The organism is Romboutsia sedimentorum (assembly GCF_030131845.1).
Taxonomy (GTDB): domain Bacteria; phylum Bacillota; class Clostridia; order Peptostreptococcales; family Peptostreptococcaceae; genus Romboutsia_D; species Romboutsia_D sedimentorum.
Window position 1 is genome coordinate 57,672 of record NZ_JASKYM010000002.1, and the last position, 115,343, is coordinate 173,014.

General features: G+C 28.4%; 106 protein-coding genes and 1 other annotated feature (1 of these 107 only partly in view). Of the genes, 98 read left to right on the top strand and 8 right to left on the bottom strand.

The window, feature by feature from the left end; all coding sequences use genetic code 11:
• The 9 genes from QOZ84_RS05430 to QOZ84_RS05470 form a co-directional block, all read left to right on the top strand.
• Positions 1-683, top strand: the 3' portion of a protein-coding gene (locus QOZ84_RS05430) for a polysaccharide polymerase (RefSeq protein ID WP_416390345.1). It extends 433 nt beyond the left edge of the window; 683 of the gene's 1,116 nt are visible here — the last part of the coding sequence; its start codon lies off the left edge, out of view; it ends in the stop codon at positions 681-683.
• A gap of 17 nt (positions 684-700) precedes the next feature.
• Positions 701-1,540 (top strand): glycosyltransferase family 2 protein, encoded by an 840-nt coding sequence (locus QOZ84_RS05435; RefSeq protein ID WP_284131949.1) that lies wholly within the window; start codon positions 701-703, stop codon positions 1,538-1,540.
• Positions 1,541-1,562: 22 nt separating this feature from the next.
• On the top strand, positions 1,563-2,744 hold the full coding sequence (locus QOZ84_RS05440) for a CDP-glycerol glycerophosphotransferase family protein (RefSeq protein ID WP_284131950.1): 1,182 nt from the start codon (positions 1,563-1,565) through the stop codon (positions 2,742-2,744).
• Between the two features lie 17 nt (positions 2,745-2,761).
• Positions 2,762-3,511: a glycosyltransferase family 2 protein gene (locus tag QOZ84_RS05445; protein ID WP_284131951.1), complete on the top strand. Its 750-nt coding sequence runs from the start codon at positions 2,762-2,764 to the stop codon at positions 3,509-3,511.
• 20 nt (positions 3,512-3,531) lie between these two features.
• On the top strand, positions 3,532-4,425 hold the full coding sequence (locus QOZ84_RS05450; protein WP_284131952.1) for a glycosyltransferase family A protein: 894 nt from the start codon (positions 3,532-3,534) through the stop codon (positions 4,423-4,425).
• 55 nt (positions 4,426-4,480) lie between these two features.
• Entirely contained in the window at positions 4,481-5,233 is a 753-nt protein-coding gene (locus tag QOZ84_RS05455) for a glycosyltransferase family 2 protein (RefSeq protein WP_284131953.1), read from the top strand.
• A 35-nt stretch (positions 5,234-5,268) separates the two neighbouring features.
• Positions 5,269-6,564 (top strand): UDP-glucose dehydrogenase family protein, encoded by a 1,296-nt coding sequence (locus QOZ84_RS05460; RefSeq protein WP_284131954.1) that lies wholly within the window; start codon positions 5,269-5,271, stop codon positions 6,562-6,564.
• A gap of 180 nt (positions 6,565-6,744) precedes the next feature.
• Positions 6,745-7,485 carry a C40 family peptidase gene (locus QOZ84_RS05465; RefSeq protein ID WP_284131955.1) on the top strand — a complete coding sequence of 247 codons (741 nt, stop codon included), beginning with the start codon at positions 6,745-6,747 and terminating at the stop codon, positions 7,483-7,485.
• A gap of 175 nt (positions 7,486-7,660) precedes the next feature.
• Positions 7,661-9,745, top strand: coding sequence for a family 10 glycosylhydrolase (locus QOZ84_RS05470; protein WP_284131956.1), 2,085 nt, complete (start codon positions 7,661-7,663; stop codon positions 9,743-9,745).
• A 48-nt stretch (positions 9,746-9,793) separates the two neighbouring features.
• Here QOZ84_RS05470 and QOZ84_RS05475 read toward each other — a convergent pair whose 3' ends face one another.
• The gene (locus QOZ84_RS05475) at positions 9,794-10,813 is read right to left on the bottom strand and encodes an LCP family protein (protein WP_284131957.1); all 1,020 of its coding nucleotides are present in this window, start codon (positions 10,811-10,813) and stop codon (positions 9,794-9,796) included.
• 182 nt (positions 10,814-10,995) lie between these two features.
• Here QOZ84_RS05475 and QOZ84_RS05480 point away from each other — a divergent pair, with 182 nt between their 5' ends.
• The 14 genes from QOZ84_RS05480 to QOZ84_RS05545 all read left to right on the top strand — a co-directional run bounded on the left by QOZ84_RS05480 (position 10,996) and on the right by QOZ84_RS05545 (position 25,681).
• Complete coding sequence (locus tag QOZ84_RS05480; RefSeq protein WP_284131958.1) at positions 10,996-11,658, top strand: DUF3298 and DUF4163 domain-containing protein; 663 nt, start codon at positions 10,996-10,998, stop codon at positions 11,656-11,658.
• Between the two features lie 11 nt (positions 11,659-11,669).
• Complete coding sequence (locus QOZ84_RS05485) at positions 11,670-12,191, top strand: amidase domain-containing protein (RefSeq protein ID WP_284131959.1); 522 nt, start codon at positions 11,670-11,672, stop codon at positions 12,189-12,191.
• Between the two features lie 206 nt (positions 12,192-12,397).
• A complete protein-coding gene (gene uppS, locus QOZ84_RS05490) occupies positions 12,398-13,042 on the top strand; it encodes a polyprenyl diphosphate synthase (protein WP_284131960.1) in 645 nt (214 codons plus the stop codon).
• 101 nt (positions 13,043-13,143) lie between these two features.
• Positions 13,144-14,001 carry an N-acetylmuramoyl-L-alanine amidase family protein gene (locus tag QOZ84_RS05495; protein WP_284131961.1) on the top strand — a complete coding sequence of 286 codons (858 nt, stop codon included), beginning with the start codon at positions 13,144-13,146 and terminating at the stop codon, positions 13,999-14,001.
• An 86-nt stretch (positions 14,002-14,087) separates the two neighbouring features.
• Positions 14,088-14,993, top strand: a complete 906-nt coding sequence (locus tag QOZ84_RS05500) for a patatin-like phospholipase family protein (RefSeq protein WP_284131962.1) — start codon at positions 14,088-14,090, stop codon at positions 14,991-14,993.
• A gap of 63 nt (positions 14,994-15,056) precedes the next feature.
• Entirely contained in the window at positions 15,057-16,793 is a 1,737-nt protein-coding gene (locus tag QOZ84_RS05505; RefSeq protein ID WP_284131963.1) for an Eco57I restriction-modification methylase domain-containing protein, read from the top strand.
• Positions 16,794-16,840: 47 nt separating this feature from the next.
• Positions 16,841-17,185: a hypothetical protein gene (locus QOZ84_RS05510; RefSeq protein ID WP_284131964.1), complete on the top strand. Its 345-nt coding sequence runs from the start codon at positions 16,841-16,843 to the stop codon at positions 17,183-17,185.
• A 272-nt stretch (positions 17,186-17,457) separates the two neighbouring features.
• Positions 17,458-18,678, top strand: coding sequence for a patatin-like phospholipase family protein (locus QOZ84_RS05515; protein ID WP_284131965.1), 1,221 nt, complete (start codon positions 17,458-17,460; stop codon positions 18,676-18,678).
• A gap of 142 nt (positions 18,679-18,820) precedes the next feature.
• Positions 18,821-19,081 carry an HPr family phosphocarrier protein gene (locus QOZ84_RS05520; protein WP_026900278.1) on the top strand — a complete coding sequence of 87 codons (261 nt, stop codon included), beginning with the start codon at positions 18,821-18,823 and terminating at the stop codon, positions 19,079-19,081.
• A 116-nt stretch (positions 19,082-19,197) separates the two neighbouring features.
• The gene (gene ptsP, locus QOZ84_RS05525) at positions 19,198-20,910 is read left to right on the top strand and encodes a phosphoenolpyruvate--protein phosphotransferase (protein WP_284131966.1); all 1,713 of its coding nucleotides are present in this window, start codon (positions 19,198-19,200) and stop codon (positions 20,908-20,910) included.
• A 146-nt stretch (positions 20,911-21,056) separates the two neighbouring features.
• Positions 21,057-22,118: a PTS sugar transporter subunit IIC gene (locus QOZ84_RS05530; RefSeq protein WP_331496526.1), complete on the top strand. Its 1,062-nt coding sequence runs from the start codon at positions 21,057-21,059 to the stop codon at positions 22,116-22,118.
• Positions 22,119-22,319: 201 nt separating this feature from the next.
• Positions 22,320-22,574 (top strand) — a binding site (T-box leader).
• Between the two features lie 153 nt (positions 22,575-22,727).
• Positions 22,728-23,732, top strand: coding sequence for an aspartate--ammonia ligase (gene asnA / locus QOZ84_RS05535; RefSeq protein ID WP_284131967.1), 1,005 nt, complete (start codon positions 22,728-22,730; stop codon positions 23,730-23,732).
• Between the two features lie 80 nt (positions 23,733-23,812).
• Positions 23,813-24,208 carry a YkvA family protein gene (locus QOZ84_RS05540; RefSeq protein WP_284131968.1) on the top strand — a complete coding sequence of 132 codons (396 nt, stop codon included), beginning with the start codon at positions 23,813-23,815 and terminating at the stop codon, positions 24,206-24,208.
• A gap of 273 nt (positions 24,209-24,481) precedes the next feature.
• On the top strand, positions 24,482-25,681 hold the full coding sequence (locus QOZ84_RS05545) for a dicarboxylate/amino acid:cation symporter (RefSeq protein WP_284131969.1): 1,200 nt from the start codon (positions 24,482-24,484) through the stop codon (positions 25,679-25,681).
• An 80-nt stretch (positions 25,682-25,761) separates the two neighbouring features.
• Here the strand turns inward: QOZ84_RS05545 and QOZ84_RS05550 are convergent, their stop codons facing one another.
• On the bottom strand, positions 25,762-26,676 hold the full coding sequence (locus tag QOZ84_RS05550; protein WP_284131970.1) for a LysR family transcriptional regulator: 915 nt from the start codon (positions 26,674-26,676) through the stop codon (positions 25,762-25,764).
• A 179-nt stretch (positions 26,677-26,855) separates the two neighbouring features.
• On the opposite strand from QOZ84_RS05550, the gene QOZ84_RS05555 reads away from it, so the two are divergent.
• Positions 26,856-28,037 (top strand): M20 metallopeptidase family protein, encoded by a 1,182-nt coding sequence (locus QOZ84_RS05555; RefSeq protein WP_284131971.1) that lies wholly within the window; start codon positions 26,856-26,858, stop codon positions 28,035-28,037.
• A gap of 199 nt (positions 28,038-28,236) precedes the next feature.
• Here QOZ84_RS05555 and QOZ84_RS05560 read toward each other — a convergent pair whose 3' ends face one another.
• The gene (locus QOZ84_RS05560) at positions 28,237-29,313 is read right to left on the bottom strand and encodes a pyridoxal phosphate-dependent aminotransferase (protein WP_284131972.1); all 1,077 of its coding nucleotides are present in this window, start codon (positions 29,311-29,313) and stop codon (positions 28,237-28,239) included.
• Positions 29,314-29,674: 361 nt separating this feature from the next.
• On the opposite strand from QOZ84_RS05560, the gene hpt reads away from it, so the two are divergent.
• From hpt to QOZ84_RS05585, 5 genes are all read left to right on the top strand, one after another.
• Complete coding sequence (gene hpt, locus QOZ84_RS05565) at positions 29,675-30,199, top strand: hypoxanthine phosphoribosyltransferase (protein WP_284131973.1); 525 nt, start codon at positions 29,675-29,677, stop codon at positions 30,197-30,199.
• Positions 30,200-30,337: 138 nt separating this feature from the next.
• On the top strand, positions 30,338-31,234 hold the full coding sequence (locus tag QOZ84_RS05570; protein ID WP_284131974.1) for a phosphatase PAP2 family protein: 897 nt from the start codon (positions 30,338-30,340) through the stop codon (positions 31,232-31,234).
• A 13-nt stretch (positions 31,235-31,247) separates the two neighbouring features.
• Positions 31,248-32,474 carry a BaiN/RdsA family NAD(P)/FAD-dependent oxidoreductase gene (locus tag QOZ84_RS05575; RefSeq protein WP_284131975.1) on the top strand — a complete coding sequence of 409 codons (1,227 nt, stop codon included), beginning with the start codon at positions 31,248-31,250 and terminating at the stop codon, positions 32,472-32,474.
• Between the two features lie 104 nt (positions 32,475-32,578).
• Positions 32,579-32,791, top strand: coding sequence for an alpha/beta-type small acid-soluble spore protein (locus QOZ84_RS05580; protein ID WP_284131976.1), 213 nt, complete (start codon positions 32,579-32,581; stop codon positions 32,789-32,791).
• A 161-nt stretch (positions 32,792-32,952) separates the two neighbouring features.
• Positions 32,953-33,123, top strand: coding sequence for a hypothetical protein (locus QOZ84_RS05585; protein ID WP_284131977.1), 171 nt, complete (start codon positions 32,953-32,955; stop codon positions 33,121-33,123).
• A 60-nt stretch (positions 33,124-33,183) separates the two neighbouring features.
• Here the strand turns inward: QOZ84_RS05585 and QOZ84_RS05590 are convergent, their stop codons facing one another.
• On the bottom strand, positions 33,184-33,657 hold the full coding sequence (locus QOZ84_RS05590; RefSeq protein WP_284131978.1) for a hypothetical protein: 474 nt from the start codon (positions 33,655-33,657) through the stop codon (positions 33,184-33,186).
• A 117-nt stretch (positions 33,658-33,774) separates the two neighbouring features.
• Here QOZ84_RS05590 and QOZ84_RS05595 point away from each other — a divergent pair, with 117 nt between their 5' ends.
• The 7 genes from QOZ84_RS05595 to pduL all read left to right on the top strand — a co-directional run bounded on the left by QOZ84_RS05595 (position 33,775) and on the right by pduL (position 40,976).
• The gene (locus QOZ84_RS05595; RefSeq protein ID WP_284131979.1) at positions 33,775-34,248 is read left to right on the top strand and encodes a hypothetical protein; all 474 of its coding nucleotides are present in this window, start codon (positions 33,775-33,777) and stop codon (positions 34,246-34,248) included.
• 28 nt (positions 34,249-34,276) lie between these two features.
• Positions 34,277-36,049 carry a GAF domain-containing SpoIIE family protein phosphatase gene (locus QOZ84_RS05600; protein WP_284131980.1) on the top strand — a complete coding sequence of 591 codons (1,773 nt, stop codon included), beginning with the start codon at positions 34,277-34,279 and terminating at the stop codon, positions 36,047-36,049.
• Between the two features lie 10 nt (positions 36,050-36,059).
• Positions 36,060-36,653, top strand: a complete 594-nt coding sequence (locus tag QOZ84_RS05605) for a flavodoxin family protein (RefSeq protein ID WP_284131981.1) — start codon at positions 36,060-36,062, stop codon at positions 36,651-36,653.
• Positions 36,654-36,680: 27 nt separating this feature from the next.
• Complete coding sequence (gene aroC, locus QOZ84_RS05610) at positions 36,681-37,850, top strand: chorismate synthase (RefSeq protein ID WP_284131982.1); 1,170 nt, start codon at positions 36,681-36,683, stop codon at positions 37,848-37,850.
• Positions 37,838-38,995: a 3-dehydroquinate synthase gene (gene aroB / locus QOZ84_RS05615; protein ID WP_284131983.1), complete on the top strand. Its 1,158-nt coding sequence runs from the start codon at positions 37,838-37,840 to the stop codon at positions 38,993-38,995. Before aroC ends, aroB begins: the two co-directional genes overlap by 13 nt.
• Positions 38,988-40,247: a 3-phosphoshikimate 1-carboxyvinyltransferase gene (gene aroA, locus QOZ84_RS05620; RefSeq protein WP_284131984.1), complete on the top strand. Its 1,260-nt coding sequence runs from the start codon at positions 38,988-38,990 to the stop codon at positions 40,245-40,247. The genes aroB and aroA overlap by 8 nt, the downstream gene beginning before the upstream one ends.
• A 159-nt stretch (positions 40,248-40,406) precedes the next feature.
• Positions 40,407-40,976: a phosphate propanoyltransferase gene (gene pduL, locus QOZ84_RS05625; protein ID WP_284131985.1), complete on the top strand. Its 570-nt coding sequence runs from the start codon at positions 40,407-40,409 to the stop codon at positions 40,974-40,976.
• Positions 40,977-41,023: 47 nt separating this feature from the next.
• Here the strand turns inward: pduL and QOZ84_RS05630 are convergent, their stop codons facing one another.
• Positions 41,024-41,410, bottom strand: coding sequence for a winged helix-turn-helix transcriptional regulator (locus QOZ84_RS05630; protein ID WP_284131986.1), 387 nt, complete (start codon positions 41,408-41,410; stop codon positions 41,024-41,026).
• 318 nt (positions 41,411-41,728) lie between these two features.
• Here QOZ84_RS05630 and deoC point away from each other — a divergent pair, with 318 nt between their 5' ends.
• The 13 genes from deoC (at position 41,729) to QOZ84_RS05695 (ending at position 60,699) form a co-directional block, all read left to right on the top strand.
• Positions 41,729-42,400 (top strand): deoxyribose-phosphate aldolase, encoded by a 672-nt coding sequence (gene deoC / locus QOZ84_RS05635; protein WP_284131987.1) that lies wholly within the window; start codon positions 41,729-41,731, stop codon positions 42,398-42,400.
• A 322-nt stretch (positions 42,401-42,722) separates the two neighbouring features.
• Positions 42,723-46,265 (top strand): pyruvate:ferredoxin (flavodoxin) oxidoreductase, encoded by a 3,543-nt coding sequence (nifJ, locus tag QOZ84_RS05640; RefSeq protein ID WP_284131988.1) that lies wholly within the window; start codon positions 42,723-42,725, stop codon positions 46,263-46,265.
• Positions 46,266-46,437: 172 nt separating this feature from the next.
• Positions 46,438-48,399: a fructose-1,6-bisphosphatase gene (locus QOZ84_RS05645; RefSeq protein WP_284131989.1), complete on the top strand. Its 1,962-nt coding sequence runs from the start codon at positions 46,438-46,440 to the stop codon at positions 48,397-48,399.
• 85 nt (positions 48,400-48,484) lie between these two features.
• Positions 48,485-49,078: a rubrerythrin gene (gene rbr / locus QOZ84_RS05650; protein ID WP_284131990.1), complete on the top strand. Its 594-nt coding sequence runs from the start codon at positions 48,485-48,487 to the stop codon at positions 49,076-49,078.
• A gap of 286 nt (positions 49,079-49,364) precedes the next feature.
• Complete coding sequence (licT, locus tag QOZ84_RS05655) at positions 49,365-50,204, top strand: BglG family transcription antiterminator LicT (protein WP_284131991.1); 840 nt, start codon at positions 49,365-49,367, stop codon at positions 50,202-50,204.
• Between the two features lie 213 nt (positions 50,205-50,417).
• Complete coding sequence (locus tag QOZ84_RS05660) at positions 50,418-50,918, top strand: PTS sugar transporter subunit IIA (RefSeq protein ID WP_284131992.1); 501 nt, start codon at positions 50,418-50,420, stop codon at positions 50,916-50,918.
• 304 nt (positions 50,919-51,222) lie between these two features.
• Positions 51,223-52,881 carry a PTS transporter subunit EIIC gene (locus QOZ84_RS05665; RefSeq protein WP_284131993.1) on the top strand — a complete coding sequence of 553 codons (1,659 nt, stop codon included), beginning with the start codon at positions 51,223-51,225 and terminating at the stop codon, positions 52,879-52,881.
• 125 nt (positions 52,882-53,006) lie between these two features.
• Positions 53,007-54,221 (top strand): carboxylate--amine ligase, encoded by a 1,215-nt coding sequence (locus QOZ84_RS05670; RefSeq protein ID WP_284131994.1) that lies wholly within the window; start codon positions 53,007-53,009, stop codon positions 54,219-54,221.
• Positions 54,222-54,236: 15 nt separating this feature from the next.
• Entirely contained in the window at positions 54,237-54,941 is a 705-nt protein-coding gene (gene cuyB, locus QOZ84_RS05675; protein WP_284131995.1) for a cysteate racemase, read from the top strand.
• 144 nt (positions 54,942-55,085) lie between these two features.
• Complete coding sequence (locus tag QOZ84_RS05680) at positions 55,086-56,585, top strand: UDP-N-acetylmuramoyl-L-alanyl-D-glutamate--2,6-diaminopimelate ligase (protein WP_284131996.1); 1,500 nt, start codon at positions 55,086-55,088, stop codon at positions 56,583-56,585.
• 130 nt (positions 56,586-56,715) lie between these two features.
• Entirely contained in the window at positions 56,716-58,377 is a 1,662-nt protein-coding gene (locus QOZ84_RS05685) for a LytS/YhcK type 5TM receptor domain-containing protein (protein ID WP_284131997.1), read from the top strand.
• Between the two features lie 10 nt (positions 58,378-58,387).
• Entirely contained in the window at positions 58,388-59,137 is a 750-nt protein-coding gene (locus QOZ84_RS05690; protein WP_284131998.1) for a LytR/AlgR family response regulator transcription factor, read from the top strand.
• Between the two features lie 125 nt (positions 59,138-59,262).
• Entirely contained in the window at positions 59,263-60,699 is a 1,437-nt protein-coding gene (locus tag QOZ84_RS05695; protein ID WP_284131999.1) for a carbon starvation CstA family protein, read from the top strand.
• 64 nt (positions 60,700-60,763) lie between these two features.
• Here QOZ84_RS05695 and ychF read toward each other — a convergent pair whose 3' ends face one another.
• The gene (gene ychF, locus QOZ84_RS05700; RefSeq protein ID WP_284132000.1) at positions 60,764-61,861 is read right to left on the bottom strand and encodes a redox-regulated ATPase YchF; all 1,098 of its coding nucleotides are present in this window, start codon (positions 61,859-61,861) and stop codon (positions 60,764-60,766) included.
• Positions 61,862-62,054: 193 nt separating this feature from the next.
• On the opposite strand from ychF, the gene QOZ84_RS05705 reads away from it, so the two are divergent.
• The 4 genes from QOZ84_RS05705 to QOZ84_RS05720 all read left to right on the top strand — a co-directional run bounded on the left by QOZ84_RS05705 (position 62,055) and on the right by QOZ84_RS05720 (position 67,696).
• A complete protein-coding gene (locus tag QOZ84_RS05705; RefSeq protein ID WP_284132001.1) occupies positions 62,055-63,164 on the top strand; it encodes a CbiX/SirB N-terminal domain-containing protein in 1,110 nt (369 codons plus the stop codon).
• 9 nt (positions 63,165-63,173) lie between these two features.
• Positions 63,174-64,439, top strand: coding sequence for an EF-P 5-aminopentanol modification-associated protein YfmF (gene yfmF / locus QOZ84_RS05710; protein WP_284132002.1), 1,266 nt, complete (start codon positions 63,174-63,176; stop codon positions 64,437-64,439).
• Positions 64,440-64,453: 14 nt separating this feature from the next.
• On the top strand, positions 64,454-65,746 hold the full coding sequence (gene yfmH, locus QOZ84_RS05715) for an EF-P 5-aminopentanol modification-associated protein YfmH (protein WP_284132003.1): 1,293 nt from the start codon (positions 64,454-64,456) through the stop codon (positions 65,744-65,746).
• Positions 65,747-66,148: 402 nt separating this feature from the next.
• Positions 66,149-67,696 carry a BCCT family transporter gene (locus QOZ84_RS05720; protein ID WP_284132004.1) on the top strand — a complete coding sequence of 516 codons (1,548 nt, stop codon included), beginning with the start codon at positions 66,149-66,151 and terminating at the stop codon, positions 67,694-67,696.
• A gap of 132 nt (positions 67,697-67,828) precedes the next feature.
• Here QOZ84_RS05720 and QOZ84_RS05725 read toward each other — a convergent pair whose 3' ends face one another.
• Positions 67,829-68,446, bottom strand: a complete 618-nt coding sequence (locus QOZ84_RS05725) for a GntR family transcriptional regulator (protein ID WP_284132005.1) — start codon at positions 68,444-68,446, stop codon at positions 67,829-67,831.
• 255 nt (positions 68,447-68,701) lie between these two features.
• Here QOZ84_RS05725 and lgt point away from each other — a divergent pair, with 255 nt between their 5' ends.
• The 7 genes from lgt to hydG all read left to right on the top strand — a co-directional run bounded on the left by lgt (position 68,702) and on the right by hydG (position 75,276).
• The gene (gene lgt / locus QOZ84_RS05730) at positions 68,702-69,457 is read left to right on the top strand and encodes a prolipoprotein diacylglyceryl transferase (protein ID WP_284132006.1); all 756 of its coding nucleotides are present in this window, start codon (positions 68,702-68,704) and stop codon (positions 69,455-69,457) included.
• A gap of 17 nt (positions 69,458-69,474) precedes the next feature.
• Complete coding sequence (gene rsmH / locus QOZ84_RS05735) at positions 69,475-70,410, top strand: 16S rRNA (cytosine(1402)-N(4))-methyltransferase RsmH (RefSeq protein WP_284132007.1); 936 nt, start codon at positions 69,475-69,477, stop codon at positions 70,408-70,410.
• 198 nt (positions 70,411-70,608) lie between these two features.
• The gene (locus tag QOZ84_RS05740; RefSeq protein WP_284132008.1) at positions 70,609-71,112 is read left to right on the top strand and encodes a MogA/MoaB family molybdenum cofactor biosynthesis protein; all 504 of its coding nucleotides are present in this window, start codon (positions 70,609-70,611) and stop codon (positions 71,110-71,112) included.
• A 41-nt stretch (positions 71,113-71,153) separates the two neighbouring features.
• Positions 71,154-71,621: a cyclic pyranopterin monophosphate synthase MoaC gene (gene moaC / locus QOZ84_RS05745; protein ID WP_284132009.1), complete on the top strand. Its 468-nt coding sequence runs from the start codon at positions 71,154-71,156 to the stop codon at positions 71,619-71,621.
• Between the two features lie 11 nt (positions 71,622-71,632).
• Entirely contained in the window at positions 71,633-72,841 is a 1,209-nt protein-coding gene (gene hydF / locus QOZ84_RS05750; protein WP_284132010.1) for a [FeFe] hydrogenase H-cluster maturation GTPase HydF, read from the top strand.
• The gene (gene hydE, locus QOZ84_RS05755) at positions 72,838-73,899 is read left to right on the top strand and encodes a [FeFe] hydrogenase H-cluster radical SAM maturase HydE (protein ID WP_331496527.1); all 1,062 of its coding nucleotides are present in this window, start codon (positions 72,838-72,840) and stop codon (positions 73,897-73,899) included. Before hydF ends, hydE begins: the two co-directional genes overlap by 4 nt.
• Entirely contained in the window at positions 73,900-75,276 is a 1,377-nt protein-coding gene (gene hydG, locus QOZ84_RS05760) for a [FeFe] hydrogenase H-cluster radical SAM maturase HydG (RefSeq protein WP_284132011.1), read from the top strand. It abuts the gene before it with no gap.
• 43 nt (positions 75,277-75,319) lie between these two features.
• Here hydG and QOZ84_RS05765 read toward each other — a convergent pair whose 3' ends face one another.
• The gene (locus QOZ84_RS05765) at positions 75,320-77,047 is read right to left on the bottom strand and encodes an NADH-dependent [FeFe] hydrogenase, group A6 (RefSeq protein ID WP_284132012.1); all 1,728 of its coding nucleotides are present in this window, start codon (positions 77,045-77,047) and stop codon (positions 75,320-75,322) included.
• A 145-nt stretch (positions 77,048-77,192) separates the two neighbouring features.
• On the opposite strand from QOZ84_RS05765, the gene fdhF reads away from it, so the two are divergent.
• From fdhF to der, 38 genes are all read left to right on the top strand, one after another.
• Positions 77,193-79,871, top strand: a complete 2,679-nt coding sequence (fdhF, locus tag QOZ84_RS05770; protein WP_284132013.1) for a formate dehydrogenase subunit alpha — start codon at positions 77,193-77,195, stop codon at positions 79,869-79,871.
• A 173-nt stretch (positions 79,872-80,044) separates the two neighbouring features.
• Positions 80,045-80,815, top strand: coding sequence for a formate dehydrogenase accessory sulfurtransferase FdhD (fdhD, locus tag QOZ84_RS05775; protein WP_284132014.1), 771 nt, complete (start codon positions 80,045-80,047; stop codon positions 80,813-80,815).
• Positions 80,816-80,832: 17 nt separating this feature from the next.
• Positions 80,833-81,696 (top strand): ABC transporter substrate-binding protein, encoded by an 864-nt coding sequence (locus QOZ84_RS05780; RefSeq protein ID WP_284132015.1) that lies wholly within the window; start codon positions 80,833-80,835, stop codon positions 81,694-81,696.
• Positions 81,697-81,705: 9 nt separating this feature from the next.
• The gene (locus QOZ84_RS05785; protein ID WP_284132016.1) at positions 81,706-82,395 is read left to right on the top strand and encodes an ABC transporter permease; all 690 of its coding nucleotides are present in this window, start codon (positions 81,706-81,708) and stop codon (positions 82,393-82,395) included.
• A gap of 2 nt (positions 82,396-82,397) precedes the next feature.
• Positions 82,398-83,027, top strand: a complete 630-nt coding sequence (locus QOZ84_RS05790; RefSeq protein WP_284132017.1) for an ATP-binding cassette domain-containing protein — start codon at positions 82,398-82,400, stop codon at positions 83,025-83,027.
• Entirely contained in the window at positions 83,028-84,254 is a 1,227-nt protein-coding gene (locus QOZ84_RS05795; RefSeq protein WP_284132018.1) for a molybdopterin molybdotransferase MoeA, read from the top strand. It abuts the gene before it with no gap.
• A gap of 10 nt (positions 84,255-84,264) precedes the next feature.
• On the top strand, positions 84,265-86,160 hold the full coding sequence (locus QOZ84_RS05800; protein WP_284132019.1) for a molybdopterin biosynthesis protein: 1,896 nt from the start codon (positions 84,265-84,267) through the stop codon (positions 86,158-86,160).
• Complete coding sequence (locus tag QOZ84_RS05805) at positions 86,157-86,600, top strand: MOSC domain-containing protein (protein ID WP_284132020.1); 444 nt, start codon at positions 86,157-86,159, stop codon at positions 86,598-86,600. Before QOZ84_RS05800 ends, QOZ84_RS05805 begins: the two co-directional genes overlap by 4 nt.
• A 265-nt stretch (positions 86,601-86,865) precedes the next feature.
• Positions 86,866-87,222: a hypothetical protein gene (locus tag QOZ84_RS05810; RefSeq protein ID WP_284132021.1), complete on the top strand. Its 357-nt coding sequence runs from the start codon at positions 86,866-86,868 to the stop codon at positions 87,220-87,222.
• A gap of 13 nt (positions 87,223-87,235) precedes the next feature.
• Positions 87,236-89,215 carry a stage V sporulation protein D gene (locus tag QOZ84_RS05815; RefSeq protein ID WP_284132022.1) on the top strand — a complete coding sequence of 660 codons (1,980 nt, stop codon included), beginning with the start codon at positions 87,236-87,238 and terminating at the stop codon, positions 89,213-89,215.
• A gap of 173 nt (positions 89,216-89,388) precedes the next feature.
• Complete coding sequence (locus QOZ84_RS05820) at positions 89,389-90,762, top strand: UDP-N-acetylmuramoyl-tripeptide--D-alanyl-D-alanine ligase (protein WP_284132023.1); 1,374 nt, start codon at positions 89,389-89,391, stop codon at positions 90,760-90,762.
• Positions 90,763-90,800: 38 nt separating this feature from the next.
• Positions 90,801-91,769 (top strand): phospho-N-acetylmuramoyl-pentapeptide-transferase, encoded by a 969-nt coding sequence (gene mraY / locus QOZ84_RS05825; RefSeq protein WP_284132476.1) that lies wholly within the window; start codon positions 90,801-90,803, stop codon positions 91,767-91,769.
• A 16-nt stretch (positions 91,770-91,785) separates the two neighbouring features.
• The gene (murD, locus tag QOZ84_RS05830; protein ID WP_284132024.1) at positions 91,786-93,144 is read left to right on the top strand and encodes a UDP-N-acetylmuramoyl-L-alanine--D-glutamate ligase; all 1,359 of its coding nucleotides are present in this window, start codon (positions 91,786-91,788) and stop codon (positions 93,142-93,144) included.
• 34 nt (positions 93,145-93,178) lie between these two features.
• Positions 93,179-94,309: a stage V sporulation protein E gene (gene spoVE / locus QOZ84_RS05835; RefSeq protein WP_284132025.1), complete on the top strand. Its 1,131-nt coding sequence runs from the start codon at positions 93,179-93,181 to the stop codon at positions 94,307-94,309.
• Between the two features lie 14 nt (positions 94,310-94,323).
• A complete protein-coding gene (gene murG, locus QOZ84_RS05840) occupies positions 94,324-95,547 on the top strand; it encodes an undecaprenyldiphospho-muramoylpentapeptide beta-N-acetylglucosaminyltransferase (protein ID WP_284132026.1) in 1,224 nt (407 codons plus the stop codon).
• Between the two features lie 75 nt (positions 95,548-95,622).
• On the top strand, positions 95,623-96,903 hold the full coding sequence (gene murA / locus QOZ84_RS05845; RefSeq protein WP_284132027.1) for a UDP-N-acetylglucosamine 1-carboxyvinyltransferase: 1,281 nt from the start codon (positions 95,623-95,625) through the stop codon (positions 96,901-96,903).
• Positions 96,904-96,985: 82 nt separating this feature from the next.
• Positions 96,986-97,720 carry a cell division protein FtsQ/DivIB gene (locus tag QOZ84_RS05850; RefSeq protein WP_284132028.1) on the top strand — a complete coding sequence of 245 codons (735 nt, stop codon included), beginning with the start codon at positions 96,986-96,988 and terminating at the stop codon, positions 97,718-97,720.
• 28 nt (positions 97,721-97,748) lie between these two features.
• Positions 97,749-98,441 (top strand): DUF881 domain-containing protein, encoded by a 693-nt coding sequence (locus tag QOZ84_RS05855; RefSeq protein WP_284132029.1) that lies wholly within the window; start codon positions 97,749-97,751, stop codon positions 98,439-98,441.
• Between the two features lie 3 nt (positions 98,442-98,444).
• On the top strand, positions 98,445-99,137 hold the full coding sequence (locus QOZ84_RS05860) for a DUF881 domain-containing protein (RefSeq protein ID WP_284132030.1): 693 nt from the start codon (positions 98,445-98,447) through the stop codon (positions 99,135-99,137).
• 61 nt (positions 99,138-99,198) lie between these two features.
• Positions 99,199-99,552 carry a small basic family protein gene (locus QOZ84_RS05865; RefSeq protein ID WP_284132031.1) on the top strand — a complete coding sequence of 118 codons (354 nt, stop codon included), beginning with the start codon at positions 99,199-99,201 and terminating at the stop codon, positions 99,550-99,552.
• A 106-nt stretch (positions 99,553-99,658) separates the two neighbouring features.
• Positions 99,659-100,798, top strand: a complete 1,140-nt coding sequence (gene ftsZ / locus QOZ84_RS05870; protein ID WP_284132032.1) for a cell division protein FtsZ — start codon at positions 99,659-99,661, stop codon at positions 100,796-100,798.
• Positions 100,799-101,141: 343 nt separating this feature from the next.
• Positions 101,142-101,984, top strand: coding sequence for a sigma-E processing peptidase SpoIIGA (locus tag QOZ84_RS05875; RefSeq protein ID WP_284132033.1), 843 nt, complete (start codon positions 101,142-101,144; stop codon positions 101,982-101,984).
• A gap of 27 nt (positions 101,985-102,011) precedes the next feature.
• Positions 102,012-102,734 (top strand): RNA polymerase sporulation sigma factor SigE, encoded by a 723-nt coding sequence (gene sigE / locus QOZ84_RS05880; RefSeq protein ID WP_284132034.1) that lies wholly within the window; start codon positions 102,012-102,014, stop codon positions 102,732-102,734.
• Between the two features lie 87 nt (positions 102,735-102,821).
• On the top strand, positions 102,822-103,595 hold the full coding sequence (gene sigG / locus QOZ84_RS05885; protein ID WP_284132035.1) for an RNA polymerase sporulation sigma factor SigG: 774 nt from the start codon (positions 102,822-102,824) through the stop codon (positions 103,593-103,595).
• A 128-nt stretch (positions 103,596-103,723) separates the two neighbouring features.
• On the top strand, positions 103,724-104,206 hold the full coding sequence (locus QOZ84_RS05890) for a hypothetical protein (RefSeq protein WP_284132036.1): 483 nt from the start codon (positions 103,724-103,726) through the stop codon (positions 104,204-104,206).
• 22 nt (positions 104,207-104,228) lie between these two features.
• The gene (locus tag QOZ84_RS05895; protein ID WP_284132037.1) at positions 104,229-104,882 is read left to right on the top strand and encodes an accessory gene regulator ArgB-like protein; all 654 of its coding nucleotides are present in this window, start codon (positions 104,229-104,231) and stop codon (positions 104,880-104,882) included.
• 70 nt (positions 104,883-104,952) lie between these two features.
• On the top strand, positions 104,953-105,072 hold the full coding sequence (locus tag QOZ84_RS05900) for a cyclic lactone autoinducer peptide (RefSeq protein WP_284132038.1): 120 nt from the start codon (positions 104,953-104,955) through the stop codon (positions 105,070-105,072).
• A 66-nt stretch (positions 105,073-105,138) separates the two neighbouring features.
• Entirely contained in the window at positions 105,139-106,812 is a 1,674-nt protein-coding gene (locus QOZ84_RS05905) for a bifunctional diguanylate cyclase/phosphohydrolase (protein WP_284132039.1), read from the top strand.
• A gap of 76 nt (positions 106,813-106,888) precedes the next feature.
• Positions 106,889-107,152, top strand: coding sequence for a YlmC/YmxH family sporulation protein (locus QOZ84_RS05910; RefSeq protein ID WP_284132040.1), 264 nt, complete (start codon positions 106,889-106,891; stop codon positions 107,150-107,152).
• A gap of 22 nt (positions 107,153-107,174) precedes the next feature.
• Positions 107,175-107,633: a transcriptional regulator NrdR gene (nrdR, locus tag QOZ84_RS05915; RefSeq protein ID WP_284132041.1), complete on the top strand. Its 459-nt coding sequence runs from the start codon at positions 107,175-107,177 to the stop codon at positions 107,631-107,633.
• A gap of 1 nt (position 107,634) precedes the next feature.
• Positions 107,635-108,345 (top strand): peptidoglycan editing factor PgeF, encoded by a 711-nt coding sequence (pgeF, locus tag QOZ84_RS05920; protein WP_284132042.1) that lies wholly within the window; start codon positions 107,635-107,637, stop codon positions 108,343-108,345.
• 18 nt (positions 108,346-108,363) lie between these two features.
• Positions 108,364-109,053, top strand: coding sequence for a winged helix-turn-helix domain-containing protein (locus QOZ84_RS05925; protein ID WP_284132043.1), 690 nt, complete (start codon positions 108,364-108,366; stop codon positions 109,051-109,053).
• Positions 109,054-109,080: 27 nt separating this feature from the next.
• Entirely contained in the window at positions 109,081-110,367 is a 1,287-nt protein-coding gene (locus QOZ84_RS05930; RefSeq protein WP_284132044.1) for a HAMP domain-containing sensor histidine kinase, read from the top strand.
• Positions 110,368-110,457: 90 nt separating this feature from the next.
• Positions 110,458-111,390 carry a YIEGIA domain-containing protein gene (locus QOZ84_RS05935; RefSeq protein ID WP_284132045.1) on the top strand — a complete coding sequence of 311 codons (933 nt, stop codon included), beginning with the start codon at positions 110,458-110,460 and terminating at the stop codon, positions 111,388-111,390.
• A 17-nt stretch (positions 111,391-111,407) separates the two neighbouring features.
• On the top strand, positions 111,408-112,340 hold the full coding sequence (locus QOZ84_RS05940) for a YIEGIA family protein (protein ID WP_284132046.1): 933 nt from the start codon (positions 111,408-111,410) through the stop codon (positions 112,338-112,340).
• A 2-nt stretch (positions 112,341-112,342) separates the two neighbouring features.
• Positions 112,343-112,540: a capping complex subunit for YIEGIA gene (locus QOZ84_RS05945; protein ID WP_284132047.1), complete on the top strand. Its 198-nt coding sequence runs from the start codon at positions 112,343-112,345 to the stop codon at positions 112,538-112,540.
• A gap of 125 nt (positions 112,541-112,665) precedes the next feature.
• Positions 112,666-113,994: a DUF512 domain-containing protein gene (locus tag QOZ84_RS05950; protein ID WP_284132048.1), complete on the top strand. Its 1,329-nt coding sequence runs from the start codon at positions 112,666-112,668 to the stop codon at positions 113,992-113,994.
• 14 nt (positions 113,995-114,008) lie between these two features.
• On the top strand, positions 114,009-115,334 hold the full coding sequence (der, locus tag QOZ84_RS05955; protein WP_284132049.1) for a ribosome biogenesis GTPase Der: 1,326 nt from the start codon (positions 114,009-114,011) through the stop codon (positions 115,332-115,334).
• The last annotated feature ends 9 nt before the right edge of the window (positions 115,335-115,343 follow it).

Sequence of the window (115,343 nt, forward strand, 5' to 3'; positions counted from 1 at the left end):
ATGCAGTGTTTTATCATATGGTAACTATTTATACTGCATATATATTCTTAAGATTTGAGAAATACAATAACTGGGATAGATTGCTTTTATTTGGAACATCAATCTTAATATATCAAAATACTTATAGTAGAACAGGTTTTTATACTGTTGTAGCAGGATTAGCTTTTGTAGAAATAATAAGATTTTTAGATATAAAAAAGATAAAGCCACTTTCTTATTTAGCGAAAATATCACCTATATTACTTACTGTTGTAAGTGTAATAATGGGAACTGTACTTTATAAAAATGGTGCATTAAATAGACTTTTAGCAAGTAGACCTAAGTATTGGAATGTATATTTAAGTAAAGAAGGTAACTTTTTAAAGCCTTTTGGTAATGTTTATAGTTCTGTTATAAAATCTAACAATCCACTAGATAATTCATATGTATATATAGTATGTATGCTAGGTTTAGTAGCATTTGCACTATTTGCATATATAATGTATAAGGGAATAAAAAGCTTTATAGAAAAAGATAAGAAAAAATATTTATCAGTAATTGTTATATTCTTGATTTATTGTTTTGCAGAAAATTTATTACTTGAGGCTGCATTTAGTTTTGGGATTATACTGGTTATAAAAGAAGTTATGCTAAATGATAAAAGAGAGATAAATATTTATGAAATTTTCAAAAGAAAAGTTTAAAAAATCGGGAGGTCAAAATGTTAGTATCATTAGTAATGCCAACCTTAAATAGATATGATGATATAGATTTATTAATGCAGAGTTTACAAAGACAGACTTACAAGAACTTTGAATTAATAGTTATAGATCAAAATGATAATAATAAGGTAGAAGAAATTGTAAATAAATATAAAGATGAGATAGTTGTAAAATATATAAAAAGTGACAAAATAGGATTAAGCTATAATAGAAATATAGGAATAGAAATGGCTAAAGGCCAAATAATAGCATTTCCTGATGACGATTGTGTATACGAAGATGATACTTTAGAAAAGGTTATAAAATTCTTCGAAGAAAATGATAATTATAGATTATATAGTTGTAAGACTATGGATGCAAATAAAGTTGATTGTTTTAAGAAAATGTATGATGGAAGATGTGAAATAAGTAGTACTAATATAATGGATACTTTAACATCAATAACATTTTTTATAAATTTTAAAAATGATAATTATACTAGATTTGATGAGAAATTAGGTGTTGGTGGAGAGTATGGTTCTGGAGAAGAAATAGACTATGTACTAGATTTACTTAGCAAGGGATATAAAGGAAGATATTTTGGTGAAAATATAATTTATCATCCAGCAAAAAAACACTCTAAATCAAAAGAGAAATATCAAAGAGATTTTAACTATGGTAGAGGTTTCGGAGCGCTTTGTAAAAAAGAAATAGTTTATAGAAAAAATTATAAGTTTATAAAAGTAATGGGCTATAAAATAGTAAGAAATATTGGTGGTATTATTCTAAACAAAGATAGAGATTATCATGATGCTACAATAAAGGGAAGAATCGAAGGATTTAGAAAATATAAATTATAGATACATAGCGAGGACAACACTTATGAGTAAAATAAATGCATTAGTAAATATGACTCTAGCAGCTATAATATATCCATTCAAAAAAACAGAATTTAAGAATGGAAATATTTGGCTTATAGGCGGACATGCTGGGGATATATATGATGATAATTCTAAGTTCCTTTATGAATATATATTAAATAATCATAAGGATGTAGATATTTATTGGGTTGTAAATGAAGATAGTAAAGTTAAAAATAAAATACCAGGAAAAATTTTAATAAAAGGAAGTATAGAAAATTATTTATATTACTACAATGCAAAGGTAATAGTATTTTCTCATGCACCATCAGCAGATATAGCTCCTTACAATTTTGCTATTCCAATATTAAATAAATTCCATGAAAATGTATTTAAGGTATTTTTAAATCATGGTTCGATAAGCTTTAAGAAAAGAAAGCCTATGAATGCTAAACTTAAAAAATTGATAGATGATTTAATGAGAAGTTATAATATGGCGACTGCTATATCTGAGTTTGAAAAAGATATTATGGTTAATGAGTGGAAAATGAGTGAAGATGCTGTATGTGTAGTTGGTAGTGCAAGACATGACAATCTTCCTTTAAATGAAAAATCTAAAAATAGAGATATTTTATATATGCCAACTTGGAGAGATTGGATTAAGTTTGGTTCAGGTGAATTTACAGAAACTCAATACTTTATAAATATAATGAACTTTTTAAATGATGAAAGATTAAATGATATATTAGAGAAAAATGACGTTAATATAAAGTTTTATATGCATCATTTAATGCATGGGTTTATTGATGATATAAAAGAAAATATAACTGGAAAAAGAATAATATTCTTAGATAAAGATGTCACAGTGGCAGATGAAATAACATCTTCAATAGCTAATATAACAGATTATTCAGGTGTGGCTGTAGATTTTCTATATATGGATAGACCGATACTTTTTTATCAATTTGACAAAGAAAAATATAAACAAGAAGTGGATTCATATATAGACTTAGATAATGAAATGTTTGGTTCTATAGCTTACAATAAAGACCAAGCAGTAGATGAATTAATAAGATTAATAGAGAGTGGATTTGAAGTTAAAAAAAATCAAGAAGATGCAAGAAATAAGTTTTTCAGATATAATGATAATGGAAATTGTAATAGAATTTATAATTCTATATTAAAAAAATTAAATAATATATAAATAGTGAGGAAACTAATATGAAAAAAAATTTAGTATCTATAATTACTCCTATGTATAATTCTGAAAAATTTATTGAGGAAACTATAAAATCTGTAATAAATCAAACTTATAAAGATTGGGAAATGATAATTGTTGATGATTGTTCAACTGATAATAGTCCTAATATAGTTAAGCCTTATGTAGAAATTGATCCTAGAATAAAATATATAAGAGCTAAATCTAACAAAGGTGTATCATGTGCTAGAAATATAGCACTAGATAAGGCTAAAGGGCAGTTTATAGCATTTTTAGATAGTGATGATATTTGGAATGAAAATAAATTGGAGAAACAAATAGGCTTTATGATAGAAAATAATTGTGCAATTACTTTTACATCATATGAGCTTATGGATGAAAATAATGAAAGTCTTGGTAAAATAATACAAGTACCTAAAAAAGTTGATTATACTACCTTACTAAAAGGTAATGTATTAGGATGTCTTACTGTAGTGGTTGATAAATCGAGGTTAGATTTTGATATAAAAATGAGTGGAGTTAGGCATGAAGATTATGTACTATGGCTTTCTATCCTAAAACAAGGTAATATAGCATATGGTATAAATGAAGTTTTGGCACTTTATAGAAAATCGAGCACATCACTTAGTGGAAACAAAATAAAAGCTGCTATGTGGACGTGGAACATATATAGAAATATAGAAAAGATGCCATTACACAAATCTGTATACTATTTTGTGAATTATAGTATAAACGGGATAAAAAAAAGTTAAAAAGAAAGGGTGGAGTCTAAATGTATAAGTTTACTGTTTTTACACCAACCTATAATAGATCGTATATTTTAGAAAATTTATACAATGATTTAAAAGAACAAACTTTTAAAGATTTTGAATGGTTGATAGTAGATGATGGAAGCACAGATGATACAAAAGATTTAGTTAATAAATTTAAAAATGAAAATTTATTAACTATAAGATATATATATAAAGAAAATGGTGGTAAGCATACCGCTATAAATTTAGGTGTAGAAAAAGCTTTAGGAGAATTATTTTTTATAGTAGATAGCGATGACGGATTAGTAAATGATTCTTTAGAAGTTGTTAATGAAACATGGGGAAAATCACATGATAAAAACGGTTTGTGCGGAGTTATGGGATTATGTGTTTATAAAAATATAGACGTGGTAGGAACAGATATACCAGAAGATAAAAGTTCATATCATCTCTCAGATTTATATTATAAATTAGGTATGAAGGGTGATAAAACATTAGTGTTTCTTACAGATATTTTAAGAAAGTATCCTTTCCCAGAAAGAGACGGAATAAAGTTTTTACCTGAGAGCATTGTTTGGAATGAAATATCTAAAGATTATAAAATGCTATGTACTAATAAACCATTAAGAGTTGTAGAATATCTAGAAGATGGGTTAACTATGAATAAATTCAAAAAAAGTTCATTAAGAGGAAGAGCGTTAGAATATTTATATTTGACAAACCAAAATACTTATCCTATAGATAGATATCCATATATGTGGGTTAAAAATTATATAAACTTAGCTAGATATTCATTGTTATCTGAAAGTAGCTATTATAAAGAAATCAATAAGTTTGGTGATAAATTTATGTATGGTGTATGTTTCCCACTGGGTTACTACAAGTATTTAAAACAAAAGAAACACGTAAAATAAACAAACTTATTAATAGTAACAAATTGATAGCTACTATATAAGGAGAATGTAAATTATGAATGAACCTTTAGTATCGATAATAACACCTGTATACAATGCAGAACAGTTTTTATCAGAGACGATAAAGTCAATAAAGTGTCAAACTTATAGTAATTGGGAACTTTTATTAGTGGATGATTGTTCTAAGGACGATTCAGCGAAGATAATAAAACAATTTGCAAAAGGCGATGACCGAATAAAATATATAAAGCTTGAAAAAAATTCTGGGGCTTCAGTATCTAGAAATACTGGTATCTCAAATGCAAAAGGTAGATTTGTTGCATTTATTGATAGTGATGATTTATGGGAACCTCAAAAACTAGAAGTTCAAATTAAACATATGATAAAAGAAAAAGTAGGATTTACTTTTACATCGTATAGATATATGAAAGAAAACGGAGATAAAACTAATAAAGTAGCAAAGGCACCATCTAAAATAAATTACGATGGTCTTCTTAAAAATACTATAATAGGATGTTCTACTGTAGCTGTAGATAGAAATATTATTGGGGATTTTCAAATGCCTTTAGTTAGAAGAGGACAAGATACCGCTACATGGTTAAAGATATTAAGAAATGAAAAATATGCTTATGGAATAGAACAAGATTTAGTTAACTATAGACTAGTAGGAGATTCTTTATCAAGCAATAAAGTAAAAGCTCTAAAAAGAACTTGGAATACTTATAGAAATGTAGAAAAATTAAACATATTTAAAACTTCTTATGTTTTTTGTTTTTATGTATTTAACGCTATAAAGAAAAGGATATGAGCGTAGTTAAATAGATTTAATTGGAGGAGATAGTCATGAAGATTGCTATAGCTGGAACTGGATATGTAGGTTTAGTAACTGGGGTATGTTTAGCTGAAGTAGGTCACACGAATGTGGTATGTGTTGATGTAGACGATAAAAAAGTAGATCTTATGAAAGCTGGAGTTTCACCTATACATGAAGATAATTTAGAAGAATTGATGATTAAAAATTATCAATTAGGAAGAATTGATTATACTACAGATTACAAAAGTGCATACAAAGATGCTGATGTAATTATGATAGCTGTAGGGACGCCAGAGAGAAGTGATGGTTCTGCAAACTTAGATTATATAAAACAAGTAGCAAAACAAATTTCTCAAACTATAACTAAAGATACTTTGATAGTAATAAAATCAACAGTGCCTATTGGTACCAACGATAAGATAGAAAGCTATATAAGAAATAATTTAAAAAATAATGTTAAAATAGAACTTGCTTCAAATCCAGAATTTTTATCACAAGGAAGCGCAGTAGTTGATACACTACAAGCATCAAGAATAGTTGTTGGTGTTGAAAGTGAATGGGCAAAAGATATACTAGATGAAATTTATAAACCATTTAATCAGCCAATAGTTGTAACTAATAGAAATAGTGCAGAGATGATAAAATATGCTTCAAATGATTTCTTAGCACTTAAGATATCTTTTATGAATGATATTGCTAATCTTTGTGAAATAGTAGGTGCAAATATTGAAGATGTAGCTAAAGGTATGAGCTATGATGATAGAATAGGTTCAAAGTTTTTAAAAGCTGGTATTGGATACGGTGGTTCATGTTTCCCAAAGGATACCAAAGCACTACATTGGTTATCTAGCCACAATGGATATGAACTAAAAACAGTAAAAGCTGCTATAGAAGTAAATGAATCTCAAAAGCTTAGATTAGTTAGAAAAGCATCTAAATTAGTAGAAAGCTTTGAAGGAATGAAAGTAGCAATTCTTGGACTTACTTTTAAGCCTGATACTGACGATTTAAGAGAGGCTCCTTCTATACCTAATATTAAATACTTAATAGAAAGAGGAGCTAATGTTGTAGCTTATGATCCTGTAGGAGTAAAAAATACTAAAAAGATTTTTGGAGATAGCATAGAGTATGCAACTTCTATAGATGAAGCTATTTCTGATTCTGAAATTTGCTTTATAATGACTGAATGGAGTCAAATTGTAAATTACGATATTTCTAATTATAAATCTAAGATGAAAAATCCATTATTACTTGATGGAAGAAACTGCTATAAAGTAGAAGATATGTCTAATATAGGTATAGAGTATTACTCTATAGGGAGATAAAGAAACATACTATATTTAATGTTGATTAGTCTATTAAAAATTCAATTAATAGACTAAATTTAAGTTTTTGGATATATGAAAATGACAAATTTGTAAATGAAATTTGTAAAATTTGGTAAAAAGTGTTACAATAAGATTACAAAGAAGTTTTAAACGAATAAAAATTAGATGGGGTGAATTATGAGAGTAGGGAATAAGAGATTAAATATATTATCTAAAGTAGTAACTATAGCTATACTTTTAACTTGTGTTTACGCAGGGGGAAGCAATAAAGAAGTATATGCAGCTGAAAACAATAATGAGATGAATCAATCATATAGAAGAGCAAATATACAAGTAGGAAAAATAAAACCTTGTGACTTTTTAAATGTAAGAAGTGGAGCAGGTGTTAGAAATTCAGTAGTTACAAAAGTATATACTAATGACACTGTTGAAGTATTAGAAAAAAACAACAACGGTTGGTATAAAATAAAGCCAGCAAATGGAACAATAGGCTGGGTAAATGGAAGTTATGTACAAATGCAAGGTGATAACAATAATCAAGTATGTGATAAATCAAAAAAGATAGTTGATTTAGCATATAAACAATTAGGGAAGCCATATTCATGGGGTGCTAATGGTCCTAATTCATTTGACTGTTCAGGCCTTACATCATATGTATATAAAAATGCAGCTAGTGTAAATCTTCCAAGAACTTCAAGAGAGCAAGTTAATGTTGGTAAAACAGTTAGTAAAAACAATTTAAAAGCGGGAGACTTAGTATTCTTTTCATCAACAGGTAAAGGAATAACTCACGTTGGATTATACATAGGAGGATCGAAGATGATTCATTCTCCAAAACCAGGTGAAAATGTTAAAATTGATAACATAAATTCATCATACTATTCAAGAACTTATGTAACAGCTAAATCTATATTATAGTATACAAAGCAGTGAATAAAAAATTCACTGCTTTTTTTATGCAAACAAAAGATTATATTAGTGGTAAAATTTGTTTTTATCTCTAATAATTGACTACTATAGTATGAATATGTATACTTTGTAATGTAGCAGTTTGTAGAAAAATTGTGAAATATAGAATAATTAGGGGGAAAAAATGAAGAAATTGCAAGTATTTGTATTGTCATTTATGATGATATTTACAACATTTAATTTGAATGTATCGGCTTTAAGTAATGATCAAGAAATGAGAGCAGCCTGGATATCTACAGTTTATAACATGGACTGGCCAAGTACTAAAAATAATCAAGCAAAACAAAAACAAGAATACATAGATTTAATAGATAAGTTAAAGGCATCTGGTATAAATACAGTAGTCGTACAAGTAAGACCTAAAGGAGACGCTATATATAAATCAAGCATAAATCCGTGGTCAGAGTATCTAACAGGAACTCAAGGTAAGGATCCAGGATATGATCCACTACCATTTCTAATAGATGAGGCTCACAAAAGGGGTATGGAATTTCATGCATGGTTTAACCCTTATAGAGTTACAACAAGCACTACAGACTTAAATACTCTATCAGAAAATCACCCAGCAAGACGTAATCCAAGTTGGGTAATAGAGCATAAAAATGGTGCTTATCAAGCATTAGCATACAATCCTGGTTTGCCAGAGGTTAGAAAGCATATAGTGGACTCTGTAAGTGAAGTAGTAAGAAATTATAATATAGATGGTGTTCATTTTGATGATTATTTCTATAGAGATGGTATGAATGATGATGAAACATACAAAAAATATGGAAACGGACAAGATAAAGGTGACTGGAGAAGAGAGAATGTCAATACTTTATTAAGAGAAGTAAAATCATCTATAAAAAGTATAAAATCAAATGTAAAATTTGGAGTAAGCCCAAGCGGTATATGGAGAAATAAATCAAGTGATCCAACTGGATCTGATACTAGGGGTCAAGAAAGTTATTCAGATCTATTTGCAGATAGTAGAGCTTGGATAAAACAAGGGCTTGTTGATTATATAGTACCTCAAGTTTACTGGCCAATAGGATTTTCAGCTGCTGACTATTCAAAGCTAGTTAGTTGGTGGTCAAATGAAGTAAAAGGAACTAATGTTAACTTATACATAGGTCAAGGCGTATATAAGCAAGGTGAATCTAGCAATGGTAATCAAAATATTGCAGCCCAAATAAAAGACCAGATAAATTTAAATAGACAGTACAGTGAAATAAAAGGAAGTATGTATTTCTCAGCTAGAGATATTACAAGAAATACTAAACTTCAAAGTGACATGAAAGAATTATATTTTAGCAATATAGCTATAAGAAATCTTAGAGGAAATGAAAGATATGATACAGCTGTAGAAGTAAGTAAAGAAGGCTGGAAAAATGGATCTGAGAGCGTTGTATTAACAAATGGAAACTCTGTAGTAGATGGTGTTACAGCAACTCCTCTTGCTACTTCTAAAGATGCTCCTATATTGCTTACAGAAAAAGGAAAAATTCCAGAAGCTACAAAAGCTGAGTTAAAAAGATTAAATCCTAAAAATATAGTAGTAATAGGTGGAACTACAGTAGTTGATGAAAATGCATTAAAAGAATTAAATACTATATTACCAAGCGCTCAAGTGAAGAGAATAGGTGGTATAGATAGATATGAAACGTCTCTTTTAATAGCGAAAGAAATAGCATCACCTATAAATAAAGTATACGTAACTGGTGGTTATGGTGAAGCTGATTCACTTTCTATAGCATCTAAAGCTGGAGAAGAAAAGCAACCAATAATATTATCAGAAAAAGAAAGTATTAATAACGATACATATAACTGGTTAAAAACTAAAAACTTACAAGATGCTTACTTTATAGGAGGAAGCCAAGTTTTATCAGATAAAGTAATAGAAAAAATAAACTCGCTAACTTCTAACAATGTATCAAATAATAGAGTATTTGGTGAAAATAGACAAGAAACTAATGCTAAAGTTATAGAAAAGTTTTATACAGATAGCAAATATAGTTCTGTATTAGTCACAAAGAGTGACCCTTTGGTAGATGCATTAACTGCAGGACCTTTAGCAGCTAAATTAAAGTCTCCAATAGTTATATTAGGAAATAAAGTAAGCCCACTTCAAAATAGTGTACTAGATAAGAAAAACACAACTTTAGTATATCAAGTTGGTGGAGGAATAAATCAAACAGCTTTCAATAAAACTTTAGAATTATTAAAATAAAACTATAAAAAAAGACTATAGGAGTCGTAACTCCTATAGTCTTTTATTTTAATTATTTTGGTTATCTTGTTGATATTGACTTGTTTGTTTTAATTTTTCATTGTTTTCTGGTAATATATTCAAGAATATAAAATCATGTAATATGTCTACAGTATCTGGGTCAAATTCTAACACCCATCCAGTTTTATGATTAATTATATGACCTGTACTGTGAACCTCATCATCTATAGGGAACTCCATTTGTTTTAAAGTAAGATCTCCAAGTGATAAAACTTTACCACCTAATGCAAGAATCTGAGTAGGCTTCATATTAGTTTTGATGTATGGAAGTATAGTATCTAGTAAGTTAGGATATTTAGTAACAGATAAATCCTTAACTCCATTGATTAAACCTTCTATAACATTTCTTTGTCTTCTATCTCTCTCAAGTGCTGAGTCATTATGTCTAATACGAGAATATGACAATAATTGATATCCTTTTAATGTTTGAGAACCAGTTTTTTCCATATATTGGATTTCACCTTTATCAGGATTTTTACTCCATGAATAAGTTTCTGGTATGAATTTATTCATTTCATTTATCTCACCTTGTTGAATATCAACAGTAACTCCGCCTAGGGCATCAACTATATCCATGAATGAGAAGAAATCAACTTTAGCGTAGTTTTGAATATCTAGCTCAAAGTTCTTTTCTATAGTTTCAATCAATAAGTTTTCTTGACCATATACATAAGCATGAGTAAGTTTTTGCTTTCCATGACCAGGAATATCAACGTAAGTATCACGAGCTAGAGATGTAAGCTTAAGGCTTTTATTCTTACCATCTATAGTAAGTATCATCATAGAGTCAGATCTTGAAACTTTTTCGTCAGGTCTACCATCAGTACCTATTAAAAGCACATTAGTGATACCATTTTCAGACTTATAGTCTGTAGAGTTTAATATGTTTTGATCTACACTAGAATCATGTATTCCATTTAACTTAAAATAAACATAACCAAATGCCGCTGCAGGAAAGGCTATGACTAGTATAGTCAAAAATATAACTATCTTTTTTAATGTCGACAATTTAATACCTTCTTTCTTATTTTTTTTAAAATAATATACTTATTATATTGTAGTATTGAAATATATTCAATAGTATAATCATTACAAAAAAAACACTAGCATAACTTTGATTAATAACATATAACAAAATATGACTTAAATTCATATTAAATAATATATATAAATTAAAAAGGAGGATTTTTATGTTATACATTAACAGCAAAAGTATAAAAGAAAATAACGAAATAGTAAAGTGTAATTTAAACTATCCATTTATAAAAAAACAAGAATATAAAAAAAAGATAATATCGGTAATAAATCAATTAATATATGAAGATGTAATATCGTTTAAAAATGTAATGAATGATGATTTAAGTAAGTGTAGATTCAATGACATATTTAATATAATTAGTGAATATAAAATAGCATTCAATGAAAATGATATTATAAGTATACCTATAGAATTCTCACAATTAATAGGATTATACGATATAACTTATGTAAATTGTTACAATTATGATATAGGATTAGGTCAGTATATTAGCTTAAGAGATATTTTTGATACTACTACAAATATTAGAGATATAATAAATGAAAATATATCAAATGAAATTAACATTATTACAAATAAATACTGCAATAGTTATGAAGATTATGATAAAGCAAATAAATTCAAAAATATATACGATGATCAAGATTTTTATATAGAAGAAGATGGGGTAGTAATATGTTTTTCTAGCTATGAAATGAGTAAATATATACCTCATTTTATAGAAATTAAGCTTTTGTTTTCTGATTACAAAGATTATTTAAGTAAATACACTATCAATAATATATGGAAAAATAGAGATAAAGTTACAAATTAAGGGGGTGTGAGATGAAAGTATTACAAGAATATGATAGAGAGAAGGCAGTAGAATATGCTAGAAAGTGGGCATTATCATATAATCCTTCTTATGCTAATTATTCAGATTATGGAGGAGACTGCACAAATTATATATCGCAGTGTATAAAAGCTGGAAAGATACCACTAGACACTCAAGGGGAGAATGTACTTAAAAAATGGTACTGGTATAGTGACAATTCTAGAACACCAACTTGGACTGCTGCAGAGCCTTTTTATAGATATATAATAGGTAATAATAAAAGTGATACTCAAAATTTTGGAGTATATGCAAGATTAGCAAAATACAATGAATTAGAACTAGGTGATATTGTTCAATTAGTTTATGAAGGAGGGGCTTACCATACTATGATAGTTACAGATATATTGTTAGATGGAGAGTATATAGATGATTATTTAATATGCCAACATACTTATAATCTATTGGACTATCCATTAAGTTTAAAAGAAGGAGAAAAAATATATATTAAAATACTTGGTTATTATAATTATTGAAAAACAAAGCAATCTATAAAACTAATAAAGCTTATTTTATAGATTGTTTTGTTAAATATAAATTGTTCCATAAATCTAGCATTGTTACTTATGTAAATATCTCTGAACTTTCTATTTCCTACAATATTATTTGATAAAAGAGGACTAATATTCCTAAAAAATGTAAATAATTAATATATACAGAAGATAGAAAGGTGGAAACGTATATGAGAGTACCCAAACATGTTGGAATCATACCTGATGGAAATAGAAGATGGGCACAAAACCAAGGAATGACAAAGGACAAAGGATATGATAAAGGACTAGACCCAGGACTTGATGCATATAGAAAATGCAGAGATATGGGAGTAGACGAAGTAACGTTTTATGGATTTACTACAGACAACACAAAGCGACCAGCAGACCAAACACAAGCATTTACAAAAGCGTGTGTAGAAGCCGCAAATATGCTAGTACAAGAAGGGGCAGCATTACTTGTAATAGGAAATACAAAATCACCAATGTTTCCTAAAGAATTGTTACCATATACACAAAGGTCGCAATCTAAGCCTGGGCAAATAAAAGCTAATTTATTAGTAAACTATGGATGGCATTGGGATTTAAATACTTTAGCTGATGCACAAAAAGTTAATAAAAATAATATACAACAACACATACAGTCTTTTGATATATCAAGACTTGATTTAATAATAAGATGGGGTGGAAGAAGACGTTTAAGTGGATTTTTACCTGTTCAATCTATTTATGCAGATTTTTATGTTATAGATGATTATTGGCCAGCATTTAATGAAAATCATATATGTGATGCATTTAATTGGTATGATAAGCAAGATGTTACGCTTGGAGGATAAAAAAATAACTAAGTGTATTGGTAAATATTGAAAAAAACCTTTTTGGATGTTAAAATAAATTTATTGATATAATTAAACTAACGTGAGAAAGGTATATAAATATGTCAACGAAGAAAACTACAAATAATACTAGAAGAACAACTAGAAGAAAATTGAAAAAGAAAAAATTAAATAAGAAGAGACTAGTGTTTTTAATTTGTATTATATGTATATTTATATTCGGTATAAATAGAGCGACACTTGGTATTTCTAAAGTAGCACAAAATATAGACAATATGAAAAAACAAGAAGTTGAGAAACAAAAAGCTATAGAAGCTCAAAAGCAATATAATTTAGAAAATGAGAAAAAAGATGCATTAAATAAAAAATACACTATAGCAATAGACCCAGGTCACGGTGGAAAAGACAAAGGTAATTTAGGAACTTATGCAGTAGATGGAGATTCTAAAAAAACAGTATACGAAAAAGACCTAGATCTTCAAATCGGAAAAAAAGTAGCAGGTATATTGTCAAAACAAAATGATATACAAGTTGTTTTAACAAGGTCAGATGATGAATCTGTAAGCGTAGATGATAGAGTTAAAATGATAAATTCTCAAAGTCCGTATGTAGATGCACTTGTATCAATACATATGAATGCACAATTAGGTGACGATAGTGCTTATGGTACAGAAACTTATTACAGAATGGAAAATAATTCAGGTGATAAGTCATTAGAACTTGCAAAGTATGTACAAAAAAGTATTGCTTCGTATATACCAATTAGAGATAGAGGTGTAAAACAGCAAGTACTAGAAGTATTAAGAGATACTCGTGTTCCTGCAGTATTAGTTGAATGTGGATTTATAAGTAATCCTAAAGAACAGCAAAAGTTAATAGACGAAAAATATCAAGATAAATTAGCAGAAGGTATAGCACAGGGAGTATTATCATTTTTAGACCAGCATGCAAAAAGATAAATTACATATATAAATAGGATGGGAACATCCTATTTTTTTATGCATAAATATAATCTAGTATGTAATCTTATCTGTGAGGTGAAATTATGGAAGAATCTACTTTTAATATTGTAACTTTTGATGGAGGTGGATTAAAGGGAGCTTTGAGTATTGGTATTTTTGAGCGTTTACAAATAGAATTTCCTCATTTAGTTAGAACAACAAACTTATTTGGTGGGACTTCAACAGGGAGTTTGATAGCATTAGGCCTAGCTTATGGTATAAGTTGTAATGAAATAAAAGAGTTATATTCTATAGAAAATTCAAATTATATATTTGGGAAGCCTCATTCTGAAATTCTAAGACCAAAGTATGATAATGATAATTTAAAAGAAGTACTATTGGGTATATTTCCAGAAAATTTAAGGCTTAAAGATTTAGGCAAGTTAGTTGTAATACCTAGTTTTTATATAGGGGACGAAGCTACTTCTTGGAAACCTATTTTTTATAATAATATGCCTAACTCACCTACCGAAAATGCTAGAGTCATAGATGTAGCTATGTCTAGTAGTGCAGCGCCTATATTTTTTCCGCCATATAAAAATCATATAGATGGAGGTATAGTGGCAACAGATCCTAGCTTAGCTTCTATTATATATGCAATGGGAGATGAGATAGGAAGAAGCTGTGATGATATAAGGCTGTTGTCTATGGGTACTGGATATAATTTTAGTAGTATAAAAGAAGACACAACATCTTGGGGTGCAATAGATTGGATAATTAGTAAAAATCCAGACTTTCCAATCATATCTATGACACTTGATGGTAATGGTTATGTGAGTCAAATATTTTCTAAAAAGCTTTTAGATGATAATTATAGAAGAATAGACCCAAGACTTGAGAGAAATATAGGAATGGATGATTGTGAAGCTTTAGGTTATTTGAAAGAATTATCTAAAAGCTATGATATAGAAAATGATCTAGCGTGGATAGAATCAAAATGGAATAAATAGAATAATAATATATGCTATAATTAACATTGGGATAAGAAGTTTATCATATTTGGAGGGGAAAATATGGGATTAGACTTAGGAATAATTAAAGAAGATAATTTTCAAATATCAAAACATTATGAGGATAGTTTAGATATTTTAACCAAACAAAAAAGTGGTGTTTTTTATACACCAAAAATCATAGTACAATATATTATGGAAAACACTTTAAAAAAACATGATATAGTAAAAAATCCGTATCCAAAAGTATTAGACATATCTTGTGGATGTGGTAATTTTTTATTAGAAGCATATGACATAATAGATGATTTGATAAAGCAAAATATACATGAATTGAAACAAAAATATATAAAAGAATATTGGGACGATGATAGTATTCACAACAATATAATAAGCAATTGTATTTATGGTGCTGATGTAGATAAAGATGCTATAGAAATCTTAAAAAAGAGTTTAAAAGAAAAAAATAATACTTTTAAACATACAAAGTTTAACTTGTATCACTGTGATAGCCTTAAAAAAACTTGGGAAGAAAAGTTTGATTATATAATAGGAAATCCACCTTATGTAGGACAGAAAAAATTACCGACTGAGTATAAAAATTTCTTGATGAAAAATTATAGTAAAGTTTATAAAGATAAGTCAGATTTGTATTATTGTTTTTATCAAAAGATAATAGAACTTTTAAATAAAGATGGGGTAAGTAGCATTATAACACCAAGATACTTTTTAGAGAGTCCATCAGGAAAATATTTAAGAAGTTATATTAAAGAAAATATTTATATAGATGAAATTCTAGATTTTTTAGGATGTAATATATTTAAAAACATAGGTATTTCTGCTTGCATAGTTACGCTAAAGAAAAATTCATTAGGTAATAGTATAAATATTTTTAGAATTATAAATGAAGATACAAATATAGAAAATACAAAAAGTATAAGATATTTAGTAAATAGTAATGAATTTGAAAACTTTACTATAAATCAACAAGCATTAGGTGAAGATTGGCTAATAGTAAATAAAAAAGACCAACAATTGTACAAAAAAATTGAAAGTAAATGTAATTATAAACTAAAAGATATAGCAATAAGTTTTCAGGGTATAATAAGTGGATGCGATAGGGCGTTTATATTAAACAAAGAAAATGAAAAAATAAAAAATATAGATGATAAACTTTTAAAACCTTGGGTAAAAAATAAACACATAAATAAATACATAGTAAGCGACAGTGAATATAAACTGATTTATTCAAATGATATAGATGATGAAGCAAAATATCCTATTGAAATAAATGAATTTATAGGTATATATAAAGAAAAGTTATGTAATAGAAGAGAATGTAAAAAAGAAATAAGAAAATGGTATGAACTTCAATGGGGAAGGGAAAAATACTTATTTGAACAGACAAAAATAATGTATCCTTATAAGTGCAAGGAGAATAGATTTGCGATAGACTATAACCATAATTTTTGTAGTGCTGATGTTTATTCTTTTATCATAAAAGAGAATTATAAAGATGAATTTTCTTATGAATACTTAGTCGGGCTTTTAAATTCTAAGATATATAATAAATATTTTAAGCTAACTGCTAAAAAAATTAGCAAAAAAAATTATGATTATTATCCAAACAAAGTTATGAAAATAGGAATATTTAAAGATTATAATTATAACAAAATAGAAAGTCTATCTAAGTTTGTTATAAAGCAATTAAAAGAAAATAAATACGAAAACGTACAAAAATCACAAGATGAAATAGATAAATTAATAGAGGATTCGCTACAAGTACAATCACTAATATAGCCCCAATATCATATAATTATATAAAAGATATTTTAAGGGGGTAAAGTATGATTAATATTAATATGTCAGACGCTCAAAAAATTGTATATGTAGAAGTAAGTGGCTATATAACTAGCAATGATGCTAAAAACTTTTTAAATAATTATAAAAAAATGACAAGAAATATCAAACCTTCTCAATATAAATTAGTAGTAACACCATCTGTATTCGAGTGTGAAAACAACGAAGATATAAGATCAATATGTATGTATTTCTTTAAAAATGGATATAAGAAAATGTACTTAGTAGATCCAGGCAACTATATAATGGGAAATATGAATTTAGGGAAAATAGAGCAAAAGTTTTTTAATAAATCTGTTAAAGTAATAGCCTCAGTTAATGATGTAAGATAAAAAATTTGAAAGATATATACTTTTTTTTTGTAATTTATGATAAAATATACTTAAATTTGAGCAAATTAAATTCGAAATTATATAATCTGATTTGAAAAAAACTTATATTTCGACTTGAAAAGCGACACAAAATATAATATATTTTAATAAAGGAAATTTGATGTATAGTTAGTAATAAAAAGACTCATGATTTTATACATTAGGAAATCGAATTTCTAAAAAATATATTTACTAGACTAACATAAAAGTATATATCTTTCGTATTAAGAGAGGTGATAAATATTAAGGGTTTAGTATTAGAAGGTGGAGGAACAAAAGGTGCATATCAAATAGGTGCCTACAAAGCCTTAAGAGATTTAGGACTAGAGTTTCAGGGAGTAACAGGAACTTCCATAGGAGCACTAAATGGTGCTTATATATTACAAAATGATATTGAAGTTATGGAAGATATTTGGTTAACCTATGATTATACTCATTTTATGAATATTGATGAAGAGAATTACGAAAAATATAAAAATATAGATTTTACAGCCAAAAATATTAACAATGTAATAGGACTTATAAACAAAGCTAGAAAAAATGAAGGAATTGATATAAGCCCATTAAGAACGTTGTTAGAAAATACTCTAAATGAAGAAGTTATAAGAAAGACCAATAAAGACTTTGGGCTAATAACTGTTTATTGGGATAAAAGAATCAATCCACATCCGCTATATATAGAAGATATACCTAATGGTAGACTTATAGATTATTTGATCGCCAGTTCAAGTTTGCCAATTTTTAAACTTGATAGAATGGATGAAAAACTTTACTTAGATGGAATGTTCTTTGATAATATGCCAGTAACTTTACTAGAAAATAAAGGTTATAGTGATATTGTTGTAATTAGATTAGTAGATGACTTTTTTGGAAAGTTAAATCTAAATAAACATCAAGAAATAAATGTAAAAACTATAATACCTTCAGAGTATTTAGGTGGCTCTTTGAATAAAGATAAAGATAATGTTGAAAAAAACATACATTTAGGTTATTTAGATGCTATGAAAGCGTATGATAGATATGAAGGTAATAAATATTACTTTAATGCAGATTATAAGTTTGATGAACAATATTGTTTTGATAAATTTATAAGAATGGATAAAGAAAGTATAGAAAACATTTCTAGTTTGCTGGGTATAAAAAAAGACCCAAACCTTAGAACATTATTGGAAAATATAGTACCTAAAGTTGGAGAAATGTTAAACTTAAACAAAGAGTTTTCATATAAAGACTTATTTTATGGTATATATGAAAAAAAACTTGAAGAAAACAGTATAAATAGAATACAATTATATGACTTTAATAAAGTTGTAGACACTGTAAATAAAAATATACACAATAATAAAAACTTGTCGTCAAACTTTGAGGTTAAACCAATTATATCTTTACAAAAAAATAAAATGTCAAAAATTTTGACAAATTGTTTCTTAAAAGATTTCAAAAATCAAAGTTAGTTAAATATTCTTTTAGTGGGACAAAAATTGCACCATTGGACATAAATGGAACAACCCACCAAAAATAGAAATTTAAGGAAAAAATATTAGCTGATAAAGTAAATAAAATACTTTAAGAATAAATTTATTGGAGGTTTTACAAATGGAAAAATTAATAACTATAAAAAACGCAAGCGGATTACACGCTAGACCAGCAGGTATGTTTGTTAAAAAAGCTGCTGAATTCAAATCTACAGTTGAAGTATTAGCTAAAGGAAAAACTGTAAATGCTAAGTCTATAATGGGAATAATGAGTTTAGGATTAGCTAAGGGAGACGAGTTAACTATAGTTGCTAATGGAGATGATCAAGAAGTAGCTATAGCTGCATTAGTTGAATTAGTTGACGGTGGATTTGGAGAATAATAATTTATTCTAAAAAAATATACCTCGGTTTATGCCGAGGTTTTGTTTGGTATAAACGACATTTAATATATATAATTAAAATCTTAAAATAACTAAAGTATATAGGAGGAAGACCAATGTACAAAGGAACAGGAGCATCGCCTGGAATAGCTCTAGGAAAAGCATTAGTTGTAGAACACAGTGAACTTGTTATAGAGAAGAAAAACATAGAAAACATCGAGGAAGAAATAGTAAAGCTACAAAATGCTGTTGAACTATCGAGAAAAGAGTTAGTTAAGGTTAAGGAAAAAGCTTGCAAGGAATTAGGGGAGCATGAAGCGCAAATATTTGAAGCTCATTTATTAGTTTTAGATGACCCTGAGTTAGTTGATTCTGCTATAGCTAAAATAAGAGATGAAAAAATAAATGCAGATTTTGCCTTAAATGAAATAAAAGAAATGTTTGTATCTATGTTTGAATCTATGGATAACGAATACATGAGAGAAAGAGCAGCAGACATAAAAGACGTTACAAACAGAGTGCTTAGACATATATTAGGTGTTAAGGTTGTTGACTTAGCTGGACTTGAAGAAGAAGTAGTATTAATAGCACATGATTTAACTCCATCAGATACTGCAACAATGAACAAAAAAATGGTATTAGGGTTCTTAACAGACATCGGAGGAAGAACTTCTCATACTGCTATAATGGCTAGAACTTTAGAAATAGCTGCAGTTGTAGGTCTTAGTGATGCAACTTCAAAAATTAAAGATGGAGACTACATAGTATTCAACGGAGATACTGGTGAAGTTATAGTTAATCCTGATGAAGAAACTAAAGCTAGATATACAGTATTAAAACAAGAATTTGAAGAGTACAGAAAATCGTTATTACAACTAAAAGGAAAAGCTTCGCTAACTTTAGACGGTAGACATGTTGAGTTAGCAGGAAACATAGGAAGTCCTAAGGATGTAGAAGGATTAATAAACAACGATGCTGAAGGTGTTGGACTTTATAGAACAGAATTCTTATATATGGACAAAGAAGATGCATTCCCAACTGAAGAAGAGCAATACGAAGCGTATAAAGCTGTACTTGAAGGAATGGGTGGTAAACCTATAGTAATAAGAACTTTAGACATAGGTGGAGATAAAGAATTACCATATTTTGAGATGGAAAAAGAAATGAATCCATTCTTAGGATATAGAGCTATAAGAATATGCTTAGATAAAACTGAAATATTCAAAACTCAATTAAGAGCTTTATATAGAGCGAGTGTACATGGAAAATTAAGAATAATGTTCCCAATGATTTCCTCCCTAGAAGAGTTATTAGGAGCTAAAGCAGTTATAAAAGAAGTATTAGCTGAGATGGATGCAGAGGGCTTAGATTACGCTAAGGATGTAGAAGTTGGTATGATGATAGAAATACCATCAGCGGCTGTTATATCGGATATATTAGCTAAGCATGTAGACTTCTTCTCAATAGGAACTAATGACTTAATTCAATATACTTGTGCAGTTGATAGAATGAACCAAAAGATAAGTTATCTTTACAATCAATTTAACCCAGCTGTGCTTAGACTTATAAAGATGGTAATAGATAATGCTCATAAAGAAGGAAAATGGGCAGGAATGTGTGGAGAATCAGCAGGAGATGCTAGAATGATACCAATACTTTTAGGTATGGGTCTTGATGAATTCTCAATGAGTCCAATATCTATACTTCCAGCTAGAAAATTCATAACGTCTGTTAATTACGAAGATATGAAAAAATTTGCAGATGAAGTATTAACTATGGGAACTGCAGAAGAAATAAAAAATCACGTAGATAAAACTTTTAATATGTAATAGATATATATAAATAGGACTCAATTGAGTCCTATTTTTTATGTATTTTAATTTTTAAATTGTAAATTCACCTAAAAATGAATAAGTAAAGAAATAGTGTAGAAACTAAAGTAAGACAAACGTGACATTTATAGGAGGCAAATTTTATGATACAAATATTAACAGGAACAGCACTACTTTTATTAGTCTTAGCACTGTTTACACTATTTAGTTACAAAGCTCCACATGGTATGAAGGCAATGGGAGCATTAGCAAGTGCTGCTTGTGCCAGCTTTTTAGTTGAAGCTTTCCATTTTTCTTTCTTTGGTGAAGTTTTAGGATTTAAATTCTTAGAAAGTGTAGGAGCTGCCAATGGTTCATTAGGTGGAGTTGCAGCAGCTATATTAGTTCCACTAGCATTAGGAGTATCTCCTGTTTATGCAGTTTTAGTAGGACTATCAGTATCAGGATTTGGTATACTTCCTGGATTTATAGCAGGTTATTTAGCAGCTTTTGTAGTTAAATTCTTTGAAAAGAAAGTACCAGCAGGACTTGACTTAATTGTAATAATAATAATTGGTGCACCATTAGCAAGAGCGATTGCTATGGGAATGGATCCAATTGTTAATAATACATTACTTAGAATAGGTCAAGTTTTAATACAAGCAGCAGATGCTTCTCCGATAGTTATGGGTATAATACTTGGTGGACTTATAACAGTTGTAGCAACAGCACCACTTAGTTCAATGGCGCTTACATCTATTATAGGGCTTACAGGATTACCAATGGCAATAGGAGCATTATCAGTATTTGGATCATCTTTTATGAACTATATATTCTTCACAAAAATGAAATTTGGGTCCAAAAAAGATAATATATCAGTAGCAATAGAACCTCTTACTCAGTCAGATATAATATCTGCAAACCCAATACCAGTCTATGTTACAAACTTTATAGGTGGGGCAATGTCTGGTGTAATAGTAGCTTATATGCAACTTATAAATAACACTCCAGGTACAGCAACACCAATAGCAGGTTTGGCTATAATGTTTGCTTATAACCCAGCAGGAAAAGTAATAGTAGCAGCGCTTGGATGTATAGTAGTCAGTGTGATAGGTGCATTTATAGGATATGCTATATTTAAAAACTACAAAATAATAACAGCAGATGAAATAAGAGGAAACACCATAAGAAGAGATGACCATGATGATGATGGGCATATAGTTTAAGAAAATTTTTATAAAATATAGTGTGTTAGTTATTTTAACTAATAAAGTAAAGAAATAACCCTAAATATAAATATAAATGAATTAAAATTCACAAAATAACTATAATAATTAAAAGCTATGAAGATAGTAAAAAAAAATATTGTATTGACAGTATCCATTTAATGCATTAATATAACTATAAAATACAAACAAAAATAAACCCTAAAGACTGTGAAAGGAAGAGTAAATATAGTATGTAGTCTCAGCGAGTTGGTGATAGTGAGAGTCCAACACGAAGTCTATATTGAAGAACCTCCTGGAGTTGCTAACCGAAATTTTATTAAAAAAGTAGGCTTAGACGGAACCAATCCGTTATAAAGTTGGAATGTACTGAAGAAATTCGCTACATTATAAGGAGAACTTGTTTTTCAAGTTAATCAGGGTGGTACCGCGGAAATTATACCTTTCGTCCCTATATTTTAAATATAGAGACGAAAGGTTTTTTTTATGCAATTAAACTTTTTGTATAAAAGGTCATGGCCAGACCGAATAAAAATGTATGACGTCATACTCAAATTATAAAGTTAACTTTAAAAATCGAAACTACTAAAATATAAGGAGAGTATAAAAATGTGCTTAATAATACCAAAAGAATATAAAAATAGTTTAGGAGTTATACAAACTCAAGAAGCAATAAAAGACCTTAAGGATTTTTTTGAAAATAGATTAGGAGAAACTCTAAAGCTTACAAGAGTATCTTCGCCATTATTTGTATTACCTGAAAGTGGTACAAATGACGATTTAAATGGAATAGAAAAGGCAGTAAGTTTTCAAGTACCAGATATAGGTAAAAGTGCTGAAATAGTTCAATCTTTAGCTAAATGGAAGAGAATGGCTTTAAAGAAATATGGTTTTGATATTGGTAAAGGACTATATACAGATATGAATGCTATTAGAAAAGATGAAGAATTAGATAACATACATTCTATATATGTAGACCAATGGGACTGGGAGCTTACAATAGACAAAGATGATAGAAATTTAGAAACTTTAAAAAGTGTAGTTACAAATATATATGAAGTGTTTAAATCAACAGAAGAGCACATTAACAATATATATCCACAAATAAAAAAAATACTTCCAAAGGATATAACTTTTATAACTAGCCAAGAATTATTAGATATGTATCCAAACTTAACTCCAAAAGAAAGAGAAGATAAAATCGTTAAAGAAAATGGAGCAGTATTCTTAATGCAAATAGGTAAAGAATTAAGTTGTGGTCAAAAGCATGATGGAAGAAGTCCAGATTATGATGATTGGGAATTAAACGGAGATATACTTTTTTATAACCCTGTATTAGATAATGTTATAGAATTATCTTCAATGGGAATAAGAGTAGATGAAGAAAGTCTAGATAGACAATTAAAAGCATCAGGTTGTGATGATAGAAGAACGCTAGATTATCACAAAGCATTATTAAAGGGAGAACTTCCATACACTATAGGTGGAGGTATTGGTCAATCAAGAATCTGTATGTATTTCTTAAACAAAGCACATATAGGAGAAGTTCAAGTTGGAATATGGTCAAAAGAAATGATTGAAAAATGCGGTGAAAGTGGAATACATTTACTTTAATTAAAATAAGTTTAATATATTTATCAAAACACTCATATAGGTTATAATATAATTTAAGTTAAACTTAAGAGGTGATAAATATGAAAGATTCAGTGAAGGTAATAGATATTTTTCTGGATAAATTTAAAAAAGTATTAGTAAGATTTAGAGACGCTAAATTTGGTTTACTTTTTATTGTAAATATATTTAAATTACCAGATTTTTTTACCGATAGAGATGTAAATATAATAAGTAAATTCAAAGTAGCATTTTCCCTAGGAACTGCAATGCTATATATTATATCTGGAATAGATTTTATACCAGAGATGATACTTGGTGCATTTGGATTCATAGATGACATATTCGTACTTGTCTGGAGTTTGGGTATTGTTAACGAAGAAATTGAAAAATATAAAAAAAAATTAAAAGAAAATGAAAATATAAATAAAAATATTATAGATGACGTAAAATTCGACATAAAAGATGAAGATGAATAGTGATGTTTAATCACTATTTATTTTTATGTTAAAAATGTGTTAAAAAAATGGAAAATCGATTTCTAAAAACAAAAATCGACTATATTTGACAATCTTTTGATGATAAAGAAAGTTGAGAAAATTTAAAAAATTATTAAAAAAATAAATCAAAAAGTATCAAAAAAAGTAATAAATAAAGTTTAATTAGTGAAAAACAAAGGAAAACGTTGACGGATTAAGGGGAATACCCTATCATATAGTTTAACAGATAAAATATAACAGGGAGGATTTATCATGAAAAAAATGGGATTAGTTCCAAAATTGATTATGGGTATCATAGCCGGTATATTAATCGGTAGTTTTGCACCAGAATTAATAGTGCAAATTTTAGTAACAGCAAGTTCATTATTTTCATCTTTCTTAAAATTCGTTATACCATTTATAATTATAGGATTTGTTACAGCTGGTATAGCAGATTTAGCGACTGGAGCTGGAAAATTATTGGGAATAACTACAGGGATAGCATATGGTTCTACTATAATAGCAGGATCAATAGCATTTTTAGTAGCATCAACAATATTCCCATCATTTATAGATGCAAGTGTTGCAGCACAAATAGGTGATCCAGAGGCAGGTATGGTACCAGCAATATTTAGTATACCTTTAGAGCCAATGGTAGATGTAACAGCGGCAATAGTATTTGCATTTATGTTAGGTCTTGGAATATCAGCTTTAAGAAACAAAGGTAAAGGTGAGACTTTATATGGGATGGCTTTAGAATTCCAAGAAGTAGTTACAAAGACTTTATCTACAGCAATAATACCTTTATTACCTCTATATATAGCAGGAACATTTGCTAATATAACTTATGCAGGTCAAGTTTGGGATATATTAGGAGTATTCTGGAAAGTTTACTTAGTAGTAATACCTCTACATTTAATATATCTTGTAGTACAATTTACAGCAGCAGGAGCTTTCACTGGAAAGAACCCTATAAAGATGTTAAAGAACCAAATACCAGGATATTTAACAGCAGTAGGTACTCAATCTTCAGCAGCGACTATACCTGTTAACGTTGAATGTGCTAAAAACAATGGAATAAGTAAAGAAATAAGAGAATTCTGTGTACCTTTATGTGCAACAATTCACTTATCTGGAAGTATAATATCAGTTACATCATTTGCTGTTGCAGTACTTATGATGAATGGTATGGATTATGGTTTTGCTACTATGATGCCATTTATATTAATGCTAGGAATCGCAATGGTTGCAGCACCAGGAGCACCAGGTGGAGCAATAATGAGTGCACTTCCATTCTTACCAATGGTTGGTATACCATCTGATGGTGGACTTGCAAGTTTAATGATAGCGCTATACTTAACTCAAGATAGTTTTGGAACTGCAGCTAACGTATCAGGGGATAACGCAATCGCAGCAGTTGTTGATCATATAAACAACAAGATGAATAAAAAATCAAACAAGAAATCAGCTTAATTAATTAAATTAAAGAAAATTAAAGCCTTTGAGAAAATTAAATTTTTTCAAAGGCTTTTTTGTATAGTAAATGTTTTAAATTATTGTTTAGTAAGTATATTTATGAACTCCGATGATATTAAGGAGAGTATAGAGTCTTTTAATTTTATCCAGCCCATAGTTATTTTGGGTAGATTATCTATAGGAATATATCTACCAGTATGTGTATTGTTAAAAGATAATTTTGTTTTACTATTGTCTAATTTAACTATTAGGGTTACTGCATTTATAGATTCCATAGTATAAACCAGTGCCCCATAATCAGAAACTAATATGCTGTTTTTAAATGACAATAATTCATCTTTATAAATTTCATTAGAGTATAAAGAATTATAATCATCATGGTTACATGTAACTAAAGGATAATCAAATAAGTCTTCTAAGGTTATATTTTCCCTAGAATATAAAGGATGATTATCTAGTATATAACCTTTCAATTGCCCAGATACAATTGGGTTAAATTCAATATTTCTAGAACTGAATAATTTCTCCCATAAATTCACATGATTGTTAGATATAGAAACAATACCTATATCGGCATTTTTTCTAACTACATCATCTAATACTTCAAAATAATGAGAGTGCTTAATTTTAAAGTTAGTAGATGAATCTTTATAATGAGAGTGTAAGCTTAAAAATTTATCCATAACAAAGGAAAAGGACTGAGTTGATAATGAAAAATTTAAAGGTATTAAAGATTTATTATTTGAATTTATAGAATTTATATTTTCTATATTTTTATAAATTAATTCAGCATATTTTAAAAATTCTTCTCCTTTAGAAGTTAGTATAACACCTCTAGGTAATCGTTCAAATACTTTAAATCCAAGTTCATATTCTAAATTTTTTATACTAGCACTTAAATTAGGTTGAGTTAAAAGTAAGTTTTTAGAAGCTCTTGATATAGAACCTACTCTAGCTATTTCTAATGAATAAATGATCTGTTCAAGTTTCATTTTATACCTCCTTAAATAATACGAATAATTATATATAAAAAATATTTATGGATATGCATAAATAATATAGATTTATAAAATAATGTAATAAGTAGTAATATTTAAATTATAGATTAAGTATAAATCATATCAAGCTTATTTAATATGATATTAGTATATAAATACTGGAGGAAACTATAGTGCTAAAACATTCAAAACAATTAAATGATTATATAGTTAAGTGTAGAAGGGAATTACATCAGATACCAGAAACGGGATTAAACTTAGAAAAAACAGTAGAATATGTTAAAAATGAGTTAACTAAGATGAATATAGAGTTTAAGGAATTTAAAAATTGTACAGGTCTTTCGGCTATAATAGGAACTGATACAAATACAAAAGTAATAGCTTTAAGAGCAGATATGGATGCACTACCAATAAAAGAAGAAACTGATGTTGAATTTAAATCAACTAATGGAAATATGCATGCATGTGGACATGATGCACATACGGCTATGTTACTTGGTGCAGCCAAAATTTTAAAAGAAAATGAAGATAAGTTAAATGGAAGGGTTAAGCTTATATTCCAGCCAGGTGAAGAAGTTGGCGGTGGAGCAAAAGTTATGATGGACGAAGGAGTTTTAGAAAACCCTAAAGTAGACGCAATGATTGCTCAACATGTAATTGCAATTCCACACTTAAATCCAGGTCAGCTTGTAGTTAAAAAAGGTGGAATGATGGCATCATCAGATAAAATTTATATAAAAGTAATAGGAAAAGGTGGACATGCATCAACTCCAGAGATTACAAAAGATCCTATATTTATGACAAATCAAATTATAAATATGATACAAGGAATATTAACTAGAGAAAATGATGCTCAAAATCCTGTAGTTATTAGTATAGCAAATATAAAGAGTGAACAGCCTGCATCACCTATTTATAATATAATACCTAATTATGTTGAAATACTTGGAACAGTTAGATGCTTAGAGAATGTATCAAGAGACTTTGTTAATAAAAGAATAGAAGAGATAGTTAAAGGCGTCACAATGACTATGGGTGGAGAATATGAGTATGAATATAGTTATGGATACCCAGCACTTTACAACAATAATGATATGGTAGATTTCATTAAAAACACTTGCGATAATATGCTTGGTGAAAATTCTATGATAGAATTGCCAAAGGGTGCTATGGGTTCAGAAGATGCAGCATACTATTTTGAAAAAATTCCAGGAGTATATTATGCAATAAACACGATAGTCGAAGGTGAAATGCAATATCCACCTCATAATTCTAAGTTTAAAATAAATGAGGATGTATTATATAAAGGATGTGCGGTACTTGTTCAAGGTTCTATGGATTTTTTAAATAAATAATTTATAGGCAAAGGTGAGAATACAAGAATTTTACTGTTTTATAAGTAAAAGGTTTGTACAAAATAAAAAAATATGAAATATAAAATATAAAATATAAAAAAAGAAAAATATTAAATATTTTTCTTTTTTTATATTTATAAATCTTCTTGTATTTATAAAATATTAAAGTAGTACTATTGTTTTATAAATATATGCTTTTTTATTTTAAAATAGTGTTTAATGATTTTAGTAAAAGTTGATTATCTTCAGGTTTTAAAATACAAACTCTAAAGAAATATTCACCAAGCCCATCAAAAGAAGAGCAATCTCTAATTATTATTTTATGAGGTATTAATTTTTCTCTAATTTCACTTGCAGTTAAAGCTTTTGAAGTTATCTCGCATAATATAAAGTTGCCTTGGCTATCATAAACTTTTAAGTCTTTTAATTTTTTTAGTTCTTTTAATAATAAAGTTCTTTGATCTGTCATTACTTTTACAGTATTATCTATAAAATCGCTATCCTTAAACATAACTTCACCCATCAAGGAAGCTAGGATATTTATATTCCATAAATCTAAATTAGAATTAATACTGTTCTTAACATTTTCATTAGAAATTAATCCATATCCAAGTCTTATACCAGGAGTAGAAAAGAACTTAGAAGTACCTCTTATAACAAATAGATTATTGTAGTTATCAACTAACTTAGTAGATGAAAACTTAGCATTATCAGTAAATTCAATGTAAGTTTCATCTACCATAACAAAAGCATTAGTGCTTTTTAATAAACATTCAATTTCAGTATTTGTAAAGGTAAATCCAGTTGGATTACTAGGATTACATATTATTATTAATTGGTAATTGTTTTTATTAACAGTGTTAATAAGGTTAGCTACATCAATTTTAAAATTATTTTCTGGTTTAGAATAATATTTATCTATTTTACAATTTATTTTGCTTAATTCTTTTTCGTATTCAGAATAAGCAGGAGAAAGTAAAAGTGCATTAGTAGGATTAATAGTTTTTATAAAAGAAGAAATTAATTCTGTAGCACCACTTCCTAAGATTATGTTTTGTTGTAGACAATTACAGTAATTAGATATAGAATTTTTTAAATTTATGTAATTAGGGTCAGGATATATAGATACTTGATCTATGTTATTAATAACAGTTTCTTTGGCAAGCGTAGATGCTCCAAATGGATTTATATTAGAACTAAAATCTAGAAACTCATCTTTAGAAAAACCATATTTTTTAGACAAGTCATATAAATTAGCGCCATGATTTATGCTCATAAAGTTACCTCCTCAATTAGTTTGTATACTTAGATTATAATACAAATAAATTTTTGTTGATAGTTTATTTATAGGTATATTATATCCACTTTAGACAATTTATAAATATGTATAACCATATACATATTACTTTTGTGTTTAGATATAATAGAGTTTTTATTAGTATGTAGAAATACAAATTATTAATAATTTATATTTTTTATAAAGAATAAGTTGATTTATGGGTAAAATAGAATTGAATAAACTGAATGTTATCAATATAAACGAATTATTTTTTAAAATTTAATAAAAATATTCTAATATTTTAAGTTCTATGTTATACTGTCTTTATAATAATATACGTAAAATTAGGAGGATTCATATGTTCAAAGTTACAGAAGTGATGATATCTGAAGAACAATTAGCAGCGAAAGTAAGTGAGTTAGCTAAGCAAATAGAAAAAGATTTCCAAGGTGAAGAACTATTAGTAGTAGGTATACTTAAAGGGGCAAGTGTATTTGTTGCTGATTTAATAAGAAAAATAAACTTAGATGTTAATATAGATTTTATGAGTGTTTCAAGCTACGGAAACAGCACAGAAAGTTCAGGTACTGTAAAAATACTAAAAGACTTAGATGTTAATATAGAAGGAAAGAATGTATTAATAGTTGAAGATATAATAGATTCAGGGTTAACTTTAAGCAACTTAGTTGCAGCACTTGAAACTAGAAACCCTAAGTCATTAAAATTATGTACACTATTAGACAAACCACAAAGAAGAAAAGCAAACATATTTGTTGACTATGTAGGATTTGTTATAGAAGACAAATTTATAGTAGGATATGGAATAGACTATGCAGAAAAATATAGAAACTTACCTTACATAGGTATAGTAGGGCAAGAATAAATTTAAATATACAATCTCTAAAAGCGCTAATTTAAATATTAGCGTTTTTTTATTTGATATAAGTTGAATAAATATGTATAAATAAATAAAAAATTTAGGTATAATTGCATAAGAGACAAAAAATTGGGAGGCAAAAAAATGGATATTCAATTAAGTATATTACAATTTTTTCAAGGTGTAAGATCTCCGATATTAGATGCTATATTTTTAATATTTACAATAAGCACCGAATTACCAGTTATTGTATTGATTACTACATTAATGTACTGGTGTTTAAATAAAGAATATGGTCAGAAAATTTTATTTTCACTAATTGGCAATATAACAGTAAATACAGGAATAAAAGAATTTTTTAAAGCTACAAGACCGATAGGAACAAAAGGCATAAAATCTATGAGGGTATCAACTGCAACAGGATATTCTTTTCCAAGTGGACACACTCAAAGTGCTACTTCCTTTTGGGTGAGTTTAATATCAATATTTAAAACAAGCTGGGTAACTTTAATTGGTATTACAATGATTTTAGGTGTTGGTATATCAAGATTATACTTAGCAGTACACTGGCCTATAGATGTGTTTTGTGGATGGATATTTGGGATAATAGTTGCTATTTTATTTGGCAAAATATTTGATTATGTTCATAAAAATAAAAAGTATTGGATTTTATTTTTAATAGTAGGATTATTTGCACTAGGATTATTTTTAGTAAATAGTGAAACTTATATAAAAGTGCTTGGATTATTAAGTGGATTCGTATTAGGATATATAGTTGAAGATAATTTTATACAGTTTGAAACTAATGATAACAACAAAGGTAAAATTAATTTTAGTAGTAAAAAAAATAATATAATAAAAATAAATATATATAGATTTTTGATAGGGATAATAACGCTAGGTGCGATGTATTTAGGGCTTAAATATATTATGCCGGAGGATGACATATTTAATTACATAAGATATACAATACTTGTATTTTATGGAGTAGCAGGTGTTCCAGCATTATTTAAACTATTTAAATTAGATAAAAAATATTAAAAGAGGTGCGATTTTGAAAAAAGTAGTAATAATAGGAGCAGGAGCAGCAGGTATGATGGCAGCTTCTGTAGCAGCGGATAGAGGACTAGACGTAACTTTAGTTGAGAAAAATAATAGAGTAGGAAGAAAAATTTTAATAACAGGAAAAGGTAGATGTAACATAACTAGTGATTGTGAAATAGAGGAACTAATAGAAAATGTACCTACTAATGGTAAATTTTTATATAGTGCATTTTATACTTTTACAAATGATGATGTTATATCTATGTTTGAAAATCTTGGTGTAAAAACAAAAACTGAAAGAGGAAAAAGAGTATTTCCAGAAAGTGATAAAGCACATGATGTAGCTAATGCACTAGAAAAACAAATCAAAAATAAAAAAGTAGATATAATATTAAATGCAAAAGTAGATAAAATAGTATGTAGGGATAATAAAATAGAAAAAGTTATTTTAAATAACAAAAAAGAAATAAAATGTGAATCTGTAATAATAGCTACAGGAGGACTTAGTTATCCTCTTACAGGTTCTACTGGTGATGGATATAAGTTTGCTAAGTCTGTGGGTCATACAGTAACTGATATCAAACCATCATTAATAGGCATGGAAGTTCAAGAAAAATTTATAGAAGAACTAGAAAAGTTATCGCTTAGAAATATAGCTATTAGCGTTTATAATAGTAAAAATAAAAAAGTATACGATGATTTTGGAGAACTTGAATTTACTAAATATGGACTTGATGGTCCAGTAATTAAATCAGCTAGTTGCAGAATGAAAGATACTAGTAAAGAAAATTATAAAATAGCTATAGACTTAAAACCTGCACTAGACGAAGAAAAGTTAGACAGAAGAATACAGAAAGACTTCCAAAAATATACAAATAAGAAATTTGAAAAAGCTTTAGACGACTTATTACCTAAAAAATTAATACCGATAATAATAAAATTAAGTGAGATAGATAAAGAACTTGTAGTACATCAAATATCTAGAGAACAAAGAAAAAAATTAGTACATGTATTAAAGAACTTCACTTTCACATTAAAAAGATATAGACCTATAGAAGAAGCAATAATAACATCTGGTGGAATAAAGGTAAGTGAAATAAATTCAAGTACTATGGAATCTAAATTAGTAGAAGGATTATTCTTTGCTGGTGAAGTTATAGATGTTGATGCGTATACTGGAGGATTCAATCTTCAAATAGCATTTTCAACAGGATATTTAGCAGGATATTATTGTTAGATAAAGCATTATGTTTGTGGTAAATATTACCGAGGATTAAAATTTTGTAACTTCATATAATACTATCAAGCAACAAAATTATATCAGAAAGAAGGTAACTAACAATGACAAATACTAACAATAAAAAAGCAGTACCTCAAGCTAAACAAGCTTTAAACCAAATGAAATTAGAAATAGCTAATGAACTTGGTATGCAAAACTATCAAGAAGCAGACAAAGGAAATCTTACTGCTAGAGAGAATGGTTATGTTGGTGGATACATGACTAAAAAATTAGTTGAAATGGCTGAACAACAAATGGCTGGAAAACAACAATAGTAAATTATTAAATAAATAAAAAAGTGTATTTTAAGTTATCTAGGTAACTTAAAATACACTTTTTTTATTGAAAAAAATGTGGAATTTAAAACACAGGATTGGATAAAAAAAATATAGATGGATAAAATAAATAAGAATAAATTATATAAGGAGTGATACATATGTCTACTATAAACTTTGAAGAAGTAAAAACTAAATTTATAAATGCAGACTTAGATGAAAAGATTCGTATTTATACAACAACAGAAGGATTGTCAGTAACTGAATTTAAAGAACTACTAAAATACTATCCAATACAATACTTATCTAAATTAGAAAAGGCATTAGGATAAAATAATAAGCTACCTATTAAGGTAGCTTATTATTTTTTTACAAGTTAATAAAATTAAATTTTAATTTGGTTTAGGTCTATTAACGTAGTTATAAATTCTTTCGTTTCCTAAATCAATAGCTCCTGTACTTATATACTTTATCAATATATCTACATCATTAGCTGTTAAGTATTGATAAGGTATATATAGACTGTAATCATTAGAAGCTAATAAATTTTTAAGCTGAATTTTTTGAGGAATACTTGGTTTTTCGGGAATAGTTTTATTTTTTTTCTTTTTGCCATTTGATAAATCCTCATTTTGCATATGTATTAATGTCTGAATGTAGTCAATATATGATAACTTAAAGTCTTGTTGAGTTAAGGTATTTTCATCTAAGAAATCATCAATCATTCCATCAGATAAAATATTTTCCGCGAACTTATCAGCAGTTATTTTACCTGTGACGATACCCTTTTGATATTTACGAAGAACCTTTTTGGTATAACCATATATTTTACTACGAGTTTCTAGATCAAGTTGTTCAATTTGCACAAAAACCACTCCTTTGGTGTTAATCTTAAAAGATTTTCTCTTTATTTAGTATTGACAAGTATAAAAAATATTATAATTGTAAAAATTACAAATATATGTAAAAGGAGTGATTTGAATATGATAAACGGGATAATTAAGTTGTTTTACTCAGAAATAGTAAAAACAAAAATGAAAGGAATGCCAAGTTCAGAGTATAAACTAAGGGATGAGTGTAAGGAAATAAGAAACATTACCTTAAAAATAGATAGCATATTTTTAAAATTTATTAAACTAATAATAGCTATGATTATACTTATGTTAGCTTTTAATGTAAATACCATATTCGGTATAGGAACATTTTTATTAGAGATAGCTTACATAACATACAAAATAAAGTTAGAAAATAAAGTTAGAGAAAGTATCGAAAATATAAAAAATAATATAGAGTTACCTAAAATGGACTCAGTTAGTGAGAAAAGCAAATCAGGGCTAAATGTCCTTGTAACACTTTTGTTAATTGGATTAATAACTAAATTTAACATAATAATAGTTGCTAGTTTTATCACGGTTTTTGTATTTACTATAAAAGACATATATAGTAATATAAAATAAACTGATAAATTAGGGGGAGAGGACTTAAATGAGTAATTCTAACAATGACAATTATAAAATGAAAAACTTAGTAGATATATCTACTATGGTAACACAATCAACAGACTTTTTTACTATAAAAGACAAAATAGTAGAAAAGATGCTTGAAATGGTCCATCCAACTAAGGCATGTGTAAATTTATTTTATAAAAATAATTACCAACATGCCTATTTAGTGTGTTCACAAACACTAGAGTATATACCAAAAGTATTTCCAATGAATAGCCCAAGAGGTGTAAAAATAGATTTTAGCGATTATCCTGCTTATATACATGAAGCTGTTAAAGATAAAAAAATAGTATATATAGAGAATATATTTGAAGATGATAGAGCTAAAGAAGAAAGAGAATTAGCTAAAGCTGAAGGATATGTAGGAAGGATTATTTTCCCATTTGTTATAAATAACGCAGTTGTAGGATTTATGACTTGTTTTTTAACTGAAGAAGACTTTTTAACACAACCAGATATAGACTTTATATCTTCTGTATCATCTTTAATAAGTTTATCAATAGATATAACTAACAAAAATAATAATAATCAGCTTATAATTCATAAATTAAGAGGAGCTATAAGTTCTATAAATGAAGCCACAAAAAAGCTATACCTTAATAAAAATATAAATGGATTCTTAGAGCATTTAAGTAAACAAGCTTGTAATATTACAAATAGTAAAGAAGCTATAATAGTTATAAATGAAAAAGAATATAAAAATAGAGCGGTAAGTTGTTACAATAGTGAGCAAAAAAACCAAATAAATGTATATCCAATAATAGAGGACATCTTATCTAAAGATGATATGGGTAGTTACTTAAACAATATAGAAAATAAAGATAGTGATGTAAATAAGTTAGAAAGCTATATATATTATAAGTTAAAAGATAAAAATGATACTATCGGATGTATAGTATGTGCAAACAGTAAAAACTACACTAATGATGATTTAAATATATTAAGTGTATTAGCCAAGCAAGTTTCAGTAGGTATGCAACTTTATAAGTACAATGTTGAAGAAGTTAAACATAAGGTGTTAGCAAATGAGCTTAATCTTTTAAATAAACAGCAAAAACTTATAATGGATAAAAGTGAAATGGAATGTAATGAACAAAAGGAATTAAGTTATTATCATAAGCCAGCAAGAGTAGTAGGCGGAGATTTTTACTATGCTATGAGAGTTGATGAGGATAACATAGTTTATATAGTAGCTGATGTTATGGGGCATGGTATGGTATCAAACTATGTAGTAGCTATGGTAAAAGGTGCTTTTAAAGTACTTTGTCATCAATTTAAAACACCAGGTGAAATAATGACCAATTTAAATAAAATTTTATATGATGAGTTTGATAAAATGGGAGTTTTCACTACTTGTTTAATAAGTATGATTAATACAAAAGAAAATACTTTAATAACATCAAATGCAGGTCATTATAGTCCTATAATGGTAAGAAAAGATGGTTCTTTGGTAGAAAACTTAAACTGTAAAAAAGGAATACCAATAGGGATAATACAGGACTCTGATTACGTTAATAATGTTCATGAAATAAAAGATTATCCAATGGTTTGTATGTATACAGATGGGATACTTGAGATAAATAATAAAGAAAAAGAAGAGTATGGAATAGATAGGCTAGAAAAATTCCTACAAAATAATTTTAGATTCACTAAACAAGCAGTGCTTGAAAACTTAAAAATAGACCTAAAAGAATTTTCGGGAACTGATAATTATGAAGATGATATATTAGTTGTAATGTTAAAAGATAAGTAGGGGGGATAAAATGAACAAAGAGATTTTAATAATAAATGGAAGCCCAAGAAAAAATAAAAACTGTTTTCAATTATGCAGTGAAATAAGTAATAAGCTAAGTGAAAATAACATAAGTAGTGAAACATTTGATATATACGATATGAATATTGAATATTGTACAGCTTGTGGTTTTTGTGATAAAACAGGTTATTGCAAGATAAAAGATGATATGACTAAAATGTATGATATGTTTGATAAAGCAAAAGGGGTAATAGTTATAAGCCCAGTACATTTTGACTGTGTATCAGCTAAAGTAAAAACAGTTGTAGACAGAACTCAAGCTATATATGCAAGTAAATACGTATTAAACAAATCATCTATAGATAGAAACAAAAAACGTATAGGAATGTATATTGCAGTAGGTGGGTCTACACCTTATGAAACTCAATTTATGGGTGGACAAATAGTAATGGACTTTTTCTTTAAAAGTATAAACAACAAGTTGTTATACAATCTTCATTTAAATAATACTGATAAGAAAAATTACAAAGAAAATGAACAGTTTAAAACTATTTTAAGTGAAAACTTAGAAAATTATATAAAAGATATAAAAAAGCTTGATTAATCAGGCTTTTTTGTATAGGAGGATAAAATGCTTAGATATTTAAGTAGTGGAGAATCACATGGACAAAGTTTAATATCAATATTAGATGGAGTACCTTCTAATATTGAATTAAATATAGATGAAATAAATCACGAGCTAAAGAAAAGACAAGGTGGATATGGTCGTGGTGGGAGAATGAAAATAGAACAAGATAAAATAAATATATTAGGTGGAGTTAGAGGCAAAAAAACTTTAGGTGGACCTATAAGTATAGAAGTAAAAAACAAAGACTATGAAAATTGGACAAAGTATATGAATCCAATGGAAGAAGTTGACTTTGAAAGCAAGAAAGTAGACAATGTTAGACCGGGTCATGCAGATTTAGTTGGATGTCTAAAATATGATTTTGATGATGCTAGAAATGTACTTGAAAGATCTAGTGCAAGAGAAACTGCAAGTAGGGTTGCAATAGGAGCTATTTGTAAGCAAATACTTAAAAACTTTGATATAAACTTTACATCTCATGTTGTACAAATTGGAAGTGTATCACATAAAAATGTATATAATTTTGATTATATAAAAGAAAACGTAGATAATAGTGAAGTTAGATGTGTAGATAAAAGTTTAGAAGAAAAAATAATAAAAGAAATAGATAAAGTAAAGGCTCAAGGAGATACCTTAGGTGGCGTGATAGAAGTAAGAGTAAAAAATGTTATTCCAGGTTTAGGTTCATACACTCACTTTGATAAAAAAATAGATGGAGAACTAGCAATGCATCTAATGGGAACTCAAGCTATAAAAGGTGTAGAAATTGGAATAGGATTTGATGTTAGTAGTTTACCAGGATCTGAGGTTATGGATGAAATTTATTATAATGAAGAAGCTGGAATAAAAAGGAGTACTAACAGACTAGGTGGTATAGAAGGTGGAATGACTACAGGGGATGAAATAATAATTAGATGTGCTATGAAACCAATACCTACTTTATATAAGCCTCTTAATTCAATAAATGTAAATTCTCTACAAAGTTATGTAGCAAGTATTGAAAGGTCTGATAATTGTGCAGTACCAGCGTGTAGTGTAGTTTGTGAGAATGTAGTAGCCTTTGTTATTTGTAAGCATTTCTTAGATAAAATAGGTGGAGATAATTTAAATGACTTAAAGTCAAACTATGATTCATATCTAAAAAGGTTAGGTGAAAGAGGATGGAAAAAATAACAAATTCTGTTTGTAATGTAGTTATAGACAAAAGCTATAGAAATTTTAATGAAGCTTTAAGTATATTTCACAATAAAATAAATTATAATATAAATGATATATATGATGAAATCTTAATAATAAGTGACCAAAATGTATACAACAATGTAGTAGATGAATTAGTTGAAAGTATAAAAGCTAAATTTATATATGAGTATATAGTTATGCCAGGAGAGAATTCCAAATGTTTAGATGTATATGAGCAAATAATGAATTACTGTGTAAAAATAAACTTATCTAGAAAATCAGTTATAATTGCAGTCGGTGGAGGTGTTGTTGGAGACTTAGCTGGATACATAGCATCTACTTATATGAGAGGAATTGATGTTATACAAGTCCCAACAAGCTTACTAGCACAAGTAGATTCATCAATAGGTGGAAAAACTGGTATAAATTTAGGGAAAGTAAAAAATATTATAGGTTCTTTTTATCAACCTAAACTTACATATATAAATGTAGATGCACTAAAGAGTTTACCGCAAAATGAATTTATAAGTGGAATGGCTGAAGTAATAAAATATTCTATAATTTATGATTATGAGTTTTTAGATTATTTAATAGAAAATAGTGAAGCTATATTAAATAGAGATAATGAATGTTTATATTACATAGTAAAAAAATGTGCAAGTATAAAAGTAGAAGTAGTAGAAAAAGATGAAAAAGAAGGCGGACTTAGAAAAATACTAAACTTTGGACATACCTTTGGGCATGGAGTAGAAAAACTTTGCAATATAAGTCATGGAGATGCAGTTAACATAGGTATGAACATGGCGTTTAAGTTAGCCTTAGATGAAAAATTAATATTAAATGATTATTATGAAAAGTTTATAAAAGTTTCTAATTTATTTAATCTTCCTCTTAATTTCAAAAGCGATACAAATGATTATTATGAAGACTTTGATAATGATAGCTTTAAAGAATGTAGCTTAGATAAAGATGAAGATATTTTAATAAATGAAATTTTAAATATAATGAAAAGTGATAAAAAAAATAGTTTTGGTAAAATAAATTTAGTTTTACCAGTTAAGTTAGGTGAAGTTAAAATTATAGATAACATAGAAGAAGAAAAAATACTACATATAATAAGGAAGTGCAAAAATGCTTAAAGGAAATTTTGAACTTATAGGGGACAAGTCTATATCTCATAGAGCGATAATGTTTTCAGCAATATCAAAGGGTCATAACAAAATAAGTAATTTTTTAATGGGACAAGATTGCTTAAGTACTATAGATTGCTTTAGAAAAATGGGCGTAGATATTAAAATAGAAGGCAGTGACGTTTTTGTAAAAGGTAATGGATTACATGGATTAAAAGCACCTACAGATATATTAGATGTAGGAAATTCAGGAACAACAATAAGACTTATAAGTGGGATATTAGCAGGTAATAAATTTGAGTCTACATTAATTGGGGATGAATCAATAGGAAAGCGACCTATGAAAAGAGTAACAGACCCACTTAGACTTATGGGATGTAGGATAGAAGGCAAAGACGATGCAAATTATACACCTATAAAAATTTATGGTGGGAATTTACATAGTATAGATTATAAAATGCCAGTTTCCTCAGCACAAGTAAAATCAGCGCTAATACTTGCAAGTCTTTATGCTGATAAAAAAAGTACTATACACGAAAAAGTAAGAAGTAGAAATCATACAGAGATAATGTTAAAGTCTTTTGGAGCAGATATTAATGTAGATGATTTAAGTATAAACATAAATCCTGTTGAAGAATTATTTAGCCAAGATATAAACGTTTGTGGAGATATATCATCAGCATCTTTTATAATAGTTGGAGCATTAATAACTAAAGGTTCAGAAGTTATGATAAAAAATGTTGGATTAAATAAAACTAGAACAGGAATAATAGATGTAGTAAAAAATATGAATGGAAATATAGATTTATTAAATAAAAGGCTAGTAGGTGGAGAGATAGTAGGAGACTTACTTGTAAAATATAGCCCTAATTTAAATGCCACAAATATAGATAAAGATATAATTCCAAGACTTATAGATGAAATACCAGTAATAGCAGTACTTGCAACTCAATGTGAAGGAACTACAATAATAAAAGATGCCAAAGAGTTAAAAGTAAAAGAAAGTAATAGAATAAAAGTAGTAGTGGATAACTTAAAACTTATGGGCGCAGATATTGAAGAACTAGAAGATGGTATGATTATAAAAGGAAAAAGTTCTTTAAAAGGCGCAAATATACAAACGTTCAAAGATCATAGAATAGCTATGGCATTTTCTATTGCAGATTTAGTATGTGATGGAGATGTTAAATTAGATGATACAAAGTGTATTGATGTATCTTTTCCAGGATACACAAAACTGATAAAAGAATTATCTAAGTAACAAAAACATAAAGGATTTTTGAAAAATTAGTAGAAATATGATATTAAAGTAAAAAAATGGGTACGCTAAATCAAATTTTATTAAAAGAATTTGATTTAATAGCGAATATTATGTATAATTGTATGTTGTATACAAAATTAAATTAGGAGGAATTTTATTATGAAATTACCAATAGCATTATCTAACAGACATGTTCACTTAAGCCAAGCTGACATAGAGACTTTATTCGGAGCAGGACATCAATTAACTCATTTCAAGCCATTATCTCAACCAGGACAATTTGCTTGTGATGAAAAAGTTGACTTAGTAGGACCAAAAGGTACTTTAAAAGGTGTTAGAGTTTTAGGACCAGCAAGACCTAATACACAAATTGAAATATCTTTAGCAGACGGGTTTGCTTTAGGTGTTAAAGCGCCAATAAAAGAATCTGGAGATATAGCAGGAACTCCTGGTGTTAAATTAGTAGGACCAGCTGGAGAAGTAGAATTAGCAGAAGGTGTTATAGTTGCTTCTAGACATATACATATGAGTCTTGATGACGCTAAACAATTTGGAGTAGCTGATAAGCAAATAGTAAAGGTTAGAACTTTCGGACCTAGAGCTGTAGTATTTGAAAATGTATTAGTTAGAGCAAACGCAAACTTTGCTTTAGAAATGCACGTAGACGTTGAAGAAGGAAACGCTGCTGGAGTTAGAAATGGTCAAGAAGTTGAGTTAATAGCTCAATAATTATATATAAATTAAAGGTATGTGAATTTCACATACCTTTTTTGTATTTAATCAACTTTTTCAATTACTTTTTCAACTACATCTCCGTATTCAATTCCATAAACATACATTTGTTCAAGCAAAGGAATCATTTTTTCTCCAATTTCAGTAAGACTATATTCAACTTTAGGAGGAATAACAGGGTATATTTCTCTATGCACTAGTCCATCCTCTTCAAGGCTTCTTAATTGATTTGTTAACATCTTTTGAGTAACATCAGGTAACTTTCTTTTGATTTCACTAAATCTAAGGCATCCACTACTTAAATACCATAATATTAAAATCTTCCATTTTCCCGAAACTAATTTATGAAATAAAATCATAGGGCAGGTACTGTATTTAGCACAACGACTACTCATATGACACTTATTATGGGAAGTTATAGGTTTGTCCATATTCACATCTCTCCTTAAGTGGGATTATTAAATATAATTATACCATAAAAAAAATATTAATTAAGTAATAATATCACAGAGATTGCGAAAAATAGACAGTATCCTTTTGTATACTATATATAAATAAAGTGCCTACTTGTGAATGTAAAAATAAAGGTTTATTATAAAAATGTAATTACAAACAAGTTAAACATATAAATTAGCAAAAGCATGAATGTTAAAACTTTTCTAGGAAAAAATAAGTTTCTATAGTTTTTATAATATGATAACATATTATGGAATAATATAAACTTAATTAGAAAAAAGGAGTATACATAAATGAATAATAAAATAGCTAATATGATAGATCATACAGTATTAAAGGCAGTAACAACTAAAGAAGACGTTAAAAAGATATGTAGTGAAGCAAAAGAATATGGATTTTTCTCTGTTTGTATAAATCCAGCACAAATTGAATTTGCAAAAAATGAACTAAAAGGAAGCAACGTAGCCGTTTGTACAGTTATAGGATTTCCATTAGGTGCTAATACTTCTGAGGTTAAGGCATTTGAAACTAAAGATGCGATAGCTAAAGGTGCAGATGAAGTCGATATGGTTATAAATATCGGTGCATTAAAAGACAAAAACTACGAGTTAGTTGAAAAGGACATAAAAGCAGTAGTAGATGCAGCTAACAAAGAAGCTTTAGTAAAAGTTATAATAGAAACTTGCTACTTAACTGATGAAGAAAAGAAAAAAGCATGTGAATTAGCAGTTAAAGCAGGTACTGATTTTGTAAAAACTTCAACAGGATTTGGAACTGGAGGATCAACTCCAGCTGATATCAAACTTATGAGAGAAACTGTAGGACAAAGCATAGGAGTGAAAGCTTCTGGTGGAGTTAGAAATGAAAAAGATGCAATAGCTATAGTAGAAGCTGGAGCAAGTAGAATAGGAGCAAGTGCATCTATTGCAATAGTAATAGGTGAAGAAGGAAAAAGCGACTATTAATAAATAATTTTAGGTTTACTGATTTAATTTGAAGTTTTATGGGTATATAACATAAAACAAAGATGTAAAACAATGATAATGATATTAAATTATAAAAACTTTTCTCGAAATACTTAAATATATTATTTATATAAACAAAAAAGAAGGTATTTTGTATCGAAGTATAGAATATTTTGTTTATTATGTAATATTTATAATTACGTAATAATTTATGTATTAATAAGATACAATGTATTTTTATGCACATTGTATCAATAATACTAACTTACTTATGTTTAAACAATTTAAGTACATATGAGTAATATACAAGGAGGATACAATTATGGCTAAATTTATGAAAACAGTTGACGGAAACACAGCTGCAGCACACGTTGCTTATGCATTTACAGATGTAGCTGCTATCTACCCAATCACTCCATCTTCAAATATGGCAGAGGTAGTAGACGAATGGTCAGCTCAAGGAAGAAAGAACATATTTGGACAAAAGGTTAGCGTTGTAGAAATGCAATCAGAAGCAGGTGCTGCTGGAGCATTCCACGGTTCTCTACAAGGTGGGGCTTTAACTACAACATTTACTGCATCTCAAGGTTTATTATTAATGATACCTAACATGTACAAGGTTGCAGGGGAATTACTTCCAGGAGTATTCCACGTAAGTGCTCGTGCTCTTGCATCTCAAGCATTATCTATATTTGGGGACCACCAAGACGTTATGAGTGCTCGTCAAACTGGATGTGTATTATTAGCTTCTGGATCAGTTCAAGAAGTTGCAGATATAGCACCAGTAGCTCATTTAGCTGCTATAGAAGGTAAATTACCTTTCATACATTTCTTTGATGGATTTAGAACATCTCATGAAATTCAAAAAGTTGAATTATTAGAAACTGAAGATTATGCAAGCTTATTAAATATGGAAGCAGTTCAAGAATTCAGAAATAAAGCTTTATCTCCAAACCACCCAGTTACTCGTGGTACTGCTCAAAACCCAGATATATACTTCCAAACTAGAGAAGCTTCTAATAAGTACTATGATAATATCGTAGGAATAGTTGAAAAATATATGGATCAAATGAGTGAATTAACAGGAAGACCTCATAGTTTATTTGATTACTATGGAGCAAAAGACGCTAAAAACATAGTAATAGCTATGGGATCTGTTACAGAAGCAATCGAAGAAACAATAGACTTTGTAAATGCTAATGGTGGAAGTTTCGGTTTAGTTAAAGTTCATTTATTTAGACCATTCTCAACTAAGCATTTATTAGATGTTATACCAGCTTCTGCACAAAGAATATGTGTACTTGATAGAACTAAAGAACCTGGTTCAATCGGTGAACCATTATACTTAGATGTACGTTCTGCATATTATGATTTAGATAAAAAACCAATGATAATAGGTGGAAGATACGGATTAGGATCAAAAGATGTTACTCCATCAGAAATAAAAACTGTATTTGATAACTTAGCTTCTGAGAACCCTAAAAATAACTTTACATTAGGTATAGTAGATGATGTAACTAATACATCATTAACTCCATCAGAGCCAGTTAAAATAGCTCCTAAAGGAACTATAAGATGTAAGTTCTGGGGATTAGGATCTGACGGTACAGTTGGAGCTAACAAACAAGCTATAAAAATAATAGGAGACCATACAGATAAATATGCTCAAGCTTACTTTGCATATGACTCTAAAAAATCTGGTGGTATAACTATGTCTCACTTAAGATTTGGAGATACTCCAATAAGAGCTACTTACTTAATAGATGAGGCTGATTATATAGCATGTCACAACCAATCATATGTTAACCAATATGATTTATTAAAAGGACTTAGAAATGGTGGTACATTCGTACTTAATACTATCTGGAACAATGAAGAGTTAGAAGCTAATTTGCCAGCTAAAATGAAGCAATTCATAGCTAAAAACAATATAAACTTCTACACTGTAAATGCTACTAAGATAGCTAAAGAAATAGGTCTTGGAACAAGAATAAACATGATAATGCAATCTGCATTCTTCAAATTAGCTGAAATAATACCTACAGAACAAGCTATAGGTCACTTAAAAGACTCTATAACTAAAGCTTACGGTAAAAAAGGTGAAAAAGTAGTTAAAATGAACTTTGAAGCTGTTGAAGCAGGTATGAATGCATCAGTTAAAATAGATGCACCAGCTGCATGGGCAAATGCTAAAGAATTAGAAATGGCAGCAGATTCTGCTGAACCAGAATTCATCAAAAATATATTAAGACCAATGAACGCACAAGAAGGTGATAGCTTACCAGTAAGTGCATTTAACGGAATAGAAGATGGAACATTCCCTTGTGGAACAGCTGCTTACGAAAAAAGAGGTATAGCTGTAGACGTTCCTGAGTGGATAGTAGATAACTGTATCCAATGTAACCAATGTGCTTATGTATGTCCTCATGCATGTATAAGACCAGTGTTAGTAAATGAAGAAGAAGCTAAAAATGCTCCGGAAAGCTTCAATACTAAAAAAGCTATTGGTAAAGGATTAGAAGGATTACAATATAGAATACAAGTAAGTCCAATGGACTGTACTGGATGTGGAAACTGTGCTGACATATGTCCAGCTAAGCAAAAAGCTTTAGTTATGAAACCTCTTGATACTCAAGAAGTTGAAGTAGAAAACTGGGCGTTTGCAGTTGATACACAAAAAGTATCTCCAAAAGTAGATGTAGTTGCTCCTAATACAGTTAAGGGAAGTCAATTTAGACAACCACTAATGGAGTTCTCAGGTGCTTGTGCAGGTTGTGGAGAAACTCCATACATCAAGTTAGTAACTCAATTATTTGGAGATAGAATGATGATAGCAAATGCTACAGGATGTTCTTCTATATGGGGAGGATCAGCTCCTACAACTCCATACACAACTAACCATGAAGGTAAAGGTCCATCTTGGGCAAACTCATTATTTGAGGACAATGCTGAATATGGATACGGAATGATGTTAGCTGTTAAACAAATGAGAAACAAAATAGCTGATAATATGAATGAATTATTAAAAATGGATATATGTGGTTGTGCTAAAGAAGCATTCACTGCTTGGTTAGAGGCAATGGATGATTCAGAAGCTTCACAAGTTGCAAGCCAAAAGGTAATAGAAGTATTAGATGGTACTTGCGATTGTTCAGGTGAAGAAGTAAAAGCATTAATCAAAGAAATAGATGAAAGAAGAGATTACTTAGTTAAGAGATCTCAATGGATACTTGGAGGAGATGGATGGGCTTATGACATCGGATACGGTGGACTTGACCATGTACTAGCTTCAGGAGAAAATGTAAATGTATTAGTATTTGATACAGAAATCTATTCAAATACAGGAGGTCAAGCTTCTAAAGCAACTCCAGTTGCTGCAATGGCTAAATTCGCTGCAGCAGGTAAGAGATCTAAGAAAAAAGACTTAGGTATGATGGCTATGACTTACGGAAACGTATATGTAGCACAAGTTGGAATGGGTGCAGATAAGAACCAATTAATCAAGGCAGTAATAGAAGCTGAAAAGCATGACGGACCATCATTAATAATAGCTTACTCTCCATGTATATCTCATGGATTAAAAGAAGGAATGGGAAGAGCTCAAGCAAACATAGAGCAAGCTGTTAAAGCTGGATACTGGCATTTATACAGATACAACCCAACTCTAAAAGCTGAAGGGAAAAATCCTTTCACTCTAGATTCTAAAGAACCTACTGAAAGCTTTAGAGAGTTCTTATTAAAACAAGTAAGATATTCTGCAATAGCTAAGCAATTCCCAGACATAGCTGATGATCTATTCACTATGGCTGAAGAAAATGCTACTGAAAGATACAATGGATACAAAAGATTAGCTGAACAATTCTAATTTTAAAATAGAGTTAAATTAAGGATGGACTTTTCAAAAGTCCATCTTTTTTTATGCTATTAAATAAAGACTTTGAAAAAAATATATAATGTACTATATAAGTGCATTAGTGTATACTATTTAAAAATATGATACAATAAGAGTATAAGAAGTATGAGTTTGGAGGGGCAAAATGAAAACTGTAGAAAGCGAAATAAAATATCTAAAGTTATTATCAAAGCAGTATCCGAGTATATCAAAAGCAAGTACTGAAATAATAAATTTAGAAGCAATACTAAATTTACCAAAGGGAACTGAACACTTTATAAGCGATATACATGGGGAGTATGAATCATTTGTTCATGTGCTTAAAAATGGTTCAGGAGTTATAAAAAGAAAAATAGAAGAAGTATTTTCAAGTACTATGAGAGATAATGAAAAAAAAGCTTTAGCAACTCTCATTTATTATCCAGAGCAAAAATTAGACTTAATAATTAAAGAAGAAGAAAATATAGATGACTTTTATAGAATAAATATATATAGACTTATAGAATTATGCAAATACGCATCTAGCAAATACACTAGATCAAAAGTGAGAAAGTTACTTCCAAATGATTTTAAATATATAATAGAAGAACTTTTACATGAAAATATAGATGGTGAACATAAAAAAAATTATTATAAAAGTATAGTAGAAACAATAATACAAATAGATAGAGCAAAAGAATTTATAATAGCTATATCTAAAGTTATACAAAAGCTAGTAGTAGATAGACTACATATAATAGGTGATATATACGATAGAGGGCCAAGACCTGATATAGTTATGGATACCTTAATGGACTATCACTGTGTAGATATACAATGGGGAAACCATGACATACTTTGGATGGGAGCTGCATCTGGTTCAAAAGCATGTATAGCAAATGCACTTAGGATATCTGCTAGATATGCAAATTTAGATATTATCGAAGATATATATGGTATAAATTTATTGCCACTAGCTACATTTGCAATGGAAGTTTATAAAGATGACCCATGCAATTGCTTTATACCAAAAATAAGTGACCAGGATGTATCTACCAAAGAAAAATCATTAATAGCTAAAATGCACAAAGCAATAAGTGTGATTCAGTTTAAGCTAGAAGGAGAAATAATAAATAGAAGACCAGAGTTTGACATGAAACATAGATTATTGCTTAATAATATAAATTATGAAGATAAAACTATAAATTTAAAAGGGAAAGACTACAAATTAAAAGATTCAAACTTCCCAACTATAGATAAAAATAATCCATACAAGTTTACAAAAGAAGAAGAAATAGTAATGGATAAAATAGTATCTTGTTTTAAAAACAGTGAAAAACTTCAAAAGCATGTTTCATTTTTATTTTCTAAAGGAAGCATCTATTTAACAGCTAACTCAAATCTATTAATTCATGGATGTATACCTTTAAATAAAGATTATGATTTTATGAGTATGAAGTTACAAGGAAGTGAATATAGGGGAAAAGCATTGATGGATAAAATGGAGTCTTTATCTAGAGAGGGTTATTTCTTTGAAGAAAAAAGTATCCAAAAACAATATGGAATGGATATGATGTGGTATCTTTGGAATGGAAAATGTTCATCGTTGTTTGGAAAAGATGATATGACAACATTTGAGAGGTACTTTATAGGAGAAAAAGAAACTCATAAAGAAAACAAAAATCCATATTTTAAACAAAGAGAAGATGAAGATATGTGTGAAAAAATATTTAAGGAATTTAATTTAGATAGTAAAGATGCACACATAATAAATGGACACGTACCAGTAGAAAGTAAAAACGGAGAAAGTCCAATAAAAGCAAATGGGAAAATACTAGCAATAGATGGTGGATTTTCAAGAGCATACCAAGAGAAAACTGGTATAGCTGGATACACCTTAATATATAACTCATATAGTTTACAATTAGTATCTCATGATCCATTTACTTGTGCAGAAGAAGCGATAGTTAATGAAAGTGACATATTATCTACAACAGAGATAGTAGAGCACAAAGCTAAAAGAAAAACCGTAAGAGATACAGATGCAGGAAAGAAACTAGAAGAAGAAGTGAAAGATTTAAAACTATTATTAATGGCATATAAAAAAGGTATTATAAAAGAAATATAAAAGAAGTCGAAAGACTTCTTTTTTGTATAAAATTATAAAATTAGGGAATTATTAATAATAACTAATTTTGTAGAGGAGGTATAACATGAACTCGCTAAAGGATAGTAAGACTAAATTAAACTTAATGAGAGCTTTTGCAGGAGAAAGTCAGGCAAGAAACAGATACACTTTTGGAGCATCTCAAGCTAAGAATAAAAAATTGGCACTAATAGAACAAGCATTTATTTATACAGCAGACCAAGAAAAAGCTCATGCAAAGGTATTTTATGATCATTTGAAAGAACTTTCAGGTGAAACTATACATATAGATGGAGGATATCCTGTAGAAATATATGATGATATAATACAAACGCTAAGAGCAGCTCAACAAGATGAGTACAAAGAATGGGAAGAAGTGTACAAAAGTTTTGCAAATACTGCTAAAGAAGAAGGATTTGTATCAGTAGCAAATAGCTTCGAAAAAATAGCAGAAATTGAAAAAACTCATGGAGACAGATTTGGTGATTTTGCACAAAAGTTAGAATCTAATATGTTATTCAAAAGTGTTGAAGAAGAACAATGGATATGCTTAAACTGTGGCCATATACACAGCGGCAAAGAAGCACCAAATAATTGTCCAGTATGTTCTCATCCACAGGGTTATTTTATATTGTATTCTAAATCACCTTTTGAAAACTAAAAAATAATTTATCGTATAAAAATACATAAAGAAAGAGTTTTCAAAACACTTGACAGGATTATACAATTATTATAAAATTAATCCTATAAGATAGTAATATAAACATCTACTATAAAAGGGTAATACAAAAATCTACTTTAAAATAAATTTGAAAAATGGATTGTTACTGATAGAGCAGGCAATACCTAAATTAGGATATAAGTTATTTTTGTATCTTAATTTAGGTATTTTATATTTTATATGATTTATTAAATAAAATTTCAAGTAAGGGTGTGAGTAAATAGACATGATTATTCAAAAAATTTATAACAACAACGTAGTATTGGTTATAGATAAAAAAAGTAAAAAGGAACTAGTACTCACTGGCTGTGGAATAGGATTTCAGAAAAAAGTAGGAGAAGAAGTAGAAAAAGATAAAGTAGAAAAAAAGTTTATAACTGAAAATGAAACATTAAAAAAGCAAATAACTAAATTGATAAGTGAAGTTGACGAAAATATATTTAACTTAAGTTCTAATATAATAGACTATGCAAAAGAATACTTATCATCAGATTTAGATGATTATATATACGCTTCTCTTACAGATCATATAGCATTTGCATTTAAAAGACATGAAGAGAATATAGAAATAAAAAATGATTTATTATATGAAATAAAGAGAATTCACAAAAGAGAATTTGAAGTTGGAAAATGGGCAATAGAATACATAAATAAAGAATTTGGTGTTCAATTTTCAATAGATGAAGCAGGATTTATAGCGATGCATTTAGCAAACGCAAATTATAAAGATAATATAAGTGAGTCATTTTTAATGACAAACATTGTCAATGAAATACTTGATATAATAAAATCTTATTACAATATTGAGTTTGCAGAAGATGATTTTAATTATGATAGATTAATTACACATCTAAAGTTCTTTGCAAAGAGACTAATAAAAAAAGAACATATAGAAGATAAAAATAATGGACTTATAAATATAATAAAGTTACAATATAGAAAACCCTATGATTGTTCATGCATAATAAAACAATTTATAGAAGATAATAATGAGTATATAGTGAGTGAAGACGAACTGTTATACCTTACATTACACATTAATAAAGTTATATCAGCTATAACGTAAAATTTAATACATACAAAACAAGCTATCTAAAATTGTTACTGGTTGGGCAGGCAAGACTTAGGTTTATGAAAATATGTAATAGGTATAAATAATAACAATACTTTTTTTAAGATTGATATTTATATCTGTATAATATTATATTTTTATAGATTTAGGTCTTTTTATATATTAAAATAAAAAAAATTATACAACAAATAGAAGGAGACAAATAATATGAGTTTTTTCAAGAATATATTCAAAGGAAATAAAGATGAAGTTAAGAAAGAACAAATAGCAGCATTAACTAATGGAGAATTAGTTTCAATAACTGAAGTTCCAGATGAAGTATTTTCAACTAAAATGATGGGTGACGGATTCGCTATGAAAACTACTGATGGAATAATAGTATCTCCAGTTGCTGGTAAAATAGGAAGTGTATTCCCAACTAAACATGCTATAACAATAAACTCTGTAGATGGAAGAGAAGTTTTAATACATTTAGGTGTTGATACAGTAAAACTAAAAGGTGAAGGATTTGAATCTTTCGTAGAAGAAAATCAAGATGTTAAAGTTGGAGATAAATTAGTTAAGATGGATGTTGAATTCATAGAAAAAAATGCTAAATCGTCTATGCCTATAGTAATATTTACTAATTTAGATGCATCAGAGAGCGTAAAAATACAAGAAGGTAGTGCAACTGCTGGAGAATTAAATAAAATAGAAATAATAAAATAATTTGAATAAAAAAAATATAAAAAATATTGTGAAAATGTTTACAAAGAATTTGTCGTATGTTATACTTTAGACAGGAATTAAATAAATTAATAAGTAAGTATAGCGTGTTACTGGTAATGCAGGCATGGGCTAAGTTATTTATAGATACCTTGTGTAACTATAAATTGTTTAGCCCTTTTTTATTGGGAAGTTATGTAATGTGATTTAAAATTTTTAATAATCTTTTACATAAATGAAAATAATAAAACTGTGTAGTCGGTAAAAACGTTTTTACAAAATTAAACAAAATAGGAGGAATAATAATATGCTTCAATACTTACAAAGAATTGGTAAAGCAATAATGCTTCCAATCGCAGCACTACCAGTTGCAGGTATATTACTAGGTGTTGGTGGAGCGCTACTTAACATAGCGAACTTACCTGATGCACCAGCAATATATCAGCCGTTAATAGCTTTTGTTGATATCCAAGCAATAACAATAATTTTAAAACTAATGCAAGGTATCGGTGATATAGTATTTGGTAACTTACCATTACTATTTGCAGTAGGTACTGCAGTTGGTCTTGCTAAGCAAGATAAAGGTACTGCTGGACTTGCTTCTGTATTTGGATTCTTAATAATGAATCAGGTTATAAGTATATTACTAGGCTTAGGTGCTACTCCACTAGGTGTTTTAACACCAGATGCAGTACCAGCTCAATATGCAACTTATGTAACTAAAACACTAGGAATATTTACTCTTAACATGTCAGTGTTCGGCGGTATTATAACAGGTATAGTAACATCTACATTACACAATAAATATTACAAAATACAATTACCAGCAGTTATAGGATTCTTCTCAGGTTCAAGATTTGTACCTATCGTAGTTTCTTTAGCAATGGCAGTTACAGGTGTTATATTAGCTTACGCATGGCCATTTGTACAAGATGGAATCGCTTTAATAGCTTTATTTGTTAAAAATGCGGGACCAATTGGTACTTTCTTATACGGAGTAATCGAAAGATCATTAATACCATTTGGACTACATCATGTATTCTATACTCCATTCTGGTTTGGTTCTTTCGTAGATGGACAAGTTTTAGCAGATGGAGCTTGGCAAACAGTACAAGGTGCTAACTATGCATACTTTGCTCAATTAGGTCATATGAAAGATTTAGTTGGTGCTGATCCAGAAACTATGTCAAAAATAGTAGCAGGTTCAACAAGATTTATGGCAGGTAAATTCCCATTCATGATGTTTGGATTACCAGCAGCAGCACTTGCAATGTATCATACAGCAGCAGATAACAAGAAAAAAGTTGTTGGAAGTTTATTAGTTGCAGCAGCATTTACATCATTCTTAACAGGTATAACTGAACCATTAGAATTTACATTCTTATTTGTTGCACCAGCATTATATGGAGTTCACTGTTTAATGGCAGGTCTTTCATTCTTCTTAATGGACATATTTAATGTATTTATAGGTATGACATTCTCAGGTGGATTTATAGACTTCTCATTATTTGGATTACTTCCTGCAGGAGCTGGAGTTCCAACAAAATGGTTTATGGTATTAGCAGTTGGAGCAGGATATGCAGTTGTTTACTACTTCTTATTCAAGTTCTTAATATTAAAATTAAACTTAAAGACTCCAGGTAGAGAGGGAGACGAAGAAGAAGCTAAACTTTACTCTAAAGCTGACTTTAATGCAACTAAAGGATCAAATGCTAAAGATGAAATAGTTGAAAATGCTCCACATGTAATCGCTGCATTAGGCGGAGGAGAAAATGCTGTCTCAATAGATGCATGTATAACTAGACTTAGAGTTGAAGTTTTAGATAAATCTAAAGTAGACAAAGCTAAACTTAAAGCATTAGGTGCTGTAGGAGTTATAGAGGTTGGTAATGGAATACAAGCAATCTTTGGAGCTAAAGCAGATGCATACAAACATGAGATAAACAAAATATTAGGAAGAGACTAATATTAATATAAAACAACACAAAAACCTAGCGTATTCGCTAGGTTTTTGACATTTAACAGAAATAGGAGTATAATTATAAGATGAATTTAGTGATATAAATTACTTTGTTTTAAGAGGTGAAAAGTATGGAAAATACAATAATACAACCAGTTTTAGTTGGTGGAGATATAAATTGCTATTCTGTTGCAAGAGCATATCATGAGGCTTATGGTGTTAAGTCAATAGCATTTGGAAGATATGCACTAGGAGCAACTAAAGATAGTAATATAATTGATTTTAGAATAGATCCAAAAATAACAGAAGAAAAAGAATTCATAGAAGTTTTATTAAAAACAGCAGATGAATTAGCAGCACCTAATAAGAAACTAATATTAATGGGATGTACTGACGAATATGCAGAACTAATAATTGACCATAGAGATGTACTAAAAGAAAAATATATAGTTCCTTATATAAATAGTGAATTAAAAAATAAATTAATAGAAAAAGAATTATTTTATCAAATGTGTGAAGAAAAAGGATTAGATTATCCAAAGACTTTCATATATTCAAAAGGTGATAAAATAGAGCATTTTGGATTTAATTATCCAGTTATAATAAAACCTTCAGACAGTGTATTATACTGGCAGTTCCCATTTGAAGGAATGAAAAAAGCATATGTAGCTAATAATGAAAAAGAGTTTATAGAAATAACTAGCACAATATACAAAGGCAAATATGATAAAAATTTAATAATACAAGATTTTATACCAGGTGATGACTCAAATATGAGAGTTTTAACTTGTTATTCAGATCAACATGGAAAAGTAAAGATGATGTGCTTAGGACATGTATTATTAGAAGAGCATACTCCAAAAGGAATAGGAAATCATGCTGCTATAATAACAGAGTATGATGGACCTTTAATGGAAAAATTTAAAACATTCTTAGAAGATATAAATTATACTGGATACTCAAACTTTGACATAAAGTTTGATACTAGAGATAATACATACAAAGTATTTGAAATAAACCTAAGACAAGGTAGAAGTAACTACTATGTAACAAGCTCTGGAAATAATATAGCTAAGTATATAGTAGAAGATAGAGTATACAATAAAGAGTTAGACTTAAAAATCCAAAAAGATGAATTTTTCTGGCATGTTATACCAAATAATGTTGTTTACAAATATGTAAAAGATACATCTTTAGTAAATAAAGCTAAATCTTTAGTTAGTCAAGGAAATAGTGCTACATCATTTGGATATGATAAAGACTTAAAAGGAAACTTTAAGAGACGTTGGTATATACTTTTATACAGTATAAATCAAATGAAAAAGTTTAAAAAATACTGCAAATAGATTGGTGAGATGACTATGGAAACTAACAAGACAGTTGGAGTGATGGGTGGATTAGGTCCTATGGCTACCGTTTATTTTTATGATATGATAGTTAGAATGACAGATGCAAAATCTGATCAAGAACATATTGATATGATAATAACTAATCGTGCAACAACACCTGATAGAACTGATTATATAATTGGAAAGTCTCCAAAGAATCCTGTCGATGTGCTTGTAAAAGACGCTAAAAAATTAGAACAATATGGGACAGATTTTTTAGTACTTACATGTAATACAGCACATTACTTTCATGAAAAAATAGCTGAAAGTGTAAAGATACCAGTTGTAAATATAGTAGAAGAGACTATTATATATGCAAAACAAAAAGGGTACAATAAGCTTGGAATACTAGCTACAACAGGAAACATACAAACAAAGTTGTATCAAAATATGTGCGAGAAGTATGGAATAGACTATTTAGTATTAGATGATAAAAGACAACAACATATAATGGATATTATTTATAAAGATATAAAGAGCGGAAAAAGTGCAGATATGGAAAAATTCAATAAAATTGTTGAGTATTTAAAAGAAAACAATTGTGATGGATCAATACTTGGATGTACAGAACTTTCTATCTTAAAAAATGATAATAACTTAGACAATAAATTTTATATAGATTCTTTAGAAGTATTAGCTAGAAAAACTATAAATTTATGTGGCAAAAATTCTAAGTAAACAAAAAATAGAGTAGGTAAAACTACTCTATTTTTCTAAAATTATTATAAAAATATTTGTATACTTGGTAAGAATATTCAATTAAAAATAAAAAATATTATGTTATACTACATAATTAAAAGCAATAAACAGGAGGATTAGATTATGAGATTATTAGAGATGATGAATGAAGTAGTATTTAATGCTAATAAACCTTGGGATAAAATAAAAAATACACAAGTGAAAGACTTGGCATATAACTCTTCTAAATGTAGGGATGGATATATGTTTATAGCTATAAAAGGTGAAAGCTTAGATGGTCATAAATATGCACAAGATGCATATGAAAAAGGATGTAGAGTATTTATATTACAAGATGATGTGAAACTTAATGAAGACGCTATAAAATTATTCGTTAAAGATAGCAGAATAGCTTTATCAAAAATTTCATCAAATTATTTTGGTAATCCTTCTAAAGAATTAAAAATTATAGGAGTTACAGGTACAAAAGGAAAAACTACTATAACAAATTATTTAAGTACAGTTTTAAACCATGCTGGATTAAATACTGGTGTGATAGGAACTAATGGAACTTTCTATAATGGAAAAGAAGAAAGAACAGCTAATACAACGCCAGAGAGTTATGAGTTACACAGAATATTTAGAGATATGCTAGATAGTGGAGTTAAATGTGTATCAATGGAAGTATCATCAGGTGGATTAATGATGGATAGAGTTAAAGATATTAATTTTGACGTAGCAATATTCTCTAATTTATCACTAGACCATGTAGGTCCTAAAGAACATCCAACATTTGAAAATTACTTAGACTGCAAAGCTAAATTATTTACTTTAGCTAAGCATGGTATAGTAAATATAGATGATAAATATGCAAATCAAATAATAGAAAAAGCAACTTGTGATATAGATACTTTTGGAATAGAAAACAAAGGTGATATAGTAGCAAAGAACATAGAATATTCTAGAGAATTAGATTCACTAGGTGTAAGCTTTGATGTAGCAACTCAAAATGAAGAATTTAATACATATATATGCTCACCAGGGACATTTAGTATATATAATGCACTAGCTGTTATATCAGTTTGTAGATATCTACAAATTGACCAAAATACAATGTTAGATGCTCTAAAAAGTGCTAAAGTAAAAGGAAGAGTAGAAGTGTTACCAGTTCTTGATTATGCAACTGTAATAATAGACTATGCTCATAATGGCGTAAGTTTAGAAAATATATTACAAACATTAAAAGAATATGATCACAATAGATTGATATGTTTATTCGGATCAGTGGGAGGAAGAACAAAATTAAGAAGAAAAGAACTTGGAGATGTAGCATCTAGAGAATGTGATTTATGTATATTAACAAGTGATAATCCTGATTTTGAAGATCCAATGGATGTAATAAAAGATATAGCTGATTCATTTAAAAACTCAGAATGTGATTATATAGTAGAACCTGATAGAAAAGTAGCTGTTGAAAAAGCATTAGAGATAGCTCAAGATGGTGATATGATAGTATTTGCAGGAAAAGGGCATGAAGAATATCAACTTATAAAAGGGGAAAATCTACCTTTTAGTGAAACAGAAGTAGCTATAAATGCAGCTAAAAGAATTATGGAAAATAAAGGTAAAAAACAACTTTCATAATAAATATAGATATATAAAGCTTAGCAATTAAGTTAATAATAAGTTAGAAAAGAGAAGTTTTATTACTTCTCTTTTCTGTATGTAAAAACAAAATTACTTATAATAATAAAAAACAGATAGAGGTGAATTTATGGACAAAGGAGAAATATTTTTATCGTTACTTGAGAAATCAAGTTTGATAATAGTTTTATTTATTATGATCACTAAGATAAAAGGATTTAAATATATATTTCAAAAAGAAAATCATAATATAGGTGATTTATTTATTATATCTATAATATTTAGTTTATTAGCAATGCTTGGGACTTATAATGGTATTAGCGTACATGGCTCATTAGCTAATACAAGAATAATTGCTATAGTATCTGGAGGTATATTGTTTGGACCATTAGTAGGTTTTACGTCTGGATTTGTATCTGGTTTTCATAGATATATGCTTGATATGAGCGGTATTACAAGTATTCCTTGCTTCATATCTAGTATATTTGCAGGATTGTTATCAGGGTATGTAAGTAAAAAAGTTAAGGATGAGCAAAAGTGGTTCTATGGAATTATGTGTGGAGTAGCATCTGAAAGTATTAGTATGTTTTTAATATTTTTAATGTCATATCCACATAACACAGCGGTAGTAGTTATAAATAAAATATATCTACCAATGATAGTTGGTCAAATTGGAATAGGTTTTTTAGTATCTGTTGTAAATGTTATAAAAAAAGAAAAAGAAGAGATAGCTGCATTTCAGTCAAAGTTAGCATTAAATATAGCTAATAAAACTCTACCATACTTTAGGTCTATAAATGAAGAATCACTAAAGGTTATATGTGGAATTATAAAAGATGAAATAAAGTCAGATGCAGTGGCAATAACAGATAGTGAAAAAGTACTAGCTTATGTAGGTGTTGGGCAAGAGGTATTTAACAAACCTAATGTAGAGCTTAGTGATACAACTAAAGAGTCAATGAGGGAAAATAAAATATTAAATATAAAAGTAGAGAATGAAGAATATTCTTTAAGTAAAAAAGTAAGTTTAAAAACAGCTATGATTATACCATTGACAGATTCTCAAGGAGTTATGGGAACTTTGAAAATATATTATATAAAACAATATGAAATGAGTTATTCAAAAAAATCTTTAGCTATAGGATTGTCTTATATTATATCCACATTAATGGAGATATCTAAAATTGAAAAAATTAAAGAAGCAAAGAATAAAGCAGAAATAAAAGCACTTCAGACTCAAATAAATCCTCACTTTTTATTTAATGCATTAAATACTATAACTTCTTTTATAAGAATAGATCCAGACAAAGCAAGAAATCTTATAATAAATTTATCTACATATATGAGATATAACATAGAAGTAAATGATAATCTTATAGACATACAAAAAGAATTAGAACAAGTAAAAGCATATGTTGAAATAGAAAAAGCAAGATTTGGAGATAAATTAAATGTAGTTTATAATATAGATCAAAACATAGATGTAAAAATACCGAGCCTTATAATTCAGCCATTAGTAGAAAATGCAATTATACATGGAATAAGAAAAAATGGTGGTTATGGAACTGTAATAATAGGTGCAAAGCAGTATGAGAACAAAACTGAAATTTGGGTAGAAAATGATGGTATAACTATAGGTGAAGATATAATTGAAAAAGTATATAATGATGATATGCCAGAAAATAAAATAGGGCTTTATAATGTTCATTTAAGATTAAAATTGCTTTATGGACGAGGTCTTAACATACTTAGATTAAGCCCTGGAACTAAAATAGAATTTTATATTTGTTAGGGAGGATATAATGAAATCAATAATAGTTGAAGACGAATTTCCTGCAAGAGAAGAACTTAAATATTTTATCAAAAATTTTAGTGATATAGAAATTGTTAGTGAATTTGATAATGGGATAGATGTATTAAAATTTATACAAGAAAATAATATAGATGTGATTTTTTTAGATATTAATATACCGCTACTTGATGGGATGTTACTTGCAAAAACAATAAAAAATTTCAAAGTAAGTCCTAAAATAGTGTTTATTACAGCTTATAAAGAACATGCAGTGGATGCTTTTGAACTTGAGGTTTTTGATTATATACTAAAGCCTTACTCAGAAGAAAGAATAGTTTCTATGTTAAATAAACTTAAATTATTTGATGAGAATAATAAAATTAAAGATGAAAAAAATCTAGATGATAAATTATTACATAATGAAAATTTAGTAAGTAGTGTTAGTTTGTGGAAAAATGAAAAATTAATGGTAATAAATACAAAAGATATATATTATTGTGAAGCTAGGGAAAGAGAAACGTATGTGTTCACAAAATATGATGAATATATAGTAAAATGTAGCTTAACTGAATTTGAAAAAAATTTACCGGATAATATATTTTTTAAAACACATAGGTCTTATATAGTAAATATCAATAAAATAAATGAAATAATACCTTGGTTTAACAATACATATAACTTAAAATTAAAATATAAAAAATGCGATATACCAGTAAGTAGAAGTAAAATAAAAAACTTTAGAAAGTTGATGCATATATAAGTGCACTTTATACACTAAATTATGCATTTCATGCAAAACTAAATCTATTTAATGTCAAAAAAAGCTATTATATTGTTGAAATAATAAATATTAACACAAGAATATATTGTGGAGGAGAAAACGATATGATAACATTTTTAGCATGCTTGACGTTTCTTATAGTTGGATATTTTGTCTATGGAAATGTAGTTGAAAGATCTGTGAGTTTAGATGATTCAAATTCTACACCAGCAGTAAAATTACAAGATGGTGTAGATTATGTACCAATGCCATGGCATAAGGTATTTTTAATACAATTTTTAAATATAGCAGGAACTGGTCCTATATTTGGGGCTATAATGGGAGCATTATTTGGACCTGTTGCATTTTTATGGATAACATTTGGAACTATATTTGCAGGAGGAGTACACGACTTTTTATCAGGTGTTATATCTATGAAACATGATGGTACTTCAGTTTCTGAAATAGTTGGAATATATTTAGGCGATAAAATGAAGATAGTTATGAGAGTATTCTCAGTTATATTATTAATATTAGTTGGGACTGTATTTGTTACATCTCCAGCCGGATTATTAACATCTATGACTGGAATAGATAAAAATATTTGGGTAGTATTAATAATAATATATTATATGTTAGCTACAGTTTTACCAGTTGATAAAGTTATAGGTAAAATATATCCTGTATTTGGAGCAGCTTTATTATTTATGGCGATAGGTTTATGTGGTGCTATGTTTGTAGGTCATATTAACGGAACTAGACCAATGATGGAACTTACACTACAAAACTTACATCCAGATGGATTAGCTATATTCCCATTCTTATTTACTACTATAGCATGTGGTGCTATATCTGGATTCCATGCTACTCAATCACCTATGATGGCTAGATGCCTTCATAAAGAATCTGAAAGTAAAAAAGTTTTCTATGGAGCAATGGTAGTAGAAGGAATAGTAGCTTTAATATGGTGTGGTGTTACAATCGCATTCTTTGGAGATACTTTATCTATACAACATGCTTTAACAGAATATAATGGACTATCAGGGGTAGTAGGTGTTTTATCTAAGGGATTATTAGGACCAATGGGGTCGATTCTTGCAATACTTGGTGTTGTTGCTTGTCCTATAACTAGTGGGGATACTGCATTTAGAAGTGCTAGACTTACGATAGCTGATGCATTTAAAATAAAGCAAGAAGGATTTAAAAATAGATTTATATTAGCAATACCACTATTTGCAATATGTATAGCATTAACTACAATAGATTTTAATATAATATGGAGATACTTTGCTTGGTCTAACCAAACTTTAGCGACTATATTCTTATGGGCAGGAACTGTATATCTACTTAAAAATAAATCAAATTACTGGATGACTTTAATACCAGCAACATTTATGACTTCTGTATGTATGGCATATATATTACAAGCACCAGAAGGATTTAGATTAAATGCAAATATTTCTAACTGGGTAGGAGTACTTAGTGCAGCAATATTATTTGTACTATTTATGATAAATAAAAATAAGTTAGTAGAAAATGTAGCTGATAAAAAAATAGCTTAAAATAAAAAATGTAATAAAAAAAGCTTCTATCAATAAAAATTTCATTGATAGAAGCTTTTTTATATTATACGTTAAATCTGAATAATATAACGTCTCCATCTTTAACTATATATTCTTTTCCTTCAAGTCTAACAAGACCTTTGTCTTTAGCAGCACTCATAGTACCAACGCCAATTAAGTCATCAAATGCTATAGTTTCCGCTCTTATGAATCCTCTTTCTATATCAGAGTGAATCTTTCCACCAGCAACTGGTGCTTTTGTACCAGACTTTATAGTCCAAGCTCTGATTTCTTGAGGACCTGCTGTTAAGTAAGACATAAGTCCAAGTAATGAATAAGAAGATCTTATTAATTTATCTAATCCTGATTGCTCAAGACCTAGAGTTTCTAAGAATTCTTGCTTTTCTTCATCAGAATCAAGTTCAGCTATTTCTGCTTCTATTTGAGCACAAACAACAACAACTTCAGCATCTTCACTAGAAGCAAATTCTCTAACTATATTAACGTAAGCATTGTTTTGTGCTTCATCAGCTAAATCATCTTCACATACATTAGTAGTGTATATTACAGGCTTAGAAGTAAGTAAGTTTAATGAATCAACAAAAATCTTTTGATCATCATTAAATTCCATAGTTCTAACACATTTTCCGTCTTCTAAAGTAGCTAATATTTCTTTTAAGAATTCAAGTTCAGAAGCTAATGCTTTATCAGCTCTAGCAGCTTTAGAACCTTTTTGTATTCTTCTGTCTAATATCTCTATATCAGAGAATATTAATTCTAAGTTTATAGTTTCCATATCTCTTAAAGGATCAACAGAACCGTCAACGTGAACAACGTTAGGATCTTCAAAACATCTAACAACGTGAACAATAGCATCAACTTCTCTTATGTGAGATAAGAATTTATTACCTAAACCTTCACCTTTAGAAGCACCTCTAACTAGTCCTGCTATATCACAAAACTCTATAGCAGTAGGAACTACCTTTTTAGAATTATATAATTCTTTTAATTTTTCTAGCCTTTCATCTGGAACAGAAACAACACCAACGTTTGGTTCTATTGTACAGAATGGATAGTTTGCAGATTCTGCTCCTGCTTGAGTTATTGCATTGAATAGTGTACTTTTACCTACATTTGGTAAACCAACTATACCTAATTTCATAGTCATCGTCCTCTCTTTTGTCATAGTTATATATTATAAATTTAAACAACCTATCAAGGCGCCAAATTGAGCTAAAAAGCCAATTTTATAAATTTACAAGATTCTATTATAGACATACATACTGATTATACCTCATATATATAATAGATGTAAACTACACATTTACATTAAAAAAAATATTGGGGTTGATTTTATGTTACTTTCAATACTTTTATTTATATCTATAGCTTTTAGTTTTATATTTAAGGGATATATGGAAAACATATTTATAGTCTTGGCAACATTAATAATTTATAAGCAAGTAATAATAAATAAAGATTATAAATATATGCTTTATGCTTTTATTATTTCATTTATTTCAGTTAATTTAATAATAGCATTTAGCTTTAAAGACGAAATAAGTTTTAAAGATGTAAAAGTAGGGGAAGATAAAGAAGAAACATTAATACTATTAGTTTCAGAAGGAGAAGCTAAACATTATGACATAAAGGAAAGAGCTATTCAAATAAATTACGAAAATGGATATAAATCTATATTAAGTGGTATAAAATCATTATATGATTACAAAACATACTATAATCAGTTAGAAGACAGTACATTTAAAGATGAAGCAAATGAAGTTGCTACAAAACTAAGTAATCAGCTAGGAGAAAAGTATAAAATAGTTAATTCGTATATGTATACTAAGCCATACTTTGAAAATTCATTAGAAGATGTTATTTCAAAAGGATACAAGAAAATAATAGTTTGCCCTCTTTTTATGACAGAAGGGAAAGACTATGAGGTATTTAAAGAAAGATATGAAAAATTAAATTTATTACCATTAGACTTAGAACAAATAGAAATACTAGAACCGTTTTATAAATCAAATAATTTAGCAATGGTTTATAAAGATGAAATATTAAAAAATGTTAGAAATTTAGGTGAAGATGCAGGTGTACTATTAATAGGATTATATGACAAAAATAATCTAGAACAAGATATATTATTTAGAGAAAAAATAAAAGAATACATAGAGTATGAAGAAAAAAATATAGATATTCAAATAAAATTACCTCTTTTAGAAAATAATAAACAAGATATAATAAAATCAGGAGAAGAGTTACTAGAATATGGGATACATACCTTGTATGTTGTTACTCCAACATGTACAATTGACACTATGTATACTAAGCATTTAGCAAAGAGTATACTTGAAGACTTAGATATGGGAAATACTAAATTTTATTATATAGACCCTGACAAAAAAGAGGACGCTATAGTAGAGGAGCTTTTTACAAGAATATCATTAAGAAATAAGTAGGAGGATAAAATGGAAAAAGATATAAAAAAAATCAACTTAGGTAAAAATATTAACTTAACATTAATACGTGCTGAAAAGTTTAAATCTAATCTTGTTAGTATTTATATACAAAGGTTATTAGATAAAGAAGAAGCTACAAAAAATGCATTACTACCAACTATAATAACTAGTGGATGTGAGAAGTATCCTAGTTTAAGAGAAACATCGAATAAATTAGACGATTTATATGGTTCATCTATGATAGGAGATGTTTCTAAAAGAGGAGAACGTCAAGTAATATCATTTAAAATAATAAGTACTAATGAAAAGTATTTAGATGAAAAAATATTTACAGATGTTATAGAATTCTTCAATGAAGTTTTAAATAAACCTTTAGTAGTAGATGGTGGGTTTAACAAAGAGTATTTAGATATAGAAAAAACTAACTTAAAAGATAGAATTCAAGCTAAAATAAATGACAAAGGCAGATATGCACTTGAAAGAACATTTGAAGAAATGTGTAAAGGTGAAAGATTCAGTATAAGTGAAATAGGCTATGAAGAAGACTTAGATAAAATAAGCCCTAGTGACTTATATGAACACTACAAGCATATAATAAAAACTTCTCCTATAGATATAGTTGTAGAAGGTGATTTTGATGAAAATGAAGTTGTTGATATAATAAGTAAAAACTTTACTTTTGAAAGAGAAGAAATAATAGAAATCCCTAGAGAAGAATATAAAGCAAATATAGAAAAAGTAAAAGTAATTGAAGAAAAAATGGATATAACTCAAGGTAAATTAGTTATGGGATATAGAACTAATGTAGACTTTAGAGATGAAGATAAATATTATCCACTAGTAGTGGGATGCAATGTATTAGGTGGAGGACCTCATTCTAAGATGTTTGTAAACATAAGAGAAAAAGAAAGCTTATGTTATTATATTTACTCATCAGTTGAAAAATACAAAGGAATATTGTTTGTATCATCAGGCATAGAAGTACAAAATTATGAAAAAACTGCAGAACTAGTTAAAAAGCAATTAGAAAGTATAAAAAGTGGAGAAATATCAATAGATGAAATAGAAAATAGTAAAAGTGGATTAATAAACTCAATGAAGTCACTTTCTGATAGTATAGGTGGAATGTCTGATTTTTACTTTGCACAAGGTATGAGTAAAACAAATTCTACGATAGAAGATATCATACAAAATATAGATAAAGTTAAAAGTGAAGATATAGTTAAAGCTTTTGAATCAATAGAACTTGATACTGTTTATTTCTTAAGAAACTAAGTGAGGTGGCATATATGAAAAAGATAACTAACGATGTATTAAAAGAAGAAATTTATTATGAAAAATTAGAAAATGGGCTAGATGTTTATTTTATGCCCAAAACTGGATTTACTAAAAAATATGCAGTTTTAGCAACTAACTATGGTTCCAATGAACTAGAATTTATTCCAATTGGAGAAAGTGAAAAAATCAGAGTTAATGAAGGAATTGCACATTTCCTAGAACATAAAATGTTTGAACAACCAGATGGAGGCAATGCATTTGATAAATTCTCTAAATGGGGAGCAAGTGCAAATGCGTTTACTAATTTTACAATGACAGCATATTTATTCTCAGTTACTGAAAACTTTTATGATAGTTTAGCTCACTTAATAGACTATGTACAGACTCCTTACTTTACAGACGAAAACGTAGAAAAGGAAAAAGGAATAATTGAGCAAGAAATAAAAATGTATGATGATGACCCTAATTGGAATGTTTATTTTAACTGCTTAAAAGCATTATATGTAAATCATCCTGTAAAAGTTGATATAGCAGGAAGTGTGGAAAGTATTAATAAAATAACAAAAGAAGAGCTATATAAATGTTATAATACATTTTATAACCCGGGAAATATGACATTATTTGTTGTAGGAGATTTGGATTGTGACAAAGTTATGGATATAGCTAAAAAAGCTAACCATTATGATGTAGATAAATTATCTAATGAAATACAAAAATTTTATCCAAATGAACCAGATAACGTTAATGAAAAAGAAATTGTAGCTAAATTCCCTATATCAATGCCTACATTTAATATAGCCTTTAAAGATAATAAAGTAGGTATAAAAGGAAATGAGCTTTTAAGAAAAGAAATAGTAACAGAAATAGTAATAGATATGATTTTTAAAAGAGGTAGTAGATTGTTTGAAGATTTATATATGAAAGGTCTTATAAATGATAGCTTTGGAGGAGGGTTCTCTTCTCAAATAGATTATGGATTTACTATAATCGGAGGCGACTCTAAAGATCCTAGAGAAGTTAAAAAAATAATACTAGAACATATAGAAAAATATAAAATAGAAGGTCTTAACAACCAAGAATTTGAAAGAATCAGAAAGAAAAAAATAGGAAACCTATTAAAATATTTTGATTCAGTAGATTTCATAGCTAATAATTTTATAACTTATAATTTTAAAGGAATAAATCTATTAGATTATTTAGAGGTACTAAAAGATATTAAGTTTGAAGAAGTACAAGAGAGATTAAATTCTCACCTAAAAGAAGAGTACTGTGTTATATCTATAGTAGAACCAATTGAAAAATAAAGCATATAATTAAAAGCATAAAAAGAATGTCTCAAAATGAATTCAATCATTAAGAGGCATTCTTTTTTGTATAAATTTAAATTATTTTAGTGAAATTCACACATTAAAAAAATTACTATCTGTTTAAAAAACTTCATTTACGATTTTATTGTAGATAAGGTTATTTGTATGAAAATAAAATGAAAAATATAATATATTAAAAATATATTTTGATTTTAAAAAATACTTGATATATCAATGCCTAATACATATTTAAAAACGCTACCAAAATGATTACTTGCTTGACACAACATACAACTTCAAATTAAAATAAAGTTGTAGATAGAAAAAACTTGAAAAAAAAACAAAGTTGTTTGTTTGAAAAATATACCTAAAAAATTATAAAATAAGGGGGAATTAATTATGAATAATGAAATAAAACAAAATAAAATAAATTATGTATTTATAATATCTTTAATATTAACAAGTATAGTAGTTATTACAGCAATTATTTCGCCAGACATATTTGAAACAATATCAAATTCTATGTTTAAGGTGATAATAAATAATTTCAGTTGGATATATACAATAGGTATGCTTGCATTAGTAATATTTGCGGTATTTTTAATTTTTAGTAAATATGGAAATATAAGGCTTGGTAAGGATACTGATAGGCCTGAATTTAGTAATCTCTCATGGTTTTCTATGTTATTTGGAGCTGGAATGGGTATAGGATTAGTATTCTTTGGAGCAGTAGAACCTATGAAGCATTTTATTGCACCAATAGGTTCTCAACCGGGGTCTAGTGAGGCTGTAACTTTTGCAATGCAACAGTCATATATACATTGGGGTCTTCATCCATGGGCAGCTTATTCTATAATGGGATTAGCTCTTGCATATTTTCAATTTAGAAAAGATGCACCAGGTCTTATAAGTAGTGTATTTTTACCTATATTAGGAGAAAATGGAGTAAGAGGTCCAATAGGAAAAACAATAGATATATTAGCAGTATTTACAACGGTAACAGGAATAGCAACATCATTAGGTATGGGAACTATGCAAATTGCAGGAGGATTAGAATATGTTTTTAATATAGAAAATACCATACAAATACAAATATTAATAATAGCAATTGCAACTATTTTATACACATTAAGTTCTACAAGTGGCTTAGATAAAGGTATAAAAACATTATCTAATATAAACTTAAGTCTAGCAGCATTTATATTAATAGGAGCTATATTAATAGGACCTAAATTAGACATGTTACGAAATTTAGGAAATGGTGGAGTTGCTTACTTAACACAGTTTATATCACAAAGTTTATATATTGATCCAAGTAAGGCTTGGATTAGTCAGTGGAGAGTATTCTATTGGGCATTATGGATAGCTTGGATACCATTTGTAAGTATATTTATAGCAAGAATTTCTAAAGGAAGAACAATCAGAGAATTTATAATAGGTGTAACTTTAGTTCCTGCATTAGCGTGTATAATATGGTTTACTGTATTTGGTACATTGGGAATAAATTTAGGAGCTGAGTTTGCAAGCAATGCGACATCAGTAACAGAAACTGCATTATTTAAAGTATTTTCAAATTACCAGTTTGGAAATATATTATCAGTAGTATCAATGGTGTTATTGTGTACATTCTTTGTATCATCAGCAGATTCAGCAACGTATGTATTAGGAATGTTTACATCTAATGGGGATTTAAATCCAAGCAATCAAAAAAAGATAATATGGGGAATTGTTCAAGCGGGATTAGCAATAGCACTTTTATTATCAGGTGGATTACAAACACTGCAGATGGTCTCTATAGTATCGGCATTCCCATTTGCTATAATAGTTAATATAAGTATAGTATCAATTGTTAAGGCACTTAGAGAAGAAGTTAAGCAATCAGAAAAGACCTTAGCAGATACTGAAGAAGATTTATCAAAAGAATGCATTATAAGTAAGATGGGCTAAAAAAAACTAAAACAAAAATATAATATACAATAAAGAAGCAAAAACAGAGTGATGAATTACTAATTTAGCATTCTATTTTTGCTTTTCAAATTAAATAATTGCACTAATAAACACATGGAATTTTATGTCCAATTAGTATAAAAATGCAGGTACTGAATGATGAATACTGCTATCTCCAACTACTAAAAGGAGGTCATTTTCTTTAAACTCAATATAAGGTCCAGGGGATACTATAAGTTCGCCATCACGTTTGATTCCAACTATAGTTGCACCTGTATGTTGCCAAAAGTTAGTGTCACTAGCTGTTGAACCTATAAATTTACACTCTTTTGTAATTTCAAATTCAAATGGGATAAGTGGGTTAATATTAGATAATCGGCTAGAATAATCCACTATCTTACTTATGTTATCAATAATTTCACTTTCTAATTTTGATCTTGATATTAATAAGTTATTTAAATTAGATTTATATGAAGATATGTTGGTAATATTTTGATGTTTATTCAAAAAAGATAATGCTTTTTGGGAAGATAAAACCCAAATTCCTTTCCCTTTAACACTAGAAACCACTTCTAAGTCTTCAAGTATCTTCATCGATCTTCTTATTGTTTCTGGAGATACATTATATGTACCTGCTAGAGAAGATCTTCCACGCAGTAAAGTTCCTTCTTGTATTTCACCTATGTTTATCTTGTTAGCTATATCTAAGGCAATCTTATGATATATAGGTAGTGAGTAATTCTTTTCCATTTTTCCTCCTAAAATATATACTTTAGCACATATTATTTTATACTTTATATATAAATATGTCTACATTGTTAAAACTAATAAAATTGAAATACATTGTTGTTTAGATTTTATAAATAATATATATTATTATTTATAAACTGTTATAATATTACAATAGACTTCATAAAAAATATAAATTGTAGATATGTACTAAACATTAGATAGACAAAATAAAAGTTATATAAATAAAAAATATTAAAAATAAGAGGTGATAGTATGGACAGAGTGGCATTTAGCGTGTTTGGAATAGATGTTATGTGGTATGGAATTCTTATGGCAACAGGTATGATTTTAGGAACTTTAATAGCACTTAAAGAAGCTAGGAGAGTAGGAATAAAGGAAGATGATATCCTAGACTTAGCAATAATTGCAATACCAGTAGGGTTACTGAGTGCAAGATTGTATTATGTTATCTTTAATTGGGAATATTATTTCCAAAATCCATCTCAGATTTTAAACTTTAGAGGTGGAGGAATGGCTATTCATGGTGCACTTATTGGAGGTATACTTACAGGGTATATTTTTAGTAGAATAAAAAAAATAGATTTCTTAAAATTGGCTGATACTGTTATAATAGGTATGCCCCTTGCACAAGCAATAGGTAGATGGGGAAACTTCATAAATGGAGAAGCACATGGAGGACCTACAAACTTACCATGGGCGATAGTTGTAGATGGAGTTAGAGTTCATCCAACATTTTTATATGAATCAATATGGAACATAGGTGTATTTGTAATCTTATGGATGCTTAGAAAGAAAAAGAAATACGAAGGGCAAATTATAGTATACTACATAACTCTATATTCTCTAGGTAGATTCTTTATAGAAGGACTTAGAACTGATAGTCTTATGATAGGGCCACTTAGAATGGCTCAAGTTATAAGTTTAGCAGGTGTAGTTGGTGGTATAATTGCACATATATATTTGTCAAAGAGAAATAAACAAAGTAAAATAGAAGAAGACAAAAAGTAACTAAGGAGAAAAATAAAATGGAATTTCATCACGTATCCGTACTTTTAAATGAGTGCATAGATAATTTAGACATAAAGCCAGATGGCGTATATGTAGACTGTACAATGGGTGGAGCAGGACACTCTAAGGAAATAGTAAAAAGACTTTCAGAAAAAGGATTATTTATAGGATTTGATCAAGATAAAAATGCTATAGAAACTGCTAAAGAAAGATTAAGTGAATATAGCGATAGAGTTAAGTTTGTTCATAGTAATTTTGAAAATATAAAAGAAGAATTGGCTAATATAGGTGTTTATAAAATAGATGGAGTTCTTGCAGATTTAGGTGTATCATCTCACCAATTAGATGAAGCTGAAAGAGGATTTTCATATATGCAAGATGCACCTCTTGATATGAGAATGGATGTAAGATGTGATTTTTCTGCATATGATGTAGTAAATACATATAGTGAAGAAGAATTAGCTAAAATAATAAAAGACTACGGTGAAGATAACTGGGCTAAACGTATAGCTAAGTTTATAGTGGAATTAAGAGCTGAAAAGCCAATAGAGACTACTGGAGAACTTGTAGATGTAATTAAGAAAGCTGTTCCTAAAAAAGCTAGAATGGATGGTCCACATCCAGCGAAGAGAACATTCCAAGCTATAAGAATAGAAGTGAACAATGAACTTGGTGTAATAACTAATATGATTGAAGATGCAGTATCTATAATGAATGAAGACGGAAGAATATGCATAATAACATTCCACTCTTTAGAAGATAGAATAGTAAAAAATGCATTTAGACATTTAGCACTAGACTGTGTATGTCCTTCAAGTTTACCTATATGTCAGTGTGATAAAGAATCTCTTGTAAAAGTTATAAGTAGAAAACCAATATTACCAACTGATGAGGAAATAGAAGTTAATCCAAGAAGTAGAAGTGCAAAATTAAGAGTTGCAAAGAGAATATAATATAAAATAAAAATAGCTATAACATTAAAATTAATCTTATTTTGGTGTTATAGCTATTTTGTATTACATATAAAATTATATTTAAATGCAAACGTAATCAAAGCTTACCAAAACTTGTTAACTAATATCTGTTGTGATATATTATCTATCAAGGAGATGTTAATTTTTATATAAAAAATATTTAAAGGAGACATTCAAATGTTTAAAGTATCAATTATAACTCTTAGCGATAAAGGCTATGAAGGTAAAAGAGAAGATGTAACAGGAAAAACATTAGTAGAATTTTTTAATAATACAAACCTATATGAAGTCGTTTCATATAAATTAATAAAAGACGATAAAGATATGCTAAAAGATGAAATTATAAAAATTTGTGATAACAACATAGCAGATTTAATAATTACTAATGGAGGGACAGGTTTCTCAAAGAGAGATATAACTCCAGAAGCAACAAAAGAAGTTATAGAAAGAGAAATTCCAGGAATTAGCGAATATATGAGAATGGAATCATCTAAAATTACTAAAAGAGCAATCTTAAGTAGGGGTGTAAGTGGAATAAGAAACAACTCGATAATAATAAATTTACCAGGTAGCCCTAAAGGTGCAATAGAAAATCTTAATTTTGTTATTGATATCCTACCTCATGGTATAGAAATTTTAAGTGGACAAGCCACAGAATGTGCTACTAAAATACAAAAATAGTATATAATTATATGTATACATATAAAAACTGGAGGCAAAAAATGTTAACCCACATAAATGAAAAAGGCTATGCAAAAATGGTAGATATAAGTGAAAAAGACGATACTAAAAGAGTTGCAATAGCAACATCAACAATTACAATGAGTGAAGAAGTTTTAGATAAAATAAAACAAGGACAAATAAAAAAAGGTGATGTTTTATCTGTAGCTCAAGTAGCAGGTATAATGGGAGCGAAAAATACATCATTAAACATACCTATGTGTCATCAAATTAATTTAGTTGGATGCGATTTGGATTTTGAAATGGACTATGAAACTTCATCAATAAAAATATATGCAACATGTAAATCACTTGGGAAAACAGGTGTAGAAATGGAAGCACTAACAGCTTGTTCTATAGCAGCACTTACTATTTATGATATGTGTAAAGCAATAGATAAAAAAATGGTTATAAGTAATACTCATTTAATAGAAAAAACTGGTGGGAAATCAGGCGAATTTAAATTTTAGGAGGCGTTACTATGAGTTTAAACTCTACTCCACAATCAGTAAGAGTTCACATAGGAATATTTGGTAAAAGAAATGCTGGTAAATCTAGTGTAATAAATGCTATAACAAATCAAGAAGCTGCGATAGTATCAGATGTCTTAGGAACAACTACAGACCCTGTATTTAGACCAATGGAAATACTTCCAATAGGGCCATGCGTTCTTATAGATACAGCTGGATTAGATGATGTAGGAGAACTTGGAAAACTTCGCATAAATAAAAGCATGGATGTTCTTGATAAAACAGACATAGCACTAATTGTTATAGATAGTAGCATAGGAATTTGTGAAGAGGACTTAATTTTAACTGAAAAATTAAAATTAAAAAAAATACCATATATTTTAGTTTTAAATAAAGTTGATAAAATTTATGATAAATCTAAACTAATAGAAAATGTTAAAAATAAAAGTAATGCCCCTATGATATGTGTATCTTCTAGGGATAAAGTTGGAATAGAAGAATTAAAAAAAGAAATTATAAATGTTATGCCACAAAGTAGTAATGATTTAAAATTAGTTTCAGACCTAATAAAACCAAAAGACTTTGTGGTACTTGTAGTACCTATAGATAAGGCTGCTCCTAAAGGAAGGTTGATTCTTCCTCAACAGCAAGTGATAAGAGATATATTAGATAGTGGTTCAACTGCAATAGTTGTTAAAGAGGATGAACTAAAAGATACTTTAGAAAATCTTAATAAAAAGCCAAGTATTGTTATAACAGATTCTCAAGTTTTTGAAAGCGTTAATAAAGATGTTCCAAAAGACATATTATTAACTTCTTTTTCTATATTGTTTGCTAGACAAAAAGGTGATCTAGATGAACTTATAAATGGAGCTTATTATATTGATAAATTAAAAGATGGCGATAAAGTTCTTATAGCTGAAGGATGTACTCATCACAGACAAAGTGATGATATAGGTAAATTTAAAATTCCAAACTTAATTAAACAAAGAAGTGGAAAAAATATAATATTTGAATTTACATCAGGGACAACTTTTACAGAAGACATAACTCAGTACGCGCTTGTTGTTCATTGTGGTGCATGTATGATGAATAGAAATGCAATGCTTTCAAGAATAGAAAAATCTAAATCTTTAAATGTTCCTATTGTAAACTATGGAGTATTAATAGCTTACACTAAAGGAATTTTAGATAGAACTTTGGAGCCGTTTAAATTATGATGAATATTAAAGATTTGATTAATAAACTATACATAACTAATTCTCTATCTTTTGATGAATTACTATATATAATAGAAAATATATCTAAACAAGAAGATAAAGATTACCTTTTTGAAAAAGCAAGAAACACAAGATATAAACACTATGAAAATAGAGTTTTTTTAAGAGGTCTTATAGAAATTTCAAATTACTGTAAAAATGATTGTTATTACTGTGGTATAAGATGTTCAAATAAAAATATAACTAGATATAGATTAACAGAAAAAGAAATTTTAAAGTGTTGTGATATAGGATATGAAATTGGATACAGAACCTTTGTATTACAAGGTGGAGAAGACTCATTTTTAAATGACGATATAATGTGTAATATTATATCTAGTATAAAATCAAAATATCCAGATTGTGCTATAACGTTGTCTATTGGTGAAAAAAATTATAATTCGTATGAAAGATACTTTTTAAGTGGAGCTGATAGATTTTTATTAAGACATGAAACATCTACTGATTGTCATTATAAAAAATTGCATCCAGAAAACTTAAGTCTTAAAAATCGAAAAGATTGTTTAAAGAATTTAAAAGAAATAGGTTATCAAGTGGGTGCTGGTTTTATGGTTGGATCACCTTTTCAGACTAATGAGGATGTTGTACGTGATTTGATGTATCTAAAAGAATTAAATCCTCATATGGTAGGGATAGGTCCTTTTATACCTCATCATGATACTAAATTTAAAGATTTTCCTCATGGTGATTTAGATAAAAGTATTATAATCCTGGCACTTACTAGACTTTTATTACCAAAGTGTTTATTACCTGCTACAACAGCACTTGCATCAATAAGTGAAAATGGAAGAAATCTAGGGCTATTAGCAGGATGTAATGTTATTATGCCAAATCTTTCTCCACATGAATTTAGAAAAGATTATTCTCTTTATGATAATAAACTCTCAGCTGGTGAAGAAGCATGTGAATATCATAAAAGTTTGGAAGTTAGTATAAAACAACTAGGCCTTTTAGTTGATTACTCAAGAGGCGACAATATTGAATGGAGGCGTATTTAAATGTTCATAAATCATGAACTTATTAATTCCTTATTAAAGGAAGCTAAAAATGCTACAGATAAAGATATAGAAAAGGTATTAGAGAAAGCTTTAAATAGAGAGCAATTAGACTACAAGGATATAGCGACACTTCTTGAAATTAGTGATGAAAATCAATTGAGCAAGTTGTATGAAATAGCTGGAAAAATAAAAAATGAAATTTATGGAAATAGGATAGTAGTATTTGCTCCTTTATACGTATCTAATTATTGTGTTAATGAATGTGAGTACTGTGGATATAAAAGATGTAACAAGTTTAAAAGAAGAAAACTTACAATGGATGAGATAAAAGAAGAAGTAATGATACTTGAAAAAATGGGTCACAAAAGACTTGCGCTAGAAGCTGGTGAAGACCCTGTTAATTGTTCTATTGAATATATCCTAGATTCTATAGATGCTATTTACTCTACATGTAGTGAAAATTCAAGTATAAGAAGAATAAACGTAAATATTGCAGCAACTACAGTTGAAAACTATAGAAAATTAAAAAATAAAGGAATTGGTACTTATATATTATTCCAGGAAACTTATCATCAACCTACATTTACAAAAGTACATGGTAAGTGTGTAAAAAATAACTACGATTATCATTTAACAGCTTTTGATAGAGCCATGGAAGCTGGTGTTGATGATGTTGGAGCTGGTGTATTATTTGGATTAGCTGACCCTAAATTTGAGGTACTAGGGCTTATGATGCATAATGCTCATCTTGAAGAAAAATTTGGAGTAGGTTTCCATACTATATCGTTCCCTCGATTAAAAAAAGCTGAGGGTATGGACTTAAAAGATTTCCCTTATTTAGTTGATGATGGAATGTTTAAAAAAATAGTTGCTATAACTCGTTTAGCAGTACCTTTCACAGGGATAATAATGTCTACTCGTGAAAGTGAAACTATGAGACGTGAACTATTAAAATATGGAGTATCTCAGGTTAGTGCTGGATCTATAACAGGTGTTGGTGGATATAAAGAAGAACAAGACGGAAAAGAAGTTGACCAGTTTAAGCTAGAAGATCATAGAACGCCAATAGAGGTTTTAAAATCTCTTATAAAGGACGGTTACATTCCTAGTTACTGTACTGCATGCTACAGAATGGGAAGAACTGGAGATAGATTTATGAAATTAGCTAAAAGTGGAGAAATACATAATGTTTGTACTCCAAACGCACTTACAACATTAATGGAATTCTTATTAGATTATGGTGATGAAGAATTAAAATTAATGGGAGAAGAATTTATTGCTAAAGAAATAGATAAAATAGAAAATGAAAATACAAAAAATATAGTAATTAATAATATAGCTTCTTTAAAAGAAGGTAAAAGAGATTTATATTTATAGTATTACAAAAGGCTCTTGGAATATTTCCAAGAGCCTAAATTTATTATTTTTGTCTTTTTACAAAATGAGTATGAAGTATATGATGGGCCTTATGAGCACCTGGAGATTCTAAGTATTCATCATATAATTTTATTATCGATGGATTTTCATGTGATTTACGTAAAGGTTTATTTTTATCTATTTTGTATAACCCTTGAGCACGTTTTTTTATTATATCAAAATCACCATTGTGATACGGTTGACCGCCACCGCCAACACATCCACCAGGACATGCCATAACTTCGATTATATGGTATTTACAAGTACCATTTTCTATTTGTTCTAATACATTCCTTGCATTTCCTAATCCACATACAACTGCGACATTTACATTAATTGAGTTTATATTTAGAGTAGCTTCTTTTATACCTTTTATTCCTCTTAACTCTTTAAATTCAACTTTTTCTAAAGTATCTTTAGTTATCCATTCATAAGCAGTACGAAGAGCAGCTTCTAAAACTCCACCAGTAGTACCAAATATTACAGATGCTCCACTAGATTCTCCTAGTGGATGGTCAAAATCATCTTCTTCTAAATTAGTAAAGTTTATACCTGCTTCTTTTATCATTCTTGCTAATTCTCTAGTAGTTATTACTGTGTCAACATCTTGAATATTGTCAACTGACAATTCTTCACGAGATGCTTCAAATTTTTTAGCAACGCAAGGCATAACTGCTACTACATACATATCTTCTGGTTTTTTGTTAAGCTTTTTAGGAAGATATGATTTTGCTATTGCCCCAAACATTTGTTGTGGAGATTTACAAGATGATGGATGATTTAAAAGTTCTGGTTTTTGGTGTTCTATAAATTTTACCCATGCAGGGCAACAGCTTGTAAGTATAGGTAAGTTTTCACCAGATTGTAATCTGTCTATAAACTCATTTGCTTCTTCCATTATAGTTAAGTCAGCTGCAAAGTCAGTATCAAACACCATATCAAATCCTAATTTTCTTAGTGCAGTAACTATTTTACCAGTAACTATAGAACCAATTTCCATGCCAAATTCTTCTCCAAGAGCAACTCTAACTGCAGGAGCTATTTGAACAACAACCTTTTTATTATCATCATCAATAGCATCCCATACATTTTTTATGTTGTTAACTTCTGTTAATGCACCAGTTGGGCATACTGCAACACATTGACCACAGTATGTGCAAGATGTTTTTTCTAAATCCTTTTCGGTAGAACTTATAACTTTTTTGTATCCGTTATCTATTTCTGTTAATAAATTAACAGTTTGGACTTTATTACACATAACTTCACACTTTCTGCAAAGTATGCATTTTTCAGGGTCTCTAACTATTGATTTACTAGAATTATCTATTTCATATCTTAATTTTGGTTTAACTACATTTAAATTTCTCACTCCACAGTCAGCTGCTATGGACTGTAGGGCACAATCATTATGCTTTTCACATAATAAACAATCTTGTGGATGTGTTTCTAATATTTTTTCTATAGCTTTTTTACGAGCAGTTTTAGATTTTTCAGAATGAGTGTATATTCTCATGTTTTCAACTGGGTAAGAAGAACATGAGTTAAGTAAACCTAAATTAGTATCTACTTTACATACGCCACATGACGCACATTCGTCTATATTTATATCTTTAAATCTTAAACTACATATATGAGGTATATCTATGTTTAAAGATTTTGCTATTTCAAGAATTGTGTTGCTATTATCGATTTTAACGTTGCTATCATTTATGAATATATTAATAAAACTCATTGTATTAGCTCCTATATTATGATATTTTATATTTGTGAAATAAAATCTAATATAAAAGAAAGTATACTACAAAAATTAAAAACTGTATACAAAATTCAAGACTTTAAGATTCAATATCAAAAACAATACTTTAGGAGTGATTTAAGTGTTAAACATCAAAGTTAATGGTACAAAACTTCAAGTTAATGAAAATTTAACTATACTTGAAGCTTGTAAAGACATAGATATAGAAATACCAAATTTTTGTTATGATGAAAGATTAGTTCCGCACGCTTATTGTGGGATTTGTGTAGTAGAAGTTGAAGGTGAAAATGAATTAGTTCACGCTTGTTCAACAAAAGTTGAAGAAGGTATGAAAATAAATACTAATAGTAGAAAAGTAAGAAGTTCAAGAGCTAAGGTTTTAGAAAATATTATGTGTGACCATGCACTTGAATGTACGACTTGTATAAGAACAGGTAATTGTAAATTACAAGATTATTCAAATGAATATTCTTATTCAATAGACAAACAAAGAGTCCAAAGTGAATCATCTAAAAAAGAATTATTGCCAATCGATGACAGCAATCCTTTATTTATATATGACCCAAATAAATGTATTAAATGTAAAAAGTGTTTTAGAGTTTGTGAAGAACTTCAAAGTACACATGGTATAGAGTGTGACTTAAGAGGATATCAAATAGATAGAAGAGATGAACTTATAGAAAAGATAGGAAAGCCTGAGTGTGTTTCTTGTGGAAACTGTGTTTCAGTTTGCCCAGTAGGAGCATTAACACCTAAAAAAGGTGAGTTTTATAATACAAAAAAAGTTAGAACAACTTGTCCTTATTGTGGGGTAGGATGTCAATTTGACTTAAAAGTTAAAAATAATATTATTGTTGGAGTAGAGCCAGCTAATGGTGATTCTAACAAAGGGTTACTATGTGTTAAAGGGAAATTTGGATATAAATTTGTAAATCATCCAGAGAGGCTAACAACTCCACTAATAAAGAAAAATGGAAACTTTGAAGAAGCTACTTGGGAAGAAGCTTATGATTTTATAGCAAATAAATTTAATTCTATAAAAGAAAAACATGGATCTAGTGCTTTTGCAGGTTTAACTTCAGCAAGATGTACTAACGAAGAAAACTTCTTATTCCAAAAGATGGTTAGAGTAGTTATGAACAACAATAACATTGATCACTGCGCACGTTTATGACATTCGTCTACAGTTGCAGGTCTTGCAACTACATTAGGTAGCGGTGCTATGACAAATAGTATAGATGAAACAGAGAATAATGATGTGATTTTTGTAATAGGTTCAAACACAACAGAAAATCACCCAGTAATAGGTGCAAAGATGAAAATGGCTTTAGAAAAGGGTGCAAAACTTATAGTAGCAGACCCTAGAAGAATAGAGTTAGCAGATTATGCAGATGTTTATTTCCAATTAAATCCTGCATCAAATATAGCGCTTTTAAATTCTATGATGAATGTAATAATAAAAGAAAATCTTCAAGATATGAAATATATAAAAGAACATACTGAAAATTATGAAGCTTTAGTTGAATTAGTTAAAGATTATACTCCAGAAAAAGCATCACAAATATGTGGTGTTAGTGCTGATGATATAAGAAAAGCTGCAAGAATATACGCAACTTCAGATAAAGCAGCCATCTATTATTGTATGGGAATAACTCAACATAGTAATGGTACTCATAATGTTATAGCTGTTTCAAATTTAGCATTACTTTGTGGAAATATAGGTAAAGAATTTGCAGGAGTAAATCCATTAAGAGGTCAAAATAATGTTCAAGGTGCTTGTGATATGGGAGGACTTCCAAACGTATTAACTGGATACCAAAAATACACTGATGAAGTAATAGAAAAATATGAAAAAGAGTGGAATGTTAGCTTAAGTAGAGAAGACGGCTTAACTATACCTGAGATAATGCATGAAGTAGAAGAAGAAAAGATAAAATTCTTATACATAATGGGTGAAAACCCAATGATAACAGATCCAGATACTAATCATATAAAACATGCACTAGAAACTATAGAGTGCCTAGTTGTTCAAGATTTATTCTTAACAGAAACAGCTCAATTTGCAGATGTAGTTTTACCAGGTGCATCATTTGCAGAAAAAGATGGCACGTTCTCAAACACTGAAAGAAGAATTCAAAGGGTTAGAAAAGCAGTAGAACCAGTAGGTAGTTCTAAGCCTGACTGGGTTATACTTACTGAAGTTATGAACAAATTAGGGTATGATGTAAACTACGATTCACCATCAGATATATTTGATGAAATAGCTAGACTTACACCTCAATATGGAGGAATAAGTTATGAAAGATTAGAAAAGAAAACATTACAGTGGCCTTGTCCAACTAAAGATCATGAAGGAACTAAATATCTTCATGCTGACAAGCCCATTAAAGGAAAAGGAACTTTTGTACCTACAGATTATATAAAAAGTTATGAAGAAATAAATAGTGATTACCCATACTTACTTATAAATGGAAGGGTATTATATCACTACCATTCAAGAACTATGACTGGTAAGGTTGATGAATTAAACGAATTAAGCGGCAAGTCATTTATAGAAATAAATCCAAATACAGCTAGAAAATTAAAAATAGCTGATGGAGAAAGATTAAAAATTTCTTCAAGAAGAGGAGAAATAGAAACTACTGCTAAAATAACAGATATAGTAGAAGAAGACATATTCTTTATGCCTTTCCACTTTGCAGATGGAGCAGCAAACTATTTAAGTAATACAACATTAGATGAAATATGTAAAATACCAGATTTAAAGTTATGTGCTATAAAAGTTGAAAAATTAAAATAAGTGAAAAATAGTAGTAGTGCTTTAAGCACTACTACTATTAAAAGTAGGCTTATTTAAATGAATATATAAAGATATAATTATTTTTTTATATAAGTATATAATATTTTATTTTGAGGAAATAAAGAGGATTTTATCAAAATATATTGTATAAATATGTAGAGGATGTGAAAAAAATGGATATTACTAAAAAATATATTATAGAAAAATATAAAGATAAAGAAGTATTTCAAGAAGAAGATATAGTAGTAACAGAATATCCGTTTACGTTGTTTTTAAATGGAAATGATTTTATAACATTACTATGTTCTCCAAAATCTTTAAAAAATTTAGTTATAGGATTTCTACATTCAGAAGGTATTATAAAGTCTATGAATGATATTGAAAATATACGAATTGATGAAGAAAAAGGATATGCACATGTTAAATTATACAATATAAATAAATTCGTAGAAAACCTATATGGCAAAAGAACTATAACTACTGGATGTGGAAAAGGAAGTATATTTTACAATGTTATAGATTCTTTAAAATGTAAGAAAAACGATAATAAGATGGATTTAGAATATGAAAAAATACTAGAAATAATGAAAATATTTAATAAAAAGTCTGAACTATTTTTTGAAACTGGCGGTGTACATAGCGTAGGGTTAATAGATAATGATGATATATTATATTTTGAAGAAGATATAGGAAGACACAATGCACTTGATAAGATAATTGGAAATTGTTTAATAGACAATATAAATATAGAAAACAAAATAGTGATAACTAGCGGAAGAATTACTTCTGAAATAGTTTTAAAATGCGCAAAACTTGGAATTGGATGTATAATTTCAAGATCTGCTCCTACAAATCTAGCAATAGATATGGGTAAAAAACTAAACATTGAAATAATTGGATTTGCTAGAGGTAACAGATTAAATGTCTACAATAAATATATTTAAATAAAAGGAGAAATATTATGAAATTAAAAAGAAAGATAGGTATTTTAACGTTAGCACTTTTAACAGCTACATCGATTACAGCTTGTACAAATAAAAATCAAAATCAAGCAACTAAAGAAACAAAACCAAGTTCTAATTTAATATTAGCAACTACAACTAGTACTCAAGATAGCGGTCTTTTAGATGACTTACTACCAAAGTTTACTAAAGAAACTAATATTGAAGTTAAAACTATAGCAGTTGGAACTGGTAAAGCAATAGAAATGGGAGAAAAAGGTGAAGCAGATGTATTGTTAGTTCATGATACTAAATCTGAAGAAAAATTTGTTAAAGATGGATTTGCTAAAGAAAGACATGATGTAATGTACAATGATTTTATAATAGTTGGACCTAAAAATGATCCATTAAAATTAAAAGAGATTACAGGTGAAAATAAAACTGAAGATGCTTTAAAGAAAATATATGAAGATAAGGGAATGTTCATATCAAGAGCAGATGATTCAGGAACAAATAAAAAAGAACTTAAATTATGGAAAAGTGTTGAGTTAAAACCAGAGGGAGACTGGTATGTTGAAGCAGGGTCTGGAATGGGCGAAGTATTAAAAATGGCTAGCGAAAAGCAAGCATATACTATAACAGATAGAGGAACTTTCTTAGCTATGAAAGACAAGTTAAACTTAGATGTAGTTGTTGAAAACGATAAAAATTTAAAGAATCAATATGGAGTAATGTGTGTTAACCCAGATAAATTTAAAAATATAAACTCTAAAGATGCTAAAAAGTTTGAAGAGTGGATATTAAACGAAAAAACTCAAAAGGATATAAGTGAGTTTAAAAAAGCAGAGTACGGACAATCATTATTCAATCCAAATGCTAAATAGGAGATTTATATGAATTATATAATAGAAGGATTTAAAAATAGTATTGAACTATTAGTAAGCTTTGATAAAAATTTATACGATATAATATTTTTATCTTTGAAAGTTTCATGTATTGCTACTTTTATATCTTCTATAATTATGATTCCTTTAGGTGTATACAGTGGTATAACTGGCTTTAAGTTTAAAGCATTATTTTCTAGATTAGTATATACATTTATGAGTATTCCATCTGTAATAGTTGGGCTTGTAATTTCTATAATACTAACTAGAAATGGGCCACTAGGTTTTTTAAATCTGATGTATACACCTTATGTAATGATAATAGCTCAAAGTGTTTTAATTTCACCTTTAATTTTAGGTCTTACATATAACCTTAGTAAATCTAGGGGTAAGGATATAAAAGAGATGGGTGTAACACTTGGAGCTAATAAATTACAAATTGTAATCCTTGTTATTAAGGAATTAAAAGAAGATATGTTGATGAATAATATAACTGCATTTTCAAGAGCGATTTCAGAGGTTGGGGCAGTTATGGTTGTTGGTGGTAATATAAAAGGATGCACAAGAGTTATGACGACATCTATAGCTATGTATAATTCTATGGGAGACTATTCTATGGCAATAGCTTTGGGGATAGTTTTACTTTTGATATCATTTATTATTAATAACATAACTTATACTTATAGTATGGAGGATTAAGTATGAATATAGTGATAAAAAATTTAAAAAAATACTATAAAGATAAGTTGATATTAGATATACCATACTTAGAAATTAAAAAAAATGAAATAACTGGAATAGTTGGAGAAAATGGATGTGGCAAAAGCACTTTATTAAATATAATAAGTGGAATTGATAAAAATTTTAGTGGGAAAATTTACTATAATGATAAAGAATTAAATAATGAAATTTCAAAAAACATCACTTTGGTTTTTCAAAAACCAAGGCTTTTAAATAGTGCAGTTTATAAAAATTTATCTTATCCATTAAGTCTTAGAAAAATTAAAAAAGAAGATAAAAAAAATGAAATTGAAAAAATATTAAAACTTTTAGAAATAGAAAATTTAAAAGATAAAAAGGCTACTAAATTATCTGGAGGAGAGCAACAAAAAGTTGCATTAGCTAGAGCTCTAATATTTAAACCAAAAGTATTGATGTTAGATGAAGCAACCTCAAATATAGATTGTGATTATAAAAAAACTATTGAAAAGATTATTGTTAATTATAATACTAATGAAAATAATACAATTATATTAGTTTCTCACGATAAAGAACAAATAAAATCTTTATGTGATAATGTAATTTTTTTAGATAAACAGGAGGGAAATTAAATGGACTTTTTTAATGTGATGTCTGTTGATGAAGTTAAAGATATTTTAGTTAAGAATTTTAAAAATATAAAAATAGAAACTGAAAAAGTAAGCATTTTAGATTCTTATGAAAAAGTTTTAAGTAAAGATATAATATCTCAAATTAATGTCCCTGAATTTAATCGTTCAACTGTTGATGGATATGCTATAAAAAGCAAAGATAGCCATGGTTGTAGCGATTTTATGCCTTCTTTTTTAGATGTTTTAGGAGAAGTTAGAATGGGAGAAGCTGTAAACATTGATATAAACAATGGTCAGTGCATATATGTCCCAACAGGAGGCATGATTCCTAAAAGCAGTGATTGCGTTATTATGATAGAACATGTTGAAAAACTAGATGAAAATACTATTGCAATTCATAAGCCTATATCAACTGGAGAAAATGTGGTTTATAAAGGTGATGATATTAAAGAAAACGAAAAAGTATTAAGTAAAGGAACAAAAATAACTTCTCAAGATATAGGCGTTTTAGCAGCACTTGGTGTTAATGAAGTAGAGATTTATAAGCCTATAAAATTCACTATAATATCTAGTGGAGATGAAATTATAGATTTAGATGAAAAGTTAGAGTTTGGAAAAATTAGAGATATAAATGGATATGCACTTTATTCACTTATAAAAAATTTAGGTGGAAGTATTGTAAAAAGAACTATAGTTAAAGATAAATATGATTTATTAAGAGATGAAGTTTTAAATGGAATAAATAGTAGTGATATAGTATTGATTTCAGGAGGTAGCTCCGTTGGAACTAAAGACTATACTTATGATGTAATAAATTCATTTGATGGACAAGGCGTTTTAGTTCATGGAATTTCTCTAAAACCAGGCAAGCCAACTATAATAGGAGAATGTCAAAATAAACCTGTCATAGGTCTTCCGGGGCATCCTGTATCTGCCATAATAGTTTTCAAGATATTTATAGAGTATTTAGTTAATGAAATACTAGATATTAATATAAATAAATATACTGTTAGTGCGATAATAGATAAAAATTTACATTCTTCACCGGGAAAAAGAACTTATCAAATGGTAAGCTTAGAAGAAGTTGATAATAAGTATTATGCTAGACCTATGTTTGGAAAATCTTCCATGATAACATTACTATCAAAATCTTGTGGATATGTGATTATAGATGAAAATTGTGAAGGTCTATATAAAGAACAAGAAGTAAAAGTTCATTTATTATAAGGGGAGCGCTATGAAAAAAGAAGATAGAAATATATATATATCAAATATTGATTTAGATGAAGCTATAGATAGTTATTTTGAAAAGATAAACTTTGAAAATAATTCTTATGAAGAAATAGATGTTTATGATTGTTTAGATAGAGTAACTATTGAATGCATTTTTGCTAAAAACTCTTCACCTCATTATAATAGTGCTGCAATGGATGGAATTGCAGTTATTTCACAAAATACGATGGGAGCAAGTGAAGTAAATCCTAAAATATTAGAATTAAATAAAGATTTTATTTATGTTAATACTGGGAATGTAATAAATGATGATTATAATGGCGTAATAATGATTGAAGATGTTATGGAACTTGAAAATGATAAAGTTCAAATAATAGCGCCTGCATACCCTTGGCAACACATAAGACCTATTGGTGAGGATATTGTAGCAGGAGAGATGATATTGCCTTCTAATCATAAAATACGCCCTATAGACATAGGTGCACTTATTAGTGGAGGAATTTCAAAAGTAAAAGTATTTAAAAAACCTATAGTTTCTATAATACCTACAGGTAGTGAAATAATAGAAAATATAGATGAACTTGAAAAAGGTAAAATTTTAGATACTAATTCTAGGGTTTTTGAAAATTTAGTAAATAAGTATGGTGGAATTTCAAATAGATACTCACCACAAAGAGATGATTATGAAAAATTAAAAAGCACTATAGATGAAGCTAGTAAAAATAGTGATCTAGTAGTAGTAAATGCAGGAACTTCAGCAGGAAGTAAAGATTTTATAGTTAAAGTTATAAGAGAAATTGGGGAAGTTGTAGTTCATGGAATAGCTTTAAAACCTGGAAAGCCAACTATACTTGGGATAGTAAATAATAAGCCTGTAGTTGGAATACCTGGATATCCAGTTTCAGCGTACATAGTGTTTGAAGAAATTGCTAAAAGAATAATATTAAAATGGAGTGGATTAGATAAAGAACAAGAAGATACTTATGATGCTATACTTTCTAAGCGATTAGTTTCGTCTTTAAAACACAAAGAAATAGTTAGAGTTAACTTAGGTTATATAAATGAAAAATTAGTAGCTACACCACTAACTAGAGGTGCAGGAGTTACTATGAGTTTAGTTAAAGCCGACGGACTACTAGAAATACCTAGAAACTATGAAGGTATAGAAGCGGGAAGTACTGTAAAAGTTAAAATTTTAAAACCTATGAATGAAATAAAAAATTCATTAGTTTCTATAGGAAGTCATGATATAGTCATGGATATATTGGCAAACAAAATGAATTTATCTTCAGGTCATGTTGGTAGTATGGGTGGGATTATGGCAATTAAAAGAGATGAAGCTCATATTGCCCCAATACATTTATTAGATATGAATACTGGAGAATATAATGTAAGTTATGTTAAAAAATATTTTAAAGATGAAAAAATGGCTTTAATAAAAGGACTTAGAAGACTTCAAGGATTTATAGTTCAAAAGGGAAATCCTAAGAACATACAAAAATTTGAAGATTTGATAAGCAAAGATGTTAGCTATATAAATAGACAAAGAGGTGCAGGAACTAGACTTTTATTAGATTATAATTTAAATAAATTAAATATATGCGTAGATGAAGTTATTGGTTATGAAAGAGAAATGAATACTCATATGGCAGTAGCAGTTACAGTTAAAAGTGAAAGTGCAGATACTGGTCTTGGAGTAATGTCTGTTGCTAAAGCTATGGATTTAGATTTTATTTCTGTAGGATATGAAAGTTATGATTTCTTAATTAGAGAAGAAAATTTAAAAGACAAGAAAATTAAAAAATTTATAGATATATTAAAAAGTGAAGAGTTTAAGAGTGAAGTTGAAAAACTTGGTGGCTATGAATTTGACAAGATAGGTGAGGTTGTTCATATATGAATAAAACAGGAGTAGTAATAGCAATTAATATAAGCAAAGAAAAAGGAGTTATAAAAACTCCTATAGAAGTAGGTTTCTTTAAAGAAAACCATGGTTTAGTAGGAGATGCTCATGCAGGAGACTGGCATAGACAAGTAAGCTTACTAGGAGATGAAAGTATAGATAAGATAAGAGCAATGGGTATTGATGACTTAGGTAGTGGTAAATTTGCAGAAAATATAACTACTAAAGATATAATCTTATACAAATTGCCTGTAGGAACTAAATTGAAAATAGGTGAGACTATTCAAGAAGTCACTCAAATAGGAAAAAAGTGCCATGCAGGTTGTGCTATAAAATCTCAAGTTGGAGATTGTGTAATGCCTAGAGAAGGAATATTTACTAAAATTTTAAAAGCTGGAAAGATAATACCAGGGGACAAAATAGAAGTTATAGAGTAATAGGTATGTTATTTAATAAAAAAGACAGATTAATTTCAAAAATTAATCTGTCTTTTTTGTGTGTTTATAACTTTAGTTATATTAATTAGAGAGGTTTTTTTACAAAAAAATTATCTATTAATTTATTAAAAGATACAGGTACTAACACAAAAAAATAAAAAAATTGTTATTTAGTGTATTAATTTTACGATGAAAGTTTAAAGGAAGGTTGATAACAAATCACAAATATAATATAGAGATTTAATAAAGCGTGAAGGTGGCATATATGAAAAAAAATAAAAAAATAAAAAACATGAATGAATATAAAAAAGGAAAAAAGAATAAGCATAAAAAGAAACGAAATGTAAAATTTAAAAAGAAAATATTTATATCTTTAATATCTATTTCGATAGTAGGCATTCTAATAGGAAGTATGTGTGGGTATACAGTTGTATCTGACCTTAAGTACGACATTCATTACTTAAAGCAAGATTTGCGTAAAGAACAAGTTAGATTAGAAGAATTAAAGGCAAAAGTAGATACTGATAAATCTATACAAGAAATAGAAAAAAAAGCTAAAGAAGAACTTGGTATGGACTATCCTACAAAGAGTCAAACAAGATACATAGAAGTTGAAAAGTAAGGGGGGGGAAAAATTGAACAAAAAGATAAAAAGAGTAAGTAAAAAAAGATTAGTAATGGTTCTTGTATTAGCTTGTGCTTTGTTTTTAGGGCTTACGTTTAGAACTGGATATCTTCAATTGATAAAGGGTGATTGGCTAAGTACTAAAGCTACAGACCAACAAACAAGAGAAATCCCTATAGAACCTAAAAGAGGAACTATATATGATAAAAACATGAAAGAACTTGCAGTGAGTGTTACCAAATATACTGTATGGTGTAAGCCTGTAGAGGTTAAAGATAAAGATGAAGCTGCAAAAAAAGTTTCACAAATATTAGGTAAAGAACAAAAGGATATTCAAAAACTTGTAAGTAAAAAGAACATGGCATTAGTTAAAATAGAAAGATGGATAGATGATGATAAAGCAACTAAAATAAGAGAAGCTAAAATTTCAGGTATATGGGTTGCTGAGGATAATCAAAGATATTATCCATATGGAAACTTTGCTCCTTATGTATTAGGACATACATCTTCAGATTCTCAAGGTATAGCTGGGATTGAAATGAAATATGACAAACACTTAAAAGGAAAGTCTGGAAAACTAATAGTAAGTACTGATGCATCAGGAAGAGAAATACCAAGAGGTATGGAAAAATATTTTGAGCCAACTCAAGGGGATGGATTAGTTACAACAATAGATGAGGTAATACAACATTATACAGAAAAAGCAGTTCAAAAAGCATATGAACTTAATAATGCAAAAAGAGTTAGTGTAGTTACAATGGATCCAAAGACAGGGGATATATTGTCTTTAGCATCAAAACCAGACTACAATCCTAATGACCCGAGAACTCCAATGTACCCATACTATCAAGAAGAATTAGATAAATATGAGGATAAAGATAAATTAAAAGGATATTATCAAATGTGGAGAAATCCAGTAGTAAGTGATACATATGAACCGGGATCAACTTTTAAATTAATTACATCATCTGCTGGATTAGAAGAGAATGTAATTAAGGATAATGAAAAATTCACTTGTACAGGAAGTGTAACTGTAGGAGGCCGAAAAATAAAATGTTGGAGACATTATAGACCTCATGGACCACAATTATTTAAACAAGGTGTCCAAAATTCATGTAACCCAGTTTTTGTAGAAGTAGGAAGTAGACTTGGAGTTTCAAAAATGTATGATTATATAGAAGCTTTTGGATTTATGGATAAAACAGGTATAGATTTACCTGGAGAAGCTAAGGGTATTTTATATAATGAAAAAAATGTAGGGCCAGTAGAACTTGCTACAATATCTTTTGGTCAATCAATATCAGTAACACCTATACAACTTATAAGTGCAATATCATCAATAGCAAATGATGGAAATTTAATGGCACCAAGAATAGTAAAAGCATATACAGATAATCAAGCGAATATAGTGGATGAAATCCCTCCTAAGGTAGTAAGACAGGTAATATCTAGTGATACATCTAAAAAGATGATGGACATAATAGAATCTGTTGTAAGCGAAGGGTCAGGTAAAGCTGCATATATACCAGGATACAGAATCGGTGGAAAAACAGGTACAGCTCAAAAGGTTGTAGATGGAAAATATGCTCAAGGAAAATACATATGTTCATTTATGGGTGTAGCTCCATGTGATGATCCTCAAATAGTAGTTCTTGCTATAGTAGATGAACCAACAGGGGTAATGGCATTTGGTAGTACAACAGCTGGACCTATAGTAAAAGAAATAATGAATGACTCTTTAAAATATTTAGGGGTAGAACCAAAATATAGTGAAAAAGAAAAAGAAGAATTCCAAAGAGAACAAGTGAGTGTTCCTGATGTAAGAAACTTACCAATAGAAGAAGCTACTAAAGTATTGGAAGAAGCGAAGTTAAAACCGAATTTAGATACAGATATAGAAATAGATAAAGGTACTAAGGTTGCAGATATGTTCCCAAAACCTGGTATAAAAATAGCTGAAGGGTCTAGTATAATGTTATATTTCAAATAAATAAAAAGTAACAGATTATTAACATATACTTAGAAAGACCTTCAAAAAAACAAAAATATAGTATATAATTATAAAGTTAAGGTTAGTAGCAGGCAATGTATATGTGGATATACATTGCCTTTTATTGGAAATTTATATAAACAATAGAAAAAGGACTTAAAGGAGGCATGAATATGAACAGTCTAACGATATCAGAGTTAGTACTTGCAACGAAAGGTAGACTAATAGCTGGGAACGAAAATGACCGTATAAATGACGTTATTATAGATAGCAGATCTGCAAATAAAGAAAATATATTTGTAGCTATAGTTGGAGAAAGTTTAGACGGACATGAATTTATTAAATCTGCATATGAAAATGGATGCAGAAATTTTATGAAAAACGAAAGTAATAGCATAAAATTAGATAGTTCGGACATAAATTTAATAGAAGTTAAAGATACAGAGATAGCTATGGGAGATATAGGAAAATATTATAAATCGAAATTTAATATACCATATATCGGAATTACGGGTAGTGTTGGTAAAACAACTACTAGGGATATGATCTATGCTACAGTGTCAGCAAAGTTTAACACATTAAAAAATGAAGGTAATTTAAATAACCAGCTTGGAGTGCCACTAACATTATTTAACTTAAATGAATCTCATGAATGTGGTGTAATTGAGATGGGTATGTCTGGGTTTGACGAAATAAAATATTTAGCTAATATAGTAAACCCTCAAATAGGAGTTATATCTAATATAGGATTATCTCATATAGAAAACTTAGGCTCGCAAGAAGGAATCTTAAAAGCTAAGATGGAAATAACATCAAATTTTGATTCTTCAAGTACATTAATAGTTAATGGAGATGATAAATTTTTATCTACTTTAAAAAATAAAAATCACGAATATAAGTTAAAGACGTTTGGATTTAATGAAGATAATGATATTTATTGTAGTAGCTATGATATGAATGAAGAAAGTATAACATTTGTATGTATGATAAACAATAAAAAAGAAGAAATATTTATACCTACAGTAGGTGAACATAATATATATAACGCAATGGGTGCTATATTAGTGGGTATGAGTTTAGGACTTTCTTTAGATGAAATAAAAGAAGGTTTAAAAAACTTTAAAGCAACTGGTATGAGACTGGATATAGTTAAAACTGATAAATTAACAATAATAAACGATACATATAATGCAAGCCCAGACTCTATGAAAGCAGCGTTAAAAATTTTAGGAAGATATAAAAATAAAAGGGTTGCAATACTTGGAGATATGTTTGAAATGGGAACTCATGCAGAGTATGGTCATAGATTAGTAGGAGAAAGTGTTATAAATAACGCTGATTTATTAATAACTATAGGATGTAATTCTAGATTTATAGGAAGTGAAGCCTTAAACTTAGGGTTTGATGAAGAAAATATACATCATTTTGATACGAAAGAAGATGCTATTAATAAAATAGATAACTTATTAAAAGAAAAAGATATCGTATTAGTTAAAGCATCTAGAGGTATGAAATTAGAAAAAATAGTAGAATATCTTAGTAAATAACAAAACTAAAGAGATAGCCAGCAAGGGAGAGGAGATATATTATGTTAGGAATAACAGAACTTACTTATACAGCATTGATTTCATTTCTAATAGTAGTTATATTAGGACCAATATTTTTACCTATGTTAACAAAATTCAAATTCGGTCAGACAGTTAGAGAAGAAGGGCCAAAAACACATTTAGCAAAAAATGGAACACCGACTATGGGTGGGATATTAATGATAGTAGCAATCCTTATAACGGGACTTACTAGAAGTAAAGTTGGATCAGATATGGTAATAGGTCTAATGTCTATAGTAGGATTTGGTCTTGTAGGGTTTATAGATGACTTTATAATTATAAAGAAAAGAAGATCGCTAGGATTAAGAGCATGGCAAAAAATAGTACTTCAATTTGCTCTAGCTTTATATATATCATATTATCAATATACATCAGCAGCTAGTGCACCACAGCTTATAATACCATTTACAGATGCAGTTATAAATTTAGGAGCATTATATATTCCTATAATGACATTTATAATAGTTGGGATTGTTAACGCGGTAAACCTAACTGATGGATTAGATGGATTAGCATCAGGAGTAACTTTAATAGTTGCTACATTCTTTATGTTACTTGCATCAACAGTAACTGTTAACACAGATGTAGCAGTTCTAGCGGCAGCAACGGTAGGAGGCTGCTTAGGATTCTTAGGATTTAACTCATATCCAGCAAAAGTATTTATGGGTGATACAGGTTCAATGGCTCTAGGTGGAGCGGTTGTTGCATTTTCTGTATTAACAAACTCTATTTTATTAATACCATTAGTTGGAGGAATATATTTTGCAGAAGCTATATCTGTAATACTTCAAGTAGGGTCTTTCAAATTAAGAGGAAAAAGAATATTTAAAATGGCTCCAATTCATCATCACTTTGAACAATGTGGATGGCCTGAAACTAGAGTAGTATTTGTATTTTGGATAACTACCGTAGTATTAGCATGGATAGGTATAATAGCAATATTCTAAATTTGGGGGTAGAAAAATGAACCTAGAAAATAAAAAAATTCTATTAATAGGTCTTGCAAAAACTGGTATATCAACAATTAAACATTTAGATAAACTAGGTGAAAGCATAATAGTTAATGACATAAAAGATAAAGAAAAATTAAGTGATATACTTAAAGAATTAGAAAATTTAGATAATGTTGAATATATATTAGGATATCATCCAGAAAATGTTGATGATATAGATATGGCTGTGGTATCACCAGGCGTGCCATTAGACTTACCTTTTATATTAAAACTAAAATCAAAAAACATAGAGATAATAGGTGAAGTAGAGTTAGCTTATAGGCTATCTAACAATCCTACATTTATAGGAATAACAGGTACAAATGGTAAAACAACTACAACTAGCTTAGTAGGAGAAATATTTAAAAAATCTAATGTAGATACTTATATAGTTGGAAACATAGGTAATCCAGTTATAGATACTGTAGGAGTTGCAAATGAAAAATCAGTTTTAGTTACTGAATTAAGTAGTTTTCAATTAGAGAGTATAGATACGTTTAAACCTAGGGTTAGTGCAATACTAAACTTTACAGAAGATCACTTAAATAGACACCATACTATGGAAAATTACATAGAAGCAAAATCTAGAATATTTATGAATCAAAATAGCGAAGATTTTTGTATTCTAAACTATGATGACGAAGTAGTAAGAGAGATAAGTAAAGATATAAAAGCTAAAAAAATATTCTTTTCTAGAAAAAAACAACTTGAAGAAGGAATATATTTAAATAAGGACAATAATATAGTTATAGATATAAATGATAAAGTAGTTCTTTTAAATAAAGAAGAGCTAAGCTTACCAGGAAATCATAACTTAGAAAACTGTATGGCAGCAATAGGTATCTCATATGTATCTAATGTAGATATAGAAGTTATAAAGGATGTATTAAAAAGTTTTGCAGCAGTAGAACACAGACAAGAATTTGTAAAAAATTTAAATGGAGTAATGTTTGTAAATGACTCTAAAGGGACTAATCCAGATTCAACTATAAAGGCAATTCAGTCTTATAAGAGACCGATAATATTAATAGCAGGTGGAATGGATAAGCAAAGTAATTTTGATGAACTTTTAGATGTTGCAAAAGAAAATGTTAAGGCATTAGTGCTTTTAGGAGAAACTGCTTCTAAAATACAAACTATTGCAAAAGAAAAAGGATTTAAAGAGATTTATAAAGTTAAAGATATGAAAGAAGCGGTTAGCATTTCTTATAAAATAGCAAATAAAGAAGATGTTGTACTTCTTTCTCCAGCTTGTGCAAGCTGGGATATGTATAAAAGTTTTGAAGTAAGAGGTAACGACTTCAAAGATAATGTACACAATTTAAAATAACCTCTTACCTCACGAATGGAGGTAAGTCTATCGGATGCCCAAGGAAGTATTAAAAAAACGAGTTGATAAGGGAACAAAGATGGAGTTTGATAGTGTAATATTTTATACTACTATGATTTTAGTATTTATAGGAATCATCATGGTATTTAGCGCAAGTTTTGTTCAATCTTCGTTTAAACACCATGATGCTTATCATTTTTTAAAGAAAAATGTAATCTTTGCGATATTAGGTTTTATTTGTATGATCACAATATCTAATATTGATTATAGCTTTTGGAAGAAAAATGCTAAGTATATGGGGATTATAGCGTTTATACTATTAATATTGGTTTTAACACCACTTGGAATAAAAGCAAATGGAGCTAGAAGATGGTTAGGTTATAGTGCGCTTACTATACAACCGGCAGAGATTGCAAAATTTGCAACAATAATCATTACAGCAAAATTAATAGAAAAAAAATATGATGATATAAAATCTTTGACAAAGGGTGTTTTACCATTAATGATAATTCCCGCATTATTTTTTATTCTTATAATGCTTCAACCTAATATGTCTACAGCTGGGACTATAATATTAGTAACTTTTGTTATGATATTTGTAGCAGGTATGGATATGAAATTTGTAGGTGTTATGTTTGGTAGTGGAGTTGCATTATTTCTAGCTTTAGCACTGACATCTGAATATAGATTAAAGCGTATATTGTCATTTTTAGATCCATTCCAAGACCCTCTAGGTAATGGATACCAAGTTATACAAGGGCTTTATGCACTTGGATCAGGTGGATTATTTGGAATGGGATTAGGAAAAAGCCAACAAAAATGGTTTTACATACCAGAACCACAAAATGATTTTATATTTGCCATAATAGGCGAAGAACTAGGTCTTGTAGGATGTATAGTAGTAATAATGTTATTTGTAATATTAGTTTACAGATGTATACGAATAGCTTTAAAATGTTCTAATATATTTGCGTGTATGGTAGTTATAGGAATCGGTGCTCAAATAGGAATTCAAGCAGCTTTAAATATAGCTGTATCAACTTCTTCAATGCCAGTTACAGGTGTTGCCTTGCCATTTATAAGTTATGGAGGAACATCCCTTATAATATTTATGAGTGCGATTGGTATTGTATTAAATATATCAAAACATGTCAAAATTAATTAACAGGAGAAAATGCAATGAAAGTTTTATTATCAGGCGGTGGAACTGGGGGTCATGTTTATCCAGCCATAGCCATAGCAAACAGAATAAAAGAAGAACATCCCGATGCTGAAATAGTATTTGTTGGTACTCAAAAAGGAATAGAATCAGAAATAGTTCCAAAGTATGGATATGAATTAAAGACTGTTACAGTACAAGGATTTAAAAGAAAAATAGATTTTGATAACGTAAAAAGAGTTTTTAAATTATTTAAAGGGTTAGAACAATCTAGAAAAGTAGTTAAAAAATTTAAACCAGATATCGTAATAGGTACAGGGGGATATGTAAGTGGACCTGTATTATTTAACGCATCTATGAATAAGGTAGCGACTGTTATACATGAGCAAAACTCTTTCCCAGGAGTTACTAATAAAATATTGTCTAAAATGGTAACTAGAGTTTTAACAAGCTTTGAAGATTCACATGAAAGATTCCCTGAAGGAAGCAGAGAAAAATTAGTTCTTGTAGGAAATCCAGTTAGAAAAGAAATATTAAATGCTAGAAAAAATGTATCTAGAAGAACTTTAGGTATAAGCGAAGATAAAAAAATGGTACTTTGCTACGGAGGTAGTGGAGGAAGTGAAGATATAAATAATGCTATGAAATTAGTAATAGAAAACATGGTAAAAGATGATGTCGCATTTATATTTGCAACAGGAAAATACTACTATGAAGAATTTTCAAACAGTATATCAAACATATCTCTAAAACCATATCAAAGAGTTGTTCCGTATTTAGAGGATATGGCTAATGCGCTAGCTGCTAGTGATTTAGTAATTGGTAGTGCTGGTGCAATATCTTTAGCTGAAATAACAGCACTTGGTAAGCCGTCTATAATAATACCTAAAGCTTATACTGCTGAGAACCATCAAGAGTACAATGCTAAGAGTATTGAAAATCAAGGTGGTGGAGTAGCTATACTAGAAAAAGATTTAACTCCACAAAAATTAAATGAAGCAGTATTTAAACTTTTAGGAGATAAAGAAAAATTAATGGATATGGCTAATGCAAGTAAAGAAATAGGGAAGCCAGAAGCAATAGATCTTATATATGCTGAGGTTATGAAAATATATAACGAGAATCAAAAAAAATCATCAAACAAAGAAAATAAGACAGTTAAAAAGAATGAAGAAATAAAAAACAGTGAAAACAATATAGAAGCACAAAAACAACCTAAAGTAATAGGAATAAAGAAAAAGTAACATATAACCCCTCTAGTACATAATATTTAAATTATAGGCATTATGATTTAATATACAACACTAGGGGGGTTAACTTTGTCTAAGTATATAATTAGTGGTAAAAACAAAATAGAGGGTAGGTTATCAATAAGAGGAGCTAAAAACTCCATATTACCTATCATGGCAGCAACTATACTTAATGAAAGTATAAGCACAATCCATAATGTACCGGATATATCTGATGTATACGTTATGATAAAAATATTAGAAAGCATTGGATGCAATACAAGTTATGATAATGGAACATTAATTATAGATAGTTCAAATATAAATTCTATGGAAATAGAAGAACAGTATGTCAGAAAAATGAGATCTTCAATAATCATAATGGGTGCTATGATAGGAAGACTTGATTATATAAAAATAAGCCATCCAGGGGGATGTGCAATAGGAGCAAGACCTATAGATTTGCATCTTAAATCTTTAAAGAAACTAGGAATAAGGATACAAGAAGAAGAGGGCTTCATAAAATGCTTTAGAGATAGATTAGTGGGAAATATTGTGAATCTGGAGTTTCCTAGTGTTGGAGCCACAGAAAATACAATGTTAGCTGCAGTTAGGGCTAAAGGTATAACAAAAATATATAATGCAGCAAGAGAACCAGAAATAGAAGATTTACAGTTTTTTTTGAATGCAATGGGAGCAAAAATAAAAGGGGCAGGAACTAGTTATATAGAAATTGAAGGAGTAGATTCATTACACGAAGTAGAATACAATGTTATCCCTGATAGAATAGCCATAGGAACGTATATGGTGGCCTCTGCGATGACTGGAGGGTGTTTGGAAGTAGATAAGGTAGTAAGAACTCATATGGAGCCTATAAATGATAAGTTGAGAGATGCTGGATGTGAAATAGAATATACAAAGGAAGGTCTCAAACTTAAACCACCAAAGATTATACAAGCTATAGATTTAGTAAAAACTTCTCCACACCCTGGATTTCCAACAGACATGCAAGCTCAATTAATGGCACTTATGTCAATATCTAATGGAAGTACTATATTCCATGAAACTATTTTTGAAAATAGATTTATGCATTGTAGCGAACTTGCTAAATTAGGTGCAGATATTAAATATATAACGGAAAAAATGTGTATAGTAAAAGGTGTTGATAGGCTTTATAATGCAAATGTTTCATCTCCAGATTTAAGAGGAGGAGCATCTCTTATATTAGCTGCATTAGCAATAGAAGGGGAAACTGAGATCTCAAATATATATCATGTTGAAAGAGGATATGAAAATATTGAGAGTATATTAAGAGAATTAGGTGCTGATATAGTAAAAGCAGAAGATATAGAAGTGATAAAAGGCTATTAAGCCTTTTATTATTTTGAAGGAAAAAGTGCATATTTAGTTGTATTTATTAGTTATATAAAAAAATAAGAGAGGGAGTATAAACATGAAAAAATATAAAAAACATAATACTAGCAAATTAATGATTTTGCTAAGCTTTATGTTAATGATAATAATATTTATATATATAACTTTAAATAGCAATTTATTTAATAGCACAAATGTAAAGATAGAAGGTAACAAAAGAGTCAAAAAAGACGAAATAATAAAAGTATTAGACATAAAAGAAGATAAAAATATATTTATGTATAATGCAAAAGAAATGGAAAAGTCTTTGATGGAAAATAAATACATAGAAAGTGTAAAAGTAAAAAGAAGCATCCCTAATAAATTAAAAATATTAATTATAGAAAAAGAGATAGCTGCAACTATTAAAGATGAGAAAAACTATTGTTATATAGACACTAAAGGAAATTCAATACAAAAAATAGAAAAATTAGATGGAAATGAAGAAAATGTTGTTGTAGAAATAAAATATAAATTAAATGATGATCAAAGCATAGATTTTGAGAATGAAGAAACTAAAAAAAGGTTACTATATTTATTAGAATCTATGAAGAAAAATAATCTTTACAAAAAAATAAATAAAATTAATTTGCAAAAAAATGATATTATAAATATGTACACAAAAGATGATATAAAAATAATATTACCTAATGATAAAAAAATAGAGTATAATATTGCGATGATAAGTTCTATTTTGTCAGATTTACAAGGAAAACATGTAAATGGAGGAACGATAGATTTTATTTCTGGAAGTAATCCTATATATAGACCTTAAATAGTAATTTAGATAAGGGGTGATTTTGTTGCAAAAGAAAAAGGCTTATAAAAGCTTAGTAATTTGCAGTATAATACTAGGTATTCTTATAAGTTTACAGTTAAAAACTATAGATACAGAAAATAATGGAATGACAACTTCTAAAAGAGGAGAACAATTAGCTGTAGAATTGAGAGGATTAAAAAAAGAAGAAAGCGATCTTAGAGCTGAAAATAAAGCTATAGAAGATAAAATAAATAAGTATAAAGGCGATCAAGGTGACGATAAACTTGAAGCTGAAATAGGCAAATATGAAATGTTAGCTGGGTACACTAATGTATCTGGAAAAGGGATAGAAGTTAATATTAATCAAAATTTAGGTGCAAAATCAAATAGTAATCAAAGTATAATATATAACTATGATTTAATATTATCTATGATAAATAAACTAAATTCAGCACAAGCAAATGCAATATCAATAAATGGAGAAAGAGTTGTTTCTAATACATATATACATTTAAAGGGTGATAGCTTATTTATAAATGATATAAAAATAGATGAACCAATAATAATAAAAGCAATTGGGGATCCAGATACTTTAGCTTCAGCTTTACAAATTAAATATGGTATCATTTGGGAGATGGAGAAGTATTATAATTGTAAAATTGAGATAAAAAAAGAAACAAAAATGGAGATAAATGGGCATAGTAAATTGATAGATTCAAGTGCGGATAAGAGGTAAATTATGCGTAAAATTATAAAGCGAAAAATATTTATATTTAGTGCATTTATATTTGGTATTTTAATATCAACATATATAAAGTCTTTAGATTCTAATAAAATGTATATTACTTTAGAAAACAAAAAAGAGATTGAAAGCCAAATAGAAAAAACTAAAAAAGAAGTAAATAAACTAAAAGAAACAAAAATAAGTTATGAAAAAAAATTAGAAAATTATGAAGAAGTAATGGATGATGAAAATAAATCTATTCCAGATTTAATGGAAGAAGAATTAAAATTTTTAAAAGAAATGAGTGGAATGTCAAAAGTAAGCGGAGATGGTGCTATAATTACTATAAAGGATAGTGATAAAGAGTTAGCTAGTGGCCAAAATCCAAATGATTTAATTGTTCATGATATAGATATCATAAGAGTTATAAACGATTTAAAAAAATCTGGAGCAAAAGCATTATCTATAAATGGAGAGAGGCTCTTGCCTTTAAGTAAAATAAAATGCTCTGGAGCTACTATAACTGTAAATGATAAAACATATGGACAACCCTTTATTATAAGTGCCATAGGAGATAAAGATATCTTAATGGCATCAATGATTTCACCACAATCTTATGCAAATTTGTTAAAAGATGGATATGGAATTTATATAAAAGTTGAACAAAAAGATGGTATGACAATAAACTCATATAAAAAATCTATATAAAAAACATTAAAAGCCTTGAAAAATGTAGGGGTTTCAAAGTAAAATAAAGAAGGTGATTATTTTGATATGGATATTAGCAGGCTTAGCACTTGGAGTCGTAGTTGGATATTATATTCCATTTACTTATCCTATAGATTACTCATTATATATGTCTGTAGCAATACTTGCAACTATGGACTCTATATTTGGAGCAGTTAAATCAGGATTTAAAAGCAAATATGATAATATAATATTTTTAACTGGGTTCATAGGCAATGCACTATTAGCTATGATACTGACATATATAGGTGATAGACTGGGTATACCGCTTTATTATGTCGCCATATTGGTATTCGGATCGAGAATATTTGACAATTTATCCACAATTAGGAGATATATTGTTACAAATATGAGGAATAAAAAAAGAGGAAAATGAATATTTTTGTGGAATAACTTAGTTAAATATTAACAAAATTAAAAGATTAAATGATATAATTAATACATATATTTATTTACAATCATAAAATAAGGAGGTTTAATAGATGCTAAACTTTGACGTAGAAACAGATGGTCTTGCTCAAATCAAGGTAATAGGCGCAGGTGGCGGAGGAAACAACGCTGTCAATAGAATGGTTGAAGCTCAACTTCAAGGTGTTGAATTCATAGCCGTTAACACAGATAAGCAAGCTTTACTTACATCAAAAGCTGAATATAAAATTCAAATAGGCGAGAAATTAACGAGAGGGCTTGGAGCAGGAGCAAATCCTGAAGTTGGTAAAAGAGCCGCAGAAGAAAGTAAAGATGAGATAGTTAAAGTGCTTCAAGGAGCAGATATGGTATTCGTAACTGCTGGCATGGGTGGAGGAACAGGTACAGGAGCAGCACCTGTTATAGCTCAACTTGCAAAAGAAATGGGAATACTTACTGTAGGGGTAGTTACTAAACCTTTCGTATTCGAAGGTAAAGTTAGAATGAAAAATGCAGAAAGTGGTATATCTGAATTAAAATCAAAAGTTGATACATTAATAACTATTCCAAATGATAGACTTTTACAGATAGTACAAAAAAATACATCTATGCTAGATGCATTCTCTATAGCTGATGATGTATTAAAGCAAGGTATACAATCTATATCAGATTTAATAGCAGTTCCAGGCCTTATAAACTTAGACTTTGCTGACGTTACTTCAGTAATGAAAGAACAAGGACTAGCACATATGGGACTAGGTAGCGCATCAGGTGAAAATAGAGCACTTGAAGCAGCAAGACTAGCTATACAATCACCACTTCTTGAAACATCGATAAGAGGAGCAAGAGGTGTATTACTTAATATAACAGGTGGCCCTAACTTAGGACTATTAGAAATAAATGAGGCATCAACTTTAGTTAATGAGTCATGTGACCCAGAAGCTAATATTATATTTGGAGCATCTATAAGAGAAGATTTAGGTGAAGAAATAAAGATAACTGTAATAGCTACAGGATTTGATGATAATAAAGATATGAGCTTTGATATAGCTGAGAAGCCAAAGGTAACACAAAGACCTACTTTAAATACAGCACCAATACAAAAACCAGAAGAAAAAGAAGAAATAATAATGACAAGAGAAGAACCTAAAAAAGTAAATGTTGTTGAAGAAGACGATATGGAAATTCCAACATTTTTAAGAAGAAGAAGATAAACTTAAAGAAGTCTATATGGCTTCTTTTTTTATGCACTAAATTAAGCGTAAATATTACTCGTAGAGGTCAATTTCTACAAATTAGTATAAATAAAAAAAGTTGAAATATAGGTATAAAAATGGACATTATTGAATAAATATTATAAAGAAACATTCTAATATAGCCATTTAAAAAAATATATTTAAAATATAATGTGAATTTAGAAATTAAAAAGAAAGCTGAATGCTTTCTTTTTTTGTGTTTTCTTACAGTAAAATAAATGCATTTCGACCATTAAAAATGACATAAAATTTTGTGACTACTAATTTATAATATAAGCAAAGGTAAAAGGGGGACTATGCAATGTATATGGAATACTACGTTATAGAAAACCTATTAATAAATTATATTATTATAAGTTGTACTTCTATTCTAACAAAAAAATATAATAGCAATAAAAAAAAATGTATAGGTGCGTCTTTAGGGGCTATTTACTCTATAGCATATATTTATCCCCAACTAGATATATTGTTTACTATACCATTTAAAATATTAATTATGACCATTATAACTCTTTTAGCATTTACATATAAAAATAAAAAAGAGTATATGAGCATAGTTCTTGTTTTTTATTTAGTAAATATTTTTATATCTGGAACTACTTTTTTTATAATTTATTTTACAGGTATAGATCATATGAAAATATCTTTTATAATAATTTGTGCATATGTAAGTTGTGAACTACTAAAGTACATATATAACGATATAAAGACTATTAAGCAGCTTAAAGAATTTACAAAGACTGTAAATATAAATTTTTTAGATAAAAGATGTAGTTGCAAAGCTCTATTAGATAGTGGGAATTTATTAAAAGATCCTATGAGCAATAATGATGTTGTTATTGTTAAATCAAGTGCATTGAAAGATGTATTGCCAGAAGCTCTTATTAATTATGATTATGAAAATATAGATATGATGAAGGCAGAAGAACTTATAAATTTATTAGATGATGAAATTTCATCGAGAATAAGATTGATTCCGTACAAACATGCAGGAAGCAGCAAAGGTAGTATTATATTGGGCCTAAAAGCAGATTACATAGAGGTAGATGAAAATAAAATAGGCAATATAATATTAGGTATTTCTAATTTTAATGATTGTGAGTACAATGCAATATTAAATCCGTGTTTATTGTCAGAAGTTTAGATATATAAATTAAAGGGGGAGATAAAAATGAAATCATTAATATCCAAAGTATTTAACAAATTTATATCTATATTAATTAAGTTAGGTATAATAAAGCCAAAAGGAATTTATTACATGGGTGGAGTGAATATACTTCCACCACCTTTAAAACCAGATGAAGAAAATGAGATATTACAAAAACTAGAACATGATGAAAGTGTAAAAACTATTTTAATAGAGAGAAATTTAAGATTAGTAGTATATATATCTAGAAAATTTGAAAATACAGGTATTGATGTAGAAGATTTAATATCTATAGGAACTATAGGTTTAATCAAAGCTGTAAACACATTTAAGTTAAATAAAAATATAAAATTAGCAACATATGCTTCAAGATGTATAGAAAATGAGATATTAATGTATCTTAGAAAAAATAATAAAAAGAAAACTGAGGTTTCTTTTGATGAACCTTTAAATGTAGATTTAGACGGCAATGAACTTTTACTATCAGATGTATTAGGAACTGAAAATGATGAGATATATAAAATAATAGAAGAAGAGATAGATAAGGATTTATTAGTTATGGCACTTGATAGGTTGTCAGACAGAGAAAAGCAAATTATGGAATTAAGGTTTGGATTAACTACGAGAGGAAGAGAAAAAACTCAAAAAGAAGTTGCGAATATGCTTGGAATATCTCAATCTTACATTTCTAGACTCGAAAAAAAGATAATTTCTAGATTAAAAAAAGAAATGAAAAAATTTGTATAAATAAATAATTTCTTCTTAAAAGTATAAAAATATATGATGTGTAAATAATTTCATATAGATAAAACTTTTAAGAAAGGACTGAAATGTATGCAAATAAATAAAGTTGAAATCTGTGGTGTAAATACATCTGAGCTTCCAGTTCTTAAAAATAAGCAAATGATGGAGCTTTTTGTGAAAATAAAAGCCGGAGATGAAGAGGCAAGACAACAGTTTGTAAGAGGAAATCTGAGACTAGTTTTAAGTGTGATACAAAAGTTCAATAATAGAGGAGAGAATGTAGATGATTTATTCCAAATAGGATGTATAGGTCTAATAAAGGCTATAGACAATTTTGATTTAAGCCAAAATGTAAGATTTTCAACTTATGCAGTTCCTATGATTATAGGTGAAATAAGAAGATATTTAAGAGACAATAATCCTATAAGAGTTAGTAGATCATTAAAGGATGTAGCATACAAAGCTTTACAAGTTAGAGAAAGACTAGTACGAGCTAATTCAAAAGAGCCTACAGTGTCTGAGATAGCAAAGGAACTAGAACTAGCGGTAGAAGATGTAGTTATGGCATTAGATGCAATACAAGATCCTATATCATTATTTGATCCGGTGTACCAAGACAATGGAGATGCTATATTTGTAATGGACCAAGTACAAGATAAAAAAGATACAGATGAAAATTGGTTACAAGAAATATCATTGAAAGAAGCAATTAAAAAGTTGAACAATAGAGAAAAGCTAGTACTAGACTTAAGGTTTTATAAAGGGCGAACTCAAATAGAAGTGGCAGATGAGATTGGAATATCTCAAGCTCAAGTATCAAGAATTGAAAAAAATGCTTTAAAAAATATGAAAAAATACATGTAGAGAAAGCTAAGAATTGATCGTTGATATAAAATTATATCAACGATTTTTATTTTTTTGTAATTATTGTAAAAAAACGGCAAAATATGGTATAATTTATTATATGAGAAACTTACTCAAGGAGAAAAATTATGATTAATTCAGACATTATTTATACTATATTAAGAACAATTCCAGAAAGTATAATGATAATATTTTCTGGATTTATTTTATTAGGTATAAAAAAAGATAAATTATATATATTAAAAAAAGGAATTTTATTGGGAATTATTGTATCTATAATAAGAAAATTACCAATTAGCTTTGGAATACATACAGTATTGTCTATGATAATAGTTGGTGCAATATTATTTATGGTATCAAAAGATAGGCTTTTAAATTCTATTATAGCAACATGTCAAATTTGGATAGCATTGTCATTGAGTGAAGCAATATATATAATGATAGCTACTAAAATTATAAAAATACCATTTGCTGTTTTAACAAATAATATAGGTATAAAAGGAGCTGTAACAACACTTCCATCTTTAGTAATATTTTTAGGATTATCTTTATTATTTAATAAGATACAAAATAAAACAAAAAAAATATTAAAAGAAAAGTTAAAATACTGAAATTGTATAGTAGGAGAGTAACATGGGGGCTATAGATAATATATCAAAAGGTGTATCAGAAAAATTAGGGAATAGATTAGATAAAACTGAAGAAGAAAAAGCTGTTTTGAATTATGGCTTATTTATAATAATACATACTAGCTTGTCTATTGTTTTAACATTTATAGCGGGTCTAGTTACAGGCATGGCAATTGAAATTATGACAATAACCTTTTCAGCAGCGTGGTTGAAAAGGTATTCAGGTGGCGTTCATGCAAACACACCAAATAGGTGCTTATTAATAGGAATAATAGTATCACTTACATTATGTTTCCTGTACAAAACAGGAATGATTTTATTAGAAGATAATATGTTATTACTTATATTGCTGATAGGTATTATAGTATCTTATATAGTACTTTATTATAAATGTCCTGTAGGTTCTAAAAACAAACCATTAAAAAAAGAATCTACTAGAAAAAAATTAAGAAAAAAAGCATTTACATTGGTTAACTTATACTCAATAGCTATATTAGCAGGGTATTTAATATATAAAAAGCAAGATATATATATATTAAAGGATATAATAAGCTGTATGTGGCTAGGCTTATTATTACAAATTTCAATGCTTACCAAATTTGGACAAAAATTAATAGACGTATTAGATGATATGTTAGGAAAACTGAAAATATCATAACTCTGTATTCTAAGATAAGTTAATTATCTTAAGATAAATTAATAAAATTTTGTTAAAAGGGGGATTTAAAATGAACTTTTTATTTGATGCGATATCTAATATGATATCAAACGTTTCACAAGGCGCTTCTACATTCTGCGTAATGGTATTTTTCGAGCCAGAGGTACCAAAATCATTAAGAGAAGAATAATAAATAATTAAAACCATAGGGACATGTCCCTATGGTTTTAATTAAATTATATATTAGGTGATAATAATGAATAATTTTGAAAAAACAAGAAATAAAAAAGTTTCTGAAATTATAATATCATTAAAAGTAGTTTATATATTACTTTGTATAGTTTCGGTAGTTAGCAACAATGGATTAACCCTTGAAATTAAAAATATAATAATAATGTATGCTGGAACTTGTATAATATCATTGCTTATAATTATTTACTTTTCATGGGTATACTATTATAGGAAAGACTATATTAATAATTCCCCTAAATTAATAGACATAATAGAAACTATATTTTTAGTTGTAATATTTGTAGTAGCAGTTGTAAGTACAGGAGCTCAAGCAAGTTATTATAAACTTGTAAGTATATTTATAGTTTTAATAGGTGCTATACAATTTGGAAAAAACTATAGTATAGCATTGGCGGTGGTTTCTTCATTATCTATATTGTTTATAGACATTGTAGCAAGTTCTCCAAATATGAAACTATTAAGTAAATATTTTGAAAATGACTTAGTATTAATAAGTGCTTTATTTATGACTGCGTTTATACTGGGTATGTATGTAGATACTGAGAGACAGCACAGTAAAGAATTAAAAGAATTAGTTAATAAGGATGAGTTAACAGGTCTTTATAATCATAGGTATTTTCAAGATTATCTTCAAAATAATTTAGAAGATGCACAAAAGCAAAATAAACAAGTATCTTTATTATTTATGGATATAGATTATTTTAAGAATTATAATGATATAAACGGGCACCAATCGGGAGATTTGCTACTTAAGCAAATAGGTAAAATTTTAAAAGATAGCATAAGAGAAAATGATGTAGTGGCTAGGTATGGAGGCGAAGAATTTGCAGCTATACTTCCAAATACAGACGAAGAAAATGCTATAGAGATAGGTGAAAAAATTAGATCTGCCATACAAAACACAGAATTTGTGGGGCAAGAAAATCAGCCTAATAAAAATATTACTATATCAATTGGAGTATCATCATATCCTACAAGAGCAATAAGTAAGCATCAACTTATAAATACAGCAGACGACGCTTTATATAGAGCTAAGTCGTTTAATAAAAATAGAGTAGAATCATATCATAGTGTTTTAGATGATTTATGCAAACGAATGGATATAAAAGAAGATACTATAAAATCACTAAAAACATTTATTAATATGATAAATTTAAAAGATAGATATACTTATGGTCATACTGAGAGAGTTGTAATATATGTAAAATGGTTTGCTCAGATGCTTAAATTAAAAGAAGAAGATCAAGCCCAAATCCAAATAGCAGCTTATTTACATGATATAGGTAAATTAGAAATACCAGAAGAAGTATTAAATAAAAAAGGAAGACTTACGAATACGGAGTTTCAAATGTTTAAGGATCATCCTGAAGTAGGCGTAGGGTTAATACAAAATATAAAACCGTTTGAATCGTTTGTACCGCTTATAAAATATCATCATGAACGATACGATGGCGGCGGTTATCCAGATGGCTTAAAAGGTCAAGAAATACCTTATTTAGCTAGAATGTTGACTATTGCAGATAGTTTTGATGCTATGACTTCTAATAGACCATACAATGTTCGTAAAAGTCATGAAGAGGGAATAGAAGAATTAAGATTAAATGCAGGACTTCAATTTGACCCTGAGTTAGTTGAAATATTTATAGAAATGTTAGAAAAATACAAAGAAAATTTTTAGATATATATAAAATGACCCAAAAAGGTCATTTTTTTTTGTCCAAGCACATATCTATTTTTAAAGGGAGGGGATTATAATGATAAGAGTATCTGATATAATGGAAAAGGAAATAATAAATGTTAAGAATGGAAAAAGAATGGGATTCATAACCGATATAGATATGGATATAAATGAAGGGAAGATAATGTCATTTACCATAACTGGAGATGGAGGTAGAGGATTATTTTCTAGAAATGGTGAAGGACAAGTTGTATTCTTTAGTGATATACTAAAAATAGGATGTGATACTATAATAGTAAATATAGGCTCAGAACTTAACGTAGACCAATTTAATATATAGCTAACGTAAGGAGGAATAAAAAGTGCAATGCCCTTATTGTAATTATAAAGAGTCTAAAGTAATAGACTCAAGACATACAGATAGTAAATCTATCAGAAGAAGAAGAGAATGTGAGTTATGTAAAAAAAGATTTACAACATACGAAAAAATAGAAACAACACCAGTGATGGTTATAAAGAAAGATGATAGTAGAGAATATTTTGACGGTGAAAAAATAAAAAGTGGAATATTAAAGTCTTGTGAAAAAAGACCAGTATCACTAGAACAAATTGATGAGATAGTAGCCTACATTGAAAATAAAATAAATCAATTTTATATAGCCGAAATTGAAACACAAAAAATAGGTGAGATGGTTATGGATAAACTAAAAGATGTAGATGAAGTAGCATATGTTAGATTTGCATCTGTATATAGACAGTTTAAAGACATAAATACATTTGTAATAGAATTAAAAAACATACTTATGGAAAAGGGTGATTAGTATGAATGATTTTATAAATGTTAAAGATATTAAAGATAATATAGATTTTATAAATCTAGCTATTACACTTAAAGATATAGATGCTAAATTAAAAAAAGACATGTTAAGAGTTTGTAATACAGGAAACTTTAATTTTGAAAATTTAAGTAGCAATATCCAAATACATTCGGATATAGTTAACGTAATAGATAAGGATAATATAGGCAAAAAGGTAGATGGAGATGCATTAATAACTAATATTAAAAATGTTCCACTATTAATATTTACAGCAGATTGTGTTCCTATAGCTATTATAGATAAAAAAAATAAAGCTATAGGTATAGCACATGCAGGCTGGAGGGGAACATATGATAAAATAGCTCAAAAGACTATAGAGCTAATGAGTGATAATTATTTTACTAATGCACAAGATGTTGTATGTGTAATAGGCCCATCAATAGGCCCATGTTGCTATGAAGTATCAAAAGAATTGATTGAAAAATTTAACACAATTGTTACAAATAAAGAAGAAAAGTTCTATATAATAAAAGAAGAAAAATATTATTTGGACTTATGGAAAATAAATGAATATATATTAAAGTGTGCAGGAGTTAAAGAGGAAAATATTATTAATTTAAACATATGCACTAGTTGTAGGTGTAATGAATTCCACTCTTACAGGAAACATGATAAAACACCTAAGAGAATAGGTATGATACTAGAGATAAAATAGATAGGAGACTAATCAAAGATGAAAGTTAAAATACTTGTTATAGACGATGAGGTACATATAGTAGAGCTTCTTAAATTCAACTTAGAAATTTCTGATTATGAAGTTGAATATGCGTATGATGGAATAGATGGCTACATAAAAGCTAAAGAGATTAAACCAGATTTAATACTTTTAGATTGGATGTTACCAAATATAAGTGGGATCGATGTATTAAAAAAAATTAGAAATGATAAAACTTTAAATAAAATACCTGTAATAATGTTAACTGCAAAAAACATGGAAAATGATAAAGTAGAAGGATTAGAAATTGGTGCAGATGATTATATAACAAAACCATTTAGTGTAAAAGAATTATTAGCAAGGATAAGCACAATACTAAGACGATGTAATATAAATGCTAATCCTAGTGAAATTATATTAACAACAGGAAATTTAAAAGTAGATTTGTATAAACATGAAGTATACAAAGGGTCAGAGAAAATAGAACTAACACTTAAAGAGTTTGAACTACTAAAGCTATTGTTAGAGAACAAGGGAAAAGTTCTTTCTAGAAATCATTTGTTAGATAAAATATGGGGTTATGAATACTATGGTGAAACTAGAACTGTAGATGTACACATAAGATATTTGAGAAAAAAAATAGAAGGACACAACAATACAGATAAATATATTCAAACTATAAGAGGTGTTGGGTATAAAATTGACTAGAATAATTAGATTTAGGAGAACTATTTTATGGAAGAACTAACAACTATAATCTTTTTCATTATATTAATATCAGTAACAGTTTCAATATTATCTATTAGATATACATTAAGATTAAGACGATATCTAGAAGAATTTATCTATGTTTCTAAAAAGATTAGTAACAAAGAATTTCATTCTAGATTAAACATATCAGCTAAAGGTGAGCTAGGTGAATTGGCAAAAAACTTTAATGAGATGATAGAAATAATGGATAGTACAATTAGCGAAGTAGAGTATAACCATCTTCAAATGACATCGATATTAAAGAGTATATCTCATGGAATTTTAGCTGTAGATATAGATGGCAATATAATGTTAATAAATGAAGAAGCTAGAAGAATGCTAAAGTGTAACTATGAAAAACCAATAGAAGGTGTAAATGTTAATGTATTGATAAATGAAGAAAAACTACTTAAAGAAATAGTATCTTTTAAAGGATCAAAGAAAAATAAAAGTAAAGAACTTAGAATAAATGAGGATTTAGTATATAAAATTAGTTTAGATCCAATATATCTTCAAGGGATTAACAACATAATAATAGGATCTATTATTAATATAGAAGATATAACAGAAAAGGTTAAACTAGAAAATATGAGAACAGATTTTGTAGCAAATGTAAGTCATGAACTTAAAACACCTTTAACATCAATAAGTGGTTTTGTAGAAACCTTAAAATTAAATGAAAATATAGACATAAATACAAGAAATAGATTTTTAGGCATCATAGAAGGTGAGTCTAACAGGCTAAAGAGGTTAATTGATGATATATTATTATTATCGTTTATAGAAAATAAAGATAATGTATTAGTAGATGGTGTATGTATATATGAAGTTTTCATAGAGATATATGACATGACTAGCTATCTAGCAAAATCAAAAAATATAAATCTAACGTATGAATTTAGCGACAAAAGTGCAGTATTATTTTTAAACAGAGATTATATAAAACAAGTATTTTTAAACTTAATAGACAATGCAATAAAATATACACCAGAAAACAAAAATGTTCATATTAAGGTTAGTGTGGGACAAAGTAAAAGTATAATTAGTGTTAAAGATGAAGGTGTAGGAATACCACAAGAAGATAGAGAACGCATATTTGAAAGATTTTATAGAGTAGATAAAGCTAGAAGTAGAGATGTAGGTGGAACCGGTTTAGGATTAGCTATAACAAAGCATATAGTTAAATTTTTAGGCGGAAGTATAAACGTAAAAAGTGAATTAGGAAAAGGTAGCGAATTTATTGTTATTATACCTCAAAAAAATTTCCTTTAATAAAGGAGATTTTTTTTTGTTTTTGCATAAACTAACTACAGTGAAAAATATAAAGAAATTAAAGTTAGTTTACACAAAAGGAGTGAGAAAATGGAAGAGAGCTTTTTAAATGAGGAAGTATTTAGAAGAGCCTTTATAGTAACAATAATTATAGGAATAGTTTGTAGAGGGCTTGTTTTAAGAGTAACTGATAAACAATACCCATCTAGACCCCAAGATTATTTAGAACAAATAATTATATCAGGTTTATCAGCATCATTAGGTGCAATAGCACTTCCAGCTTTACTAGACAAAGAATTTGCAGCTTTAACATTTTTTTCAGTAGCAATACAGCAGTTCCAAGGATTAGCGCAACAAGAAAGGATAACATTAGAAAATATTGATAAAAGTGAAATGGTACAAAAAGGTTGTGCATATGTGGAAGAAATAGCAGCTACATATGAGTCAAGAAGTTATATAAGTCTATTGTCATCTTTAGCGGCTTCAATAATATATATATATTTAGCAAAAAAGTATAATGTAGGATTCTTTGGATGTAGTGCAGGAGCAGTAGTAGGAGGAGCAATAGTAGGACTTTTATTTAGAAGATACCTAAGAAGAAATAGTATTGGTGATGTAGCAGATGTAGTAGAAGCAAAGATAAATTTTGAAGGACCTCTTTTAAAAGTTAATGAAGTTATAATAACTAATATTGGTTTAGAAGACAGTAGAAAAAAATATTTACAAGAAGGGATAGCAATAGAGATTATACCTAAAAGTATAGGGAATTTTGGAATAGTAAATGATAGTGGTCAAAGGGATGCTATTTTACATAATATTTTTTTACATTTAGGTATAAATAAAGATGTAGATGAAGAAGATATTTTAGCAATATCAAAAACTAACTTAGAAAAAAATACTGTTGTTATACCTTTTATACCAATACTAAAAGATATAAATTCAATGATAGAAGTAGTTAAAAGTACACCTATTGTAGAAACATCAAAAGGAAAACAAAGTGCTTATAAAATAAAAAAATCATAAATAAAAGAGGTGATATAGTGGATAAAATATTTTTAGTAGGGTTAACAATAGGTTTGCTGTCTAGGATAATAATGCTTAACTTAGACCAAAGACAATATCCTACACAACCAAATATATTATTATCTCAGTTAGTGTTAGCATTTGTAGCATCTTCTTTAGGTGCATTACTTGTACCAGCTTTAAGAGCTCGTTCATATACATCAATAACGTTTTTATCACTAGCTGCGGAACAATTTAGGCAAGTAAGAGAAAATAGAAGAAATACATTACAAAATTTAGAAGATGTTCAACTTGTACAAAGAGGAGAAGCATTTATAGAAGAAATAGCAAGAACGTATGAGGTTAGAAACTATATGTGTATAATAACGTCCTTATCAACAGTTGGGCTACATTATTTAATTATTTCAGAATTTAAATTAAATTCAAATATTAGCTTGATAATAAGTGCTTGTTGCGGATTGTTATTAGCTTTTATACTTAAAAAAATGTTACAAAGGGAAAGTATAGGAGATATAGCAGACGTAGTACCTGTAGAAATAACTTTTGTAGATGAATGTATAATGCAAGTAGGGGAATTAAAGGGAATAACAAATGTAGGACTAAAAGCTGATAGAGATAGATATCTTTCTAAGGGATTGGGTATAGAAATAATCCCGAAAGATAAAAGTTATAGTAATGCAGGTATATTAATGGATCCAGGTCAACGACAAACTATACTTTATAATATATATTCTAGGCTAGGAATACTTAAGGAAAAAGATGAGCCATCTTTTTATCCACTTCCAAGAAGAAACCCTAAAAAAGAAAGTTTAGTTATAGCTTATATACCAGTTGAAAAAGATATAGATAAACTTATACAAGCAGTTAAATCATGTCCTATTCTTTCTAGTGCTAAAGGTAAAAATTTATCACTTAAAAATTATCCAATAGGTAAGAAAGGAAGTGCTTAAATATGGGGATGAACATTGGAATAAATGAGTATACTTTAGCTATAATTACAACTAACACAAATCTCAAAAGTGGTGGATGTCCAGTATTTTACGCAAAAGACAATAAAGAATTACAAAATAAAGCAATGCTCACGTCTAAATGTGTAGGTGGAATGGTTCATGAAATAACACCAGGAACTTTAATTATAGTCAAACATTAAAAGTATAGTAAAACATTAAAAGGTGCCCAAGGGTGCCTTTTGAATTATAGGGAATATTGACTATTTTTATCAAAACATGGTATTATAATATGATTGTGTTTACTAAAGAAAAGTGGTGATAATTTATGGAAGTAAATGTTAAAAACGTAAATAACATAATAAATAAAGTATATAAAGACAGTATTGCAGAGGAAATAGGTGTAGAAGTTGGAGATTTACTTATTTCTATAAATGATCAAGCAATACATGATATAATAGAGTATAAATTTTTATTGAGTGATGAATACTTAGAGGTTGAGATAAAAAAGATTGACGGAGATATATACGTATACGAAATAGAAAAAGACTATGATGAAGATTTAGGAATTGAATTTACAAATCCTATAATAGATCAAGCTAAAAGCTGTAGAAATAAATGTGTATTTTGTTTTATAGATCAACTTCCAAAAGGAATGAGAGAAACTCTTTATTTTAAAGATGACGATTCAAGATTATCATTTTTACAAGGAAATTTTGTAACTTTAACAAATATGAGTGAAGATGATATAAATAACATAATAAAATATAGGATAAGTCCTATAAATATATCTGTACATACTACAAATCCAGAACTTAGACAAACTATGATTAAAAATAAGTTTGCAGGTAAACTGTATAGTATAATGAAGCGTTTAGCTGATGCTCAAATTCAGATGAATTGTCAAATAGTATTATGTCCAGGATACAATGACAAAGAAGAATTAACAAGAACAATAAATGATTTATCGAATTTATATCCATATGTAAATAGTGCGGCGATTGTTCCCGTAGGAATAACTAAGCATAGAGCTCATTTACCTAATTTAGAAATATTTAGTAAAAAAGATGCTAATGAAACCATAGACCAAATAGATCAAATTCAAAATGAGTATTTAAACAAAATAGGAACTAGATTTGCATTTTTATCGGATGAATTTTATATAATTGCGAATCGAAGTCTATTAGAATACGATGAATATGAAGATTTCATACAATTTGAAAATGGAGTAGGAATGATAAGTAAGTTAGAAAGAGAAATACAAGATCATTTAAAAACATTATCGAAGGATCAAATTTCAAGAAATAAAAAAGTTTCTATAGCAACAGGACATTCAGCATTTGAATTTATAAAAAAAATGGCTAAAGAGATAATGGATGTATGCCCGAGTATAGAGATAAATGTTTATAAAATACTTAACGACTTCTTTGGAGAAACAATAACTGTGTCAGGTCTTATAACGGCAACTGATATAATGCAACATCTAGAATATAAAGATCTAGGCGAAACTTTATACATTCCAAGAAGTATGCTTAAAGCTGATGAGGATATATTCTTAGACAATATAACACTAGAAAAATTGCAAGAACTTATGAAAATTGAAATCGTACCATGCTTAAATGAAGGGCACGATTTTGTTGATAAAATTTTAAAATAAGAAAGGAAATAATTATGAGCGATAATAGACCGATAGTTGCAGTAGTAGGAAGACCAAATGTTGGAAAATCTACATTATTTAATAAATTAGCAGGAAAAAGAATATCTATAGTAGAAGATACTCCAGGAGTAACTAGAGATAGAATATTCACAGAGGTAGAATGGTTAAACAGATACTTCACATTAATAGATACAGGAGGTATAGAGCCTGAAAATGGAGATATAATATTATCTCATATGAGAAATCAAGCAATGCTTGCTATGGACATGGCTCACATTATACTTTTTATAGTTGATGGAAAATCAGGATTAACTCCTGCTGATAGAGAAGTAGCTCAAATACTTAGAAAAACTAAAAAACCAGTAATATTAGTAGTTAACAAAATAGACAGTCAAAGTCAGTTTGATAATGTTTATGATTTTTATGAATTAGGTCTTGGAGTTCCGTTTGCAATTTCAAGTGCTAATAGTATGGGTCTTGGAGACTTATTAGATGAAGTTATTCAGAATTTCCCAGAAGGATTAAACACTGAGTATGACGAAGATATGATAAGAGTAGCTATAACTGGTAAACCAAATGCAGGAAAAAGTTCTATACTTAATAAGATACTAGGTGAAGAAAGAGTTATAGTAAGTCCTATTGCAGGAACTACTAGAGATGCAGTCGATACTTATGTAGAAAAAAATGGACAAAAATATCTTCTTATAGATACAGCCGGCTTAAGAAGAAAAAGTAAGATATATGAGAACGTAGAAAAATATAGCGTAATAAGATCTATGGCAGCTGTTGATAGAGCAGATGTAGTACTTATAGTAATAGATGCAGCAGAAGGGTTTACAGAGCAAGATACAAAGGTTGCAGGTATAGCTCATGATGAAGGTAAAGCTTGTGTATTTGTAATTAATAAGTGGGACTTAATAGAAAAAGACAACAAAACTTTAGGTAATTTCACTAAAGAAGTAAAAGAAAAGTTCCCGTTCATGATGTACGCACCAGTTATATTTATTTCTGCTAAAACTAACCAAAGAATGGACAAAGTTTTAGAAGTAGCTACATATGTAGCTAGTGAACATTCTAAGAGAGTTTCAACATCAGCGTTAAATGATGTAATAGGTGAAGCTGTAATGTTAAATCAACCACCATCAGATAAAGGTAAGAGACTAAAAATTTACTATGGATCTCAAACTGGAGTTAAACCACCAAAGTTTACTTTATTTATAAATAACAAGAGTTTAACTCACTTCTCATATCAAAGATATCTTGAAAATAAAATAAGAGAAAACTTTGGATTTGAAGGAACACCTGTACAATTTGAGTACAGAGAAAAAATTAGAAAATAATAGTACTTC

Coding starts and splice junctions, on each gene's coding strand:
- QOZ84_RS05595 (WP_284131979.1), top strand. CDS start 33,775: ATGATAAACGGGATAATTAAGTTGTTTTACTCAGAAATAGTAAAAACA.
- hydG (WP_284132011.1), top strand. CDS start 73,900: ATGTTCATAAATCATGAACTTATTAATTCCTTATTAAAGGAAGCTAAA.
- QOZ84_RS05945 (WP_284132047.1), top strand. CDS start 112,343: ATGGGGATGAACATTGGAATAAATGAGTATACTTTAGCTATAATTACA.
- QOZ84_RS05660 (WP_284131992.1), top strand. CDS start 50,418: ATGAGTTTTTTCAAGAATATATTCAAAGGAAATAAAGATGAAGTTAAG.
- QOZ84_RS05520 (WP_026900278.1), top strand. CDS start 18,821: ATGGAAAAATTAATAACTATAAAAAACGCAAGCGGATTACACGCTAGA.
- QOZ84_RS05455 (WP_284131953.1), top strand. CDS start 4,481: ATGAATGAACCTTTAGTATCGATAATAACACCTGTATACAATGCAGAA.
- QOZ84_RS05950 (WP_284132048.1), top strand. CDS start 112,666: ATGGAAGTAAATGTTAAAAACGTAAATAACATAATAAATAAAGTATAT.
- lgt (WP_284132006.1), top strand. CDS start 68,702: ATGGACAGAGTGGCATTTAGCGTGTTTGGAATAGATGTTATGTGGTAT.
- hydE (WP_331496527.1), top strand. CDS start 72,838: ATGATGAATATTAAAGATTTGATTAATAAACTATACATAACTAATTCT.
- QOZ84_RS05435 (WP_284131949.1), top strand. CDS start 701: ATGTTAGTATCATTAGTAATGCCAACCTTAAATAGATATGATGATATA.
- QOZ84_RS05680 (WP_284131996.1), top strand. CDS start 55,086: ATGAGATTATTAGAGATGATGAATGAAGTAGTATTTAATGCTAATAAA.
- licT (WP_284131991.1), top strand. CDS start 49,365: ATGATTATTCAAAAAATTTATAACAACAACGTAGTATTGGTTATAGAT.
- aroB (WP_284131983.1), top strand. CDS start 37,838: ATGGAAAAAATAACAAATTCTGTTTGTAATGTAGTTATAGACAAAAGC.
- QOZ84_RS05875 (WP_284132033.1), top strand. CDS start 101,142: ATGTATATGGAATACTACGTTATAGAAAACCTATTAATAAATTATATT.
- ftsZ (WP_284132032.1), top strand. CDS start 99,659: ATGCTAAACTTTGACGTAGAAACAGATGGTCTTGCTCAAATCAAGGTA.
- cuyB (WP_284131995.1), top strand. CDS start 54,237: ATGGAAACTAACAAGACAGTTGGAGTGATGGGTGGATTAGGTCCTATG.
- sigE (WP_284132034.1), top strand. CDS start 102,012: ATGAAATCATTAATATCCAAAGTATTTAACAAATTTATATCTATATTA.
- QOZ84_RS05560 (WP_284131972.1), bottom strand. CDS start 29,313: ATGAGCATAAATCATGGCGCTAATTTATATGACTTGTCTAAAAAATAT.
- der (WP_284132049.1), top strand. CDS start 114,009: ATGAGCGATAATAGACCGATAGTTGCAGTAGTAGGAAGACCAAATGTT.
- QOZ84_RS05465 (WP_284131955.1), top strand. CDS start 6,745: ATGAGAGTAGGGAATAAGAGATTAAATATATTATCTAAAGTAGTAACT.
- hpt (WP_284131973.1), top strand. CDS start 29,675: ATGTTCAAAGTTACAGAAGTGATGATATCTGAAGAACAATTAGCAGCG.
- QOZ84_RS05785 (WP_284132016.1), top strand. CDS start 81,706: ATGAATTATATAATAGAAGGATTTAAAAATAGTATTGAACTATTAGTA.
- QOZ84_RS05470 (WP_284131956.1), top strand. CDS start 7,661: ATGAAGAAATTGCAAGTATTTGTATTGTCATTTATGATGATATTTACA.
- ptsP (WP_284131966.1), top strand. CDS start 19,198: ATGTACAAAGGAACAGGAGCATCGCCTGGAATAGCTCTAGGAAAAGCA.
- hydF (WP_284132010.1), top strand. CDS start 71,633: ATGAGTTTAAACTCTACTCCACAATCAGTAAGAGTTCACATAGGAATA.
- QOZ84_RS05505 (WP_284131963.1), top strand. CDS start 15,057: ATGGGATTAGACTTAGGAATAATTAAAGAAGATAATTTTCAAATATCA.
- QOZ84_RS05820 (WP_284132023.1), top strand. CDS start 89,389: ATGAACAGTCTAACGATATCAGAGTTAGTACTTGCAACGAAAGGTAGA.
- QOZ84_RS05740 (WP_284132008.1), top strand. CDS start 70,609: ATGTTTAAAGTATCAATTATAACTCTTAGCGATAAAGGCTATGAAGGT.
- QOZ84_RS05905 (WP_284132039.1), top strand. CDS start 105,139: ATGAATAATTTTGAAAAAACAAGAAATAAAAAAGTTTCTGAAATTATA.
- QOZ84_RS05685 (WP_284131997.1), top strand. CDS start 56,716: ATGGACAAAGGAGAAATATTTTTATCGTTACTTGAGAAATCAAGTTTG.
- QOZ84_RS05450 (WP_284131952.1), top strand. CDS start 3,532: ATGTATAAGTTTACTGTTTTTACACCAACCTATAATAGATCGTATATT.
- murD (WP_284132024.1), top strand. CDS start 91,786: ATGAACCTAGAAAATAAAAAAATTCTATTAATAGGTCTTGCAAAAACT.
- QOZ84_RS05695 (WP_284131999.1), top strand. CDS start 59,263: ATGATAACATTTTTAGCATGCTTGACGTTTCTTATAGTTGGATATTTT.
- QOZ84_RS05795 (WP_284132018.1), top strand. CDS start 83,028: ATGGACTTTTTTAATGTGATGTCTGTTGATGAAGTTAAAGATATTTTA.
- QOZ84_RS05585 (WP_284131977.1), top strand. CDS start 32,953: ATGTCTACTATAAACTTTGAAGAAGTAAAAACTAAATTTATAAATGCA.
- QOZ84_RS05925 (WP_284132043.1), top strand. CDS start 108,364: ATGAAAGTTAAAATACTTGTTATAGACGATGAGGTACATATAGTAGAG.
- QOZ84_RS05545 (WP_284131969.1), top strand. CDS start 24,482: ATGAAAAAAATGGGATTAGTTCCAAAATTGATTATGGGTATCATAGCC.
- QOZ84_RS05460 (WP_284131954.1), top strand. CDS start 5,269: ATGAAGATTGCTATAGCTGGAACTGGATATGTAGGTTTAGTAACTGGG.
- QOZ84_RS05530 (WP_331496526.1), top strand. CDS start 21,057: ATGATACAAATATTAACAGGAACAGCACTACTTTTATTAGTCTTAGCA.
- QOZ84_RS05605 (WP_284131981.1), top strand. CDS start 36,060: ATGAACAAAGAGATTTTAATAATAAATGGAAGCCCAAGAAAAAATAAA.
- yfmF (WP_284132002.1), top strand. CDS start 63,174: ATGGAAAAAGATATAAAAAAAATCAACTTAGGTAAAAATATTAACTTA.
- QOZ84_RS05900 (WP_284132038.1), top strand. CDS start 104,953: ATGAACTTTTTATTTGATGCGATATCTAATATGATATCAAACGTTTCA.
- QOZ84_RS05580 (WP_284131976.1), top strand. CDS start 32,579: ATGACAAATACTAACAATAAAAAAGCAGTACCTCAAGCTAAACAAGCT.
- pduL (WP_284131985.1), top strand. CDS start 40,407: ATGAAATTACCAATAGCATTATCTAACAGACATGTTCACTTAAGCCAA.
- QOZ84_RS05440 (WP_284131950.1), top strand. CDS start 1,563: ATGAGTAAAATAAATGCATTAGTAAATATGACTCTAGCAGCTATAATA.
- QOZ84_RS05790 (WP_284132017.1), top strand. CDS start 82,398: ATGAATATAGTGATAAAAAATTTAAAAAAATACTATAAAGATAAGTTG.
- aroC (WP_284131982.1), top strand. CDS start 36,681: ATGCTTAGATATTTAAGTAGTGGAGAATCACATGGACAAAGTTTAATA.
- QOZ84_RS05805 (WP_284132020.1), top strand. CDS start 86,157: ATGAATAAAACAGGAGTAGTAATAGCAATTAATATAAGCAAAGAAAAA.
- QOZ84_RS05910 (WP_284132040.1), top strand. CDS start 106,889: ATGATAAGAGTATCTGATATAATGGAAAAGGAAATAATAAATGTTAAG.
- asnA (WP_284131967.1), top strand. CDS start 22,728: ATGTGCTTAATAATACCAAAAGAATATAAAAATAGTTTAGGAGTTATA.
- QOZ84_RS05690 (WP_284131998.1), top strand. CDS start 58,388: ATGAAATCAATAATAGTTGAAGACGAATTTCCTGCAAGAGAAGAACTT.
- QOZ84_RS05780 (WP_284132015.1), top strand. CDS start 80,833: ATGAAATTAAAAAGAAAGATAGGTATTTTAACGTTAGCACTTTTAACA.
- pgeF (WP_284132042.1), top strand. CDS start 107,635: ATGAATGATTTTATAAATGTTAAAGATATTAAAGATAATATAGATTTT.
- spoVE (WP_284132025.1), top strand. CDS start 93,179: ATGCCCAAGGAAGTATTAAAAAAACGAGTTGATAAGGGAACAAAGATG.
- QOZ84_RS05935 (WP_284132045.1), top strand. CDS start 110,458: ATGGAAGAGAGCTTTTTAAATGAGGAAGTATTTAGAAGAGCCTTTATA.
- uppS (WP_284131960.1), top strand. CDS start 12,398: ATGAGAGTACCCAAACATGTTGGAATCATACCTGATGGAAATAGAAGA.
- QOZ84_RS05705 (WP_284132001.1), top strand. CDS start 62,055: ATGTTACTTTCAATACTTTTATTTATATCTATAGCTTTTAGTTTTATA.
- QOZ84_RS05890 (WP_284132036.1), top strand. CDS start 103,724: ATGATTAATTCAGACATTATTTATACTATATTAAGAACAATTCCAGAA.
- ychF (WP_284132000.1), bottom strand. CDS start 61,861: ATGAAATTAGGTATAGTTGGTTTACCAAATGTAGGTAAAAGTACACTA.
- aroA (WP_284131984.1), top strand. CDS start 38,988: ATGCTTAAAGGAAATTTTGAACTTATAGGGGACAAGTCTATATCTCAT.
- yfmH (WP_284132003.1), top strand. CDS start 64,454: ATGAAAAAGATAACTAACGATGTATTAAAAGAAGAAATTTATTATGAA.
- nifJ (WP_284131988.1), top strand. CDS start 42,723: ATGGCTAAATTTATGAAAACAGTTGACGGAAACACAGCTGCAGCACAC.
- QOZ84_RS05495 (WP_284131961.1), top strand. CDS start 13,144: ATGTCAACGAAGAAAACTACAAATAATACTAGAAGAACAACTAGAAGA.
- QOZ84_RS05810 (WP_284132021.1), top strand. CDS start 86,866: ATGAAAAAAAATAAAAAAATAAAAAACATGAATGAATATAAAAAAGGA.
- QOZ84_RS05510 (WP_284131964.1), top strand. CDS start 16,841: ATGATTAATATTAATATGTCAGACGCTCAAAAAATTGTATATGTAGAA.
- QOZ84_RS05930 (WP_284132044.1), top strand. CDS start 109,081: ATGGAAGAACTAACAACTATAATCTTTTTCATTATATTAATATCAGTA.
- QOZ84_RS05540 (WP_284131968.1), top strand. CDS start 23,813: ATGAAAGATTCAGTGAAGGTAATAGATATTTTTCTGGATAAATTTAAA.
- QOZ84_RS05725 (WP_284132005.1), bottom strand. CDS start 68,446: ATGGAAAAGAATTACTCACTACCTATATATCATAAGATTGCCTTAGAT.
- QOZ84_RS05670 (WP_284131994.1), top strand. CDS start 53,007: ATGGAAAATACAATAATACAACCAGTTTTAGTTGGTGGAGATATAAAT.
- QOZ84_RS05860 (WP_284132030.1), top strand. CDS start 98,445: ATGCGTAAAATTATAAAGCGAAAAATATTTATATTTAGTGCATTTATA.
- moaC (WP_284132009.1), top strand. CDS start 71,154: ATGTTAACCCACATAAATGAAAAAGGCTATGCAAAAATGGTAGATATA.
- murG (WP_284132026.1), top strand. CDS start 94,324: ATGAAAGTTTTATTATCAGGCGGTGGAACTGGGGGTCATGTTTATCCA.
- QOZ84_RS05850 (WP_284132028.1), top strand. CDS start 96,986: ATGAAAAAATATAAAAAACATAATACTAGCAAATTAATGATTTTGCTA.
- QOZ84_RS05720 (WP_284132004.1), top strand. CDS start 66,149: ATGAATAATGAAATAAAACAAAATAAAATAAATTATGTATTTATAATA.
- QOZ84_RS05800 (WP_284132019.1), top strand. CDS start 84,265: ATGAAAAAAGAAGATAGAAATATATATATATCAAATATTGATTTAGAT.
- sigG (WP_284132035.1), top strand. CDS start 102,822: ATGCAAATAAATAAAGTTGAAATCTGTGGTGTAAATACATCTGAGCTT.
- QOZ84_RS05665 (WP_284131993.1), top strand. CDS start 51,223: ATGCTTCAATACTTACAAAGAATTGGTAAAGCAATAATGCTTCCAATC.
- rsmH (WP_284132007.1), top strand. CDS start 69,475: ATGGAATTTCATCACGTATCCGTACTTTTAAATGAGTGCATAGATAAT.
- QOZ84_RS05485 (WP_284131959.1), top strand. CDS start 11,670: ATGAAAGTATTACAAGAATATGATAGAGAGAAGGCAGTAGAATATGCT.
- QOZ84_RS05570 (WP_284131974.1), top strand. CDS start 30,338: ATGGATATTCAATTAAGTATATTACAATTTTTTCAAGGTGTAAGATCT.
- QOZ84_RS05600 (WP_284131980.1), top strand. CDS start 34,277: ATGAGTAATTCTAACAATGACAATTATAAAATGAAAAACTTAGTAGAT.
- QOZ84_RS05645 (WP_284131989.1), top strand. CDS start 46,438: ATGAAAACTGTAGAAAGCGAAATAAAATATCTAAAGTTATTATCAAAG.
- QOZ84_RS05550 (WP_284131970.1), bottom strand. CDS start 26,676: ATGAAACTTGAACAGATCATTTATTCATTAGAAATAGCTAGAGTAGGT.
- QOZ84_RS05500 (WP_284131962.1), top strand. CDS start 14,088: ATGGAAGAATCTACTTTTAATATTGTAACTTTTGATGGAGGTGGATTA.
- deoC (WP_284131987.1), top strand. CDS start 41,729: ATGAATAATAAAATAGCTAATATGATAGATCATACAGTATTAAAGGCA.
- QOZ84_RS05630 (WP_284131986.1), bottom strand. CDS start 41,410: ATGGACAAACCTATAACTTCCCATAATAAGTGTCATATGAGTAGTCGT.
- QOZ84_RS05765 (WP_284132012.1), bottom strand. CDS start 77,047: ATGAGTTTTATTAATATATTCATAAATGATAGCAACGTTAAAATCGAT.
- QOZ84_RS05480 (WP_284131958.1), top strand. CDS start 10,996: ATGTTATACATTAACAGCAAAAGTATAAAAGAAAATAACGAAATAGTA.
- rbr (WP_284131990.1), top strand. CDS start 48,485: ATGAACTCGCTAAAGGATAGTAAGACTAAATTAAACTTAATGAGAGCT.
- QOZ84_RS05445 (WP_284131951.1), top strand. CDS start 2,762: ATGAAAAAAAATTTAGTATCTATAATTACTCCTATGTATAATTCTGAA.
- fdhD (WP_284132014.1), top strand. CDS start 80,045: ATGGATATTACTAAAAAATATATTATAGAAAAATATAAAGATAAAGAA.
- QOZ84_RS05895 (WP_284132037.1), top strand. CDS start 104,229: ATGGGGGCTATAGATAATATATCAAAAGGTGTATCAGAAAAATTAGGG.